This is a genomic window from Xanthomonas sp. NCPPB 901, from assembly GCF_056725085.1.
Genome location: NZ_CM161511.1, coordinates 2461855 through 2573721, shown reverse-complemented (window position 1 = coordinate 2573721; position 111867 = coordinate 2461855). Strand labels below are relative to the sequence as shown.

Annotated in this window: 106 protein-coding genes and 1 riboswitch (2 of these 107 cut by a window edge); of the genes, 48 read left to right on the top strand and 58 right to left on the bottom strand. The window is 68.8% G+C overall.

Annotation, left to right across the window (positions count from 1 at the left end; translation table 11 throughout):
* The 20 genes from rpoN to AC1PME_RS10680 form a co-directional block, all read right to left on the bottom strand.
* Positions 1 to 102, bottom strand: partial view of an RNA polymerase factor sigma-54 gene (gene rpoN, locus AC1PME_RS10775; RefSeq protein ID WP_481095878.1) — the beginning only. 1302 nt of this gene lie to the left of the window's left edge; only the first 102 of its 1404 coding nucleotides appear in the window; its start codon is at positions 100 to 102; its stop codon lies beyond the left edge, outside the window.
* Between the two features lie 268 nt (positions 103 to 370).
* A complete protein-coding gene (locus AC1PME_RS10770) occupies positions 371 to 1003 on the bottom strand; it encodes a response regulator (protein WP_017908534.1) in 633 nt (210 codons plus the stop codon).
* A 91-nt stretch (positions 1004 to 1094) separates the two neighbouring features.
* Positions 1095 to 1673, bottom strand: coding sequence for a PilZ domain-containing protein (locus AC1PME_RS10765; protein WP_254458039.1), 579 nt, complete (start codon positions 1671 to 1673; stop codon positions 1095 to 1097).
* Entirely contained in the window at positions 1670 to 1969 is a 300-nt protein-coding gene (locus AC1PME_RS10760; RefSeq protein WP_307550563.1) for a hypothetical protein, read from the bottom strand. Before AC1PME_RS10760 ends, AC1PME_RS10765 begins: the two co-directional genes overlap by 4 nt.
* A complete protein-coding gene (gene fliS, locus AC1PME_RS10755; RefSeq protein WP_254458037.1) occupies positions 1966 to 2385 on the bottom strand; it encodes a flagellar export chaperone FliS in 420 nt (139 codons plus the stop codon). The genes AC1PME_RS10760 and fliS overlap by 4 nt, the downstream gene beginning before the upstream one ends.
* 149 nt (positions 2386 to 2534) lie before the next feature.
* Positions 2535 to 3857: a flagellar filament capping protein FliD gene (gene fliD / locus AC1PME_RS10750; RefSeq protein WP_481095877.1), complete on the bottom strand. Its 1323-nt coding sequence runs from the start codon at positions 3855 to 3857 to the stop codon at positions 2535 to 2537.
* 197 nt (positions 3858 to 4054) lie between these two features.
* Positions 4055 to 5242 (bottom strand): flagellin, encoded by a 1188-nt coding sequence (locus AC1PME_RS10745; RefSeq protein ID WP_481095876.1) that lies wholly within the window; start codon positions 5240 to 5242, stop codon positions 4055 to 4057.
* 661 nt (positions 5243 to 5903) lie between these two features.
* Positions 5904 to 7091, bottom strand: a complete 1188-nt coding sequence (locus AC1PME_RS10740) for a flagellin (protein ID WP_307550558.1) — start codon at positions 7089 to 7091, stop codon at positions 5904 to 5906.
* 331 nt (positions 7092 to 7422) lie between these two features.
* The gene (gene flgL, locus AC1PME_RS10735; protein ID WP_481095875.1) at positions 7423 to 8628 is read right to left on the bottom strand and encodes a flagellar hook-associated protein FlgL; all 1206 of its coding nucleotides are present in this window, start codon (positions 8626 to 8628) and stop codon (positions 7423 to 7425) included.
* Positions 8625 to 10499 (bottom strand): flagellar hook-associated protein FlgK, encoded by a 1875-nt coding sequence (gene flgK, locus AC1PME_RS10730; RefSeq protein WP_481095874.1) that lies wholly within the window; start codon positions 10497 to 10499, stop codon positions 8625 to 8627. The genes flgL and flgK overlap by 4 nt, the downstream gene beginning before the upstream one ends.
* Positions 10500 to 10510: 11 nt before the next feature.
* Entirely contained in the window at positions 10511 to 11725 is a 1215-nt protein-coding gene (flgJ, locus tag AC1PME_RS10725) for a flagellar assembly peptidoglycan hydrolase FlgJ (protein WP_481095873.1), read from the bottom strand.
* A 1-nt stretch (position 11726) separates the two neighbouring features.
* On the bottom strand, positions 11727 to 12845 hold the full coding sequence (locus AC1PME_RS10720) for a flagellar basal body P-ring protein FlgI (protein WP_019796242.1): 1119 nt from the start codon (positions 12843 to 12845) through the stop codon (positions 11727 to 11729).
* An 8-nt stretch (positions 12846 to 12853) separates the two neighbouring features.
* Complete coding sequence (gene flgH / locus AC1PME_RS10715) at positions 12854 to 13555, bottom strand: flagellar basal body L-ring protein FlgH (protein ID WP_254458031.1); 702 nt, start codon at positions 13553 to 13555, stop codon at positions 12854 to 12856.
* A 23-nt stretch (positions 13556 to 13578) separates the two neighbouring features.
* Positions 13579 to 14364: a flagellar basal-body rod protein FlgG gene (gene flgG, locus AC1PME_RS10710; RefSeq protein WP_254458030.1), complete on the bottom strand. Its 786-nt coding sequence runs from the start codon at positions 14362 to 14364 to the stop codon at positions 13579 to 13581.
* Positions 14365 to 14467: 103 nt separating this feature from the next.
* Entirely contained in the window at positions 14468 to 15223 is a 756-nt protein-coding gene (locus tag AC1PME_RS10705) for a flagellar basal body rod protein FlgF (RefSeq protein WP_254458029.1), read from the bottom strand.
* Between the two features lie 106 nt (positions 15224 to 15329).
* Positions 15330 to 16553 carry a flagellar hook protein FlgE gene (flgE, locus tag AC1PME_RS10700; RefSeq protein ID WP_254458028.1) on the bottom strand — a complete coding sequence of 408 codons (1224 nt, stop codon included), beginning with the start codon at positions 16551 to 16553 and terminating at the stop codon, positions 15330 to 15332.
* Positions 16554 to 16584: 31 nt separating this feature from the next.
* A complete protein-coding gene (locus AC1PME_RS10695; RefSeq protein ID WP_254458027.1) occupies positions 16585 to 17259 on the bottom strand; it encodes a flagellar hook capping FlgD N-terminal domain-containing protein in 675 nt (224 codons plus the stop codon).
* Between the two features lie 41 nt (positions 17260 to 17300).
* Positions 17301 to 17708 carry a flagellar basal body rod protein FlgC gene (gene flgC / locus AC1PME_RS10690; RefSeq protein WP_254458026.1) on the bottom strand — a complete coding sequence of 136 codons (408 nt, stop codon included), beginning with the start codon at positions 17706 to 17708 and terminating at the stop codon, positions 17301 to 17303.
* A gap of 2 nt (positions 17709 to 17710) precedes the next feature.
* Entirely contained in the window at positions 17711 to 18109 is a 399-nt protein-coding gene (gene flgB / locus AC1PME_RS10685; RefSeq protein ID WP_017908569.1) for a flagellar basal body rod protein FlgB, read from the bottom strand.
* Positions 18110 to 18268: 159 nt separating this feature from the next.
* A complete protein-coding gene (locus tag AC1PME_RS10680; RefSeq protein ID WP_254458025.1) occupies positions 18269 to 19216 on the bottom strand; it encodes a chemotaxis protein in 948 nt (315 codons plus the stop codon).
* Between the two features lie 113 nt (positions 19217 to 19329).
* Between AC1PME_RS10680 and flgA the strand changes: the two genes are divergently transcribed.
* The 4 genes from flgA (at position 19330) to AC1PME_RS10660 (ending at position 21992) form a co-directional block, all read left to right on the top strand.
* Positions 19330 to 19974, top strand: coding sequence for a flagellar basal body P-ring formation chaperone FlgA (gene flgA, locus AC1PME_RS10675; RefSeq protein WP_307552959.1), 645 nt, complete (start codon positions 19330 to 19332; stop codon positions 19972 to 19974).
* Between the two features lie 66 nt (positions 19975 to 20040).
* On the top strand, positions 20041 to 20358 hold the full coding sequence (gene flgM / locus AC1PME_RS10670) for a flagellar biosynthesis anti-sigma factor FlgM (protein WP_048489805.1): 318 nt from the start codon (positions 20041 to 20043) through the stop codon (positions 20356 to 20358).
* On the top strand, positions 20355 to 20699 hold the full coding sequence (locus AC1PME_RS10665) for a flagellar protein FlgN (protein ID WP_307550543.1): 345 nt from the start codon (positions 20355 to 20357) through the stop codon (positions 20697 to 20699). Before flgM ends, AC1PME_RS10665 begins: the two co-directional genes overlap by 4 nt.
* Before the next feature lie 72 nt (positions 20700 to 20771).
* On the top strand, positions 20772 to 21992 hold the full coding sequence (locus AC1PME_RS10660; protein WP_481095872.1) for an ATP-binding protein: 1221 nt from the start codon (positions 20772 to 20774) through the stop codon (positions 21990 to 21992).
* A gap of 160 nt (positions 21993 to 22152) precedes the next feature.
* Here the strand turns inward: AC1PME_RS10660 and AC1PME_RS10655 are convergent, their stop codons facing one another.
* Both AC1PME_RS10655 and AC1PME_RS10650 read right to left on the bottom strand, forming a co-directional pair.
* Positions 22153 to 23877: an EAL domain-containing protein gene (locus tag AC1PME_RS10655; RefSeq protein ID WP_254458022.1), complete on the bottom strand. Its 1725-nt coding sequence runs from the start codon at positions 23875 to 23877 to the stop codon at positions 22153 to 22155.
* Positions 23878 to 23881: 4 nt separating this feature from the next.
* Complete coding sequence (locus AC1PME_RS10650) at positions 23882 to 25984, bottom strand: PAS domain-containing sensor histidine kinase (protein WP_481095871.1); 2103 nt, start codon at positions 25982 to 25984, stop codon at positions 23882 to 23884.
* Between the two features lie 163 nt (positions 25985 to 26147).
* Here AC1PME_RS10650 and AC1PME_RS10645 point away from each other — a divergent pair, with 163 nt between their 5' ends.
* From AC1PME_RS10645 to AC1PME_RS10635, 3 genes are all read left to right on the top strand, one after another.
* The gene (locus tag AC1PME_RS10645) at positions 26148 to 28937 is read left to right on the top strand and encodes a sensor domain-containing protein (RefSeq protein WP_481095870.1); all 2790 of its coding nucleotides are present in this window, start codon (positions 26148 to 26150) and stop codon (positions 28935 to 28937) included.
* A 519-nt stretch (positions 28938 to 29456) separates the two neighbouring features.
* Positions 29457 to 31214, top strand: coding sequence for an ABC transporter permease (locus tag AC1PME_RS10640; RefSeq protein ID WP_481095869.1), 1758 nt, complete (start codon positions 29457 to 29459; stop codon positions 31212 to 31214).
* Positions 31215 to 31230: 16 nt separating this feature from the next.
* A complete protein-coding gene (locus AC1PME_RS10635) occupies positions 31231 to 32550 on the top strand; it encodes an ABC transporter ATP-binding protein (protein WP_048489799.1) in 1320 nt (439 codons plus the stop codon).
* A 642-nt stretch (positions 32551 to 33192) separates the two neighbouring features.
* Here the strand turns inward: AC1PME_RS10635 and AC1PME_RS10630 are convergent.
* The 6 genes from AC1PME_RS10630 to AC1PME_RS10605 form a co-directional block, all read right to left on the bottom strand.
* Complete coding sequence (locus tag AC1PME_RS10630) at positions 33193 to 33492, bottom strand: hypothetical protein (RefSeq protein WP_254458018.1); 300 nt, start codon at positions 33490 to 33492, stop codon at positions 33193 to 33195.
* Between the two features lie 130 nt (positions 33493 to 33622).
* Positions 33623 to 34813: a methyl-accepting chemotaxis protein gene (locus AC1PME_RS10625; RefSeq protein WP_254458017.1), complete on the bottom strand. Its 1191-nt coding sequence runs from the start codon at positions 34811 to 34813 to the stop codon at positions 33623 to 33625.
* A 162-nt stretch (positions 34814 to 34975) separates the two neighbouring features.
* Complete coding sequence (hflD, locus tag AC1PME_RS10620; RefSeq protein WP_481095868.1) at positions 34976 to 35590, bottom strand: high frequency lysogenization protein HflD; 615 nt, start codon at positions 35588 to 35590, stop codon at positions 34976 to 34978.
* Positions 35587 to 36729: a tRNA 2-thiouridine(34) synthase MnmA gene (gene mnmA, locus AC1PME_RS10615; RefSeq protein WP_481095867.1), complete on the bottom strand. Its 1143-nt coding sequence runs from the start codon at positions 36727 to 36729 to the stop codon at positions 35587 to 35589. Before mnmA ends, hflD begins: the two co-directional genes overlap by 4 nt.
* A complete protein-coding gene (locus AC1PME_RS10610; RefSeq protein ID WP_481095866.1) occupies positions 36726 to 37184 on the bottom strand; it encodes an NUDIX hydrolase in 459 nt (152 codons plus the stop codon). Before AC1PME_RS10610 ends, mnmA begins: the two co-directional genes overlap by 4 nt.
* Complete coding sequence (locus AC1PME_RS10605; RefSeq protein WP_254458013.1) at positions 37184 to 37687, bottom strand: hypothetical protein; 504 nt, start codon at positions 37685 to 37687, stop codon at positions 37184 to 37186. The genes AC1PME_RS10610 and AC1PME_RS10605 overlap by 1 nt, the downstream gene beginning before the upstream one ends.
* A 76-nt stretch (positions 37688 to 37763) precedes the next feature.
* On the opposite strand from AC1PME_RS10605, the gene clpS reads away from it, so the two are divergent.
* Together clpS and clpA are read left to right on the top strand one after the other, a co-directional pair.
* The gene (gene clpS, locus AC1PME_RS10600) at positions 37764 to 38084 is read left to right on the top strand and encodes an ATP-dependent Clp protease adapter ClpS (protein ID WP_254458012.1); all 321 of its coding nucleotides are present in this window, start codon (positions 37764 to 37766) and stop codon (positions 38082 to 38084) included.
* Positions 38085 to 38207: 123 nt separating this feature from the next.
* A complete protein-coding gene (gene clpA, locus AC1PME_RS10595) occupies positions 38208 to 40490 on the top strand; it encodes an ATP-dependent Clp protease ATP-binding subunit ClpA (RefSeq protein ID WP_481095865.1) in 2283 nt (760 codons plus the stop codon).
* A 136-nt stretch (positions 40491 to 40626) separates the two neighbouring features.
* Here clpA and infA read toward each other — a convergent pair whose 3' ends face one another.
* The 4 genes from infA to trxB all read right to left on the bottom strand — a co-directional run bounded on the left by infA (position 40627) and on the right by trxB (position 43905).
* On the bottom strand, positions 40627 to 40845 hold the full coding sequence (gene infA, locus AC1PME_RS10590) for a translation initiation factor IF-1 (protein ID WP_004425677.1): 219 nt from the start codon (positions 40843 to 40845) through the stop codon (positions 40627 to 40629).
* 92 nt (positions 40846 to 40937) lie between these two features.
* On the bottom strand, positions 40938 to 41675 hold the full coding sequence (gene aat / locus AC1PME_RS10585) for a leucyl/phenylalanyl-tRNA--protein transferase (RefSeq protein ID WP_481095864.1): 738 nt from the start codon (positions 41673 to 41675) through the stop codon (positions 40938 to 40940).
* Positions 41676 to 41697: 22 nt separating this feature from the next.
* Positions 41698 to 42822, bottom strand: a complete 1125-nt coding sequence (locus tag AC1PME_RS10580) for a GNAT family N-acetyltransferase (protein WP_481095863.1) — start codon at positions 42820 to 42822, stop codon at positions 41698 to 41700.
* A gap of 114 nt (positions 42823 to 42936) precedes the next feature.
* Entirely contained in the window at positions 42937 to 43905 is a 969-nt protein-coding gene (gene trxB / locus AC1PME_RS10575; protein WP_010341722.1) for a thioredoxin-disulfide reductase, read from the bottom strand.
* A 288-nt stretch (positions 43906 to 44193) separates the two neighbouring features.
* Here trxB and AC1PME_RS10570 point away from each other — a divergent pair, with 288 nt between their 5' ends.
* The 4 genes from AC1PME_RS10570 (at position 44194) to AC1PME_RS10555 (ending at position 49376) form a co-directional block, all read left to right on the top strand.
* Entirely contained in the window at positions 44194 to 46551 is a 2358-nt protein-coding gene (locus tag AC1PME_RS10570) for a DNA translocase FtsK (protein ID WP_017909556.1), read from the top strand.
* 47 nt (positions 46552 to 46598) lie between these two features.
* Positions 46599 to 48545, top strand: a complete 1947-nt coding sequence (locus AC1PME_RS10565; RefSeq protein ID WP_481095862.1) for a DUF3857 domain-containing transglutaminase family protein — start codon at positions 46599 to 46601, stop codon at positions 48543 to 48545.
* Positions 48546 to 48620: 75 nt separating this feature from the next.
* Positions 48621 to 49247, top strand: a complete 627-nt coding sequence (gene lolA / locus AC1PME_RS10560) for an outer membrane lipoprotein periplasmic chaperone LolA (protein WP_481095861.1) — start codon at positions 48621 to 48623, stop codon at positions 49245 to 49247.
* A gap of 3 nt (positions 49248 to 49250) precedes the next feature.
* Entirely contained in the window at positions 49251 to 49376 is a 126-nt protein-coding gene (locus AC1PME_RS10555; RefSeq protein WP_481095860.1) for a hypothetical protein, read from the top strand.
* Between the two features lie 48 nt (positions 49377 to 49424).
* Here AC1PME_RS10555 and dmeF read toward each other — a convergent pair whose 3' ends face one another.
* Positions 49425 to 50525: a CDF family Co(II)/Ni(II) efflux transporter DmeF gene (dmeF, locus tag AC1PME_RS10550; protein ID WP_307550498.1), complete on the bottom strand. Its 1101-nt coding sequence runs from the start codon at positions 50523 to 50525 to the stop codon at positions 49425 to 49427.
* 140 nt (positions 50526 to 50665) lie between these two features.
* Here dmeF and AC1PME_RS10545 point away from each other — a divergent pair, with 140 nt between their 5' ends.
* Both AC1PME_RS10545 and crcB read left to right on the top strand, forming a co-directional pair.
* Entirely contained in the window at positions 50666 to 52039 is a 1374-nt protein-coding gene (locus tag AC1PME_RS10545) for a replication-associated recombination protein A (RefSeq protein WP_481095859.1), read from the top strand.
* Position 52040: 1 nt separating this feature from the next.
* Positions 52041 to 52110, top strand: a riboswitch (Fluoride riboswitch).
* Between the two features lie 110 nt (positions 52111 to 52220).
* The gene (gene crcB, locus AC1PME_RS10540) at positions 52221 to 52640 is read left to right on the top strand and encodes a fluoride efflux transporter CrcB (protein WP_307550495.1); all 420 of its coding nucleotides are present in this window, start codon (positions 52221 to 52223) and stop codon (positions 52638 to 52640) included.
* A gap of 16 nt (positions 52641 to 52656) precedes the next feature.
* On the opposite strand, the gene AC1PME_RS10535 is transcribed toward crcB, so the two are convergent.
* The 3 genes from AC1PME_RS10535 to AC1PME_RS10525 are packed head-to-tail and all read right to left on the bottom strand — an operon-like array spanning position 52657 to position 54937.
* A complete protein-coding gene (locus AC1PME_RS10535; protein WP_254458003.1) occupies positions 52657 to 52989 on the bottom strand; it encodes a DUF3325 domain-containing protein in 333 nt (110 codons plus the stop codon).
* Complete coding sequence (locus AC1PME_RS10530) at positions 52986 to 54602, bottom strand: PepSY-associated TM helix domain-containing protein (RefSeq protein ID WP_481095858.1); 1617 nt, start codon at positions 54600 to 54602, stop codon at positions 52986 to 52988. Before AC1PME_RS10530 ends, AC1PME_RS10535 begins: the two co-directional genes overlap by 4 nt.
* Entirely contained in the window at positions 54599 to 54937 is a 339-nt protein-coding gene (locus tag AC1PME_RS10525) for a DUF3649 domain-containing protein (protein WP_481095857.1), read from the bottom strand. Before AC1PME_RS10525 ends, AC1PME_RS10530 begins: the two co-directional genes overlap by 4 nt.
* A gap of 223 nt (positions 54938 to 55160) precedes the next feature.
* On the opposite strand from AC1PME_RS10525, the gene AC1PME_RS10520 reads away from it, so the two are divergent.
* Positions 55161 to 55520, top strand: coding sequence for a response regulator (locus AC1PME_RS10520; protein WP_254458000.1), 360 nt, complete (start codon positions 55161 to 55163; stop codon positions 55518 to 55520).
* Positions 55521 to 55558: 38 nt separating this feature from the next.
* On the opposite strand, the gene AC1PME_RS10515 is transcribed toward AC1PME_RS10520, so the two are convergent.
* The 14 genes from AC1PME_RS10515 to AC1PME_RS10450 form a co-directional block, all read right to left on the bottom strand.
* Positions 55559 to 56209 (bottom strand): tetratricopeptide repeat protein, encoded by a 651-nt coding sequence (locus AC1PME_RS10515; RefSeq protein WP_481095856.1) that lies wholly within the window; start codon positions 56207 to 56209, stop codon positions 55559 to 55561.
* On the bottom strand, positions 56206 to 56676 hold the full coding sequence (locus AC1PME_RS10510) for a cytochrome c-type biogenesis protein (protein WP_481095855.1): 471 nt from the start codon (positions 56674 to 56676) through the stop codon (positions 56206 to 56208). The genes AC1PME_RS10515 and AC1PME_RS10510 overlap by 4 nt, the downstream gene beginning before the upstream one ends.
* On the bottom strand, positions 56673 to 57215 hold the full coding sequence (locus AC1PME_RS10505; protein WP_481095854.1) for a DsbE family thiol:disulfide interchange protein: 543 nt from the start codon (positions 57213 to 57215) through the stop codon (positions 56673 to 56675). Before AC1PME_RS10505 ends, AC1PME_RS10510 begins: the two co-directional genes overlap by 4 nt.
* The gene (locus AC1PME_RS10500; protein ID WP_481095853.1) at positions 57212 to 59182 is read right to left on the bottom strand and encodes a heme lyase CcmF/NrfE family subunit; all 1971 of its coding nucleotides are present in this window, start codon (positions 59180 to 59182) and stop codon (positions 57212 to 57214) included. The genes AC1PME_RS10505 and AC1PME_RS10500 overlap by 4 nt, the downstream gene beginning before the upstream one ends.
* A 37-nt stretch (positions 59183 to 59219) precedes the next feature.
* Positions 59220 to 59684, bottom strand: a complete 465-nt coding sequence (gene ccmE / locus AC1PME_RS10495) for a cytochrome c maturation protein CcmE (RefSeq protein WP_481095852.1) — start codon at positions 59682 to 59684, stop codon at positions 59220 to 59222.
* Complete coding sequence (gene ccmD / locus AC1PME_RS10490) at positions 59668 to 59883, bottom strand: heme exporter protein CcmD (protein ID WP_481095851.1); 216 nt, start codon at positions 59881 to 59883, stop codon at positions 59668 to 59670. Before ccmD ends, ccmE begins: the two co-directional genes overlap by 17 nt.
* A complete protein-coding gene (locus tag AC1PME_RS10485; RefSeq protein ID WP_481095850.1) occupies positions 59880 to 60686 on the bottom strand; it encodes a heme ABC transporter permease in 807 nt (268 codons plus the stop codon). Before AC1PME_RS10485 ends, ccmD begins: the two co-directional genes overlap by 4 nt.
* A gap of 9 nt (positions 60687 to 60695) precedes the next feature.
* A complete protein-coding gene (locus AC1PME_RS10480) occupies positions 60696 to 62018 on the bottom strand; it encodes a S8 family serine peptidase (RefSeq protein ID WP_481095849.1) in 1323 nt (440 codons plus the stop codon).
* Positions 62015 to 62656, bottom strand: a complete 642-nt coding sequence (locus tag AC1PME_RS10475; RefSeq protein WP_254457991.1) for a zf-HC2 domain-containing protein — start codon at positions 62654 to 62656, stop codon at positions 62015 to 62017. Before AC1PME_RS10475 ends, AC1PME_RS10480 begins: the two co-directional genes overlap by 4 nt.
* The gene (locus AC1PME_RS10470) at positions 62656 to 63237 is read right to left on the bottom strand and encodes an RNA polymerase sigma factor (RefSeq protein ID WP_254457990.1); all 582 of its coding nucleotides are present in this window, start codon (positions 63235 to 63237) and stop codon (positions 62656 to 62658) included. The genes AC1PME_RS10475 and AC1PME_RS10470 overlap by 1 nt, the downstream gene beginning before the upstream one ends.
* 63 nt (positions 63238 to 63300) lie before the next feature.
* Positions 63301 to 64053, bottom strand: a complete 753-nt coding sequence (locus AC1PME_RS10465) for a hypothetical protein (protein WP_481095848.1) — start codon at positions 64051 to 64053, stop codon at positions 63301 to 63303.
* 180 nt (positions 64054 to 64233) lie between these two features.
* On the bottom strand, positions 64234 to 64629 hold the full coding sequence (locus AC1PME_RS10460; RefSeq protein ID WP_481095847.1) for a c-type cytochrome: 396 nt from the start codon (positions 64627 to 64629) through the stop codon (positions 64234 to 64236).
* A gap of 23 nt (positions 64630 to 64652) precedes the next feature.
* Positions 64653 to 66017, bottom strand: a complete 1365-nt coding sequence (locus AC1PME_RS10455; RefSeq protein WP_481095846.1) for a cytochrome C — start codon at positions 66015 to 66017, stop codon at positions 64653 to 64655.
* Between the two features lie 61 nt (positions 66018 to 66078).
* Positions 66079 to 66591, bottom strand: coding sequence for a cytochrome b (locus AC1PME_RS10450; RefSeq protein WP_481098100.1), 513 nt, complete (start codon positions 66589 to 66591; stop codon positions 66079 to 66081).
* 278 nt (positions 66592 to 66869) lie between these two features.
* On the opposite strand from AC1PME_RS10450, the gene AC1PME_RS10445 reads away from it, so the two are divergent.
* The 15 genes from AC1PME_RS10445 (at position 66870) to AC1PME_RS10375 (ending at position 81885) form a co-directional block, all read left to right on the top strand.
* Positions 66870 to 67286, top strand: a complete 417-nt coding sequence (locus AC1PME_RS10445; RefSeq protein WP_254457985.1) for a sugar 3,4-ketoisomerase — start codon at positions 66870 to 66872, stop codon at positions 67284 to 67286.
* Positions 67287 to 67288: 2 nt separating this feature from the next.
* Entirely contained in the window at positions 67289 to 67954 is a 666-nt protein-coding gene (locus tag AC1PME_RS10440; protein ID WP_481095845.1) for an acetyltransferase, read from the top strand.
* 5 nt (positions 67955 to 67959) lie between these two features.
* Entirely contained in the window at positions 67960 to 68919 is a 960-nt protein-coding gene (locus AC1PME_RS10435; protein WP_481095844.1) for a glycoside hydrolase family protein, read from the top strand.
* Positions 68906 to 69841 (top strand): GNAT family N-acetyltransferase, encoded by a 936-nt coding sequence (locus AC1PME_RS10430; RefSeq protein WP_481095843.1) that lies wholly within the window; start codon positions 68906 to 68908, stop codon positions 69839 to 69841. Before AC1PME_RS10435 ends, AC1PME_RS10430 begins: the two co-directional genes overlap by 14 nt.
* Positions 69838 to 70968 (top strand): DegT/DnrJ/EryC1/StrS family aminotransferase, encoded by a 1131-nt coding sequence (locus AC1PME_RS10425; RefSeq protein WP_481095842.1) that lies wholly within the window; start codon positions 69838 to 69840, stop codon positions 70966 to 70968. The genes AC1PME_RS10430 and AC1PME_RS10425 overlap by 4 nt, the downstream gene beginning before the upstream one ends.
* Positions 70965 to 72218 (top strand): O-antigen translocase, encoded by a 1254-nt coding sequence (locus tag AC1PME_RS10420; RefSeq protein WP_481095841.1) that lies wholly within the window; start codon positions 70965 to 70967, stop codon positions 72216 to 72218. Before AC1PME_RS10425 ends, AC1PME_RS10420 begins: the two co-directional genes overlap by 4 nt.
* On the top strand, positions 72218 to 73159 hold the full coding sequence (locus AC1PME_RS10415) for a glycosyltransferase (RefSeq protein ID WP_481095840.1): 942 nt from the start codon (positions 72218 to 72220) through the stop codon (positions 73157 to 73159). The genes AC1PME_RS10420 and AC1PME_RS10415 overlap by 1 nt, the downstream gene beginning before the upstream one ends.
* Positions 73156 to 74322 (top strand): hypothetical protein, encoded by a 1167-nt coding sequence (locus tag AC1PME_RS10410; protein WP_481095839.1) that lies wholly within the window; start codon positions 73156 to 73158, stop codon positions 74320 to 74322. Before AC1PME_RS10415 ends, AC1PME_RS10410 begins: the two co-directional genes overlap by 4 nt.
* An 11-nt stretch (positions 74323 to 74333) precedes the next feature.
* Positions 74334 to 75182, top strand: a complete 849-nt coding sequence (locus tag AC1PME_RS10405; protein WP_481095838.1) for a Wzz/FepE/Etk N-terminal domain-containing protein — start codon at positions 74334 to 74336, stop codon at positions 75180 to 75182.
* A 108-nt stretch (positions 75183 to 75290) separates the two neighbouring features.
* Complete coding sequence (locus AC1PME_RS10400) at positions 75291 to 76139, top strand: class I SAM-dependent methyltransferase (protein WP_481095837.1); 849 nt, start codon at positions 75291 to 75293, stop codon at positions 76137 to 76139.
* Between the two features lie 2 nt (positions 76140 to 76141).
* Positions 76142 to 77374 (top strand): amidohydrolase family protein, encoded by a 1233-nt coding sequence (locus tag AC1PME_RS10395; RefSeq protein ID WP_481095836.1) that lies wholly within the window; start codon positions 76142 to 76144, stop codon positions 77372 to 77374.
* A complete protein-coding gene (locus tag AC1PME_RS10390; protein WP_481095835.1) occupies positions 77371 to 78066 on the top strand; it encodes a class I SAM-dependent methyltransferase in 696 nt (231 codons plus the stop codon). Before AC1PME_RS10395 ends, AC1PME_RS10390 begins: the two co-directional genes overlap by 4 nt.
* Positions 78067 to 78089: 23 nt before the next feature.
* Positions 78090 to 79601, top strand: a complete 1512-nt coding sequence (locus AC1PME_RS10385) for a B12-binding domain-containing radical SAM protein (protein ID WP_481095834.1) — start codon at positions 78090 to 78092, stop codon at positions 79599 to 79601.
* 2 nt (positions 79602 to 79603) lie between these two features.
* Positions 79604 to 80752, top strand: a complete 1149-nt coding sequence (locus AC1PME_RS10380) for a glycosyltransferase family 4 protein (RefSeq protein WP_481095833.1) — start codon at positions 79604 to 79606, stop codon at positions 80750 to 80752.
* Positions 80749 to 81885, top strand: a complete 1137-nt coding sequence (locus AC1PME_RS10375) for a glycosyltransferase family 4 protein (RefSeq protein ID WP_481095832.1) — start codon at positions 80749 to 80751, stop codon at positions 81883 to 81885. The genes AC1PME_RS10380 and AC1PME_RS10375 overlap by 4 nt, the downstream gene beginning before the upstream one ends.
* Positions 81886 to 82422: 537 nt before the next feature.
* Here AC1PME_RS10375 and AC1PME_RS10370 read toward each other — a convergent pair.
* Together AC1PME_RS10370 and AC1PME_RS10365 are read right to left on the bottom strand one after the other, a co-directional pair.
* Positions 82423 to 83694 (bottom strand): nucleotidyltransferase family protein, encoded by a 1272-nt coding sequence (locus tag AC1PME_RS10370; RefSeq protein ID WP_481095831.1) that lies wholly within the window; start codon positions 83692 to 83694, stop codon positions 82423 to 82425.
* The gene (locus tag AC1PME_RS10365) at positions 83691 to 85202 is read right to left on the bottom strand and encodes a B12-binding domain-containing radical SAM protein (protein ID WP_481095830.1); all 1512 of its coding nucleotides are present in this window, start codon (positions 85200 to 85202) and stop codon (positions 83691 to 83693) included. Before AC1PME_RS10365 ends, AC1PME_RS10370 begins: the two co-directional genes overlap by 4 nt.
* Positions 85203 to 85387: 185 nt before the next feature.
* On the opposite strand from AC1PME_RS10365, the gene AC1PME_RS10360 reads away from it, so the two are divergent.
* The 3 genes from AC1PME_RS10360 to AC1PME_RS10350 all read left to right on the top strand — a co-directional run bounded on the left by AC1PME_RS10360 (position 85388) and on the right by AC1PME_RS10350 (position 89181).
* Complete coding sequence (locus AC1PME_RS10360; RefSeq protein ID WP_481095829.1) at positions 85388 to 86449, top strand: phosphoenolpyruvate carboxykinase (ATP); 1062 nt, start codon at positions 85388 to 85390, stop codon at positions 86447 to 86449.
* A 99-nt stretch (positions 86450 to 86548) separates the two neighbouring features.
* Positions 86549 to 88276 (top strand): ATP-binding cassette domain-containing protein, encoded by a 1728-nt coding sequence (locus tag AC1PME_RS10355; protein ID WP_481095828.1) that lies wholly within the window; start codon positions 86549 to 86551, stop codon positions 88274 to 88276.
* 206 nt (positions 88277 to 88482) lie between these two features.
* Positions 88483 to 89181 carry a TraX family protein gene (locus tag AC1PME_RS10350; RefSeq protein WP_481098099.1) on the top strand — a complete coding sequence of 233 codons (699 nt, stop codon included), beginning with the start codon at positions 88483 to 88485 and terminating at the stop codon, positions 89179 to 89181.
* A 193-nt stretch (positions 89182 to 89374) separates the two neighbouring features.
* Here the strand turns inward: AC1PME_RS10350 and AC1PME_RS10345 are convergent, their stop codons facing one another.
* The 3 genes from AC1PME_RS10345 to AC1PME_RS10335 all read right to left on the bottom strand — a co-directional run bounded on the left by AC1PME_RS10345 (position 89375) and on the right by AC1PME_RS10335 (position 91831).
* Positions 89375 to 89656, bottom strand: a complete 282-nt coding sequence (locus AC1PME_RS10345; protein ID WP_481095827.1) for a hypothetical protein — start codon at positions 89654 to 89656, stop codon at positions 89375 to 89377.
* Positions 89657 to 89940: 284 nt separating this feature from the next.
* The gene (locus AC1PME_RS10340; protein ID WP_481095826.1) at positions 89941 to 91221 is read right to left on the bottom strand and encodes a phospholipase D-like domain-containing protein; all 1281 of its coding nucleotides are present in this window, start codon (positions 91219 to 91221) and stop codon (positions 89941 to 89943) included.
* 379 nt (positions 91222 to 91600) lie between these two features.
* Positions 91601 to 91831, bottom strand: coding sequence for a hypothetical protein (locus AC1PME_RS10335; RefSeq protein WP_254457963.1), 231 nt, complete (start codon positions 91829 to 91831; stop codon positions 91601 to 91603).
* A 155-nt stretch (positions 91832 to 91986) separates the two neighbouring features.
* Here AC1PME_RS10335 and AC1PME_RS10330 point away from each other — a divergent pair, with 155 nt between their 5' ends.
* The 12 genes from AC1PME_RS10330 (at position 91987) to AC1PME_RS10275 (ending at position 106913) form a co-directional block, all read left to right on the top strand.
* Positions 91987 to 92529, top strand: a complete 543-nt coding sequence (locus AC1PME_RS10330; protein WP_481095825.1) for a ZrgA family zinc uptake protein — start codon at positions 91987 to 91989, stop codon at positions 92527 to 92529.
* The gene (locus tag AC1PME_RS10325) at positions 92526 to 93239 is read left to right on the top strand and encodes an ABC transporter ATP-binding protein (protein ID WP_307550419.1); all 714 of its coding nucleotides are present in this window, start codon (positions 92526 to 92528) and stop codon (positions 93237 to 93239) included. Before AC1PME_RS10330 ends, AC1PME_RS10325 begins: the two co-directional genes overlap by 4 nt.
* 2 nt (positions 93240 to 93241) lie before the next feature.
* A complete protein-coding gene (locus AC1PME_RS10320) occupies positions 93242 to 94495 on the top strand; it encodes an ABC transporter permease (protein WP_481098098.1) in 1254 nt (417 codons plus the stop codon).
* A 2-nt stretch (positions 94496 to 94497) separates the two neighbouring features.
* Positions 94498 to 95091, top strand: coding sequence for a DUF3299 domain-containing protein (locus tag AC1PME_RS10315; protein ID WP_481095824.1), 594 nt, complete (start codon positions 94498 to 94500; stop codon positions 95089 to 95091).
* Positions 95078 to 95761, top strand: coding sequence for a DUF3299 domain-containing protein (locus AC1PME_RS10310; RefSeq protein ID WP_481095823.1), 684 nt, complete (start codon positions 95078 to 95080; stop codon positions 95759 to 95761). Before AC1PME_RS10315 ends, AC1PME_RS10310 begins: the two co-directional genes overlap by 14 nt.
* 39 nt (positions 95762 to 95800) lie before the next feature.
* Entirely contained in the window at positions 95801 to 96580 is a 780-nt protein-coding gene (locus AC1PME_RS10305; protein ID WP_481095822.1) for a hypothetical protein, read from the top strand.
* Positions 96581 to 96675: 95 nt separating this feature from the next.
* Complete coding sequence (locus AC1PME_RS10300; RefSeq protein WP_481095821.1) at positions 96676 to 97188, top strand: hypothetical protein; 513 nt, start codon at positions 96676 to 96678, stop codon at positions 97186 to 97188.
* 247 nt (positions 97189 to 97435) lie between these two features.
* Complete coding sequence (locus tag AC1PME_RS10295; RefSeq protein ID WP_481095820.1) at positions 97436 to 98416, top strand: hypothetical protein; 981 nt, start codon at positions 97436 to 97438, stop codon at positions 98414 to 98416.
* A 540-nt stretch (positions 98417 to 98956) separates the two neighbouring features.
* Positions 98957 to 100081 carry a metallophosphoesterase family protein gene (locus AC1PME_RS10290; protein WP_481095819.1) on the top strand — a complete coding sequence of 375 codons (1125 nt, stop codon included), beginning with the start codon at positions 98957 to 98959 and terminating at the stop codon, positions 100079 to 100081.
* Positions 100078 to 102708 (top strand): AAA family ATPase, encoded by a 2631-nt coding sequence (locus AC1PME_RS10285; protein ID WP_481095818.1) that lies wholly within the window; start codon positions 100078 to 100080, stop codon positions 102706 to 102708. Before AC1PME_RS10290 ends, AC1PME_RS10285 begins: the two co-directional genes overlap by 4 nt.
* A 93-nt stretch (positions 102709 to 102801) precedes the next feature.
* Positions 102802 to 105069, top strand: coding sequence for an AAA family ATPase (locus AC1PME_RS10280; protein WP_481095817.1), 2268 nt, complete (start codon positions 102802 to 102804; stop codon positions 105067 to 105069).
* Complete coding sequence (locus tag AC1PME_RS10275) at positions 105066 to 106913, top strand: UvrD-helicase domain-containing protein (protein ID WP_481098040.1); 1848 nt, start codon at positions 105066 to 105068, stop codon at positions 106911 to 106913. The genes AC1PME_RS10280 and AC1PME_RS10275 overlap by 4 nt, the downstream gene beginning before the upstream one ends.
* Positions 106914 to 106970: 57 nt before the next feature.
* Here the strand turns inward: AC1PME_RS10275 and AC1PME_RS10270 are convergent, their stop codons facing one another.
* Positions 106971 to 107957, bottom strand: coding sequence for a site-specific integrase (locus tag AC1PME_RS10270; RefSeq protein ID WP_481098097.1), 987 nt, complete (start codon positions 107955 to 107957; stop codon positions 106971 to 106973).
* A gap of 203 nt (positions 107958 to 108160) precedes the next feature.
* On the opposite strand from AC1PME_RS10270, the gene AC1PME_RS10265 reads away from it, so the two are divergent.
* Positions 108161 to 109105 (top strand): DNA-binding protein, encoded by a 945-nt coding sequence (locus AC1PME_RS10265; protein WP_481098039.1) that lies wholly within the window; start codon positions 108161 to 108163, stop codon positions 109103 to 109105.
* Between the two features lie 316 nt (positions 109106 to 109421).
* Positions 109422 to 109682: a DUF3653 domain-containing protein gene (locus AC1PME_RS10260; RefSeq protein WP_481098038.1), complete on the top strand. Its 261-nt coding sequence runs from the start codon at positions 109422 to 109424 to the stop codon at positions 109680 to 109682.
* Between the two features lie 588 nt (positions 109683 to 110270).
* Here the strand turns inward: AC1PME_RS10260 and AC1PME_RS10255 are convergent.
* Both AC1PME_RS10255 and AC1PME_RS10250 read right to left on the bottom strand, forming a co-directional pair.
* Positions 110271 to 110924, bottom strand: a complete 654-nt coding sequence (locus AC1PME_RS10255) for a TraX family protein (RefSeq protein ID WP_481098037.1) — start codon at positions 110922 to 110924, stop codon at positions 110271 to 110273.
* On the bottom strand, positions 110924 to 111867 hold the 3' portion of the coding sequence (locus tag AC1PME_RS10250; protein WP_481098036.1) for a zonular occludens toxin domain-containing protein. It continues 241 nt past the right edge of the window; the window shows 944 of its 1185 coding nt (coding positions 242-1185); its start codon lies off the right edge, out of view — the gene reads right to left on this strand; it ends in the stop codon at positions 110924 to 110926. The genes AC1PME_RS10255 and AC1PME_RS10250 overlap by 1 nt, the downstream gene beginning before the upstream one ends.

Genomic DNA, 111867 nt, shown 5'->3' with positions numbered 1-111867 from the left:
CTCCAGTTGCATGCCGTCGAGCTGCAGCAGCCGGATCGACTGCAGCAGTTGCGGGGTCAGATGCAGTTGCTGGCCCAGTTGGGCGGAAACGGTCGGCTTCATGCGGACTTCCTCGGTTCGGCGCCAACCCTCTGGCGCCCGTGGAACGCATAGTGCTTGTCGCCCGACGGTAACAGAATCGGGGGGTTCCTGAGGAGGGTAGTCAAATTCCCGACAGGGTGTCAGGAATTTCCCGACATGAAGCTCCTGGGCGACGGACAGTCGACGGCGCAACGCCTGATACGACGGGGGTTCGGCGGGGTCGACACGCCTGCTGACCGATTAAGGCAAGCGCTATGCCAATGCTAGGTGTCGGGATGCCGTCCCCAGTTCAGCTCAGCTCGCCCTGGTGGCGTGCGGCCAACAGGACCAGATCGTTGGCGCGGCGGCAGCCCAGCGATTCCATCATCCGCGCGCGGTGGGTCTCCACGGTCTTGACGCTGATGCCCAGGTCCGAGGCGATTTCCTTGTTGCTCTGGCCGCGGCCGATCTGGCGCAGGATCTCGCGCTGCCGCGGCGACAGGGCGGCGATGCCCACCGGGCGCTCGCGGCCGAGCATGGGCGCGATCATCTTGGAGGAGATCTGCGGGCTCAGGAACACCTGGTTGGCGCTGGCCGCGCGCAGCGCCAGTTCCAGCTCCAGCGGGGCGGCATCCTTGACCACGAAGCCGGTGGCGCCGCGGTCCAGCGCGTCGCGCACATGCACCGGGTCGTCGTGCATGGACATCATCACCACCCGGGTCTTGGGCGAGCTGTGCAGCACGTCGGTGAGCGCGTCCAGGCCGCTGCGCCCGGGCAGGGACAGGTCCATCAGCACCAGATCGGGGCGGTGCAGGGTGGCCAGGTCCACCGCCTGCTGCGCATTGCTGGCCTCGGCGACCACGTCGACGTCGGCAAACGTCTGCAGCAGCCGGCTCAGGCCGGCGCGTACCAGGGTGTGATCGTCGACGATGATGACTCGCACAGTGCAGGTCCTTCTATTCAGATCCGCACATTAGCCGAGCCGCCCGCCGCCGCCAACACCTTGACGCGGCGGCCGCCGCTGCCGGGCCGGTTCAGCGCGCCCGCCGGCTGTCGGCGATCTGCCGGCGGTGCAGCCGGAACAGGTGACGTTCCAGGGCCTCTTCCAGGCCCGGCGGCTGTGTCTCGAACCGTAGCCAAAGTTGCACCACGCCGGCGGTGGTGGCCTCGGCCAGCACCCGGACCGGCAGTTCCAGGTGGTCCGGCAGCCAGTCCGAGGGCTGCAGGCGCAGCAGGCCGGCCGCGCCGGGCGTGGCGCCCGAGCGGGCGCCCAGCTCCAGCCGCACGCCCCGGCGCGACCAGCGCAGCGGTCGCAACGGCAGGGCATCCTCGTGCTGGCGGGCCAGCCGGCCCAGCAGCACCAGCATCAGGTCGAGCTTGGCCTCCATCCGCTGCGTCTGCGCGGTCGCCTCGCTGCGGTCGTCGCCGCCGTCCTCGCCGCGCAGATCCTCGATCTGCGCCAGGCTGCGCAGCAGCGCCTCGCCGGCGGCGAGCCGGCCGGCGCCGTTGCCCAGGCGGAAGTCCGCCGGCAGCGCCAGCTCGCAACTGAGCGTGTCGTGGAACAGTTCGGCGTCTGCGGGATGCTGCGCGGCGCCGTCGGAGCCGGCGTTCATCCCAGCAGTCCGGCCTGCGAATAGATCCGCGCGGCGTGGCTGGACTGGCGGCTGGCGCGCAGCCAGGCCGCGGCATGATCGCGCTCCATGCGCATCTGCGCGGTCACCGCCTGCTGCAGGGCGAGCAGCGGCTTCAGCGCCTCGCGCGAACGGTCGGCGCCGTCTTGTTGCAGATACGCCTGCAGGCGCCGCGCATGGTCGGCGACCATCGCCTGGGCCAGGGCATAATCGTCGCCACGCAGAATCTCGCGCAGCTCGTGCAGGTCGTTGTGCAGGTCGGCGAGCTGGATGCTCACGATGCGCTCGCCGTGGCCAGTTCACGCTGCTGCGCGGGAATGGCGGCCCAGGCCGCGTCGATCTCGCTGAGCAGTTCCAGCGCTTCGGTCAGCGCGGCGTCGTCGTTGTGCAGGTTGGCTTCGGTCAGCCGGTGCATCACGTAGTCATAGAGCGCCGACAGGTTGCCGGCGATCTCGCCGCCGGCCTCGTGGTCGAGCGAGCCGTTGAGATGGCCGACGATGGCGCAGGCCTCGCCGATCGCCTTGCCCTTGCGCGCCTGGTCGCCCTGCGCGAGGCAGGCCTGGGCCTGGCGGATGCGCTGGCAGGCACCGGCGAACAGCATGGCGACCAGCTTGTGCGGATCGGCATCGGTAACGCTGGTGGAAATGCCCATCTTGCGATATTGCTCAGCGTACTGGCGGCTGGAACCGTACATGGAAAACTCCCTCGGGTGGACTGGCGGGGCCTGGTGCCGTGCCGGTTGGCGGCGACGCCGGGCGGTGGTTGCCGCAGATCCACAATGACTGTCGATACTCTTCATATCGGCCGCGACGCGCTTCGACTTGAGCCGCGACCAGACGCGCGTCAGCTGAATTGCTTGGTCAAGTTGTCGCTCGTGGTCTGCATCTGCGTCACCAGCGTCTCCATCGCGGTGAAGCGCGCGGTGTACTGGTCGGTCAGTGTCTGCATGCGCGCGTCCAGATCGCTGAGCTGGTCGGTCAGGTCGGAGATGTGCTTGTTGAGCGCGTCGGTCCGTTGGGTCAGCGTGCCGCTGGTGCTGTCCAGGTTGCTCTTCAGCAGCGTGCTCATCCCGGCACCGAAGCTGCCGGCGCTGCCGAGCATGGTCTTGGCCGCCGACGGATCGGTGGCCACGGCGGTGTCGAACTTGCTGCTGTCCAGGCTCATCACCCCGTCCTTGTCGATGGTCACGCCGAGCGCCATCAGGCCGCTCACGTTGTCGCTGACCAGCCGGCGCAGCGACTGCTGCAGACCGCGCACCATCGCATCACCGGTCATCGGCGAGGCCTTCTTGTTGGTGGCGTCGTAGGCACTGGACGACTTGAGCACGCTGTTGGCGGAGTTGTAGGCGCTGACCAGGGCGGTCAGATTGGCCTTCAGCGGGCTGTTGTCGGGGGTGATGTTGAGATTGAAGGTGGTACCGGAAATGGCCTTGGTGAGATTGAGCGCCACGCCGGGCACCAGGTCGGCGATGGTGTTGCTGCTGGAGGTGCGCTGGAAGCCGTCCACCTTCACCACCGCGTCGGCGGCGGCGACGGTCTGGGTCAGGCCGCCGTTGTTGCCGGGCGGGTAGGTGAGATTGGCCAGGCCGCCGTCGCCACCGGAGGTGGTGATGGTCAGGGCGCCCTTGCTGCCGGTGTCGACCGCGTTGAGCACCAGATGGTCGCCATCGTCGGCGGTGACCACGCTCGCGGTCACGCCGGCGCCGTTGGCGGCCTTGTTGATGAAGGCGGCGACGTCGCTGAGCTTGCTGCCGGCATCGACGTTGATGTTGAGCGTGGTGCTGCCGTAGGCGATGGTCAGGGTGCCGCCACCGACGACCGCGCCACTGGCATAGGCCGACGAGGTCAGCTTCTGCGCCTGCGCCAGCTTCACCACCTCGATGCCGTACTTGCCGGCATTGGCGCTGGAGGTGACCGTGGCGGTATAGCCTGCGCCGTCGTCGATGCTCGCCTTGTAGGCGCCCTTGTCGGCGCTGTCGGAGACGGTACTCATCGCCGTCTGCAGGTTGGACAGCGCGCTCTTGATCGTGCTCAAGGACGATAGCTGCGCACTGGAGGCGGTGCCATCGCGGTTGATACGGTCTTCCTGCGGCTGACGTTCCTTCGACACCAGTTTGGCGACGAAGGAGGGGATGTCCAGGCCTGAGCCGATCGACGTGGTGGACATGATCGCGTTCCTTGAAGGGGCGGGCGCGCGACGCGCCAGCGGCTGAGGGGAGTATCGGCGCGCGGGGTCGCTTCTTGAGCGCCGCCCGCGCATTGTTGCGGCCCCAAGTGCGATGCAAATCCTGTGCCGCTTCCGCGTGCGTCAAAAAAAGCCCCTCCTTGCGGAGGGGCCCGGTGGTGCGGTGCGGCGTGTCGCGCTTAGCCCTGGAGCAGGCTCAGCACGCTCTGCGGCGCCTGCTTGGCCTGGGCCAGCATCGCGGTACCGGCCTGCTGCAGGATCTGCGTGCGGGTCAGCTCAGCGGTTTCCTTGGCGTAGTCGGTGTCGCGGATGCGGCTGCGCGAGGCCGACAGGTTCTCCGAGGTGGAGCTCAGGTTGGCGATGGTGGAGGTGAAGCGGTTCTGGATCGCACCCATGTCGGCACGCGAGGAGTTCACCGCCGTCAGGGCGTTGTCGATGATGCTCAACGCCTTCTGCGCACCCTGGAAGGTGGAGATGTCCACGTCCGCCAGGTAATTGGTGGTGCCGGCGGTAGCGGCGGCGCTGCTGGCGATGCCGCTTTCGTCGACGGTGAGGCCGGTGCCGGAAGAGATGGTGGACGCAGTGAACGAGAAGTCCTGGCCGCCCTTGACCGATTCCAGCTTCAGCTTGTTGTTGCTGTCCAAGGAGGCGTACACACCGGTCTGGGCCAGCTTGTCGTTGATGGCCGAGGCGATCTTCTTGGCCACGTCGCCACCGGCGTCGCCGGCAGCGACCGAGACTGCGGCGATGGCGACGCCGTTGACGACCATGCCGGAGATGCTGCCGCTGGCGGTGGCACTGCCCGAGGAGACCACCGCGTTGGTGGTGGTCTGGGTGGCGGCGAAGCCAGCCTTGCCCAGCGAGGCCGCGCTGGCGTTGACGATGGTGTTGATGCCGATGGTCTGGCCGGCGTCGGCGCCGACCTGGAACAGCGCGCCGGAGAACGAACCGTCCAGCAGCTTGGTGCCGTTGAAGTTGGTCTGGCTGGAGACGCGGTCGATTTCCGAGGCCAGCTGCTTGACTTCCGAGTTCAGCGCGCCGCGGTCGGTGGTGGAGTTGGTGGCATTGGCCGACTGCACCGCCAGTTCGCGGATACGCTGCAGGTTGTTGCCGATTTCGACCATCGCGCCTTCGGCGGTTTGCGCCAGCGAGATGCCGTCGTTGGCGTTGCGCGAGGCCACGTCCAGACCACGGATCTGGGTGGTGAAGCGCTCGGAGATCGCCAGACCGGCGGCGTCGTCCTTGGCGCTGTTGATGCGCAGGCCCGAGGACAGACGCTGGATCGTCGTCGCCAGGCTGGCGCTGGTGGTGTTGAGGTTCCGCTGAGCGTTCAGCGACATTACGTTGGTATTGATGACCTGTGCCATTTTGATATCTCCTCTAAGCGATTTGTCCGGCAACCTGTTGCTGCCTGGAGCCTCCGCAGGGGGCCATCAATTGGCCAGTGCCGCTGCTGATACAAGTAACGGCACTCGGTGCGCAACCTTTAGCGATTCGCTGCGAAAAAAAACAGCAATTCGCTGATTTGCAACGAGTCCGGAGTGCAGCGAAAAGCTTGTTTCGGCCGAGCTTCGAGAAACTTTAGGTTGCATTGCGCATGTCCGGTACACCGGTGGCAAGACGCTGGGGATGACGTCGGTGTCACCGAGGTGGCCGCCGGCGATGTACTTGAGGAGTTGGTCGTAGCGTTGTCGCAGTCGCTGTACGAACGACTGACGTACTGGGGGGAGGTAGGCAGCGGCGCAGTCGCTTGGCCATCTGGTCGATCGTCTCCCAGTCGTCCTGGGCCACGACTGGAACAGGTCGCAGCGCATGCGTGCTTTGGCCGATCACCAAGCGACCAGAGCGGCCAGGCCGAGCCAGTCCATGCGCTGCGGCCAAGGCCGCGCGGTACGCCGGCACGTCGAACACCTGCATCTGGCGCAAACGCGGTTGCGTTCGGGAGAGGCCTGCCACGCGCTTGGATCAAGGCATAAAAAAGGCCCCTCCTTGCGGAGGGGCCCGGTGGTGCGGTGTGGCTGGCGGCGCTTAGCCCTGGAGCAGGCTCAGCACGCTCTGCGGTGCCTGCTTGGCCTGGGCCAGCATCGCGGTACCGGCCTGCTGCAGGATCTGCGTGCGGGTCAGCTCGGCGGTTTCCTTGGCGTAGTCGGTGTCGCGGATGCGGCTGCGCGAGGCCGACAGGTTCTCCGAGGTGGAGCTCAGGTTGGCGATGGTGGAAGTGAAGCGGTTCTGGATCGCACCCATGTCGGCACGCGAGGAGTTCACCGAGGTCAGCGCGTTGTCGATGATGCTCAATGCCTTCTGCGCACCCTGGAAGGTGGAGATGTCCACGTCCGCCAGGTAATTGGTGGTGCCGGCGGTAGCGGCGGCGCTGCTGGCGATGCCGCTTTCGTCGACGGTGAGGCCGGTGCCGGAAGAGATGGTAGACGCAGTGAACGAGAAGTCCTGGCCGCCCTTGACCGATTCCAGCTTCAGCTTGTTGTTGCTGTCCAAGGAGGCGTACACACCGGTCTGGGCCAGCTTGTCGTTGATGGCCGAGGCGATCTTCTTGGCCACGTCGCCACCGGCGTCGCCGGCAGCGACCGAGACTGCGGCGATGGCGACGCCGTTGACGACCATGCCGGAGATGCTGCCGCTGGCGGTGGCACTGCCCGAGGAGACCACCGCGTTGGTGGTGGTCTGGGTGGCGGCGAAGCCGGCCTTGCCCAGCGAGGCCGCGCTGGCATTGACGATGCTGTTGATGCCGATGGTCTGGCCGGCGTCGGCGCCGACCTGGAACAGCGCGCCGGAGAACGAACCGTCCAGCAGCTTGGTGCCGTTGAAGTTGGTCTGGCTGGAGACGCGGTCGATTTCCGAGGCCAACTGCTTGACTTCCGAGTTCAGCGCACCACGGTCGGTGGTGGAGTTGGTGGCGTTGGCCGACTGCACCGCCAGTTCGCGGATACGCTGCAGGTTGTTGCCGATTTCGACCATCGCGCCTTCGGCGGTCTGCGCCAGCGAGATGCCGTCGTTGGCGTTGCGCGAGGCCACGTCCAGACCACGGATCTGGGTGGTGAAGCGCTCGGAGATCGCCAGACCGGCGGCGTCGTCCTTGGCGCTGTTGATGCGCAGGCCCGAAGACAGACGCTGGATCGTCGTCGCCAGGCTGGCGCTGGTGGTGTTGAGGTTCCGCTGAGCGTTCAGCGACATTACGTTGGTATTGATGACCTGTGCCATTTTGATATCTCCTCTAAGCGATTTATCCGGCAACCCATTGGTGCCTGGAGCCTCCGCAGGGGGCCATCAATTGGCCAGTGCCGCTGCTGGTATAAGTAACGGCGGTCGGTCCGCAACCTTTAGCGATTTGCTGCGGAAAATAGGCCGATCCGGCGATTTGCAACGCGTCCGGAACACGGCGAAGAGACTGTTTCGGCCTGGCGTTGGCAAACTTTAGCGATCCGTGCGATTTGTTTACGGCGGCTTTGGCAATGACGATCTTTGTATAACGCGAAAGGCCCGGAGGCGTCGCCGCGCTCCGGGCCTTTCGGTATATCCGGGGAATCGCCGATCAGCCGAGGCGATCGAACAGGGACATCTTCTGCATCTGGGTAAAGATGGTCTGTGCCGCCTTCAACGCCGACTGTTCCAACTGGTACTGGGAAATGGCCTGGGCGTAGTCGAGGTCGCGCAGCGAGGACAGCGTGGTCTTCAGGGTCACGTCGTTGGCGGAACGCAGGTCGGTGGCACTGTCGATCGCCGCCAGCTGGGCGCCGCCGGCGGCACGCGCGTCGATCAGCTTCGACGAGGCCTGGGTGATGTCGCGCATCGACGACTGCAGGCCGTTCTGCAGGGCGGCCTTGGCCGCGGGGGTGATGGGGTCGGTATTGAGCAGGTCGACCAGGTCGCTGATGCTGGAGAACACGTCCTTGGTGGTCGACGGGCCGATCTGGAAGCTGTCGCCGGCCGCGGGCGCGCCGTCCACGCGCATCTTCAGCCCGGGCAGGCCGATGCTCTCGCCGGCGGCATAGGTGCCGGTGTTGACCACGGTGCCGCTGCTGTCGCGCACCTCGTAGGTGGTGGCGGCGGTGAACACGACGTTGTAGCTGCCGCCGTTCCAGGCGCTGCCGGAACTGTCGCGGCTGAAGTCCAGCAGCAGGCCGGTGCCGGTGTTGCCGGCGGCCGCATGCGCGTCCACGGTGCCGTCGCCGGTGGGCACGCGCATGAAGATTTCGCTGCCGGGCAGGGTGTCGGAGACCTTGGTGTCCGGCGCCACTTCCACGCTGCGCTGGGTCTGGTTGCCGCTGTAGACCACGTTGCCTGAGACCACGGCGAAGGGCGCCGCGTCGTCGGCGGTGCCGCCGAACAGGTAGCGGCCGGAGCCATCGGTGCTGTTGGACAGGCTCAGCAGGCTGTCGTGCAGGGTCTTCAGCTCGGCGGCGATGGCCTTGCGGTCGGGGGTGGTGAGCGCCGAACTATTGGCTTCCACCGCCAGATCCTTGACCCGCGCCATCAGGTCGCCGGCCTGCGACAGCGAGTTCTCCTGCAGGTTGAGCCGGTTCTGCACGTTGGTGGCGTTGTCGCCGAAGCGGGCCAGCGCGGCCACGGTGCGATCCAGGCTGACCGCGGTGCCGGCGGCGACCGGGTCGTCGGCCGCACTGACCAGGCGCTGGCCGGTGGAGAGTTGCTGCTGCAGGTGCGAGATCGTCGCCTGCTTGCCGAGCATGGTGTTGAGCGACTGATTGAAGATCATGCCGCTGGAGATGCGATTGCTCATCGGACCGCGCTCAGGATGGACTGGAACAGGGTGTCGGCGGTGGAGATCAGGCGCGAGGCCGCCTGGTAGGCCTGCTGCAGCCGCAGCATGTCCGCCGCTTCCTCGTCGAGATTGACGCCGGACAGCGAGTCGCGCGCATCCTGGGCGCTGCTCTGGATCACGTCCTGCGCGTCGGCCGCGTACTTGGCCTGGCGTGCCGACGAGCCGATCGTGGTGGTCAGGCCGGCCACCGCGCCGTTGAGGGTGATGGTGCCGCCGTTGAAGGCCTTGGCATCGTCCAGGTTGGACAGCAGCAGGGCATTGCCGTTGTTGCTCGAGCCGACCCCGGTGGGACCCACCGCGAAGCTGTCGCCGGCGGACGGCACGCCGTCCATGGTCAGGCTCCAGCCGTTGGCGCTGATGGTCTGCCCGGCGGTGTAGGTCTGCGGCGCGCCGCCGTTGATCGAGTAATGCGTGGAATCGATGAAGGCGATGTTCGCCGGCGTCAGCAGGTTGGCGTTGCTGGCGTCGGTCGCGGTGACGTTGCTGACCTTGCCGGTGCCCAGGTTGTTCAGCGTGGCGCTGGCCTGGATCGGCGTGGCCGCGGCGATGCGCGAGGGGTCGCTGATGGCGACCGACAGCTTGTTGATGGTGTTGGCGGTGGGCTGCAGCAGGAACTTGTCGCCGCTGGCGGCGGTGCCGGACACCTGCAGGGTCACGCCGTTGACCACGAACGGGTCGGTACTGGTGCCGGACCCGCTCATCGGGACGCTGGCGCCGGTGTCGGCGCGGCTGGCGTTCCAGCTCGTGCCGTTGTAGGTCAGCAGCAGGTTCTGCCCGTCGAGCTTGCTCAGGTCGCTGACGCTGGCGGTGAACGCCGCCGTGCCGGTGTTGGCGCTGTTGCCGTCCACGGTCGGCGGCGGCAGATTGAAGAAATCCCCGCCCATCTGCCCATACAGGTCCATGCCGGCGTGGTGCTGCTGGTTGTAGGTGCTCGCCAGGCCGGTGGCGATGCGACCGAGTTCGGCCTTGGTCGGATCCAGGACGGTGCTGCGGAACTCCAGGAAGCCGCCGATCTGCCCGCCCAGCGCCTTTTCGCTCAGCGGGGTCGAGCCGCCCTGGGTCTTCACCGCGATCTGCAGCCGCTCCGGCTGGTAGGGGTCGGGACTGGCGACCAGCGTCGAGGCGTTGGTGCCCACCACCATCGCCTGGCCGCCGGAGGTATAGACGTTCATCATCCCGCCGTCTTGCTGGATGACGCTGCCGCCGGTGTAGCCGATGAGCTGGCTGATCATCTGGTCGCGGCGATCGAGCAGGTCCGGCGCGGCGGCGTTGGCGTTGGAGCCGATCTGGCCATTGAGCTTGGCGATCTCGGTAGCCAGGCGGTTGGCTTCGGCGGTGCCGGCCAGCAGGCCGTTGTTGACCTCGCTGCTCAGCGAATCGAGCTGGCCGTTGAGCTGCTTGAAGCGGGTGACCAGCGAATTGCCGGCGTCCAGCAGGTTCTGCCGGTTGGCGCTGGCCGAGGCGTTGGAGGACAGGCCGGTGGTGGCGTCGAAGAAGTTCGACCACTGCCCGGCGAGGCTGGTGGCCTTGTCCGAGAACAGCCCGTCCACGCGGCTGGACAGGCTGGACAACTGCTTCAGCCGCGCGACTTCGCCGGTGCTGTCGAACAGGCGCGAGATCGCCAGTTGGTCGGCGACGCGGGAGATGTCGTTGATCTGGGTGCCGTTGCCGATGAACTGGCTGCCGTACTGGCTGGGGACCGTCGTCGCGAACGTCGTCCGCTGCCGGCTGTAGCCGTCGGTGTTGATGTTGGCGACGTTGTGGCTGACCGTGGACAGGGCCCGCTGGAAGGCGAGCAGGGCGCCGGTACCGGTGGAGAGGATGGACATGGGCGGCTACCTCAGCGGCGCACGAGGCCGGACGAATCGACGGTGCTGGCCAGCACGCGTTCGATGCCGCCGGCGGCGGCGCTGCCGATCGCGGCGACCGCGCGGCCGATGGTCGGGCCGCCGGCGATGGCGGCGATCTTGGCCGCGTAGGCCGGGTCGGTGGCGTAGCCGGCGCGCTGCAGGCCCTGGGCGAAGCCGCGGATGTCGGTGCCGGCCTTCAGCGCCTGCTGGTAGCGCGGATTGGTCTTCAGCAGGCGCACGTAGTCGGCGAAGCTCTCCGCCGGCGAGGAATAGGCGCGGAAATCGGCGGTCTGCGACTGCTTGACCCCGTCCACGTACTCGTGGGTGCCGGTGGTCACGCGCTCGCCGCTCCAGCCGGTGGCCTTGATCCCGAACAGGTTGTTGGAACTGGCACCGTCGCCGCGGGAGATGCCGCGGCGGCCCCAGCCGGTTTCCAGCGCGGCCTGCGCAACCAGGGCGCGCGCGTCCACGCCCAGTTCCTGCGCGGCCTTCTGCGCATGGTTCCAGATCTTGGCGACGAAGCCTTCCGGGGTGCGCTCGCCGAGGCTGGCCGCGGCGGCATTGGCGGCCGCCGCGGCGCTGGGATCGATGGCGCTGCCGCTGTCGGCGGCCGCCTGCAGGTTCGACCAGCGGTCGTCGGCGCCGGCCCAGGACAGGCCGGCGCTGCCGTCGGCCGGGCTGCTGCCGATGGCCTGGTGCATGGCGCTGCTCTCGCGGCCGGCGATCATGTCCAGCACCTGGTCGACCTGGTGCTGCGGGGCCGCGCCATCGGCGCTGCTCCACGGGCCGACGCCGGCGCCGGCCGCGGCACCGGCGCCGAGTGCGGCCTCGCCCTGCAGCGGCATCGGGCCGTTGCCGGACTGGCCGGACACCAGCGAGTAGGCCTTGGCCGCCTTGGCTGCGCCCAGCGCCGTGTTGGGCGTCTCGCTCGCCGCCGGCTGCCCGCCGCCGAGCTGCTTGGCGATCATTGCCGCCAGGCCCAGCCCCTTGCCGTCGGTCAGGCCCTTGGCCAGCTGCTGGTCGTACATGTCGCGGAAGGTCTGGTTCTCGCCCGGGAACAGCGAGTTGCCGAAGCTGGCCTCGCGCATGCTCTTGACCAGCATGTTGGCGAACTGCCCTTCGAGCTGGCGCGAGACCTTGTCGATCTTGGCCGGATCGTTCTGGGTAGAGGCGTGCAGGTCGAAGGGAGCGGCCGAGATACGCATGTCAGATCACCTCCAGCTCCGCGCTCAGGGCACCGGCCTGCTTGAGCGCTTCCAGAATCGCGATCAGGTCGCCAGGCGCGGCGCCGACCTCGTTGACCGCCCGCACGATCTGATCCAGCGAGGTGCCGCCCTCGAACTTGAACATGCGGCTGCCTTCGTTGGTGGCGGTGATGGTGGACTTGGGCGTAGCCACGGTCTGGCCGCCGCTCAGCGCATTGGGCTGGCTGACCTGGGTGCCTTCGCTGATGGTCACCGTCAGCGAGCCGTGCGAGATCGCCGCCGGGCTGACCCGCACCTGCGAGCCGATCACCACCGTGCCGGTGCGGGCGTTGACCACCACCTTGGCCGGCGCCGCGCCCGGCGACAGCTCGACGTTCTCGATGCGCGCCAGCAGGCCGATCCGCGCGCTCTGGTCGGTGGGCGAACGCACCGCCACGGTGGAGCCGTCCACCGCGTGCGCGCTGCCCGGGCCGAAGGTGCTTTCCAGCGCCGAGACCATGCGCGAGACGGTGGTGAAATCGGGCTGGTGCAGGTTCAGGGTGATCTCGCCGGTGTTGCCGAACACGTCCGGCAGCGCACGTTCCACCGTCGCGCCATTGGGGATCAGGCCGACGCTGGGCACGTTCACCGAGATCCGCGAACCGTCCTTGCCCTGCGCGCCGAAGCCGCCGACCACCAGGTTGCCCTGCGCGACTGCATAGACCTGACCATCGGCACCTTTCAGCGGCGCCATCAGCAGCGTGCCGCCACGCAGCGAGATCGCGTTGCCGATCGAGGAGACGGTGATGTCGATGGTCTGGCCCGGCTTGGCGAACGCCGGCAACTGCGCACTGATCGCCACCGCGGCCACGTTCTTCAGCTGCGGATTGACGTTGGCCGGCACGTTGACGCCCAGCTCGCCGAGCATGTTCTTCAGGCTCTGCACGGTGAAGGGCGCCTGGCTGGTGCGATCGCCGCTGCCGTCCAGGCCGACCACCAGGCCGTAGCCGACCAGCGCGTTGTTGCGCACGCCGCCGACCTGGGCCAGGTCCTTGATGCGTTCGGCCGCGGCCGGCGCGGCCAGGCCGGCGCACAGGGCGACGGCGGCAAGCAGGCGGCAGGGCAGGGACAGGAGATTCATGGCGGGCCTCAGTACGGCGAGATGCGCGAGTTGAAGAAGCGGCTCAGCCAGCCCATCGCGTTGGACTGCGCGACCGCGCCGCGGCCGCCGTAGGCGATCCGCGCTTCGGCCACCTTGCTGGAGGGAATGGTGTTGTCCGGGGCGATGTCGGCGGCGCGGACCACGCCCTGCACCTGCACCAGCTCGTCGCCCTGGTTCAGGCGCAGGTTCTTCTGGCCCTGGATCACCAGGTTGCCATTGGGCAGGCGCTGCATCACGGTCACGGTGATGCTGCCCTGCATGGTGTTGCTCTGCGCGGTGTTGCCCTTGCCGGCGAAGCTGCGGTCGCCGCTGGTGGCGTTGTTGAGGATGTTGGTGCCGTTGACGGTCAGCGGCGCGCCGAGCAGGGTCGGCGTGGCCATGGTCACCGCGTCCTTCTTGCTGATGCTGGTGTTGGCGGTGCTGCTGGCGGCGGTGCTTTCGACCAGGGTGATGGTCAGCAGGTCGCCGACGTCGCGGGCGCGGCGGTCCGAATACAGCTGCAGGCCGGGACCGGCGGCGTAGATCGCACCGGCGGTGGGCTGCGCCTGCGGCGCCATCACCGGCACGATCGGCGCCATCGGCGCGTACGGACGCACGTCGCCAGCGGCCACGCCCAGGCCGGCGCAACCGCCGAGCAGGACCGGCAGCAACAGCGCGGCGGAGAAGGAGAGGGAGGACAGGCGCGACATGGCGGATTCCGGAGGCGAAGGGATCAGACGTTGTTGTTCAGATAGCCGAGCATGGAGTCGGTGGTGGAGATGGCCTTGGCGTTCATCTCGTAGGCGCGCTGGGTCTCGATCATGCTCACCAGCTCTTCCACCACATTGACGTTGCTGCCTTCCAGCGCGCCCTGCGCGATCTTGCCGAGGCCGTTGAGGCCGGGCGTGCCGTTCGTCGCCGGGCCGGAGGCGGCGGTTTCCACGTACAGGTTCTGGCCCTGGGCCTGCAGGCCCGAGGGATTGATGAAGTCGGTCAGGGTCAGCGCGCCGACCTGCAGCGCCGCGGCGGTCCCGGCGATCTGCACGCTCACCGTGCCGTCGGCGCCGATGGTCACCGACTGCGCGCCTTCCGGAATCTGGATGCCCGGCTGGATCGGGTAGCCGCTGTTGGTGACCAGCTCGCCCTGCGCGTTGATCTGGAAGCTGCCGTCGCGGGTGTAGGCCGAGGTGCCGTCCGGCATCTGCACTTCGAAGAAGCCGCGGCCGTTGACCATCACGTCCAGGGCGCGGTCGGTCTGCTGCTGGCTGCCCTGCTCGAAATCCTTGGCGGTGGCGACCACGCGCACGCCGGTACCCACCTGCAAGCCGGAGGGCAACTGCGTCTGCGAGGAACTGGCACCACCGGGCTGCCGCAGCTGTTGGTACAGCAGGTCCTCGAAGTTGGCGCGGTCGCGCTTGAAGCCGGTGGTGTTGGTGTTGGCCAGGTTGTTGGAGACGACCGACATGCGCGTCTGTTGCGCATCCAGTCCGGTCTTGGCGACCCACAAAGCCTGATTCATGACCCGAATTCCTCTGATGGTGGCCCCGGCACGACGCGCCGGGGGCGCAGGGACTGATGCATGTGCCGTGCCAAACCGGCGCCTGCGGGCGCCGCGGCGCGTCTTAGCCGTTCAGGCGCAACAGCGTGTTGGCCGACTGCGCGTTCTCGTCGCCGTTCTTGATGACCTTCACCTGCATTTCGAACTGGCGCTGCAACTGGATCATCTGCACCAGCGCGCCGGCGGCATCGACATTGCTGCTCTCGAGCACGCCGGTCCGCAGCGAATTGCCGGTGGCGAGCGCGAAGGCCTTGGCCGGATCGTCGCTGACGTTGCGCATCAGGCCGTCGGGGCGGCGGGTGAGCTGGTCCGCCGGCGCCTGCACCACCTTGAGGGTGGCGATGGTGTTCATCGCGGTGGGGGCTTCGCCCAGCGGCACGATCGACACCGTGCCGTCATTGCCGATTTCCAGCGACTGGTGCGGCGGAATCGCCACCGGATTGCCCTGGTCGTCGAGCACCGCATGGCCGCTGGCGGTGACCAACTGGCCGTTCGGGGTCAGCGCCAATTCACCGCCGCGCGTGTAGGCCTCCTTGCCGTCGGCGGACTGCACCGCCAGCCAGCGATCGGCATCCAGCGACACATCCAGCGGATTGCCGGTCAGGTGCTGCGCGCCGACGTCGCGGTTGAAGCCCTGGTCGATATGCACCGCATCGATCCGCGACGGATAACCGGCGCCGGGAATCCGATAGGCCTCGGTATTGGCCAGCGCCGCCTTGAACCCGGAGGTCTCGACGTTGGCCAGGTTGTGCGACACGGTGGCCTGCGCCTGCAGCGACGCGCGGGCGCCGGTCATGGCGACGTAGAGGGCTTTGTCCATTGGAGGGAACCGGGAATGGGGAATCGGGAATGGCGGAAAGCGGGAGGTCGGTGGCGGGAACCGCGTTCACGATTCCCGTTTCCCCATTCCCGATTCCCGTGGGTCATCAACGCATGTTGATGATCGTCTGCGTGACCTGATCCTGGGTCGAGATCACCTGCGAGTTGGCCTGGAAGTTGCGCTGCGCCACGATCATGTTGACCAGTTGCTCGGTCAGGTCGACGGTGGAGGATTCCAGCGAGCCGGACTGCACGCTGCCGAAATCCGAGGTCGCCGGCGAGCCGGTGCGGGCGATGCCGGACGCCGAGCTTTCCGCCCAGGCGTTGTCGCCGAGCGAACTCAGGCCCTGCGGATTGACGAAGTTGGTCACCGCGATCTGGCCCAGCGCCTTGTCCGCGTTGTTGGAGTAGCGCGCGTAGACGATGCCTTTCTCGTCGATGCTGATCGAGTTGAGCTTGCCGCTGGCGTAGCCGTCCTGGGTCGCGCCGCGCAGCGCGAAGGCTTCGCCGTACTGGGTCGAACCGAACACGTTCAAGGTTAGCGACAGGGTGCCGGCGCCCGTGGCGGGGGTGAAGGAGCCCAGCGGGATATTGCCGTCGGCCGGGCTGACCAGCGCGCCGCTGTTGGAGAACTGCAGCGTGCTGGCGCCGCCGGCGGCCACGCCGTCCACGTAGTTGTAGACGGTCCACTGGTTGGGCGTGGAGGTCTTGACGAAGTACGAGGTCTGCACGTGCGCCACGCCCAGCGAGTCGTACACCGTGGTGCCGCCGCTGGAGTTGTTGTAGCTGTTGGCATCGTTCGGATTGAACGTGGTCACCGTCGGCGGCTGGGTGTTGCCGGGCAGGGTAAAGGTCAGGTTGACCGTGCCGGTCTGCTTGGGCGGGCTGTCGGTGGTCAGCAGCTGCAGGTCGCTCAGGGTGCCGACCGCGAAGCCGTTGCCGTTGCTCGCCGGCGGGAACACCTGCAGGCGCGCGCCCTGCGGATTGACCACATAGCCGTTGGCGTCGGTCTGGAAGTTGCCGGCGCGCGAGTACACGCGGGCGCCGTTGTTGGACAGGGTGAAGAAGCCGGAGCCGGAGATGGCCAGGTCCAGGCTGCGCCCGGTCGGATCGATGGTGCCCTGCGAGAACTGCTGGGCGACGTTGCTGACGCGTACGCCCGACCCCACCGCGTTGCGCGCCAGGCCGTAGCCGTTGAGCGTGAACTGGTCGGCGAACTCGGCGCGCGAGCCCTTGAAGCCGGTGGTGTTGGCGTTGGCGATATTGTTGGCGGTGACGTTGAGGTCGGTATTGGCCGCCCTGAGGCCGGACAGCGATGTATTGAAACCCATGGTGGACTCCTGAGGATTGTCGGGCGTGGCGTTAGCTGACGCGGAGGACGTTGGTCAGCGGCGTGGTGCCGAGCCCGGTCAGATCGAGATAGATGCCGTCCGACCCGATGATGGCGCTCTCGACCGGCGCCTGGACGTACGTGGACAGGGACAGTTGGTTGCCCTGGGCATCGGTCTGCCCAGCGGTGATGCTGTAGCTGCCGGCGGGCATGCGCTTGCCGCTGGCGTCGGTGCCATCCCAGGCGAAATCGAGCTGGCCGGCCTTGTCGGTGGTCAGGCTGATCTTCTTGATCGGTTGCCCGTTGGCATCGCTGACGGTGACGTCGACCACGCCCGCGGCCTTGGCCGCGACCAGGCCGCCGGTGCTGCCTTCGGCGGCCAGCGGCAGCGTCGCCGACGGCACCAGCACCTTGTGCCCGATCAGGTTGGCGCCGCGCAGCACCTGGTCGGTGCTCATCGACGCCGACAGCGCGGTGACGGTCTTGTTGAGGTCGCCGATGCCCTGCACGGTGGACAGCTGCGCCATCTGCGCGACCATCTGGCTGTTGTCCATCGGCTTGAGCGGGTCCTGGTGCTGCAATTGCTCGGTCATCAGCTTCAGGAAGTCGGCCTGCTGCAGCGCCTTGTTCTTGGTCGTGTTGGTGTTGCCCGAGGCGGTCAGGCCCAGGCTGGAATAGGCATCGGTGGAGGTGGTGACGCTGGTCATGGAAGCGATCCTGGGACGTGACGCGGCGGAAGGAGGGCGGCTCAGCGGCCCATGGTCAAGGTGGCCAGCGCCAGTTCCTTGGCGGTATTGAGGACCTCCACGCCGGCCTGGTAATTGCGCGAGGCGGAGATCAGGTTGACCATCTGCGAGACCGGGTCCACATCGGGCGAATAGATGTAGCCGTCGGCGTCGGCGAGCGGATGGCCGGGTTCGTAGCGCTTGATCGGCGGCGCGTTGGTCTGGGCGATTTCCTTGACGTTGACCGAGGTCAGGCTGCTGTCGTGCGGGTTGCGCACCGCCTGGAAGATCGGCTCGATCGGCTTGTAGGCCGCCTCCGCCGAACCGGCCACCGAATCGGCGTTGGACAGGTTGCTGGCGATGGTGCTCATGCGCACCGACTGCGCCTGCAGCGCGGAGCCGGCGACGTCGAAGATCGGCAGGTTGCTCATGCTTATTGGCCCGTGATCGCGGTGAGCATGCTGCGCACCTTGGATTCGAGGAAGCTCAGCGAGGCGCGGTACTCCAGCGCGGCGCGGCCGTAGGCGGCGCGTTCGGCGTCCGGATCGACGGTGTTGCCGTCCATGCTGGGCTGGCTGGCGGCACGGGTGATCTGGAACGGGTTCAGGCCATCGCCGCCGACCGCGATGTGGCGGCTGTCGTCGACCGCCAGCTGGGTGCCTTCGCGCTGTCCCTGCGCGGCACGCATGGCCGCGTCGAAATCCAGGTCCTGGGCCTTGTACCCGGGCGTGTCGACGTTGCTGAGGTTGCTGGCGATCAGTTTCATGCGCTGCTCGCGCAGCGGCAGGGCGTCGCCGTGGACGCCGAAGTAGGCTGTGATCGGATTGGACATGGCACGATCCCGCGGTTCGTTGCCGAAACCACAGGCAAGGCGCGTGCCAAAGCCCGGCGCGGGGCCCGGGAAATCAGCTGATCGGCCACCGGACGCCGGCAGCGTCCGCGGTATCCATTAGGCGCCAGGCCGACCGTGCGGCGGGCCGCGGCGCCTTGGTCAGGCCGCCTGCGCGGCCGCGGCCACGACCCGCAGCCGGGTCAGCACGTACTCGGCCAGCTCGGTGGGGCTGTACTTGGCGACGAAGGCATTGGCGCCCACGCGCTCGACCATCGCATTGTTGAACACGCCCGACAGCGAGGTATGCAACAGCACGTACAGGCCCGACAGGCCGGGGTGGCGGCGGATTTCCGTCGTCAGCGTATAGCCGTCCATCGCCGGCATCTCGATGTCCGAGATGACCATGGCGTAGCGTTCGGCCGGGTTCTCGCCGGCGGCGTGGATCTGCAAGAGATGGTCCAGGGCTTGGCGGCCGTCCGAGAGCAGGGTCGCGGCGACCCCGAGCTGGTCCAGCACGCTGCGGATCTGCTGCCGCGCCACGCGCGAGTCGTCGACCACCAGCACCTGCAACTGCGGGCCGGTGAGCGCCAGCGATGGATCCAGGTTGGCCTCGACCCGGGTCTGGGCGATGTCGGCCAGCACGCTTTCCACGTCGATCACCTGGATCAGCTCGCCCTGGAAACGGGTCACCGCGGTCAGGTAGCTGGACTCGGCGCCCAGTTCCGGCGGCGGGTGGATGTCCTCCACCGCGATATTGACGATGCGTTCCACGCCGCTGACCAGGAAGCCCTGCACCGAACGGTTGAACTCGGTCACCACCAGATAGCCTGGCGCCGTGTCGGCGTTGGGCTCGCGCTCCGGGTGGCCGATGGCCAGGCCCAGGTCGAGCACCGGCACCGAGCGCCCGCGCACGTCGGCGACGCCGGAGAATTGCAGCGGCAGCCCCGGCACCTGGAACAGCTCCGGCCGGCGCAGCACTTCCTGCACCTTGAAGACGTTCACGCCAAAAAGCTGACGACCGCCCAGCCGGAACAGCAGCAGGGCGAGCCGGTTGTGGCCCGCCAAGCGGGTGCGCTGGTCGATTCGGTTGAGAAGGTCATGACTCATGGCGTTCATATCGGCGCCGTCGCGGTGGAACTTGAGGGCGCGGTCCGGATCGGGTGTGCGGTTTGCGGCACGGCCTTTGCATGGTGCCGGCGACCTTTCCCAGAGAGACGGCGATGCGCCCGATCCTATTGCTGGTCCTGCTGGCGGCGACGCCGGCCTGGGCCGCGGACTTCCAGCCGGTGGACTCGATCCGGGCCGCGGCGCTGTCGCTGGCCGGGGCCGACGCCGATGCCGAGGCGACCCTGGACCCCTCGGTGCGGGTGCCGCTGTGCCCGGTGCCGTTGCAGGCCCAGCCGACCGGCACCACGACCGTGGAAGTGAGCTGCCCGCGCGAGACCGGCTGGCGGCTGTTCGTGCCGGTCAAGGTGCGGCGCATGCAGCACGTCCTGGTGCTGGCGCGCGGCCTGTCCGCTGGAGAAACCATCGGCGCGGCCGATATCGTTCCCGAGAAGCGCGACGCGGCGCGCATCGTCGGCGCCGCGATGACCGAACCGGAGGCGGCGATCGGCAAGGTGGTGCGGCGGACCCTGCCGGCCGGCACCTTGTTGTCGGCCACCGATCTGGTCGCGCCGCGGCTGGTCCGGCGTGGCGACAATGTGGCGCTGGTGGCGCGCAGCGGCGGTCTGGAAGTGCGCATGTCCGGGCGCGCACTGGGCGATGCGGGCGAAAACGAGCGGGTGACCGTCGAAAACCTGTCGTCCAAGCGCATCGTTCAGGGAACTGTGTCACAAAATGGCGACGTTTTAGTGACGCGATGAGATCCCGGCTAAAGTTCTCCGACGCTGTGCCGTTACTTACCCCGAACCCGTAACAGGATGTCCGTCATGACCCAGAAAATTGAAGGGAGTTTGCCGAGCCCGGCCACCCTTCGCACGTCGTCCGTCTCGACCAAGGCCGCCTCCGGCGCGTCCGAGGAAGGCAAGGATCGTGCGGTCGGTGCGGCGGCTGCTACCGACAGCCTGCGCCTGACCGGCGAGGCGTCCGGCCTGCAGACCCTGCAACGCCAGCTCTCGGCCGCTCCGGCGGTGGACAGCAGCCGCGTCGATGCGGTGCGCTCGGCACTGCAGAACGGCAGCTACAAGATCAACCCCGACGCGATCGCCAGCCGCATGATCGACATGGATCGGCAACTCGGCGCATGAACACGCCCGTGACCAACCCCCTGCAGCAGCTCAGCGACGCGCTCGCCGGCGAGCGCCAGGCGTTGTTGGATCACAACGTGGAAGGCCTCATGCAGGCGACCAGCGCCAAGCTGGCGGCATTGCGCGCACTGGAGGCCGACGTGCCCGCCGGCGCCGAAGCCGAACTGCGCCTGCGCGAGCTGGCCGACGCCAACCGCGCCAACGGCGCGCTGCTGTCGCGGCGCCGGCGCGAGGTCAATTGGGCGCTGCGCCACCTCGGCCGCAGCGAGAGCGCGTCGTCCTACGACGCCAACGGCGAATCCAGCACGCCGCTCGCTCAGCGTCCCCTGGCGATCGCGTAAGCCGCAGCACGGCGCGCATCCGCCGGCGGCAACGGCGTATATTGGGCGTCCATCGATCGCCCGTCGCCTGTCGTGAATTTCGCCGAAATCAATCCCAACGCACCGCTTGCCCTGCCTCCACGCGAGAGCCTGCTCGCCCTGAGCGAACTGTTGTACGAAGGCGTGGTGCTGTTCCGCGCCGATGGCCAGTTGCTGTTGGCCAACCGCGCCGCGCGCCGCCATCTCTCCAGTGCCGATGCCGGCGCGTTGGGTTCGCATCTGGCGCAGTGGCTGCCGGGCGATGCGCTGTCGCAGGCGCGCGGCAGCGGCCGCTGGAGCGGCAGCCTGCCGACCGAGCAGCACGTGGTGCTGGCCCATCTGTACTTCCATGCCGACGCGGCCGGCGGCCATTACCTGATGCTGATCCAGGGCATCGAAGGCCAGCAGGACTACGAACAGGAGCTGCAGCAGCGCCACGCCGAACTGCGCCAGGCCTACCTGCGCCTCAACGGCGCCCAGGAAAAACTGCTGCAGTCGGAGAAGATGGCCTCCATCGGCCAACTCGCCGCCGGCGTCGCCCACGAGATCAACAACCCCATCGGCTACGTCCATTCCAACCTGGGCAGCCTGCAGGAATACCTGCGCAGCCTGTTCACCCTGATCGAGGCCTATGAGCGCGCCCTGCGCGCGCCGGATCCGAAGGCGCTGATCCCGGAGATCGACGACATCCGCAACCGCTTCGACATCGACTTCATCAGCCGCGACCTGCCGCAGTTGATGGCCGAGTCGCGCGAAGGCATCGAACGGGTCACCCGCATCGTCCGCGACCTCAAGGATTTCTCCTATTCCGGCCGCGAGGAGTCGTGGAAGCTGGTGGACCTGCACTCGGGCCTGGAATCCACGATCAACATCATCTGGAACGAGCTCAAGTACAAGGTCACCCTGGAGCGCCACTACGGCAACCTGCCGCTGGTGGAGTGCCTGCCGTCCGAGCTCAACCAGGTGTACATGAACCTGCTGCTCAACGCCGGCCAGGCGATCGGCGAGCGCGGCACCATCGTGGTCAGCACCGGCCAGGACGGCGAAGAGGTGTGGATCGAGTTCAAGGACTCCGGCGCCGGCATTCCGGCGGACCTGCTGCAGCGCATCTTCGACCCGTTCTTCACCACCAAGCCGGTCGGCAGCGGCACCGGCCTGGGCCTGTCGATCTCCTACGGCATCATCAACAAGCACCACGGCCGCATCGACGTGAGCAGCGCCGTCGGCGACGGCTCCACGTTCCGGATCGTGATTCCGGTGAGGCAGCCGAAGTAGCTGGGAATGGGGAATCGGGAATGGGGAATCGGAAAAGCGGGAGCGCTGCCGCTATTGGCTTCGGTGCCGCCGATGTCGCCACATTGACCTGACCTGAAAAAAGAAGAGCCGCGATGCGGCTTCTCCCATTCCCGATTCCCCATTCCCCAATCCCGGCTTTTCAGGGCCCCGCATCCCGCCGCTGTTCGTCGTGGGTGCGGAAGGCCTGGCGGATGTGTTCGCGGAGTTCGTCGTCGTTCCAGGGCTTGGTCAGGAAGCGGTAGATCGCGCCGCGGTTGATCGCGTCGGTGACGGTGGCCAGGTCGGTGTAGCCGGACAGGACCAGGCGGATGGTGTCGGGGTAGAGCATCTTCACCCGGCCCAGGAACTCGGTGCCGCTCATGTCGGACATGCGCTGGTCGGACAGGATCACCTGCACGTCGTTGGTGGCGAGCAGGTCGAAGGCGTCGCGGACGTTGCCGGCGGCGAGGATGCGGTAGCCGTCGCGGCGGAACAGGCGCACCAGCGAGCGCAGCACGTTCTCTTCGTCGTCGAGCAGCAGCAGGGTGCGGTCCGGGCGGGTCTCGGTGAACGATTCCGGGCGCAGGTAGCGCCGCCGCAGGGCCATGCCCGCCGCTTCGGCGGACATCGGTTCGCCGAACAGGTAGCCCTGGAAGATGTCGCAGTCGTTGCGGCGCAGGAAGCCCAGCTGCGCCTGCGATTCGACGCCGTTGGCGATGACCACCATGCCCAGTTGGTGACCCATGGCGATGATCGCGCGGGCGATTGCCGCCTCGCGGTTGCCGGCCGGCGCGCTCTTGATGAAGCTGCGGTCGATCTTCAGCTTGTCCACCGGGTAGCGCACCAGCGCGCTGAGGCTGGAATCGCCGGTGCCGAAATTGTCCAGGCTCAGGCTGATGCCTTCGCGGCACAGGTTGGCCAGGGTTTCGTGGACGAAGTTGACGTTGTTGGTCAGCGCGCTCTCGTTGATCTCCAGCACCATCATCTGCGGCGGCACCCCGGCCGCCTGCAGCGCCGACATCACCTCGTTGAAGAAGGTCGGGCGCAGCAGTTGCAGGGTGGACACGTTGACCGCGATGGTGAAGTCGTCGAAGCCCTGGTCGCGCCACAGCCGCGCCTGGCGCAGCGCGCCTTCCATCACCCAGGTGCCGATCTGCACGATCACGCCCAGGCGCTCGGCGGTGCGCATGAAGCGCTCCGGCACCAGGATGCCCAGGGTCGGCGACTGCCAGCGCAGCAGCGATTCCATGCCGACCACGCGGCCATCGCGGGCGCTGACCATCGGCTGGTAGCGCAGGCGCAGTTCGCCGTTGGGAATGGCGTCGACGATCTGCCGCGAGATGATGCTTTCGCTGTGCGCGCTGGGCGGACCGTCGGCGGCGTACAGGCGCACCAGGTTGCCGCCTTCGCGCGCGGCCTGGTAGACCGCGTCCTCGGCGAAGTCGAGCAGGGTCGACAGGCGCGTGGAATGCTCGGGGCACAGACTCACGCCGATCTTGCCGGTCATGAACAGCGTGTACGGCAGCACCGACAGCGGCAGCTCGATCTGCTGCCGGATCTCCTCGGCGAAGGCCTCCGGCGGCGGCACGTCGGCGGTGCGCGGCACCGCCATCACCAGTTCGTCGCTGCCATGGCGCCACAGCAGGCCGCGGCCGCGCAGGTGCGCCTGCAGCCGGTGCGCGAGCAGCGCCAGCGCCTGGTCGCCGACCTCCGGGCTCATGTTCTCGTTGATCGAGGCGAAGTGGTCGATGTCGATGTGCAGCAACATCACGCCCGGCCCGCCGGCCAGCGCCTCGGCGACCATGCCGGACAGGGCGGGGTGGCCCGCACCCAGGCGCGACGGCAGTTCGTCGTCCATGGGCAAGGCGCTGGCGGGATTCCACATCGGCTCAGGTTCCAGGAGAGGGCGACGGCGATGCCGCGGTGGCGTAGGGCAGGCACAGCGTCACCCGGGTGCCGGCGCCCGGCGCGGTGTCGATCTGCAGGGTACCGCCGGCGCTCTGCGCGCGCTCGCGCATCACGATCAGGCCCAGGCCGCGCGGTCCGGCCGGGTCGAAGCCGTCGCCATCGTCGACCACTTCCAGGCGCAGGCGACGGCGTTCCTCGTCGCCGAGGGTCATCCGCACCTCGCCGGCGCTGGCATGGCGCAGCACGTTGGTCAGGCTCTCCTGGGCGATGCGGAAACAGGCCTGCTCGACCTCGCCGCTGGGGCGCTCGGGCAGGGCGGCGATGTCCAGGTGCAGGCGCACCGGCGAGGCGCGGAACAGCATGCCGGCCTGCCAGCGCAGCGCCGCCTCCAGGCCCAGCGCGTCCAACTGCGGCGGCCGCAGCAGCGTGGACAGGTTGCGCAGCTTGGTGATGCTGCTGTCGGCCAGGCTCACGATCTCGTCCAGGTCCTCGCGGCGGCGCGCGGCGTCGGTTTCGTCCAGCGCCGCGTGCGCGGACAGCTTCATCGCGGTGATCGCCTGGCCGATGTCGTCGTGCAGGTCGCGCGAGATCGCGCGGCGTTCGTCCTCCTGCAGCGAGAACAGGCGCCGCGCCATCGCCTGCAGCTCGCGGTTGCTCTGCGCCAGTGCGTCGCGCATGCGCTCCGGTTCGCTGAGGTCGCGCACGATCAACAGCTTGCAGTCGCGGCCGCTGTAGCGGACGTTGCCGAACGACAGCCCGGCGTGGAACAGCGAGCCGTCGCGGCGGCGCATGCGCGCGGTGGCGCCGCGTTCGCCCTTGGCACCGGCCGCGCCCATCCGCTGCCGCACCTGCGCCAGGTCGGCGCTGTCGACCAGGCCTTGCAGGGGCTCGCCGAGCAGGTTCTCGCCCTCGAAGCCGAATTGCCCGGCGCAGGCGGCATTGGCGTACAGCACGTGTTCCTGGTGCAGGATCGCCACGCCGTCCGGCAGCACCCGCACCAGTTCGCGGAACTGTTCCTCGCGCTCGTGCAGCAGGCGCCGCGAGCGCTCGTGCTCGGTCACGTCCTGCAGGGTGCCGTGCACGCAGGCGCCGCCGTCGTCGTCGCTGGCCGACTCGGCGCGCAGGTGCAGCATGCGCGCCTGGCCGTCGGCGGCCAGTACCGGCAGCAGCATGTCCAGTTGCAGCGGCGCGCTGCCGCACAGGTCCTCGATCACCCGCTGGATGCGCGCCTGCGACGCCACGTCCGGCGGCACCAGCAGTTCCTCCAGGCGGTGCTGGCGCGGTTGGTCCGGCACGCGCCGGCCAAGCATCCGGTAGACCTGCTCAGAATAGCGGCCCAGGCCGCTGGCCCGGTCGAGTTGCCAGGAGCCCAGCCGCGCGATCGCCTGCGCTTCCTGCAGATGCTGCAGGGCCTGGTCGCGGCGGCGCTGCGCGTCGTATTCGGCGCTGCGGTCGCTGACCACCACCAGTCGCGCCTGCCGGCCGTGGTAGTCCAGGCTGGTGCTGCGCGCCTCGGCCATGCACTGGCTGCCGTCGCGCAGGCGCAGCGGCTCGGCCACCACGCAGGTCTTGGACGGGGTCTGCCGGATGGTCTCGATCACTTCGGCCAGGCGGGCGCTGGCGCTGGGCGGCCACAGCCGGGCCAGCTCCAGGCCCACGAATTCGTCGTGCGACCAGCCGAAGAAGGCGACCGCGGCGGGGTTGACGTCGAGGATGCGCAGGCTTTCCAGGTCGTAGACCAGCATTGGGCTGGGATTGGCGTGGAACATCTGCCGGTAGCCGGCTTCCGACAGCGCCAGCCGGGTGTGCGCCTGCACCGCGGCGCGCACCAGCGGGCGCAGCAGGTAATACAGGGCGACCGCGGTCAGGGCCAGGAACAGGGCGTCGTTGACCAACTGCAGGACGATCAATGTGTCGGGATCGTCTACGAAATGCACCAAAATCAGGTCGCTGCCAATCGACAGCGCCAGTCCCAGCAGCACGTACAGCAGCACCACCCGCCAGATGCCGTGGTCCAGGCGTTGCGCCAGGCGCATGCCGGAGGTCGCCTGGATCGGCGGGGCGCTGTCGCGTTGTGGTTGCATGCCCCGGCAGCCTGCTGCGGTGGTCCGTGTCCGGCGGACATCTTAGCCGCTGACGGCCGCCGCGGCCCATCGCCGGGCGGTGCCGGCGCTCAATTAATGCCGCCGGGTGCCGTTATCACCTTCGACCGCTGGCCTTCAGGGCGGCGAAACGGAGCATCTCGGCGTGGATCAAGGCGTCATCGCAAGCTTGCTGCAGCACCCGCTCACCTCGGCGCTCGTCCTGTTGGACGCCGACGGCAGGCCGCTGGCGGCGAACCGGGCAGCGCAGGCACTGGAGCTGCCGCGCACGGTGGAGGCGTACGCCGAGCTGTTGCGTGCGGTCCGCGAGCGCCTGCTCGGCGGCGAGACGATGCTGGCCTGCGCCTTGCCCGGTACCGCCGGGCGGCGCCTGGACGGCTGGTTGCGCGCGGTCCGCGACGACAGCGGCGGCCTGCTGGCCTATACCCTCAGCGTGCCCGAACCGGTCGGCAGCGACGGTGCCACCCGCTGGGAGATCGCCCTGGACAGCGCCGAGCACGGCCTGTGGGACTGGGACATCCCCAGCGACACGATCTTCCGCTCCGAACGCTGGAAGCGGATGCTCGGCTACGCCGGCGATGCCCCGGCCGATGGCCTGAACGCGCTGCTGCCGCTGGTCCACGGCGACGACCAGGAGCGCCTGCGCCAGGCGATCCGCGCGCACTTCGAGGGCCGCACCGAAACCTACATGTGCGAGTTCCGCCTGCGCCGGCAGGACGGGCAGTGGCACTGGATCCTGGACCGCGGCCGCATCGTGGCGCGCACCGCCGACGGCAGCCCGCTGCGCATGATCGGCACGCACACCGACATCCACGAGCAGAAGCTGCTCGAGCAGCGCCTGCGCGACCAGCAGACCCTGCTGCGCGAGGCGCAGCGCATGACCCGCATGGGCAGCTGGTCCTGGGATCCGCTGCGCGACCGGGTGTGGTGCTCGCGCGAGTTCCTGCGCGTCACCGGCCTGGACGACCAGCAGGCGCCCAACAGCCGCGGCTGGCTGCGCCTGCTCAGCCGCGATTCGATGGCGCAGGTGGTCTCGATCTGGCGGCGCATGGTGCGCGAGGCCAAGCCGGCCAATTTCGAGGTCGAGCTGGTGTGCGGCAGCGAGGCGCCGCTGCACCTGCGGGTATGGGCGCAGCCGCAGCTGGAGGCCGACGGCCGTATCCAGCGGGTGCTCGGCCAGGTGCAGAACATCACCGAGCAGCGCCAGACCGACGCGCTGATCCGCTGGCGCACCGAACTGCTCAACCGGGTCTCGGCGCTGGGCAAGATCGGCGGCTGCGAGATCGAGGTCGGCACCCGGCGCATGCAATGGACCGAGGAGTGCTACCGCATCCATGGCCTGCGCAAGGAGGTCATCGACCTGGACCACGCCCTGGCGCTGTACACCCAGGACTCGCGCGACGCGTTCGAGTCGGCGCTGGTGCGCATCGCCCAGGGCGGCCTGCCTGAGCAACTGGACCTGTGCTTCCATCGCCCATCCGGGCAGCGCATCTGGGTGCAGGTGCTGATCGAGCTGGACGAACGCGACGGCCTGCCGCAGCGCTTCGTGGTGCTGTTCCGCGACATCACCCGCGAGCGCGAGGCCAGCGAGCGCATCGAATTGCTGGCCCACTACGATTTGCTGACCGGCCTGCCGAACCGCCAGCTGCTGCGCGAGCAGGCCGAGAAGGCGATGCACGATGCGGTGGGGCGCGGCACCACGCTGGCGATGCTGTTCGTCGACCTGGACGGCTTCAAGAGCATCAACGACTCCTTCGGCCACGCCACCGGCGACGCCTTGCTGAAGCTGGCGGCCACCCGCATGCACCAGCAACTGCGCACCAGCGACCTGTTCGGCCGCTTCAGCGGCGACGAGTTCGTGGTGGTGCTGCGCGACCTGGCCGAGCCCGGCGACGCCGGGCACGTGGCGCGCAAGCTGATCGCGGCGCTGGCCGAGCCGCTGCATAGCGGCGAGAACGTGATCAAGATCGGCGCCAGCATCGGCATCGCGCTGATGGAGGAGGGACGCCAGGACTTCGATGGCCTGCTGCGTGCGGCCGATGCGGCGATGTACGCGGCCAAGGAATCCGGGCGCAACACCTGCCACTACTACAGCCAGGACGTGCTGCTGCGCGCGCAGCGGCGCCTGGAGATCGAACATGCCCTGCACGGCGCACTGGACCGCGAGGAGTTCGCGCTGGTGTACCAGCCGCTGGTGCACGCGGCGGGCGAGCGGGCGCCGGCGGTGGAAGCGCTGCTGCGCTGGCACCGTCCCGGCCACGGCCACTGCAATCCGGCCGAATTCATTCCCATCGCCGAGGAATGCGGCGAGATCGTGCGCCTGGGCGATTGGGTGATCGGCGAGGCCTGCCGCCAGGCCGCGGCCTGGGATGCGGCCGGGCTGAGTTTCGACCGGGTCTCGGTGAACGTGTCGGCGATGCAGTTGCGCGACCGCGGCTTCGCCGAGCGGGTGATCGAGCTGTGCCAGCGCAATGGCTGGTCGCCGAAACGGTTGGAATTGGAGCTGACCGAGTCGGCGCTGATCCGCGACAGCGAGTCGCTGCGCCGCTGCTTCGAACTGTTCGAGCAGGAAGGCGTGCTGCTGGCGGTCGACGATTTCGGCACCGGCTTCTCCAACCTGCATTACCTCAACCGCTTCCCCGTGCAGCGGCTGAAGATCGACCGCAGCTTCGTGCAGGACATGCTGCACGACAGCGGCACCGCCAAGGTCACCCAGGCGATCGTGCAGCTCGGCCACGCGCTGGGCATGCAGGTGGTGGCCGAGGGCGTGGAGACGGCGCAGGAAGAGGCGCTACTGCGCGAGCAGGGCTGCGACGAGATCCAAGGCTATCTGCACTCGCGGCCGTTGCCGCCGCGCGAGCTGGCGGCGTGGTTGCGCGCGCGCCAGCAGGTGGCGCCGGCCACGCATCCGCGGCTGGTGCTGGCTGCGCAGTGAATGCGCCGCCGCTGCTGCGCCGCGCGCACTTGCGGCGGCGCAGCAGCTGGCTATACTGCGCGCGCCCATCGTTTCCCGGCCAGAGGCCACCTTCCTTGGACAGTCATCCTGGACCGACGCTGCAGCGACAGAGCTGACAGGACCGCCACGGTCTGGGTCGTCCCAGATGGGTCCCGTCCGCTCAGGACGGGATCGTTCGCCAGCCCCTTGCGTCGCTGGCCTTGATTCCGAAAAAGCGCAAGCCGATCCGCGAGGACTCCGAGCGTAGCCCCTGGCGTTGCCCGTCGTCGGAGCCGCCCATGCGCCTGCCATCGCCCCTGATCCATCCGCCGCCGCCGCTCGGCCGTGCGCTGCGGCGACGCCATGCCTGCACCGCCGCGCCTGCGGATGCCGGCGCGGCCGGCAGCGGCTGACGCACGGCGTACATCTTCCGCGGTCACACTGGGCGGTCCGCTTCGCGGCCTGCGCCAGCGTCCTTCTTCCCTGCGGCCCCGCCTGCCGCTCCTGCCGGATTTCCCTATGCTGCCATTCGCTCGCGACCGCTCCGCGCCCGAACAGCTCGCCGCCCGCCCCGGCGTGCTGCCCAACCTGCACGATCTGGCGGTGTTCGGGTTGCTGCTGGGGCTGGGCGCGTTGCTGCTGCACGGCGCCGCCGACATGCGCGCGCCGCTGCCGCCGGCGGGCACCGCCGCGGTGTCGCTGGATCTGTGGCAGTTGCCCGAGTACGGCCTGCGCACCACCTTGCGCATGTTCGCGGCGATGGCCGCCTCGTTGCTCTTCACCTTCGTGGTGGCGACCCTGGCCGCCAAGAGCCGGCGCGCCGAACGGGTGATCGTGCCGGCGCTGGACATCCTGCAGTCGGTGCCGGTGCTGGGCTTCCTCACCTTCACCGTGACTTTCTTCCTGGGCCTGTTCCCCGGCCGCCAGATCGGCGCGGAGCTGGCCTCGATCTTCGCCATCTTCACCAGCCAGGCCTGGAACATGGCGTTCTCGTTCTACCAGTCGCTGCGCAACGTGCCGCGCGACCTGGACGAAGTGGCGCGCGGCTTCGGGCTCAGCGCCTGGCAGCGCTTCTGGCGGCTGGAGGCGCCGTATGCCACGCCGTCGCTGATCTGGAACATGATGATGTCCATGTCCGGTGGCTGGTTCTTCGTCGTCGCCTCCGAGGCGATCAGTGTCGGCGACCACACCCTGGAATTGCCCGGCATCGGCTCGTACCTGGCGCTGGCGATCGCCCAGCGCAACTTCGCCGCGGTCGGCTGGGCGGTCGTGGCGATGGCGGTGCTGATCGCGCTGTACGACCAGTTGCTGTTCCGCCCGATCGTGGCCTGGTCGGACAAGTTCCGCGCCGAACTCACCGCCTCGCAGGACAAGCCGCAGTCGTGGCTGTACGACCTGCTGCGGCGCACGCGCCTGGCCAAGCGCCTGGTCGCGCCGCTGGCCTGGGTCTGGCAGCGTGCGATGCTGCTGCGCTGGGCACCGCGGCGCCAGCCGCAGCCTGCGGCCGCGGCGCGCCCGTCCGGCGGCAGCGGGCTGTGGGGCGACCGGCTGTGGAGCGCAGCGCTAGCCTTGGCCGGCGCGGCCGCGGCCTGGTTCGCCTACGACTACGGCCGCCGCCATCTGGGCCTGCACGACCTCGCCGAGGCCTTCGGCGGCGGCCTGGCCACACTGTTGCGGGTCGTGGTGCTGATCGCCCTGGCCAGCCTGGTGTGGGTGCCGATCGGCGTGTGGATCGGGTTGCGCCCGAAGGTGGCGCAGCGGGTGCAGCCGCTGGCGCAGTTCCTGGCCGCGTTCCCGGCCAACGTGCTGTTCCCGTTCGCGGTGCTGGCCATCGTCCGCACCGGCGCCGATCCCAACATCTGGCTGTCGCCGCTGATGATCCTCGGCACCCAGTGGTACATCCTGTTCAACGTGATCGCCGGCGCCAGCGCCTTTCCCACCGATCTGCGCGAGGCGGCGAGCATCTACCACCTGCGTTCGTGGACCTGGTGGCGGCGGGTGATCCTGCCCGGCATCTTCCCGTACTACATCACCGGCGCGCTGACCGCGTCGGGCGGTTCCTGGAACGCCAGCATCGTGGCCGAGCTGGCCAGCTGGGGCCATACCCAGGTGCAGGCCTACGGCCTGGGCGCCTACATCGCCCGCGCCACCGCCGCCGGCGATGGCGCGCGGGTGCTGCTCGGGGTGGCGGTGATGTCGCTGTTCGTGACCCTCTTCAACCGTGCGGTATGGCGACGCCTGTACGTCTTCGCCGAACGCCGCCTGCGTTTCGACTGATTCCAGGAGACCGACCATGAGCTATTCCGCAAGCGTGCCCGAGCGCGCCCCGCTGGTCCGCGTGCAGGGCGTGCGCAAGAGCTACGACAAGGGCGGGGCCACGCCGCTGGTGGTGCTGGAGGACGTCGACCTGACCCTGCACTCGGGGCAGATCGTGGGCCTGCTCGGCCGTTCCGGCTCGGGCAAGTCGACCCTGCTGCGCGCCATCGCCGGGCTGCTGCAGCCCAGCGCCGGCAGCATCGCCTTCCGCGACGCCGCGCCGGGCCAGGTGGCCGACGACATCGCCATGGTGTTCCAGAGCTTCGCCCTGTTCCCGTGGCTGACCGTGCTGCAGAACGTGGAAGTGGGCCTGGAGGCGCGCGGCGTGGCCGCCGACGAACGCCGCCGGCGCGCCCTGGCGGCGATCGACCTGATAGGCCTGGACGGCTACGAGGGCGCCTACCCGAAGGAACTGTCCGGCGGCATGCGCCAGCGCGTGGGCCTGGCGCGGGCGCTAGTGGTGCGGCCGAAGCTGCTGCTGATGGACGAGCCGTTCTCGGCGCTGGACGTGCTCACCGCCGAGACCCTGCGCACCGACCTGCTGGACCTGTGGTCGGAAGGGCGCATGCCGATCGAATCGATCCTGATGGTCACCCACAACATCGAAGAAGCGGTGCTGATGTGCGACCGCATCGTCATCTTCGGCGCCAACCCGGGGCGAGTGATCGGCGAGATCGAGGTGACCCTGCCGCAGCCGCGCAACCGCCTGGCACCGGCGTTCCGTGCCCTGGTCGACGACATCTACGCACGCATGACCGCCAGCCCGCAGCGGCCGCAGACCCGCGAGGGCGTGTTCCCGGGCAGCGGCATCGCCATGGTCCTGCCGCGGGTGTCGAGCAACCTGCTGGCCGGCCTGATCGAGGCCGTGGCGGCCGAGCCCTACCACGGCCGCGCCGACCTGCCGCCGCTGGCGGCAGGCCTGCAGCTGGAAGTGGACGAACTGTTCCCGATCGCCGAGACCCTGCAACTGCTGCGCTTTGCCGTGTTCGAACAGGGCGACCTGCAACTGACCCCGGCCGGGCAGCGCTTCGCCGAGCTGGGCACCGATGCGCGCAAGCAACTGTTCGCCCAGCACCTGGCCACCTATGTGCCGCTGGCCGCGCACATCCGCCGCGTGCTCGACGAGCGCCCGGCGCATCACGCGCCGGCGCGCCGCTTCCGCGACGAGCTGGAAGACCACATGTCCGAGGCCTACGCGGCGGAGACGGTGCAGGCGGTCACCAGCTGGGCGCGCTATGCCGAGTACTTCGCCTACGACAAGCAGGCGGATCTGTTCTCGCTGGAGAATCCGAGCTAGCTTGAGAGACGTTGCGCGCCGAGCGTAGGAGCGCGAGAAATGTTGGGCGTCGAGCGTAGAGGCGGCTTCCGCCGCGACCCGACGCCGACGATGGCATCAGGCGATGGGATATCCCCGCAGCCTGGGCCGCGACGGATGGCACGGCCTAAGGAGCGCACTCGCCACGCGCAAGCCAGGGTGTAGGAGGGACTTCAGTCCCGACGGCAGGAGGCATCAACGCGCCGGATGGCGCCACGCGTCGCGACTGAAGTCGCTCCCACAGGAGGCCATCCCGCGATCCGGCGCTGGACAGGGTGCATGCGGCCGGCCAGGCATGTGTCGCTGGCTCGTCGCGACCGTACGCTGCTGCGCTTGGTGGCCTTTTGCCGCAGCCTGGCGAGACACGCTGTTGGCCGACGTAGGAGCGGCTTCAGCCGCGACGGAGCGTTCCCAGTAAGCCCGTCGCGGCTGAAGCCGATCCTACAGGATGCGTCCCGGAGTTATTAGAGGTGCCCTGAAGCCGCTCCTACAGCCGCGGAGCGCGTATGAGCCGCTCGGCCGCGTGCGCCCAGGCGAAATGGAGCGGGATGACGTTCTGGCGGTGCCCTGAACTCGCTCCCACAGCAAGCTCCACACGCTGCCACCACTGCAACCGCGATCGGCTCAGTCGCCGTCGTAGAGCGGGAAGTGCACCAGCGGCGCCGGCGTGCCGGCGGCGGCGACCGCGCTGCCGTTGAGGCCCATGTCCCAGGCCAGGCCGGCCCACACCGGGTCGGCGATGCGCGCGTCCTGCGGTGACGGCCCACGCGCGATCAGCAACTGCCGCAGCTCGGCCTGGGCCAGCGCCTCCAGCCGTCGCAGGGTGTGGCCAGGCTGTCGCGGCGCGCTCACCGGCCGGACCACGGGGTCCGCCACCGGCTCGGACGAGGGCGCGTGTGCGCTGCTGCGTTCATCGCAGGACATGGCCGCAACTCGGGACAGGGACTGGAGATGCATCGACATCGACGGGGCCGGAGGGGAAGGGCAGAGACGACAAGCCCCGGCAGGGGCCGGGGACTCGTCGGTTCATGGCGCGGAGGACGACAAGGCGCGCTTAGAACAGCTCGACCGTACCGGCACCCATGCTCTGCTGCGCCACCGGCTTGTGCGGCGGACGCTCCCACTCGGTGCGCATGTCGCGCAGGCGGTTGCCGACCCGCTGCAGGGCGTCGATCAGTTCGTGGTCGAACACGCCGCCATTGCGGTGCAGCAGCTCCTGCAGCGCCACGGCCTCGCGGTTGATCGCGGTCAGGCGGTCCAGGTGGGTGTGCACGCCGCCCAGGGCCTGGGTGGCGATGTCCTCGAACTGCAGGGCGCGTACCGCTTCGGCGACGCTGCTGTCGATGGCGCGGCCGCATTCGGAGATCTCGCGCATGCCGTCGCCCAGCGAGTGGTTGATCGCGGCCACGTTGTCCAGCATCGCCGCGGCCTCGGCCCGCGCCTCGCGGGAGCGGTCCATGTCGCGCGAGGCCATGTGCGAGACCGTCTCGCGGACCTTGGCGATGGCGTCCTTGGAGCTGTGCGCCAGCTTGCGGATCTGCTCGTTGAAGGTGGTCGAGCGCTCGGACAGGTTGCGCACCTCGTCGGCCACCACCGCGAAGCCGCGGCCCGCCTCGCCGGCGCGCGCCGCTTCGATCGCCGCGTTCAGCGCCAGCAGGTTGGTCTGGTCGGCGATCGACTTGACGTCCTCCAGCAGGGCGAAGATGCCGTCCAGGTGCTGGGACATGTCGTCGATGTAGTGCACCGTGGTGCTGCTCTGGCCGCTGACCTGCTCCAACGCCTCCACCAACTGCTCCATGCGCTGGCTGGCATGCTGGGCGAAGCGGGCCACGTCCACTCCGGCGCCGCCGTCTTCGCCGGCGCGGTCGACGATGCGGGCCAGGGCCACGCTCTGCTGCCGCGATTTGCGGTTCATCGCCTCGAAGCTGCCGCCCAGGCCGCTGACCGCCTGGCGGATCAGTTCGCGGGCACGTTCGATCTCGGAGCGGGAGCCCTCGATCTCGTTGCCGACGAAGCTGCGCAGTTCGGTCAGCAGATGGTCCTGTTCGCGCATGACCTTGGCCTGCTCCGGCGAGCGCCGGCTCTGGCTGTACGCGGTCCAGCCGGCGAAGCCGAGCCAGCTCAGCGTCATCGTGGTGAGGATGGCCCAACGGACCGGGGCCGGCCAGTCGAAACCGGCGGCGATGGGGAATAGCAACGTCAGGGCGAGCGGGGCGGCCAGACGGATCAGGAGGCGTGAGTACATAGACGTTCTCGGCAGAGTCACGGTTGCTGTATCGGCCGTCCCCCCGGTGTCTTTAGCAGCGCCGTTGCCGGATCGTCGAAACCTACCGGCTTTCGCACGATCGGCGTCGCAAAACGCGCCGCGGACCGCACGCAGCGGGCCCGCTGTGCTGCCGCGGCAGGCTCAGCGCAGCGCCCGGTCCACGGTCTCGCGCATGCGCCGCTTGGCCAGCAGGAAATCCCACAGGCTGCCGCCCATCTGCCGCCACAGCACCGCCGCGCGCACCGCCGCCAGCAGCAGCGCGCGGATCTCGGCCACCACCCCGGCCTGGCCCAGGTAGTGCGGATTGCCTTGCACCATCACCCGCGGGCGCAGGTGGCTGATGGTGTCGGCATAGAGCTGGCCCAGCGCCGCGATCACCTCGGGGTGGGTGCTGTCGCCATGGCGCTCCAGCAGCGGCCCGATCCGGGCGAGGCCGGCGTCGACCTTGGCGTCGGTCGCGGCATCGCCGGCGAAGCGCCGTTCCAGCTGGATCACCGCCAGCGCCAGCCGCGGCAGCACCTCGTCCTGGCCCTGGTTGCGGAAGTAGTTGTGCAACAGGCGCAGGCCCGGCGCCAGGTCGGCGCGGCGGCCGTAGACCGCCTCGGGGCTGGGCGCGTCGAGGCGGAACACGCTGTCGAGCAGGGTGCGCACCAGCGACGCCTCCGACTGGCCGGTCTCGGCGATGCGCCGCACCTGCTGCAGGGCCTGGGCCATGCCCGCCAGCGCCAGCATGCGCGCGTCCATGGAATCGGTCATCGAATGGTGTCCTCGTGTACGGCAGGGGCCTGCTGCGCCAGGCGGCGCTCCAGCGGGGCATCGGTGGTGGCGATCACGGCGCCGCCCAGGCATTCCTCGCCCTGGTACAGCACCAGCGACTGCCCGGGGGTGACGGCGCGCTGCGGGCGCGCGAAGCGTACAGACAGGCGACCGTCGTCGCCGACCTCGACCGTGCACGGCTCGTCGGCCTGACGATAGCGGGTCTGCGCGGTGCAGTCGAAGCGCCGCGCCGGCGGCGCCCCGGCGATCCAGTGCGCGGTCTCGGACTGCAGCCGGCCGGCCATCAGGTAGGGGCTGTCGCGGTCCTGGTCGACGTACAGCACGTTGCGGGCGACGTCCTTGCCGACCACGTACCACGGCGCCGCGGCGCGGCCGCGCACGCCGCCGATGTTCAGGCCCTCGCGCTGGCCCAGGGTGAAGTAGAACACCCCCGGATGCTCGGCCACGACCTGCTCGTGCGGGTCGCGGATCTCGCCGCGCCGCGCCGGCAGGTAACGGCCCAGAAACTCGCGGAAATCGCGTTCGCCGATGAAGCAGATGCCGGTGGAATCCTTCTTGGCGTGGGTCGGCAGGCCGGCCTCGCGGGCGATGCGGCGCACCTGTTCCTTGGGCAGCTCGCCGACCGGGAACAGGGTCGCGGCCAGTTGCGCCTGGCCCAACTGATGCAGGAAGTAGCTCTGGTCCTTGTTGCGGTCCAGCCCGCGCAGCAGCCGCCAGCGGCCGCCGACGCAATCCACCCGCGCGTAGTGGCCGGTGGCGATGCGCTCGGCGCCGAGGTCGCGCGCCGCATCCAGGAAATGCTTGAACTTGACCTCGCGGTTGCACAGCACGTCCGGGTTCGGCGTGCGCCCGGCCGCGTACTCGGCCAGAAAGTGCGCGAACACGCCTTGCCAGTACTCCTGCGAGAAGTCGCGGAAATGGAACGGGATGCCCAGCCGCCCGCACACCGCCACCGCATCGCGGCGGTCTTCGTCGGCACGGCAGTCGCCGCTGCCGTCGTCGGCCCAGTTCTGCATGAACAGCCCGGACACCGCTGCGCCCTGCTGGGCCAGCTGCCAGGCCGCCACCGACGAATCCACGCCGCCGGAGACGCCGACCATGACCGCTGCGCCGTTCATGCCACCTGCCGCAGCAGATCCAGCGGGTAACGGCGCCCGGCCAGGAAATCGGCCACCACCTGCCACACCAGGGGGCTGCGCCAGCGCGGCGCGGCGGCTTCCAGCTCGGCCGGGGTCATCCACAGCGCACGCACGATGCCGGTGTCCAGCGGCCGCTGCGCATCGTGCGCGACCGCATCGGCGGCGAAGGCGAAGCGCAGGTAGTGGCGGCCGTTGTCGGCCTTCCACTGGTAGGCGCCGATGAACGCGGTCGGCCGCACGTGCCAGCCGGTTTCCTCCAGCGTCTCGCGCACCGCGGCCTGGACCAGGCTCTCGTCCGGCTCCAGATGGCCCGCCGGCTGGTTCAGCACCAGCGCTCCGGCGATCGCTTCCTCGACCTGCAGCAGGCGCCCGTCGCGCACCACCACCGTGGCCACGGTCACGTCGGGCTGCCAGGGGGCCGCGGCCGCCGTCATCAGAACAGGTCCTTGCCGCCGTTGAGCTCGGCGTCCATCGCGTCGGCGCCGCGCGCGGCCGCCTCCAGCGCCTCGCGCAGCGCCGTATCGTCGGCATCGGCGGGGAGCTTGACCACGAACACCGCGGTGCCGCCCTGGCGCACCCAGCCGCCGAGGATGTCCGACTGCGCGTCCTCCAGCAGCCGGTTGGCGACGCTGGCGGGCAGGCTGTCGCCCTGCGCCTGGTAGGCCGGCGACCACACCTCGCGGATGCGGTAGCTGCCGAAGGTCTCCACCGGCGAGCGCACGTAGGCGAGCTGCTTGCGCTCGCGGCCGTGGTCGCGCAGGCCGAACAGCACCTGGTAGTCGCCGTCCTCGTCGGCCTGCACGTCGTAGCCCAGCGCCTGCAGGCGCTTGCCCAACGCCGCATCCGGCGGCGCGGCGGCCGCCGGCAGGGCGGCGGCGAGCAGCGCGGCGAGCAGCGGAAGCTTGGGGAACATCGTCGAATGCATGCGGAGCGCCATCGAAAGGAGGGGAATTGTGCGGGCAGGGCCGGCGATCGTCCAATCCGGGCCGGCAGCCCCCGTATATAATGGGCGGATGCCCCGCAAGAATTCCCCCGAACACGACCATGGCGTCGTGGTGGAGACCGGCAAGCCGGAGATCGCCCGCCCGCCCATGTATCAGGTGCTGCTGCTGAACGACGACTACACCCCGATGGACTTCGTGGTGACCGTGCTGCAGCAGTTCTTCGCACTGGACCTGGAGCGCGCCACCCAGGTGATGCTGCACGTGCATACCCGCGGCCGCGGGGTGTGCGGGGTGTATACCCGCGAGGTGGCTGAATCCAAGGTGGCTCAGGTGAACGAATTCTCGCGGATGAACCAGCATCCCCTGTTGTGCACGATGGAAAAAGCCTGATAGTGGGAGGCGTCGGTCACCGGTTTGCCCGGACTAACGCGGTGTGAACACACTGATCCGATAGGGTTGTGGAAATTCGCAACTCAAGCCACATATTGTTGGCAACAGACGTCGGAGTACACCATGTTCAGCAAAGATCTCGAGCAGACCATCGGCCAGTGCTACAAGCGCGCCCGGGAAGCCCGTCATGAGTTCATGACGGTGGAGCACCTGCTGTTGGCACTGCTCGACAATCCCTCCGCCCAGGCCGTGCTCAAGGCCTGCGGCGCCGACGTCGACCGCCTGCGCAGCGACCTGGAACAGGCCATCGACGCCTCGGTCGCACGCCTGGCCGACGATGACGGCCGCGACACCCAGCCGACCCTGGGCTTCCAGCGCGTGCTGCAGCGGGCGGTCTACCACGTTCAGTCCTCGGGCAAGAAGGAGGTCAGCGGCGCCAACGTGCTGGTGGCGATCTTCGGCGAGAAGGACTCGCATGCGGTGTACTTCCTGAACCAGCAGGACATCACCCGCCTGGACATCGTCAACTACCTGTCCCACGGCATCGCCAAGATGGGCGAGGACGGCGAGCACCCCGCGCCGGCCGATGGCGAGCCCAAGGGCGAGGCGGGCGAGGGCGAGGCCAAGGGCGACGCCCTGGCCGAGTACGCCACCAACCTGAACGAGCAGGCCCGCAACGGCCGTATCGACCCGCTGGTGGGCCGCGGCGACGAGATCGAGCGCACCATCCAGGTGCTGTGCCGCCGGCGCAAGAACAACCCGCTGTACGTGGGCGAGGCCGGCGTCGGCAAGACCGCCATCGCCGAGGGCCTGGCCAAGCGCATCGTCGAGGGCAGCGTCCCCGAGGTGCTGGCCGACGCGGTGATCTTCTCGCTCGACCTGGGCGCGCTGGTCGCCGGCACCAAGTACCGCGGCGACTTCGAGAAGCGCCTGAAGGGCGTGCTGACCTCGCTGAAGAAGGTGCCCAACGCGGTGCTGTTCATCGACGAGATCCACACCATCATCGGCGCCGGTTCCGCCTCCGGCGGCACCATGGACGCGTCCAACCTGATCAAGCCGGCGCTGTCCTCGGGCGAGCTGCGCTGCATCGGCTCGACCACGTTCCAGGAATACCGCGGCATCTTCGAGAAGGACCGTGCGCTGGCGCGGCGCTTCCAGAAGATCGACATCGTCGAGCCGACCGTGGGCGAAACCTTCGAGATCCTGCAGGGCCTCAAGCCCAAGTACGAGGCGCACCACGGCGTGACCTACGCCGACGACGCGCTGCAGGCGGCGGTGGACCTGTCGGTCAAGCACATCGGCGACCGGCTGCTGCCGGACAAGGCGATCGACGTGATCGACGAGGCCGGCGCGCGCCAGCGGCTGCTGCCGGAAGGCCAGCGCAAGGAACTGATCGACATCGAGGAGATCGAGACCATCGTCGCCAAGATGGCGCGGATCCCGGCCAAGCAGGTCAGCGCCACCGACAAGGACGTGCTGCAGCACCTGGAGCGCAACCTGAAGATGGTGATCTTCGGCCAGGATCCGGCGATCGAGACGCTGTCCTCGTCGATCAAGCTGGCGCGCTCGGGCCTGGGCAATCCGGAGAAGCCGATCGGCAACTTCCTGTTCGCCGGCCCCACCGGCGTGGGCAAGACCGAGGTCACCAAGCAGTTGGCGCTGCAGTTGGGCATCGAGCTGGTGCGCTTCGACATGTCCGAGTACATGGAGCCGCATTCGATCAGCCGCCTGATCGGTGCGCCCCCGGGCTACGTCGGCTTCGACCAGGGCGGCCTGCTGACCGAGAAGATCGTCAAGACCCCGCACTGCGTGCTGCTGCTGGACGAGGTGGAGAAGGCGCATCCGGACATCTTCAACATCCTGTTGCAGGTCATGGACCGCGGCGTGCTCACCGACACCAACGGGCGCGAGGCCAACTTCAAGAACGTGATCCTGGTGATGACCACCAACGCCGGCGCCACCCAGGCCTCGCGGCGCTCGATCGGCTTCACCCAGCAGGACCATTCCACCGATGCGATGGAGATCATCCGCCGCAGCTTCACCCCGGAGTTCCGCAACCGCCTGGACGCGGTGGTGCAGTTCCAGCCGCTGGCCTTCAGCCACATCCTGCGCGTGGTCGACAAGTTCGTGATCGAGCTGGAGATGTTGCTGCAGGAGAAGCACGTGTCGCTGTCGGCGACCCCGACCGCGCGCGACTGGCTGGCCCAGCACGGCTTCGACCCGCTGATGGGCGCGCGGCCGATGGCGCGGGTGATCCAGGACAAGGTCAAGCGCCCGCTGGCCGACGAGCTGCTGTTCGGCAAGCTGGTCAACGGCGGCCGCGTCACCATCGACGTGCGCGACGGCGAGCTGGTGGTCGACACCCAGGCCGAGCCCGAGCGCCTGCTGCCGGCGACGGTGGACTGAGGCCGGGCTAGGGCGACAGGCACGCCGAAAGGCGGCTGCAGAGGCTGCAGCCGCCTGGCGAGGTCACCGTGGTTCCACCGATGCAGACGCGAAAAGGCGGCCATTGGCCGCCTTCTTCATGTCCGCCCGTGGCGGATTACTTCATGCGGTAGGTGATGCGACCCTTGGTCAGGTCGTACGGGGTCATTTCGACCTTCACCCGGTCGCCGGTCAGGATGCGGATGTAGTTCTTGCGCATGCGGCCGGAGATGTGAGCGATGATTTCGTGCCCGTTTTCGAGCTTGACCCGGAACGTGGTATTGGGCAACGTCTCGCTGACGGTGCCTTCGAATTCGATGGAGTCGTCTTTCGACATGTAATCCTGTGCGATTCGGAACGGCCAAAGGCCTGAAGAGCGAGGATTTTACTCGCCTGGGCCGCGCCATGCAAAGTTTGCGTTAATCCCGCTCAGCCCTGGGCCAGTTCCAGGGCCGCCAGCGTCCCGAATCGCGACGTCCACGGCCCGGTCTCGGCCGGAGCCGCCACCAACGGGGCGATGGCGCCCAGGAACCGCGCGCGCGGCCAGCGTTCGGCGCCCAGGCTGAGCAGGTGGTCGTTCTCCACCTGCGCGTCGATCAACGGCCAGCCCCAGCCATGCAGGCGCCGCGCCAGCGCTGCCAGCGCCACCTTGGAGCCGCCGCTGCGGGCGCTGAACATGCTCTCGCCGAAGAACATGCGCCCGCGCGCCACGCCATAGATGCCGCCGACCAGGTCGCTGCCGTCGAAGACCTCCACCGAATGCGCGTGGCCGGCCTGGTGCAGGGCCAGGTAGGCGTCGCGCATCGGCGCGGTGATCCAGGTGCCGTCCTGGCCGCGGCGTGGGAGTTGCGCGCAGGCATCGATGACCTGCGCAAAGGCGGTGTCGGCGCGTACCGTCCATGGCGAGCGCCGCAGGCTGCGGCGGAAGCGCGAGGACAGGCGCACGCCGTCGCTGCGGAACACGGTGCGCGGGTCCGGGCTCCACCACAGGATCGGCTCGCCGTCGGAGTACCAGGGGAAGATGCCCTGCGCATAGGCCGCGAGCAGGCGGGTCGGCGTCAGGTCGCCGCCGACCGCGAGCAGGCCGTCCGGCTCGCGCAGGGCGCTGGACGGCGGCGGGAACGGGGCGGCGGGATCGGCCGCGAGCAGGACAGGGAGACGACGCATCGCCGCAAGCCTAGCCGATGCCTCAGGCGTCGTGGCGGAACGGCGAGTGGCGCTGCAGCGCCGCCGCATGCTGGCGGACCTCGGCGCGCTCCTGCGCGCACCACTCGGCCAGCGGCACGCGGAAGCCGGGGTCGGCGATCCAATGGCGGCTGCGCACCAGCCGCGGCAGGAAGCCGCGGGCGATCTTGTGCTGGCCCTGCGCGCCCGGCTCGAAGCGGGTCAGGCCCTCGCGCAGGCAGTACTCGATGCCCTGGTAGTAGCAGGTCTCGAAGTGCAGGCCGGGCAGGGGCTCGCCGCCCCAGTAGCGGCCGTACAGGGTGTCGCCACCGCGCAGGCAGAACGCACCGGCTACCGGGGTGTCTTCGTGCATCGCCAGGAAGATCAGCAGGTTGCACGGCATCGTTCGCGCAAGATGCGAGAAGAAGTCCAGGGTCAGCGCCGGCGAATTGCCGTAGTCGTCGAAGGTGCGCAGATAGAACCCGTACATCGCCTGCAGGTCGGCGGCGCTGGCCTCGTCGCCGTGCAGCACGCGGAAGCCGATGCCGGCGCGCTGCACCTTGGCGCGTTCCTGGCGGATGTTCTTGCGGTGCTTGTGGTCCATCGCGCCCAGGTAGTCGTCGAACCCGCTCCAGCCGGCGGCGTTGTGCCACTGGTACTGCACGTCGTTGCGCTCCAGCCAGTCGGCGCCGAAGGCGGCGTCCTCCTCGGCACGATGGAAATTGACGTGGGCCGAGGACAGGCCGCTGCTCTGGGTCAGCGCCTGCATCGCCGCCAGCAGCTCCTGCCGCGCCGCCGGGTCGCGCGCCAGCAGCCGCGGCCCGGTCACCGGCGAGTAGGGCACCGCGCACAGCCACTTGGGAAAGTAGTCCTGGCCGTAGCGCGCGTAGGCATGCGCCCAGGCATGGTCGAACACGAATTCGCCGTGCGAGTTGCTTTTCAGGTACCCGGGCGCGGCCGCGACCAGGGTCTCGCCGTCCCAGACGGTGAGATGCAAGGGACTCCAGCCCCAGTCCGGGCGCAGGCAGCCGTGCTGCTCGAGGCCGGCCAGGAAGGCGTGGGCGACGAAAGGGTTGCGGCCGTCGTGCAGGGCGTCCCAGTCGCCCGCGGCGACCGCGTCGAGCCGGCGCAGCCAGCGGATCCGGCTCATCGCCGGGACGGCGCGCCGCCGCGGCTGGCGTAGCGGTCGGCCATGCCGCCCACCACCCGTGCAGACGCGCGATCGCGGCCGGCCAGACGCCGGCAGCTCAGCGGAGGCGCGAACTCAGGCACCCTTGTCCAGATAGCGCTCGGCGTCCAGCGCGGCCATGCAGCCGAAGCCGGCCGAGGTGATCGCCTGGCGGTAATGCTGGTCGGCGACGTCGCCGGCGGCGAACACGCCCGGCACCGAGGTCTCGGTGGCGGCGCCGCCCAGGCCGGAGCGGATCTCCAGGTAGCCGTTGTGCATCGCCAGTTGGCCATCGAACAGCTGGGTGTTGGGGTGATGGCCGATGGCGACGAAGAAGCCGTGCGCTTCCAGGTCGCGGGTGCTGCCGTCCTGCACCGACTTGACCCGCACGCCGGTGACGCCGGCCTCGTTGCCCAGCACCTCGTCCACCTGGTGGTGCCAGACGGTCTCGATCTTGCCGGCGGCGACCTTGGCGAACAGCTTGTCCTGCATGATCTTTTCCGCGCGCAGGGTGTCGCGGCGGTGCACCAGGTAGACCTTGCGGGCGATGTTGGACAGGTACAGCGCCTCTTCCACGGCGGTGTTGCCGCCGCCGACCACGACCACGTCCTGGTCCTTGTAGAAGAAGCCGTCGCAGGTGGCGCAGGCGGACACGCCACGGCCCTTGAACGCCTCTTCCGAGGGGATGCCCAGGTACTTGGCGGTGGCGCCGGTGGCGATGATCAACGCATCGCAGGTGTAGTCGCCGCTGTCGCCGCTGAGCCGGAACGGGCGCTGCGACAGGTCGGCGGTGTGGATGTGGTCGAAGATCACCTCGGTCTCGAAGCGCTCGGCATGCGCCTGCATGCGCGCCATCAGGTCCGGGCCCATCAGGCCGTGGGGGTCGCCCGGCCAGTTGTCGACCTCGGTGGTGGTCATCAGCTGGCCGCCCTGCTGCAGGCCGGTGATCACCACGGGCTTGAGGTTGGCGCGCGCGGCGTAGACCGCGGCGGTCCAGCCGGCCGGGCCGGAACCCAGGATCAGCAGGCGGGAATGCTTGGCGGAATTGGCGGCAGAGGGGCTCATGTATACTCGCGAACAGGGTGAAATGGCGGCCGAAGCGCGGCATTGCGCGAGTTCCGGACGAAGGCGCATAGAGTGGCGGCCGGCCTGGAACGAATCAAGCCGCGTGGCGGAAACGCTGCGGCCCGTCGCCACCGCCGCCGCCCTCACGCGCCATTGCGTGTCTGCACCGGGCGCCGCCGGACGGCCGCTCGGGCGTGACCGGACGATTCAGCTACCGACTGCTGAAATGCAAGGGCGAGTCGTTTATTATCAATCACTAACGATGCATTTCTAAGGTCTGGTCATAGCGTGGCGAAGCAGGTTCCGGAACGCGGCAAATCCCAGGGCGCCAACGCGGCGGCACGCAAGCAGGGCGCCGCGCCCAACCCGCGCCGGCAGAAGCTGTGGCGCGACCTGGCGCTGATCGCGATCGCGCCGCTGCTGCTGTACCTGCTGGCCAGCCTGGCCACGTACTCGGCGACCGATCCGGGCTGGTCGCATACCGGCAGCGTGGTCGCGCCGGTGCACAACATGGGCGGCAAGTTCGGCGCCTGGATCGCCGACGTGCTGCTGCAACTGTTCGGCTACGTGGCCTTCCTGCTGCCGGTGGTGATCGGCGCGATCTCCTGGATCGCGCTGTTCGGCATGGACCAGGACGGCGATGGCGAGGCCGACCTCGGCCCGGCGCTGCGCCTGGTCGGCATCGTCGGTTTCCTGATCGCCGCCACCGGGCTGTTGCACCTGCGCCTGTTCGCCGGCGACGTGGCCGGGGCCGGCGGCATCCTCGGCAAGCTGGTCGGCAACTCGCTCGGCGCCGGGTTCGGCGCGCTCGGCGCCAACCTGTTCGTGCTGGTGCTGCTGCTGGTGTCGGTGACCCTGGCCACCGGGCTGTCCTGGTTCGCGGTGATGGAGCGCATCGGCAAGGCGGTGATGACCCTGCCGGCGCTGGCCCGGCGCGGCACCCAGCAGGCCAACGAATGGCAGCAGACCCGCGCCATGCGCGAGGAACGCGAGGAAGTGCGCAAGGTCGACGCGGTGCAGCGCGCCAAGCGCGAGCCGGTCAAGATCGAGCCACCGCCGGCGCCGGTGGTGGAGAAGAGCGAGCGCGCCAAGCGCGAGCAGCAGATCCCGCTGTTCCACGGCACCGGCAGCGACCCGTCCGGGGTGCCGCCGCTGGCCCTGCTGGACGACCCCAAGCCGCAGGCCAAGGGCTATTCCGAGGAGACCCTGGAAACCCTGTCGCGGCAGATCGAGTTCAAGCTCAAGGACTTCCGCATCGAGGCGCAGGTGGTCGGGGCCTATCCGGGCCCGGTCATCACCCGCTTCGAGATCGAGCCGGCGCCGGGCATCAAGGTCAGCCAGATCAGCTCGCTGGACAAGGACATCGCCCGCGGCCTGTCGGTGAAGTCGGTGCGCGTGGTCGACGTGATCCCGGGCAAGTCGGTGATCGGCCTGGAGATCCCCAACGTCAGCCGCGAGATGATCTATCTCAGCGAGCTGCTGCGCTCCAAGGAATACGACAAGTCGGCCAGCCCGCTGACCCTGGCCCTGGGCAAGGACATCGCCGGGCGCCCGACCGTGGCCGACCTGGCGCGCATGCCGCACCTGCTGGTCGCCGGCACCACCGGCTCGGGCAAGTCGGTGGCGGTCAACGCGATGGTGCTGAGCCTGCTGTACAAGGCCTCGGCCAAGGACCTGCGGATGCTGATGATCGACCCGAAGATGCTCGAACTGAGCGTCTACCAGGGCATCCCGCACCTGCTGGCGCCGGTGGTCACCGACATGAAGGAGGCCGCCAACGGCCTGCGCTGGTGCGTGGCGGAGATGGAGCGCCGCTACAAGCTGATGAGCGCGGTGGGCGTGCGCAACCTGGCCGGCTTCAACAAGAAGGTCAAGGACGCGCAGGACGCCGGGCAGCCGCTGATGGACCCGCTGTTCAAGCCCAACCCGGACCTGGCCGAGGCGCCGCGGCCGCTGGACACGCTGCCGTTCATCGTCATCTTCATCGACGAATTCGCCGACATGATGATGATCGTCGGCAAGAAGGTCGAGGAACTGATCGCGCGGCTGGCGCAGAAGGCCCGTGCCGCCGGCATCCACCTGATCCTGGCCACCCAGCGGCCCTCGGTGGACGTGATCACCGGCCTGATCAAGGCCAACATCCCGACCCGCATCGCCTTCCAGGTCAGCTCCAAGATCGACTCGCGCACCATCCTCGACCAGTCCGGCGCCGAGACCCTGCTGGGCCATGGCGACATGCTGTACCTGCCGCCGGGCACGGCGATGCCGGACCGCGTGCACGGCGCCTTCGTCAGCGACGAGGAAGTGCACCGGGTGGTCGAGCACCTCAAGGCCAGCGGCCCGGCCGACTACATCGAGGGCGTGCTCGACGAGGTGCAGACCATGGGCGACGGCACCGTGATCGGCGCCACCGGCCTGCCCGAAGCCGGCGGCGGGGGCGGCGACGAATCCGACCCGCTGTACGACGAGGCCCTGCGCATCGTCACCGAGACCCGCCGCGCCTCGATCTCCGGCGTGCAGCGGCGGCTGAAGATCGGCTACAACCGCGCCGCGCGGCTGATCGAGGCGATGGAAGCCGCCGGTGTGGTCAGCCCGCCCGAACACAACGGCGACCGCAGCGTGCTGGCGCCGCCGCCGCCGAAGTGAGGCGCACCGCGCCGTCCGCCGGCGGTGGCCGGCGCCAGCCTGGACCGATGCCGCCGCGCCCCGCACGCTGGCTGCTGGGATCGGCGCTGCTGGCACTGGCCAGCCTCGCCACGGCGCCACCGGCGCCGGCCGCAGGCCATGACGCCGCGCCACCGGCCACCGCCGCCCCGGTGGTCAGCAACAACTACAGCTACGTGCGCTACCGCGCCGACTACGAGGTGCGCGAGGACGCCACCAGCGTGGAGACCGACGAATACGAGCTGCTGCTCAAGACCAAGGCCGGCGTCGACCAGTTCAGCCAGGTGCGGCTGGGCTACAGCGAGAAGCTGGAGACGCTGGAGGTGCTGGCCGCCTACACGCTGACCCCGGACGGCCTGCGCCACGACGTGCCGGCCGACAAGATCTACACCCAGGAAAGCTACTCCAGCGCCGCGGCGGCGATGTACGCCGACCGCAAGGTCAAGGTGGTGGTGTTTCCCAACCTGATGCCTGGCGCGCGCCTGGTGTACCGGGTGCGCCGCACCCAGAACGTGCCGTACTTCCCGGGCTACTTCAGCCTGTGGGAGACCTTCAGCGTGTTCTCCCAGTACGACGACGCCACGGTGACGCTGCTGGCGCCGCGACGCCTGCAGATGCATCTGTACACGCGCGGCGTGCAGGGCAGCGACACGCCGACGTTCGACGGCGACCGGGCGCGCTGGGAATGGCGCTACAGCCGCCGCGAGCCGATGAAGAGCCAGAACTGGTCGGCGGCCACCTGGGAGTTCAGCCCGACCATCATGGCCAGCAGCTTCCGCCGCTGGGCGCAGATGGCCCAGGCCTACCAGCGCAGCAGCGCCGCCGCCGCGCAGGTCACGCCCAAGGTGCGCGCCCGCGCCGAGCAGATCACCGCCGGCATCAGCGACCGCCGCGCGCAGGCCGCGGCGCTGTACGCATGGGTGGCGCGCAACATCCGCTACGTGGCGGTGTACCTGGGCAACGGCGGGCTGCAGCCGAACAGCGCCGACAGCATCCTCGATACCCACTACGGCGACTGCAAGGACCACACGGTGGTGCTGGAAGCGCTGCTGGCGGCCAAGGGCATCGCCAGCACGCCGGTGCTGATCGGCGCGCAGGGCGGGCCGACCCTGCCCGAGGTGCCGGTGCTGGGGCGCTTCAACCATGCCATCACCTATCTGCCCGAGTTCAAGCTGTACGTGGACTCGACCAGCCCGTACGCGCGCTTCGGCCAGTTGCCGGCCGGCGACCTGGGCGCGCCGGTGCTGCACACCGCCGACGGCACCCTGGCGCGCACGCCGCCGGACGACGCCAAGCGCAACCGCTATCTGGCCGAGACCGACTACCGCTTCGCCGCCGACGGCAGCCTGAGCGGCATCACCCGCCTGGACAGCGGCGACGTCGGCGAAGTCGGCCTGCGCACCATGTTCGTGCAGCTCAACGCGCAGAACCGCACCCGCATCGAGGAATCGATCCTCGCCGCCTCCGGCTTCGACGGAAGTGGCGAGCTGCTGCTGCAGGGCGCGCCGCAGGACCTGAGCCGGCCGTTCGGCTACGCCTACCGCTTCCGCGCCCACGACTACGTGGACTTCGGCGTGGTCGGCGGCATGAGCCTGCCGCTGATGCCCGGCGCCGACTCGGTGCGCGGGGTCTACAGCACCGCCTCGGCCGAGCGCAACCTGACCCCGTTCTACTGCAACGACAACGCGCGCCGCGAGACCTACCGGCTGACCTTCCCGGACAGCGTGCCGATCATCGCGATCCCGGCCGACACCCATTTCCGCAACGCCGCCGGCGAGTACGCCGCCACCTGGGTGCGCGACGGACAGACCGTGACCGCCACGCACACGCTGCACCGGCGCGCCATCCACGGCCCGGCGGCGCTGTGCCAGCCGCAGGACTACGCCGCCTTCCGCGAGCTGTACCAGCAGGTGCGGCGCGGCTTCCGCGGGCAGATCCTGTACGGCGACCTGACCCGGATGCAGACCGGACCATGAGCCGCCACGCCCTCTGATCGCCTATTCAGGCGCGCCGCGGCACACTGCCCACACTCCATCCGGAAATCCATCCGCATGCTTCGCACACTCCGCTACACCGTCCTCGCCACCGCGCTGCTGGCCGGCTCCGCCTTCGCCGGCGCCCGCGAGGACCTCACCGCCTTCACCCGCGGGCTGAAGGGCCTGGACGGCCAGTTCGCGCAGAAGGTCTACGACGGCAAGGGCACGCTGAAGGAAAGCTCCAGCGGCCGCGTCGCGCTGTCGGCGCCGCGCCTGTTCCGCTGGGAGTACCGCAAGCCCTACACGCAACTGATCGTCGCCGACGGCAGCAAGGTCTGGGTGTACGACCCGGACCTGAAGCAGGCCACGGTGCGCACGCAGGGCAGCGAGGAACAGAACAGCCCGCTGACCGCGCTGATCGACCCGGGCAAGCTCGACCGCCAGTACGATGTCAGCGAGGAGGCGGTGGCCCGCGACGGGCTGCAGTGGCTGACCATGACCCCGAAGGTGGACACCGAGGCCAGCTTCCAGATGGCCAAGCTCGGCTTCGACCGCAATGGCCTGGCGCGCATGGAAGTGGTCGACCCGGTCGGCCAGCGCACCGAGATCAGCTTCAGCGACTGGAAGCGCAATCCGGCCTTCGCCGCCGGCACCTTCCGCTACGTCCCGGACAAGGACGTGGACGTGGTCGGCGACCGCTGAGAAGTGGTCGACCCGGTCGGTCAGCGCACCGAGATCAGCTTCAGCGACTGGAAGCGCAATCCGGCCTTCGCCGCCGGCACCTTCCGCTACGTCCCGGACAAGGACGTGGACGTGGTCGGCGACCGCTGAGCCGGCGCCACCGCGCGCCGTCGCCAGGTGGCGGCGGCGCGTTGCGCTTCAGTCGGGACAGCTCTGCACTTCGATGCTGACGTGGCCCAGCGTGGCCACGCCCTGCAGGCGCGCGTGGTAGAACGCCGCCGGCCGCGGTTTGTGCGTCACCAGCGACACGATCGCCGCGTGCTGGCCGGGGCCGATCCGCCACACGTGCAGGTCGGCGATGCGCTCGTCGTCCTGCTGCAGGCGTTCGCGGATCTGCGCCTGCAGCGCCGCCGGCGCCGAGGCGTCCAGCAGCACCGCGCCGGTGTCGCGCAGCAGCGCCAGCGACCAGCGCGCGATGACGATGGCGCCGACGATGCCCATCAGCGCATCGGTCCAGGTCCAGCCCAGGGACTTGGCCAGCAACAGGGCGACGATCGCCATCACCGAGGTCAGCGCGTCGGCCAGCACGTGCAGGTAGGCCGAGCGCAGGTTGTGGTCGGCATGCGCATGCCGGTCGTGGACTGCCGCCTGTGCCGGCGCGGCATGGGCACGCCCGTGGTGATCGTGGTGATCGTGGGGATGGGGATGGTCGTGCGCGTGATCGTGGCCGTGCCCGTGGTGGCGCTCGTGCGCGTGGTCGCCGTGCCGATGCGCGGCTCGGGCGTGTGCAGGGGCGTGGTCGTGATGATGGCCGTGACCATGCCCGTGATCGTGGTGGTGGTCGGCCCCCAGCATCCAGGCGCTGAGCAGGTTCACCAGCAGGCCCAGGGTCGCGATCCACAGGGCCTCGTCGTAGGCGATGTGCACCGGCTGCGCCAGGCGCAGCGCCGACTCCACGCCGATGCCGAGCGCGATCAGCGCCAGGATCAGCGCGCTGGAGAAGCCGGCCAGATCGCCGACCTTGCCGGTGCCGAAGGTGAAGCGGGGATTGTGCCGGTGCCGCCGCGCGAACCAGTAGGCGAAGCCGGCCAGCGACAGCGCACCGGCATGGGTGGCCATGTGCAGGCCGTCGGCCAGCAGCGCCATCGAGCCGGTCCACCAGCCGGCGACGATCTCCACGAGCATCATCACCGTGGTCAGTGCGACCACCGACCAGGTGCGGCGCGCATTGCGCTCGTGGCGCGTGCCGAGGAAGTCGTGCTGATGGGTGAACGCATCCAGGGTGTCGTGGTGGCTCATGGCGGACTCGGCCGGGCAGGGAGGCGTCGCGATTCTAGCGCTGGTGTCGGTTCCGCGCAGGCTGGCCACGCCCGTCCGCCTGCACCCAGAACACGTACGGCAGGCAGAGCGTGCACGGGCCGCGGCGATAGAATGGGCGCATGGCCAAACGCAGACCCTTCGCTTCCGACACCCCCGATCTGCTGAGCGTCGACCGCGAGGCCATGCGTCCGCTGGCCGAACGCATGCGCCCGCGCACGCTGGACGAGATGGTCGGGCAGAAGCGCCTGCTGGCGCCGTCCAGCGCGCTGCGCCGCGCGGTCGCCGCCGGCCGCGTGCATTCGATGATCCTGTGGGGGCCGCCCGGCTGCGGCAAGACCACCCTGGCGCTGCTGCTGGCGCAGTACGCCGAGGCCGAGTTCAAGGCGATCTCGGCGGTGCTGTCCGGGCTGCCGGAGGTGCGGCTGGTACTGGCCGAGGCCGCGCAGCGCTTCGCCGACGGGCGCCGCACGGTGCTGTTCGTCGACGAGGTGCACCGCTTCAACAAGGCGCAGCAGGACGCGTTCCTGCCGCACATCGAACGCGGCACCATCCTGTTCGTCGGCGCCACCACCGAGAATCCCTCGTTCGAACTGAATTCGGCGCTGCTGTCGCGCTGCCGCGTGCACGTGCTGGAGGCGGTGTCGCCGCAGGACATCGCCGAGGCGCTGCAGCGGGCGCTGCACGATTCCGAACGCGGGCTCGGCGCCGAGCAGCTGCGGGTCTCCGACGCGGCGCTGCTGGAGATCGCCGGCGCCGCCGATGGCGACGTGCGGCGTGCGCTGACCTTGCTGGAGATCGCCGCCGAACTGGCCCAGGACGAGGGCGGCGAGATCACCGCGCAGACCCTGCAGCAGGTGCTGGCCGACCGCATCCGCCGCTTCGACAAGGGCGGCGAGCAGTTCTACGACCAGATCTCGGCGCTGCACAAGTCGGTGCGCAGTTCCAACCCGGACGCGGCGCTGTACTGGCTCACGCGCATGCTCGACGGCGGCTGCGACCCGGCCTACCTGGCGCGGCGGCTGACCCGCATGGCGATCGAGGACATCGGCCTGGCCGATCCGCGCGCGCAGTCGATGGCGCTGGAAGCCTGGGACATCTACGAGCGCCTGGGCAGCCCGGAAGGCGAACTGGCGTTCGCGCAACTGGTGCTGTACCTGGCCAGCACCGCCAAGTCCAACGCCGGCTACGCCGCCTTCAACCAGGCCAAGGCCGAGGTGCGCGAGACCGGCACCCAGGAGGTGCCGCTGCACCTGCGCAACGCGCCGACCAAGCTGATGAAGACCCTGGGCTACGGCGCCGACTATCAGTACGACCACGACGCCGAGGGCGGTATCGCCCTGGACCAGACCGGCTTCCCCGATGCGATGGGTGAGCGGGTCTACTACCGGCCGGTGGAGCGCGGGCTGGAGATCAAGCTCAAGGACAAGCTCGACCGCCTGCGCGCGGCGCGCGAACGGGCGCGGGCTGACAAGGCCGGGCGCTCGCCTTCATAATCGGGGCACAGGAGATGGCATTCCTCCTCGAACCGCCCGCAGCACTGCGCGCTGATGATGCCTGCCCAACCCCCGCCGGGGTGGCAGGTCCGTGCCCCGGCATCGTCCTTGTGGAGAATCCGATGCCCGTTCCTTCTCGTCTTCCTGCTGCCGCTCCGGCTTCCGTCTCGCGGAGGCGCGCATGAACCTGTCCCTGTGGTGGCAGCAACTGCTGCTGGCGATGGCCGGCGGCGCGGTCGGCTCCGGTATGCGTTTCGCGGTCGGCAGCGCGCTGCTGCAGCGCTACGGCGCCGGCTTCCCGTGGGGCACGCTGGCGGTGAACCTGGCCGGCGCCTTCGTCGGCGGTTTCCTGCTGGTGTGGATCGAAGGCCGCGGCGCCAGCGCGCCGTACTGGCGGGCGCTGCTGATCGTCGGCCTGATCGGCGGGCTGACCACATTCTCCTCGCTGATGATGGAAAGCATGGTGTTCGTGCGCAACGGCCGCCTCGGCATGGTCCCGCTGTACCTGGCGATCACCCTCGCGGCGGGACTGGTGCTGGTGTTCGCCGGCGCACGCACGGCGGCCGAGCTGCGCGCGCCGACGGTGACCGCCGAGCGCTGAGCGGCCGGGCGCGCGCCTATCCCAGCAACGCGGCGCCCACGCCCAGCGGTGGCGCCAGCAGCGCCAGCGGCACGATCAGCCGCGGCCGGTACGGCAGCAGGCCCAGGGTCAGCAGCGCCGCGCTGGCGCTGAGCGAGCCCACCCACAGCACCGGGCCGATGCCCCAGCCGTGCGCGGCGACGCAACAGGCGAGCGCCGCGCCCAGCAGCAGCCAACCGGCGACCTGCAGTTGTCGCAGGCGCGGCGCGGCGGCGCGGCGCGCGCCGTACAGGTCGAGCTGGTGCTTTTCCATGCCCAGGCACAGCGCGACGAAGCCGGAGAACGCCAAGCACAGGCCGAGCACGGTCATGCGCCCTCCGTGGCCAGGACCGGCTTGCCCGAGCCGCCGCGCTCGCGGGCGCGGCGTTCGGCCGCCGACAGCGGCGGTTGCCAACGCTGCATGCGCCGCGCGGCCAGGGCCAGGGCCAGGCCGAGGAACAGGCAGACCAGGTCGAACCCGGCCAGCGCCCAGTCGCCGGCCAGCAGGCTCACGCCCAGGTGCGCATCGGTGGTGATGGCGTTGAGCAGCGGCAGCCCGCCGAACAGCGCCGCCCCCGCATACAGTTGCCAGGCCCACATCGCGCGCTTCGGCCACACCTGCGCGGCGAGCAGGGCCGCCGCCCAGGCCAGGAAGAACACCGCCGCTTCGCGCTCCGGGCGCGCCTCCAGGTGCAGCGGCAGCAGCCGGTTGCCCCAGAAGTACGCGGCGAAGGCGATCGGCAGGCCGGCGACGGTGCCGATGTTGAGCGCGTCGACCAGGCGCAGGCCCAGGCCGATGCGCCCGGCCTTGGCATGCTTGGGCCGCTCCTTGACCGCCCACAGGATCGCGCCGCTGGCCACCATCAGGCAGCCGAGCAGGCCGCAGCCGAAGAACAGCCAGCGCAGCCAGGGGCCGGCGAAGTGCGCCAGGTGCAGGCCATACAGGGTGCTGCGGGTTTGCGCGGCGGCACCGAGCGTGCCGCTGCGGCCGAGGATCTGGCCGCTGCCGGCGTCCAGCAGCAGCGACGGTGCGTCGTAGCCCAGCCGCTGGCCGTCGCCCTGGCGGATCTGGATGGCCGCGGCGGCATCGCCGGCGTTGTACACGGTGAAGCCGGCGATCGGCGCCTGCGCGCCCCATTCGTGGCGCGCCACGTCCAGCAACTGCGCGATCGGCAGCATGCGTCCGGGCGTGCCGCTGGCCTCGCGCAGGTTTTCCGGTTCCTGGAAGGCCTCTGCGTAGAACGCCTGCTCGGCATCGGGATAGGCGCTCTTGATGCCCCAGGGCAGGTACATCAGCATCAGCGTGACCAGCCCGGTGTAGGTGATCATCGCGTGGTAGGGCAGGGCGAGCACCGCGCTGGCGTTGTGGAAGTCCAGCCACGAGCGCTGGCCCTTGGCCGGGCGGAAGGTGAAGAAGTCCTTGAAGATCTTCTTGTGGGTGATGACGCCGCTGATGATCGCCACCAGCATGAACATCGCGCAGAAGCCGACGATGTAGCGCGCCCACAGCGCCGGGATGTAGTGCAGGTCGAAGTGCAGGCGGTAGAAGAAGTCGCCGCCACGGGTGTCGCGGGTCCGGCTGGCCGCACCGCTGACCGGGTCGAGCAGGGCGCTGCCGAACATCTCCTTGCGGCTCTGGCGGGCGCCGTCGGCCGGCGGCGGATTGCGCCAGAACAGGTCGGTGAACGGTGCGCGCGGGCTGGCCAGCGACACGAACCACTGCGGCGACTGCGGCGCCTCGCGCTGCAGCAGCGCCACCGCACGCGCGGCCACCACGTCGGTGCCCGGTTGCGCGCGCGGCAGTTCCGGACGCATCCAGCGGCTGATTTCGTTGCGGAAATAGCTGGTGGTGCCGGCCATGAAGATCAGCAGCAGCACCCACGACACCAGCAGGCCGCTCCAGGTGTGCAGCCAGGCCATCGATTGGCGGAATCCCTGCTTCATGGCGCGTGCTGCTGCAGCCAGGCGATGGCCAGCGCCATCGGTGCCAGCAATGCCGCGATGCCCAGCCAGGCGCGCCCGGCGCTGCGCGCGGCGAACGCCCACAGCGCGGTGCAGGCACAGACCAGGATGCCCAGCATCATCCCGCTCAACACCGCCTGCGCGCGCACCGATGGCCACAGCAGCGGCAACAAGACCGAGGTGGCCGCGGCCAGCGTGTAGCCGCCGACGATGGCGGCGAGGGTGCGGGCGAGCACGCCCAGCCAGGGCGGCAGCACACGCGCGGCCGCGGTGGGCGGGGTGGGAAGGTGTGGCGGCGCTGGCGGAACTGGGTGCATGGGAGCCCGTCGAGAGAGGCACCGGCTTGGCGACAGGGCTAGGCGGAGCGGGATGGCGGCAAAGGCGCGTGCTTAGTTAATGATACTCATTCCTATTTTCGACGCAAATCCGTAACTTGGCTGGCGTCGTGTGGCCGGCAGTGGCTGGGGACGGCGGCGTCGATGGCTTCGGCGGCCGAACTCCTGCACCATCGGTCCGGCCATCGGACTGCCTGGGGATGCCATGAAGATTCTGGTCGTCGACGACTACCGCACGATGCGGCGTCTCATCCGCATGCTGTTGGGCCAGCTCGGCTACGACGACGTGGTCGAAGCGGCCGACGGCGAGGCGGCACTGGCCGCGATGCGGGCGGAGAAGATCGGCCTGGTCATTTCTGATTTGAACCTGCAGCCGATGACCGGTCTGGCGTTGCTGCAGGTGGTTCGCAGCGACGCCGTGCTGTCCTGCACGCCGTTCCTGATGGTGGTCGCGGAGGCGCGCAGCGACAAGGTGATCGCGATCCGCGAAGCGGGCGTCAGCGGCTATATTGTCAAGCCGTTCAATGCGGACATGCTGAAGGAGAAGCTCGCACGTGTGCTCTGAGTGGATTGCGGAGCGCTGGTGCGGTCGGGAGGGTGGCGTCAGCGTAGTGTAGCGGTCGCTGTGCTTGGTGCGGCGGTCATTGCATCAGCGGCGGCAATCTTCTGCGTTACCGCGTCCCGCAGCGGCGACGCGGCGGGCAGCAGGGTCAGCAGGTGGCGCCAGTCGCTGGCTGCGTCGGCATAGCGCTGTTGCTGGAAGGCGGCGATGCCGCGCATCCAGAGCGCCCGCTGGTTGTCCGGTTCTTGCGCCAGCACCCGGTCGAGCATGGCGCGTGCGGCGCGGCCGACGGCCAAGTCCGTGCGTTGCGCCATGTCGGTCTCGGCCCAGCCGAGCAGGGCCTCGACATTGTCCGGGGCGATCCGCAGGGCCTGCGCATAGGCCTGCTGCGCATCGTGGGGGCGCCGCGCCTGTTGCGCCTCCCAGGCCTGCCGCAGCCAGCCTTGCAGCCGCTGCGCGGTCTGCTCCGGTGCGGCCGGCGGCAACGGCTGCAGTGGGACGCCGGCCAGGGCCGCCGGCGTGCCGATGTGCCAGTACAGGCCGGCACCGAGCAGCGGCAGGCCCAACGCCAGCAGCACGGCGATGCCGCGTTGCGGATGTGCGCCGGCGTGCGCTGCCAGCAACGGGCGCAGCACCGCGAACAGGGCGATGCCGAGCATCGCCGTGGCGGCGAGGGCGAAACCGAGCGTCACCAGGCGTCCTCCGCGTCCGCCGTCGCGGCGCCGATCGCGCGGCGGCGTTGCCGCAGCATCGCCAACACCATCGCGGCACCGCCCAGCAGCAACAGCGCCGGCCCGAACCACAGCAGCCAGGTGGCCGGCGCCAGCGGCGGGTCGTACAGGACGAAGGCCGAGTAGCGATCGACCATGTACTGCTTGATCTGCGCGTCGCTGCGTCCGGCCTGCAGTTGCGCGAACACCTGGTGGCGCAGGTCGCGCGCCAGGGTCGCGTCGGAATCGGCCAGGTTCTCGTTCTGGCAGACCAGGCAGCGCAGTTGCGCGGTCAGCTGCTGGAAGCGCTGTTCCTGCGCATGGTTCTTGAAGGGCAACGGGTCGACCGCTTGGGCGAACGCCGGCAATGCACCGCCCAGCAGCCACAGCAGCACCAGCAACCGCCGCCACGGCGTGCGTCGGCGCGTTGGGGCGGCGATCGCGCTCATCGCCGTGCCCCATCGAGCGCCGCGATCGCCGGACGCAACTCGTCGGCCAGCACCTGCGGCGTCAGCACGCCGACATGCTTGTAGCGGACCACGCCGTCGGCATCGATCAGGAAGGTTTCCGGCGCGCCGTACACGCCCAGGTCGATCGCGCGCTGGCCATCGCTGTCCACCAGCACCAGCGCATACGGATTGCCGCGCTGCGCCAGCCAGGCGGCGGTGTCGTGCGGATCGTCGCGGTAGGCGTAGCCGACCAGCGCCACGCCCAGCTGCCGGGCCTGCGCCATCAGCAGCGGATGCTCCTCGCTGCAGGCCATGCACCAACTGCCGAACACGTTGAGCAGATACGGGCGGCCACGCAGCTGCTGGCTGCCGCTGCGCAGGTCCGGGCGGTCCAGGCGCGGCAGCGCGAACGCCGGCACCGGCTTGCCCAGCAGCGGCGAGGGCACGGCACGCGGATCGTGGCTGCGGCTCCACCACAGGCCGAACCCGAACAGCGCGGCCAGCAGCAGGAAGCCGGCTAGCGGCAGCAGCCGGCTCATGGTGCGGCGCCGGCGAGCGCGGCCGGCGTAGCGGCGCTGTCCACGATCGGCTGCGCGCGCAAGCGGCGCGCGCCGGCGCTGACGAAGCCGCCGAGCATCATCAGCAGGCCGCCGGCCCAGATCCAGCGGATGCAGGGCTTGTCGTACAGGCGCAGGGTCCAGCCGTATTCGATGTGCTGGTCGTCGACCGGTTCGCCTAGCGCGACATACAGGTCGCGCAGCACGCCGGCGTCGATCGCCGCCTCGGTCTGGATGCGCTCGCTGCTGTACAGGCGCTTCTGCGGATGCAGCACCGCCACGACCGCGCCGTCGCGCAGCACGGTCACGGTGCCTTGCTCGGCCTTCCAGTTGGGGCCGTCGACCAGGCGCACGCCGTCGAAGCGGAACGCATGCGCGCCGATCTGCGCGCTTTCGCCGGGGGCCAGGCGCACGTCGCGTTCCACCGACAGGCTCTCCGACAGCAGCACGCCGGCCACGAACACCGCGACCCCGGCATGCGCCAGCAGCATGCCGGCCAGTTCGGCCGGAAAGCGGCGGCCGCGCGGGGCGCTGCGCCAGCGGGTGAGCGCATACAGCGCGGTGCCGACGCCGACCCAGGCCGCGGCGGCGACCCCGGCCACCGCGCGCAGCGTGCCGGCGCTGAGCAGCCACGCCAGCAGTGCGCAGGCCAGGGCCGCCAACCCGGCGCGCGCGGCCACCGCCCGCAGCGCGCCCGGCTCGGTGCGACCCCAGCGCAGGTAGGGACCGAACGGCAACAGCAGCACCATCGGCAGCATCAGCAGCGGGAACAGCAGGCCGAAGTAGGGTGGCCCGACCGAGAGCTTGCCCAGCTGCAGCGCATCGCCGAGCAGCGGGAACAGCGTGCCCAGCAGCACCATCGCCGCGGCCACGCTCAGCATCAGGTTGCCGACCAGGATCGCGGTCTCCCGCGACAGCGCGGCGAACGGCTTGCCCGCGGGCAGGCGTGGCGCGCGCAGCGCGTACAGCAGCAGCGAGCCGCCGACCACCAGCACCAGGAAGCCGAGGATGTACAGGCCGCGGCGCGGGTCGGCGGCGAAGGCGTGCACCGAGGTCAGCACGCCGGAGCGGACCAGGAAGGTGCCCAGCAACGCCAGCGAGAACGCCAGGATCGACAGCAGCAGGGTCCAGGCGCCGAGCGCGCCGCGCTTCTCAGTGACCGCCTGGGTGTGGATCAGCGCCGCGCCGACCAGCCACGGCATGAAGCTGGCGTTCTCCACCGGATCCCAGAACCACCAGCCGCCCCAGCCCAGCTCGGCGTAGGCCCACCAGCTGCCGGCGACGATACCGGCGCTGAGGAAGCCCCAGGCGACGTTGGTCCACGGCCGTGCCCAGCGTACCCAGGCCTGGTGTTGCTCGCCGCCGAGCAGCGCGGCGATGGCGAAGGCGAAGGCCACCGAGAAGCCGACGTAGCCGGTGTACAGCACCGGCGGATGCAGCACCATGCCCGGGTCCTGCAGCACCGGATTGAGCTCGCTGCCATCGCGCGGCATCGGCGACAGCCGCGCGAACGGATTGGAGGTGAACAGGACGAAGGCCAGGAACCCGCTGGCGATCAGCCCGAGCACGCCGAGCACGCGCGCGGCGAAGGCCTCGGGCAGATGCCGGCCGCTGCGCGCCAGCGCCACCGTCCACAGGTTGAGGATGGCGATCCACAGCAGCAAAGAGCCCTCGTGCGCGCCCCACACTGCGGCCAGCCGGTAGTACCAGGGCTGCGCCAGGTTGGCGTTGGCGGCGACGTAGCGCACCGAGAAATCCAGTTGCAGCAGCGCGTAGCCGAGCAGGGCGAAGGCCAGCCAGGCGAAGCCGGCCTGGGCGTAGGCCGCCGGCCGCGCCACCGCCATCCAGGCGCGCTGGCCGCGCCAGGCACCGAGCAGCGGCAGCACGCCCTGCACCAGCGCCAGCAGCAAGGCCAGGATCAGTGCGCACTGGCCGAGTTCGGCGCTCATCGCGCCGCGCTCCCGGCGCCGAGCGGCGCAGTCGGACTCATGGCCGCGCCGTCGCCGCAGTGGCCGCCGCAGTGCGATTGGCATGGGCCTGCGCCATCGCGTTCTTCAATTCCTGCGGCATGTAGGTCTCGTCGTGCTTGGCCAGCACTTCGGTGGCGACGAAGCGCGCGCCCTGCATCGAGCCGGTGGCGATCACCGCCTGGTTGTCGCGGAACAGGTCGGGCAGGATGCCGGTGTAGGCGACCGCCGTGGCGCCGGCCTTGTCGATCACGGTGAACCGCACCTGCAGCGCATCGGCGCTGCGCGTGATCGAGCCGGCCTTGACCATGCCGCCGAGCCGGAATACCCGGTAGTCCTTGGCCGCGCCGGCCTGCACCTGGCTGGGGGTGAACAGGTAGCTGATGTTGTGCTGCAGGGCCAGCACGAACAGGCCGGTGGCCAGCGCCGCGGCGCCGAGCAACAACAGCACCAGCAGCAGGCGGCGCTTACGGGTGGGATGCATCGCGCGCTCCGGTGCTGGCGGTTGCGTTGCCGCGGGCGCGGCGGGCCTGTTCGCGGGCCACTTGCGCGCGGATCCCGGCGAGCAGGCGGCGCTGGCGGCGGCGCGGCAGCAGGCTGTCCAGGAGCAGCACGACCAAGGCCAGCGCGTACGCGCTCCACACGTAGACGGCGTAGCCGCCCATCGCCCAGAAGCCGCTCATGCCGCGTGCTCCGCGGGCAGCGGTGCGGTGTTTGCCGGCGACGCCGGCACCGGCGCTGCCTGCAGTGCGATCGCCCGCACCCAGGCCTTGCCGCGCTCCAGCGCCAGCAGGTCGGTGCGCATGCGTCCGCACAGGCTCGCGACGTAGTAGCACTTGCTGGCGGCCACGCCGAACAGCAGCGGCCACAGCATCGACAGCGGCATCTTCGACGGACCCAGCACGCGCACGGTGGACCCCTGGTGCAGGGTGTTCCACCAGACCACCGAGTAATGCACGATCGGCAGGTTGATCAGCCCGACCAACGCCAGCAGCGCGGCGGCGCGCGCGCCCTGGCGCGGATCGTCGATGGCGCGGTGCAGGCCGATCACGCCCAGGTACAGGAACAGCAGCACCAGTTCCGAGGTCAGCCGCGCATCCCAGGTCCACCAGGTGCCCCACATCGGCCGGCCCCACAGCGAACCGGTGCACAGGGTGACGAAGGTGAAGGCGGCGCCGATCGGCGCCGAGGCCATGCAGGCGATTTCCGCCAGTTTCACCCGCCACACCAGCGCGACCAGGCCGGCGATGCCCATCGCCGCGTAGACGAACAGGCTCATCCACGCGCACGGCACATGCACGAAGAGGATGCGGTAGGCGTCGTGCTGCTGGTAATCCGGCGGCGCCAGCACCAGCCCGCCGTAGCCGGCCGCGGCGCCGAGCAGCACCGCCGCGGCCAGGCTCCACGGGCGCACCGCGCCGGCCAGGCGGTAGAAGGTCGGCGGCGCGCCGAGCCGGTGCAACCAGAGCGGGATCCAGGAACGCATGGCGGGCCTTCAGCGGGCGAGGGGGGCGCTGCGCGGCAGTGCCTGCACCGCGGCGGCGGCGTCCACCTGCAGCAGGCCGTCGCGGGTGCGGCTGGTGCGCAGCAGCAGGTCGTGCACGCTGCGCGCGTCCAGGTGCGGCGCCAGCGCCAGCAGCAGCGCGACCACGCCGCTGACGTGGGCAGTGGCCATCGACGAGCCGGAGGTGAAGTCGTAGCCGCCATTGGGCTGGGTGGTGAGGATGTCCTCGCCCGGCGCGCTGAGCACGCCCGCCGGCGCTGGCGTGGCGGCGCTGCTGCGCACCACGATCACCCCGGGAATGCCGTCGGGAAAGCCGTCCAGGCGGCCGTTGGGCGGCATTGCCGCGACCACGATGCGGCCGTCGCGCAGCAACTGCTCCAGCAGCTTGCGCAGCAGCGGGTCGGCCGGGCCGCCCAGGCTGAGATTGACGATGCGGGCACGGGTATCGCCGATCGCCGCCAGCGCCTTGGCCAGGGTGAAGGAGTTGCAGCCGGCGCCGGCGCCGGGGCGCTGCGGATACCAGCAGGCCTTGTACACGTCGAGCATCGCCTTCGGCGCGATGCCGACGATGCCCAGGTGGTTGTTGCTGCCGGCGGCGATGATGCCGGCGACCTCGGTGCCGTGGTGGTCGCGGTTGAACGCGCCCGGATCGGCGGCGACCAGGTCGCGGGTGCTGCGCAGGCGCCCGCGCAGGTCCGGATGGGCGGTGTCCACGCCGGTGTCGACGATCGCCACGTCCACGCCCTGGCCCTGGCTCAGCGCCTGCGCGGTGGCCGCGTTGGTGGCGGCGAAGCCGCGCTGCATGTCCACGTAGGGGTCGTTGTAGCGCAGCGGCTGCGTCGGCGCGGCCGCGGCCTGGCCGTCGGCCGAATAGGTGCCGAAGTCCTGCAGCGGCTGCGACAGCGCCACCCGGTCGTCCTTGGCCAGTTGCGCCAGCAGCGCCGCGCGGTCGCTGCCCGGCGCCGGCTCCAGCACCACGCAGTACAGCCCCAGCGCCTTGATCGGCCAGCCGGCGACCTGGCGCAGGCCGTAGCGCGTGTTCAGCGCCTCCAGGGTGGCCACCGCCTGGGTGCCGGCGCCGTAGTAGCGTGCGGCGGCGTAGCCGAGCAGGTTGGAGCCGGCGTGGCGGCTCGGCGCGGCCATCGGGTTGGCCACGGCGAGGACGATCTGGCGCTGGCTGTCCAGCGCCGGCGACGGATCCAGGCTGGGCGCCTTGGCCGCGGCCGCGGGATCGGTGACTGCCGCCGGCGCGGCATGGGCGCAGGCGCCCAGCCCCAGGCAGGCGGCGAGCAGGATGGCCAGACGCAGCGTCATGGTGCGGCGATCGGCTCGGCCAGGCGGATGCCGGCGGTGGCGCGCAACTGCTGCACGCTGCGCTGTGGCTGCGCCGGTGCACCGGCCTGGATCGGCACCACGGTGTAGGCGCCGGCGGCGTTGGGGCCGCCGATCACCCGCAGCTGCAGCTTGCGCAGCAGCGCGTCCCAGTCGGCCAGGGTCATGCGCGCATCCGGCACCACCCGGATCGCGTTGGCCGCCAGCGGCTGCGCGGCGTCGCTGAGGGTGCGGTAGGCGGCGCTGCGCTCGTGCTCGGCGGACAGGCGCATGCCCAGCACGCCCAGGCCCACCGCCTGCAGCAGGGCGGCGGCGACCAGCGCCCGCGTGGTCCAACTGGCGCGGCGGCGCGGCGGCTGCGCCTGCGGCAGCGGCGCGTCCAGGCGCTGCAACAGGCGCTGCAGCCCGGCCTCGGCGTCCACCGGCACGTCGCTGGGCAGGGTCATGGCCATGCGCAGGCGGTTCTGCTGGGCGAACTCGGCGCTGCAGTGCCGGCACTTGGCCAGGTGCGCGACCAGCCACTCGTTTTCTTGTTCCGTGGCGCTGTCCTGCAGCACCCACGGCATCAGTTCCCAGGCATGCGCGCACTCGTTGCCCGGCTCGTTGAAGCCCGTTTTCATCACGCGCTCTCCGTCAGCGTGGACGCGCCGCCGGCCAATCCCGGCAGCACGTTGCGAAGCTTGACCCGGGCATGGAACAGCCGGGCCTTGATGGTGCCCACCGGGCACTGCATGATCGCGGCGACCTCTTCCAGCTTGTGGCCGAGGCCGTAGACCAGTTCCACCACCAGGCGCTGGTCGGGCGACAAACGTTCCAGGCCCTTGCCGAGCCAGTCGCGCAGCTCGCGGTCCTCGTCCGGGTCGGCCGCCGCGGCGTGGTCCTCGGCCAGCGCGCCGTCGTCGATCGCCTCGTCGCTGTGGTGGCGGATCGCCTTGAGCCCGCAGCGGTAGGCGATGCCCATGATCCAGGTCGAGACCTGCGAATCCCCGCGGAAGTCGCCGGCCTTCTGCCAGACGATCCAGAAGCAGTCGTTGATCGCTTCCTCGATGATGTCCGGGCGCCGGGTCAGCCGCGACAGGAACCGGCACAGGCGGCCGTGGTAGGCGCGGTACAGGCGGGCCAGCGCCTCGCGGTCGCTGGCCGCCATGCGCCGGAGCAGCATGCGGTCGGTGGCATCGCCGAGCAGGTCGGTGTCGTTCATGGGGGCAGGGGTGGCAACGGGCACCGGTATGTGCCGGGGCGGCACGGAAAGGTTGCGCTCGAATCAGAAGCTGCGCGAGACGCTGGCCACCCACGGCCACAGGCCGCGGTCGGTATAGCCGGTGTGGGCGTTGCCGAACACGCGGTCCATCTCCACGCTCCAGCGCCCGGCGTTCCAGATCAGCCCGGCGTGGCCGTAGCGGTAGTGCGCGGTGGACACCAGCCCGTACAGGGCCGGCGGCGCCTGGCTGATCCCGACACCCGCCGCCAGCGACAGCGGGCCGGCCAGCGGCTGGTGCGCGGTCAGGTCGAGCGCCCCGTACCAGCGCTGGTGCAGGCCGCTGTCGGGCATGCGGAAGGCGGCCAGCGACAGGCTCAGGCGGTCGCGGTAGCTCCAGCCCAGGCTGAGCTCGTCGCGGTTGAACAGGCGGTCGGTGCGCGTGCCGGGGTAGCGGTACAGCAGCGCCTCGGCCTGTAGCTGCCAGCTGTCGGACAGGGTCCAGCTGCGCGACAAGCCGACGCTGCCCATCAGCACCTTGCCCGGCGCATCCAGCGCCACGCTGGCCGAGCCGCTCAGCGACCAGCCCGGCGCCGGCAGCCAGAACAGCGCGCCCTGCAGGGTCGGGGTATTGCGGGTCACGGCGATGCCGCGGTCGACCAGTTGCGAGCTGATCCCGGCCGCGCCGCCGACGTCGCCGGCCAGCGCGACCGGGGCGTGCAGCGCTGCGAGCGCCAGGCCCAGGCCCAGGGCCAGGGCCGGGCCGGCGCCTGGACGCGCCGATGGCCGGAGCGCGCTCCCGCGACGGCCCGCGTGCATGTTCAGCATGCGCGGCCCGCACTGCGGCGCCGCGTTGCGGCGCGGGGCAGGGACGGGGCACCAATGACGGCTGGGGGCACACGCACGGCGGTTCGATGCTCGCAGGTCAGGGGAACGGCACGGGCGCGGCGCGATGGCCGGCCCGTCGGGCGCCGAATATGACCGGATCGGGCAGTCAGTTCAATGCAGGCTGTGCAGATAGGCGATCAGGTCCTGCAACTGCTTGGTGTCGTCGAGCCCGTCGTACTTCATCTTGCTGCCGGGCAGCGCCTTGGACGCCGGCTGCGACAGGTAGCTGCGCAGCTTGTCGTCGCTCCAGGTCCACTGGCTCTGCTTCATCGCGTCGGAGTAGTTGTAATCGGACACGCTGCCGGCGCGGCGCCCGACCACGCCGAACAGGGTCGGGCCCTTCTTGTTCTTGGCCGGGGCGGCGCTGTGGCACTCGGCGCATTCGCTGGCGAACACGCTGGCACCGGGCGTGCCGCCGGCGGCGTGCGCGCTCGACGCCAGCGCGGCGGCCAGCGGCAGCAGGCCGGCCAACAGGCGGCGCAGGGGGAGGGCAGTGGCGGGTTTCATGCGGGAAGCTCCGTGCGGGGGAATCAGAAGGCGAGACTCAGGCTCAGCGCGAACTGGTTGAGGTCGCGCGGGCGGGTGACCGGGATGGCCCCGAACACGTTGCCGGTGCTGCCGTTGAACTTGCTGAAACGGAACCAGGTCGCGGACAGGCGCAGGTTGGAGATCGACGAGTAGCTGTCGTCCTTGCCGAATGGCGCCCACGAGGCGCTGATCAGGTTGCTGGTGGTGTCCGGTGCGCCGTACGGGCGGTAGCGGAACGGATCGTCCGAGCCGCTGTTGATGAAGTGCGCCAGCAGCAGGCTGTAGCTCTGCCTATACGTGTAGTTGAGGCTGATCGACTGGTCGCGCACGCTGGCCCGGCGCGGGCCGGCCAGGGCCGGATTGGTCGGGTCGATCAGCGCGCTGCCGTAGCGGCGGCGTTCGTAGATGTTGAGGTAGCCGAGCTTGAGGATGTGCTCGCGGGTGCCCAGGAACTGGTAGTTGAGGTCGTAGCCGAGATCGGTGAAGTCGTCGCGCGGACCGGTGCTGCGCGGCAGCTGCCGGCGCGTGGTCAGCGCGACCACGCCGGCGGAGAAGAACTGCCGCTTGAGGTCCTTCATGTAGCTCAGGCGCAGGTAGCCGGTGTCGCTGAGCGTGCCCGGATCGCCGCCGACGGCGTAGCCCAGGTCGTCCTGGGTCGACACCGGCAGGGCGGTATAGGTGCCCAGTTCGCCGTACCAGTTGCGGTCGTACAGGCCGTAGACGCTGCTGCCGATCACCCGGTTGGACAGCGACGACTGGTTGAGCAGGGTGGTCGAGCTGGCGTAGGCCGAGGCCGGGCCCAGGCCGGAGGCATTGGGCAGCATGCCGATCGGATCCTGGCTGCCGGGGTTGTTGTTGACGCTGACGCCGAGCAGCGCGTCCTTGCCGCCGACCTGGAAGCGCTTGAGCACCGCGCGCAGGTCCACGTTGTCCAGGCGCGTGCTGTAGTCGTTCCTGCCGTTGTTGCTGGTGGCGACCTTGACGTAACCGCCGACGTTGTCGGTGATGCGCCCGGCCAGGTACAGGTCGGCCTCGCTGAAGCGGGTGCGGCTCTCGCCGCGCGCCGGCACGCTGCGGTTGGCGGTGAGCTGCGCCGAGACCGGGATCTTGGTGCCGTTGCCGTCGCTGTCGGTATAGCCGCCGAGCTTGAAGCGCATGCCGTACGGGGTCAGCGCCGGGCCGTAGGCGCCGATGTGGCAGTCGGCGCAGGAGGAGCCGGTCTGCCGCGCGAACGCCGGCACCGCCGCCGCGCGCGGGCTCAGCACCAGCAGCAGCGAGCCCAGCGCCGACCACAGCAGCGCCTGCTCGGCGCCGCGCGTCCTGTCGCTGCGGGAGGAGGTGGAGAGGGACGACGGGGCCTGGTGCATGCGGGGAGTCCTTTGGCGGGTGGGTGCGGCGACGGACGCGAACGAGAGAGGGAAGGGCGGCTCAGTGGCGGCGCAGGAACGGCAGCATCCGTTGCAGCACGGCATCGCGGCGCACGAGGTGGTGCCACAGTGCCGCGCCGATGTGCAGCAGGATCAGCGCCAGCAGCAGCCAGGCCGCATCCACGTGCCAGGCGCCGAGGCGGTCGGCCAGATCGGGATCGGGCGCGACCAGCGCCGGCAGGGTGGCGCCGAACAGATGCACCGGCTTGCCCATCGACTGGCTCAGCGCCCAGCCCAGCAGCGGCAGGGTCAGCAGCAGCGCGTACATCACCACGTGGGTGGCGCCGGCCAGGATGCGCATCAGCGCCGAACCGGCCTCCGGATCGTGGCGCTTGCCCAGGCGCATCCGCAGCGCCACGCGCAGGCAGAACAGGCCGAGCACGAACAGGCCGAAGTGGCGGTGGCCTTCCAGCAGCCATTGCCGCCACATGCGGCCTTCGACCTCTTCGCGCAGCAGGATCAACCCCGCCGCCAGCACCAGGCACAGCACGGTGAGCCAGTGCAGCCACACCATCGGCCGCGGCAATGCCGCCGGCGCGGCAACGGAGGGAACAGGCGGTGGCGGCGCGGCCGGCGTGGGGACGGTCATGGCGGTAGGCGGTGTCCTTGGGCGAGACGAGGCGGAACTGCGGCGCGATGCCGTTGGGCTTCGCTGCAGCGGTGGTCGTCGATGGGTGCCGGCGTTGCGGCGAAAGGTTGCGTCGCGACGCGCGCCGGCCTCGCGCAACCTTTCCGCGGACGCGCGGCACTCAGCCTGGACACTCCGATGCGGAGCCCGGCTCGGGCACTCTGATGGCAATCGAACGAATCCAGTTGCGGACGCACGGCGACGCGCGCGGACAGCTCGTGGCGCTGGAGCCACAGCGCGACCTGCCGTTCGACATCCGCCGCGTGTACTACCTGTTCGCCACCCGCAACGGCGTGCACCGCGGCCAGCACGCGCACCGCCATCTCAACCAGTTGGCGGTGGCGCTGCACGGCTCGGTGTCGTTCCTGCTCGACGACGGCAGCGGCCCGGTGCAGGTGGTGCTGGACGATCCGTGCCAGGGCCTGCTGCTCGGCAGCATGGTCTGGCGCGATCTCTACGACTTCAGCGAGGACTGCGTGCTGATGGTGCTCGCCGACCAGGCCTATGACCCGACCGACTACATCCTCGACTACGACGAGTTCCTGCGCGAAGCCGCGGGCATGCGCCGGCAGGAGGCCTAGCGATGGCGCGCCCCCTGGTCATCGTCGGCGCCGGCGAACTGGCGCAGATCGCCTGCGAATACTTCACCCACGACAGCGACTACGAGGTGCTGGGCTTCAGCGTGGAGCGCGACTACCTGTCCACGCCGACCCTGGCCGGCTTGCCGGTGGTGGCCTATGAAGAACTCGAGCGGCTGTATCCGCCGTCGCAGGTGGAGGTGTTCGTGGCGATCCCGGCCAGCGGCCTCAACCGGCTGCGCACGCGCTTCTACCTGGACGCCAAGCGCCGCGGCTATCGCATGGCCAGCTACGTCAGCTCCCGCGCCTTCGTCTGGCGCAACGTGGAACTGGGCGAACACTGTTTCGTGTTCGAGCACAACGTGCTGCAGCCGTTCACCCGCATCGGTGCCAATTGCATCCTGTGGAGCGGCAACCACATCGGCCATCGCACGGTCCTCCACGACCACGTGTTCGTGGCCTCGCACGCGGTGATTTCCGGCTATTGCGAGATCGGCGCCAGCAGCTTCGTCGGGGTCAACGCCACGCTCAGCGACCGGGTCAAGGTCGCCGCCGACAACGTGATCGGCGCCGGCGCGCTGCTGACCCGCGACACCGAGCCCGGACGCCTCTACGTCGGTGCGCCGGCGCGGGCGGTGGCCGGCAAGTCCAGCTTCGACGTGACGCTGTGAGGCGCATGTTCGGATGGCACAAACGCGGCCTGGTGTTCGCCACCGCGCACGACGGCGTCGGCGGCTGGATGCGGCACTCGGCGCTGACGCCGACGCCGCTGCGGCTGGATGCCGAGCGCCTGCGCATCTACGCCGGCTTCCGCGACGATGCCGGGGTCAGCCGCATCGGCTACGTCGACGTGCGTGCCGACGATCCGACCCGGGTGCTGGGCGTGAGCGCCGAGCCGGTGCTGGACATCGGCCGCGCCGGCTGCTTCGACGACAACGGCATGATCCTCGGCGACGTGGTGCACGGGCCGGACGGCCTGTACCTGTTCTATGTCGGCTTCCAGCAGGTGGCCCGTGCCAAGTTCCTGGCCTTCACCGGCCTGGCGGTGTCCACCGATGGCGGCGACTCGTTCCGGCGCCGCCAGGACACGCCGCTGCTGGATCGCGCGCCGGGCCGCAGCATGATCGCCGCGGTGCATTCGGCGCGCTACGAAGATGGCCGCTGGCGACTGTGGTACGCGGTGGGCGACGACTGGGAATGGATCGGCGGCACGCCGTATCCGCGCTACCACATCCGTTGCGTGGAGACCGACGACCTGCAGGCGATCCCGCGCCAGGACACGGTATGCCTGCAGCCGCAGGGCGAGGAATACCGCATCGGCCGCCCGCGGGTGTACCGGCAAGATGACCGCTACCTGATGCTCTTCACCCACGGCAGCCGCGACGGCGCCTACCTGCCGGGCATGGCGGTCAGCGACGACGTCCGCCGCTGGCAGCGCTGCGACGCCGCGCTGGGATTGCCGCTGTCGGCCGAAGGCTGGGACGCGCGCACGCTGTGCTATCCGGCGCTGATCCGCCACGGCCAGCGGCTGCTGCTGTTCTACAACGGCAACGCCATGGGCCGCGACGGCTTCGGCGTGGCCGAGGCGACGCTGCCGGCCGGCATGCGCTGGGAGGACGCCGATGCTGTCGGTTAGGGCCTACACCGCGGCCGATGCGCCGGCATGGGACGCCTTGGTGGACGCCTCGCGCAACGGCAATCTACTGCACCGGCGCGGCTACATGGACTACCACGCGGCGCGCTTCGCCGACGTCTCGTTGCTGGTCGAGGACGCCGGCACGCCGGTGGCGGTGTTTCCGGCCAACCGCGAGGGCGATGCGGTCAGCAGCCACGCCGGCCTGAGCTATGCCGGCCTGCTGTCGACCCACGCATTGCGCGCGACAGCGACGCTGGAGGCATTCGAGCGGATCGCCGCGCACTACCGCGGCATCGGCGTGCGCACGCTGCTGTACAAGGCGGTGCCGCATCTGTTCCACCGCAGCCCGGCGGAAGAGGATCTGTACGCGCTGCACCGGCTCGGCGCGCAGTTGCAGCGCCGCGACTTGTCCTCGGCCGTCGCCCTGCGCGAGCCGCCACGCTTCGCCGTCGCGCGCAAGCGCTCGGTCGCCAAGGCGCGCCGCGCCGGGCTGCGCGTGCAGCGCGTGGAAGACCCGGCGCCGCTGCATGCGCTGCTGGACGAGGTGCTGCAGCGCCACGACGCGCGTCCGACCCACAGCCTGGAGGAATTGCGCCTGCTGTGCGCGCGCTTCCCGGCGCAGATCGTGCCTTACGAAGTGCGCGACGGCGCCGAGCTGCTGGCCGCCACGTTGGTGTACGACTTCGGCCATGTCGTCCACACCCAGTACCTGGCCTGCTCGGAGCAGGGCCGCCGCGCCGATGCGCTGAGCCTGCTGCTGGCCGAGCTGATCGAGCAGGTCTACGCGCAACGCCAGTTCCTCAGCCTGGGCATTTCCACCGAGCAGCAGGGCCAGGTGCTCAATGCCGGCCTGGTCGAGCAGAAGGAGCGCTTCGGCGCGCGCGCGGTGGTCCACGATTTCTACCGTTGGGAGTTGCAATGAGCCTGCCGCCGGCCAGCGTGCCGTTCCTCGACCTGCGCGCCGGCAACGCACGCCATGCCGACGCGCTGAAAGCCGCGGCGGCGCGCGTGATCGATTCCGGCTGGTATGTGCTCGGCGAGGAACTGGACGCGTTCGAGCGCGAGTTCGCCGCCTACTGCGGCAGCGCCCACGCCATCGGCGTCGGCAACGGCATGGACGCGTTGACCCTGATCCTGCGCGGCTACCGGGCGCTGGGCCGGCTGCACGACGGCGACGAAGTGCTGGTGCCGGGCAATACCTTCATCGCCAGCTTCCTGGCGATCAGCGAGAACCGGCTGCGGCCGGTGCCGCTGGAGCCGGAGGCGGCCAGCTTCAACCTGGATCCGGCGCAGGTGCAACGGGCGATCGGCCCGCGCACGAAGGCGATTCTGGCGGTGCACCTGTACGGGCAACTGGCGGACATGGCCGCCTTGCGCGGCCTCGCCGAGCAGCACGGCCTGCTACTGATCGAGGACGCGGCGCAGGCACATGGCGCGCGCCGCGACGGACGCCATGCCGGCAGCTTCGGCGACGCTGCCGGCTTCAGCTTCTTCCCCGGCAAGAACCTGGGCGCGCTCGGCGACGGTGGCGCGGTGACCACCGACGACGACGCGCTGGCGGCGCAGATCCGGGTGCTGCGCAACTACGGCTCGGACATCAAGTACCGGCATCTCGTGCAGGGCGTGAACTCGCGCCTGGACGAACTGCAGGCGGCGCTGTTGCGGGTCAAGCTGCGCCATCTGGATGCGGACATCGCCGCGCGCCGCGCGATCGCCCAGCGCTACCTGGACGGCATCGCGCATCCGCAGATCGCCTTGCCGCAGGTGGCCGACCCGGCCGCGCATGCCTGGCATCTGTTCGTGGTGCGCAGCGCGCAGCGCGATGCGCTGCAACGGCACCTGCAGTCCCAGGGCGTGCAGTGCCTGGTGCATTACCCGACGCCGCCGCACCGGCAGCCGGCCTATCCGGAACTGGCGACGCTGCAGCTGCCGCTGTGCGAGCGGCTTGCCGCCGAAGTACTGAGCCTGCCGATCGGCCCGACCCTGGACGAGGCGGCGGTGGCGCAGGTGATCGACGCCTGCCGGCGTTTTGGCGGCGTGGCGGCATGAACGTGCTGCGCAGCGGCGTGTACAGCGGCGTGGCCACCGCGGCCAAGCTGCTGGCTGCGTTGCTGGTGCTCAAGCTGGTGGCGGTGTACGCCGGTCCGGCCGGGGTCGCCCGGCTCGGCCAGTTCACCAGCCTGATGTCGCTGCTGGCGGTGCTGGCCGGCGGCGGCATCGGTGCCGGCGTGGTCAAGTACGTGGCCGAGTACCGCGACGATGCGCCGGCGCTGACCCGGCTGCTCGGCAGCGCGCTGGGCTATGCCTTTGTGGCCGCCTGCGCGATGGGCGTGGCCGCGCTGCTGTGCAGCCGCCCGATCGCCGAGCGCCTGCTCGACGATGCGCAGTATCAGCCGCTGATCTGCGTGCTGGCGGTGGCGCAGCTCGGCATCGCCCTGGCCAACTACATCCTGGCGGTGGTCAACGGCTTCATGGACGTGCGCCGGCTGGCCTTCATCCAGGTCGCCGGCGCGGTGCTGAGCGTGCTGCTGGTGGCCGCGCTGGCGCGTGGGCTGGGGTTGTACGGGGCGTTGCTGGGCCTGGTGCTGGGGCAGGTGGCCTGGCTCTGCGCCGGGGTGCCGGCGCTGCGGCGCAGCCCGTACTTCCGCCGCGAGATGCTGCGCATCCGCTTCGACCCGGCGATGCTGCGGCGGCTGGCCGCGTTCTCGACCATGACCCTGGCCTCGGCGCTGCTGCCGTTGCTGGTCAACATCGGCGTGCGCGATCACCTGGCCGGCCAGTTCGGCTGGCGGCAGGTCGGCGACTGGCAGGCGGTCAGCCGCGTCTCCGACGCCTACCTGCTGTTCTTCACCACCGCCATCAACGTCTACTACCTGCCCAAGCTGGCGGCGCTGCACACGCGCGAGGCGCTGCTGCAGGAACTGCGCGGCGCCTACCGCTACGTGCTGCCGGCGGTGGTGCTGGCCGCGGCGGCGGTGTACCTGTGCCGCGACGGCATCACCCGCCTGCTGTTCTCCGAGGATTTCGCCGCCGCACTGCCGCTGTACGCGCCGCAGTTGCTCGGCGACGTGCTCAAGATCGCCTCCTTCGCGCTGTCCTACCTGATGCTGGCCAAGGCGATGACGCGGCTGTTCGTGCTGTCCGAATGCCTGTTCGCGGCCAGCTACCTGGGCCTGGTGGTCCTGTTCACCGCACGCATGGGCCTGATCGGCGCGGCCTACGCGTTCGCCTGCAACTACGCGCTGTACCTGCTGTTCAACGTGCTGGTGGTGCGCCGCTACCTGCGAGGACTGCGCTGATGGACGCACCGCAACCGCCGCCGCCACTGCCGCTGGTGTCGGTGCTGATCCCGGCCTACAACCACGCGCGCTTCGTGCAGCGCTGCCTGGACAGCGTGCTGGAGGATCCGTACCCGCACAAGGAACTGGTGATCGTCGACGACGGCTCCAGCGACGGCACCGCCGAGCGCATCGCCGAGTGGATCGCGCGCCATGGCGACAAGCTGCACGTGCGCTTCTGGCCGCGCGAGAACCTCGGTATCGCCGCCACCCTCAACCACCTGGTGGCGATGGCCCGCGGCGAGTTCCTGCGCCTGGGGGCCAGCGACGATTACCTGTTGCCCGGCGGGCTGGGCGTGCAGGTGGCCTACCTGGGCGCGCATCCGCACAAGGCCGCGGTGATCGGCGACGCCATCGTGGTCGACGCGCAGGACCGCACCGTGCACCAGAGCAGCATGCGCGACCTGCACCGCGTGGACAAACGCCTGTACCTGAGCGAGGCCGGCATCCGCCGCGCGGTGATCCGCCACTGGGCGGTGAGTGGGGCGGTGGCGCTGGTCCGGCGCAGCGCGCTGCAGCCGGGCGCGGCATGGGACGAGGGCCTGCGCATCGAGGACTGGGATTTCTTCCTGCGCCTGGTGGCGCGCGACGCCCTGGGCTTCCTGGACGTGGCGGTCTGCGCCTACCGCGTGCACGCGCGCAACGCCAGCCGCACCCGGCACCTGCCCAGCCGCCTGGCCAACCTGGCCGAGTCGCGGCAGGTGGCGCTGCGCCGCGCGCGGCTGTTCGATCCGGCCTGCCGCACCTTGCTGCAGGCGCAGGCGCACTACATCGCCGCCAAGATCGCGTTCCTGCGGCGCAGTCCGCTGGCGCTGGGCGGCCACCTGCTGGCGCATGCGTGGCTGTCGTTGTTGGCCCGGCTGCGTCAGCGCGGCCAGCCGGCACTGGCGCAGCGCACATGAGCCGGTTGTTGCGCCTGCCGTCGGCCTATTTCGGCCTGCCGCTGCTGCTGAGCTGCGCGCTGACCCTGCTGACGTTCGACCTGCCGCCCAGCTATTTCGCCGGTATCGCGCTGCTGGCCGCGGTGGCGCTGGCGACGCTGGGGCTGGACGCGCTGCTCGGCATCCGCCTGCCGCCGCTGGCGGCGTTCCGGGCGCGCGAGTACGCCGGCACCCGCGAGGCCTTCGTCGCGCTCGGCCTGGCTGCCGCGGTGGGGCTGTTCTGCCTGCTGGACCTGCTGCTGTTTCCGATTCCGTTGCTGCACAACCCTTCCGCCTACGCCGACCTGAGCCCGCTGCAGGCGCACGTGCGGCATGTATCGAACATGTGCTGGATCCTGCCGCCGATCGGCCTGCTGTGCGTGCGCGCGCGCGGCGTGCGCAACGCACTGCTGCTGGCCGGCTTCGCCTTCCCGGTGCTGGTGATCGACCGCAACCGGCTGTTCGCGGCGGTGTTCAGCGTCGGCCTGCTGCTGTTGCTGCGCCGCGACCCGGCGCGGCCGCTGCCGTGGAAACGGGTGCTGGCGCTGCTGTGCGCCGGCGCCGCCGCGTTCTCGTTACTCGGCACGCTGCGCTCCGGCTCGCTGGATTCGGTGGCGTTGCCGTTCGGCGCGCTGTACCGGGCCGCGCCGCAGGGCATCAAGTGGCTGCTGCTGTACATCGGTGCCGGCCCGTACAACTTCGGCGCGCTGCTCAGCAAGGGCTACGCGAACACCAGTTTCCTGGTGAACCAACTGGTGCCGCTGAGCGGTTCCATTGCCACCGCCGGCACCGGCATCCCGCTGGATGCGCCGAACATCAATGTCGGCACCGAGTTCCTGCCGTTCCTGCTGGCCGGCGGCCCCGGTGCCGCGCTGGCGGCGATGCTGGCGCTGTACGCGGCGCTGCTGTGGAGCGTGCGCCTGCTCGGCCGCGGCGTGGCGCTGTTCAACCTGCTGGTGTTCCTGCGCATCGCCTACGCCTGCGTGATGTCGCCGTTCGCGCCACAGGCCTTCACCTGGACCAATGCCGGCTTCGTCGCGCTGTGCCTGCTGCTGCACGCCTGCAGCGCCTTGCTGCCGAACCGCCGCGATGCCGCAGCGGCCACGGCGTTGCCTTCCCTTTCCTCGAGCTGCCCGCTGCCATGACCGACACCGCCATGCACCAAGACGAAATCTACCTGATCGACCTGTGGCGGATCCTGCGGCGGGAATGGCGCTGGTGCCTGCTGCCGCTGCTGCTGGCGTTGGCGCTGGCGGCGCTGTTCCTGCACGGCGCGACCCGGCAGTGGCAGGCCACCGCCTGGGTGCAGGTGGGCGAGTTCGGCCCGACCCCGGCCGGGCGCGACCCCAAGCTGGAGCCGTTCCAGCGGGTGATCGACCGGATCAAGACTCGGCAGTTCCAGGACCAGGTGCTGCGCAGCGCCGACGTGGCGCCGGACAGCCGCCAGGCCGCGCTGTACCGCGACAGCCTGAAGCTCGACCCGGACCCGTACGCCAACCTGATCCAGCTGAGCGTGCGCGCCGAGTCGCCGCGGCAGGCACGGCAACTGGCCACGGCCACCATCGCACGGCTGCAGGCGCTGCACCGGCACATCCAGGCCGGCCCGCTGCAGCAGGCCACTGCGCGACTGCAGGAACTGGCCGCGGACATCGCCGCGACCCAGGCCGAGCGCGAGCGCCTGCTGCAGCAGCAGCGCGACGGCCGCGGCAGCGTCGAGCAGCAATTGCTCGGCAACATGTTGCTGTCGGAGAAAACCACCACGCTGCGCGGTCTCAAGGCCGAGCGCGAGGATCTGCTCGGCCGGCTCGGCGCCCGCTACACCTACGACACCTCGGCACCCTGGGAGACCTATGTGCCGCCGCGTGCCGCGTTCCCCAACCCGGTGCTGGTGCTGGCCGCGGCGCTGCTGGCCGGGCTCGGTGGCGGCGTACTGGCCGCGGTGGCGCGCGATGCGCTGCGCCGGCGCCATACGCGGCCAGCCAGGGCGACCACCGCCATCGCGTAAAGGCAGCGCGCCGATTCAACCAAACGCCGCTGCCGCCGCACCTACCTGCAAGACCGCGCGATCGGTTCATGTGGATTCCGACAAGGGCAGGGCAGTGGAGAGGGGCAGGTGACAGCGAATGGCAAGGCCGGCGCCGCGGCGCGCGCGGCGACTCTGGACCCGGTGCGGCTGCTGGACACGCAGCGCGCCTTCGACAGCGTGGCCGCCGACTACGACGGCCCGCGCGGCAACAACGCGCTGATCCAGCGCATGCGCAAGACCTTGTGGGACACGGTGGGCACGCAGGTGCCGGTCGGCTCGCGGCTGGTCGACCTGGGTTGCGGTACCGGCCTGGATGCGCACGCCTTCGCCCAACGCGGCTACCGCGTGCTGGCCACCGACTGGTCGCCGCAGATGGTCGAGCGCACCCGTGCCCGCACGCAGGATCCGACCCTGCACGGGCGGCTCAGCGTAGCGCATGTCGGCATCCAGCAGCTGGATCTGCTCGACGGCGAGTTCGACGGCATGTACTCCAACTTCGGCCCGCTCAATTGCGCGCCGGATCTGCCGCAGGTCGCCGGCCAGTGCGCGCGGCTGCTGCGCCGCGACGGCCGCCTGGTGTTCTCGGTGATCGGCCGCCTGTGTCCGTGGGAGCTGGGCCATTACCTGCTGCGCGGGCGGCTGCGCCGTGCCGGCGTGCGTGCCGCGCGCGGCGCTACCGCGGTGGGCATGAACGGGCACACGATCTGGACCTGGTACTACCTGCCGCGCGAGTTCTATCGCGCGTTCGCGCCGCATTTCGCGCTGGAGTCCTACCGCGCGCTCAGCCTGTGCCTGCCGCCGCCATACCTGGTCGACCACTACCAGCGCCACCCGCGCCTGGGCGAGGCGCTGGGCCGCCTCGACGACCGTATCGGCGGCTGGCCGCTGCTGCGCGACATGGGCGACCACTTCCTGATCGTGATGCGCAAGCGCTGAGCATGGCCGTGTCTGCCGCCGCCGTCGAAATCTGCCTGGAGGGTGCGCGCATCGCGCAGGCCGCCGGCGCGGTGCGCGCGCCGCTGGCGTTGCATGCCAGCCGTATCGCCGCGGCGGCCACGCCGGCGGCGCTGCGCATCGCCTTGCCCGGACATGTAGTGCTGCCGGGCCTGATCAACGCCCACGAACATCTGCACGTCAACGCGGTGCCGCCGCTGCCGCAGGCCGCACCGTTCGCCAACAGCTATGACTGGATCGCGGCCTTCGCTGCGCATTTCCGTATCCCGGCGGTGGCCGCCGCGCTGGCCCTGCCCAAGCCGCTGCGGCTGCGCCACGGCGGGCTGAAGAACCTGCTGGCCGGGGTGACCTGCGTGGCCCACCACGATCCCTGGCATGCGGCGCTGGATGCGGCCGACTTTCCGGTGGCGCTGTTGCGCGACTTCGGCTGGAGCTACACCTTGCACGGCCCCGACTACGGGCCGCCGCTGGCGCACAGCTTCGCCGCGGCCACCGCCGCCGGCTGGCCATGGATGATCCACCTGGCCGAAGGCACCGACGCGGTGGCCGCCGGCGAACTCGCCGAACTGGAGCGGCGCGGTTATCTGAGCGGCAACACGGTGCTGATCCACGGCGTCGGCCTGCGTGCGGACGACGTCGCGCGCGTGCTTGCCTGCAACGCGGCGGTGGTGTGGTGCCCGAGCAGCAACCTGACCCTGCTCGGACGCACCCTGGACCCGCAGCGCCTGAGCGCCGCCGGGCGCCTGGCGCTGGGCAGCGATGCGCGGGTCAGCGGCGGCCGCGACCTGCTCGACGACCTGCGCCTGGCCGCGGCCCATGGCCTGGACGCCACTCAGGCGCTGCGCCTGGCCACGACCGCCGCGGCCGGCATCCTGTGCTTGCCCGATCGCGGGCACCTGGCGCCGGGCGCGCACGCCGATCTGGTGATCGTCGCCGACCGTGGCGGCGCGCCGGCACAGAGCCTGGTCGGGCGGCCGCGCAGCGCCCTGCGTGCGGTGGTGCGCGCAGGGCGGCCGCGAATTGCCGATCCCGACTTCGCCGCATGGTTCGCCGCCGCCGGTGTGGACACGGTGCCGGTGACGCTGGACGGGGTACCGAAACTGCTGGCGGCGGAGCTGGCCGACCCCGCGCTGCTGGCGCTGGAGCCGGGCCTGGGACTGCGAGCAGCGCCGCCGCGCGCAGGCGCGGAACAACGTCTGCAGAGCTGCCAGGCATGAACGCCGTCCCGACCCTCGATCCGCTCGCCGCCTACGCCCTGTGGGCGGACAGCTACCCGGCGCAGGCGCACAACCCGGTGATGCAGGCCGAGCAGCGCGCCATGCTGGCGCTGCTGCCGGCCACGCTGCATGGGCACTGCGTGCTCGACGCCGGCTGCGGCAGCGGCCGCTACCTGCGGCATGCGCTGCAGCGCGGCGCCGACCACGTCACCGGCGTGGACCTGTCGCCGCCGATGCTGGCGCGCGCCGTGCAGGAATTGGCCGACGTCGATGCCGGCCGCTGCACCTTGCGCGAAGGCAGCCTGGAGTCCTTGCCGGTCGCCGACGCCAGCGTGGACCTGAGTCTCTGCGCGCTGGCGCTGGGGCACCTGCCGCAGTTGCCGCCGGCCCTGGCGGAACTGCGCCGCGTCACCCGGCCCGGCGGCTGGGTGCTGTGCAGCGACGTGCACCCGATTGGCCCGGCGCTGGGCTGGCGCCGCGACTTCAAGGCCGGGGGCCAGCGCTATGCGGTGCGCCACACCCAGCACCTGTACAGCCACTGGCACGCCGCCTGCGCCGCGCTGGGGCTGGCCATCGATGCGGTCAGCGAACCGATGCTCGACCCGGCGGACATTCCCGCCGGTGCCCATTTCGATCCCGCTGCATTGCAGGTGCCGGTGGCCCTGGTGCTGCGCCTGCGGCGCCTGCCGTGACTCCCGTCCTGCGTTCGCCCGCCATGCCCTCCACACCCAACACGCTGCTGGTCAATCCGCCCATTACCAAGCCGGCCAGCGCCCGCTTTCCGCTGTCGCTGCTGCATCTGGCGGCGGCGTTGGACCGCCACGGCGACAGCCGCATCATCGACGGCAACGTCGACCGCGACTTCATCGAGCGCAGCCTGCAGGCGCTGCAGGCGCAGCGCTACGACGCGGTCGGCATCAGTGTGATGGGCGGGCCGCAGCTGGCGCCGTCGATCGCGCTGTCGCAGGCCATCCGTGCGCGCTTCCCGGCGCTGCCGATCGTCTGGGGCGGCTATTTCCCCACGCTGTACCCGGACACCGCGCTGGCCGCGCCGTACGTGGACTACGCGATCCGCGCGCAGGGCGAGGACACCTTGCCGGAATTGCTGGCTTCCCTGCGCGGCGAGGGGCCGGTGCTGGCGCAGATCGACGGGCTGTCCTGGAAGCAGGACGGTGTCGTGGTGCACAACCGCAACCGCGCCTTCCAGCGCGGCGACAAGCTGCCGTCGCTACCGTACGAAAAACTCGGCGAGCCGCGCCGCTATCTCGGCCGCACCTTCCTTGGCCGCCGCACCGCCGCGCACCAGGCCGCGCTGGGCTGCCGTTTCCGCTGCACCTTCTGCGGGGTGGCGGCGATGTTCGGCGGCGCCACCGCCTTGCCGACCGCGGCACGCCTGGAACGCGAGCTGGGCTATCTGAAGTACGGCCTGGGCGCCGACGCGATCCAGTTCTTCGACCACAACTTCTTCGACCGCGAAGCCGACATGATCCCGCTGCTGGAGGTGATGGCGAAGCTGGAACTGCCGTGGTGGTGCTACGCGCGCGCCGACGCGCTGCTCAACCTGTCCGAAAGCACCTGGACGCTGGTGCGCAAGAGCCGCCTGCGCATGGCCTACATCGGCGCCGAGTCGCCCAGCGGGGCGATGCTCAAGGAGATCCGCAAGGGCACGCGTCCCGACCAGACGCTGGAAGTGGCCGAACTGTGCCGGCGCAACGGGGTGATCCCGGAGCTGTCGTTCATGGTCGCGCCGCCGCAGGACAGCGAACGCGAGACCGAACAGACCTTCGAGTTCATCCGCGAATTGAAGCGGATCAACCCGCAGTCGGAAATCATCGTCTACGTGTACACCCCGTTGCCGGACAGCAGCCGCCACGCCAAGGACCGCGGCCGCCGCGCCGGCATGCCCTTGCTCGACCGCGACGGCGTGCCGGTGCAGTTCCCGCGCACGCCGGAGGAGTGGGCGCAGCCGCAGTGGGTGGACTATGCCTGCCACGCCGATGCGCCCTGGCTCACCGAGGCGCTGCGCCAGCGCATCCGCGATTTCGTCACCGTGCTCGGCTGCCGCTATCCCACCGCGCAGGACCCGCGCTCGCCGGGCTGGGCCAAGCGCGGCCTCAGCGCGCTGGCGGCGTGGCGCTACCGCTACCGGCGCTACGACCGGCCGTGGGAACTGAACCTGGCCAACCGGCTGGTGCGCCTGCACCGGCCGCAGGTGTCCGGGATCTGAGCATGGTCGGGAACGCCGCCCGCGCCGTGCACGCCGTGCAGCTCAACTTCGTGCCGCTGCCGGACGGGGTGACGCCGGACCAGGCCTTCGCGCTGTGGCCGTCGCTGGCCGACATCGCCGACGCGGTGGCCAGCGCCGGCACCCGCGTCTCGGTGATCCAGGCCGCCGCGGTCGATGCGCAGCTGCGGCGCGGCGGCGTCGACTACCACTTCGTGCGCCGCGCCGATGCCGGGCGCCGGCGCCACCTGCGGCGCATCGCCGCGTTGCTGGCCGCGCTCGACGCCGACGTGGTGCACGTGCACGGCCTGCAGTTCGCGCGCGAGGCGGCGATGCTGGCGCGCTGGCGGCCGTCGCGGCCGATCCTGCTGCAGGACCACGCCAACCGCCCGCCACGCTGGTGGCGGCGGCCGCAGTGGCGGCGCTGGTACGCCGCCGCGGCCGGCATCGCCTTCACCTCGCTGGAACTGGCACGCGGCTTCGTCGGTGCCGGCCTGTTCGCCGGGTCCACCCGCCTGTTCGCCATTCCCGAATCCAGTTGCCGCTTCACTCCCGGCGAGCGCGACCAGGCGCGCCGCGACAGCGGACTGGACGGCGCGCCCTGCGTGCTGTGGGTCGGCCATCTGAGCGAAGGCAAGGATCCGCTCACCGTACTCGACGGCGTGGCCCGCGCCAGCGCGCACTTGCCCGGGCTGCAACTGTTCTGCGCGTACGGCGAAGCGCCGCTGCTGCCGGTGGTGCAGCAGCGCATCCAGGCCGATCCGCGCCTGGCCGGCCGCGTGCACCTGCTGGGCAGGGTGGAACATGCGCAGATCCAGACCCTGATGCGCGCGGCCGACCTGTTCGTGTCCGCCAGCCTGGTCGAGAGTTGCGGTTACGCCGCGCTGGAGGCCTATGCCTGCGGCGCGGTGCCGGTGCTGACCGATATCCCGGCGTTCCGCGCGCTCAGCGATGGCGGCCGGGTCGGCGCACTGTGGCCCTGCGGGGATGCCGACCGCCTGGCGGCCGCGCTGTTGCAGGCATCGCGCGAAGGACCGTCGCCGGCGCTGGTGCGCGCGCACTTCGATGCGCAGCTGTCGTTCGCCGCGGTCGGGCGGCGCTGGGCGCGCGCCTATGCGCAGTTGCTCGGCGCCACGCCGCGGAGCGCGGCATGAAGCTGGCGCTGGTGGTGCCGGGCGGGGTCGACCGCAGCGGCGCGTACCGGGTGATCCCGGCCTTCCTGAGCCTGATCGAACGCCTGGCGCGCGTGCACGAGCTGCATGTGTTCGTGCTGCACCAGGAGCCGCTGCCGGCACAGTGGAATCTGCTGGGCGCGCGCATCCACAACATCGGCGCGGTACGCACGCGCTGGCGCGCGATCGCGGCGATCCGCGCCGAACATCGCCGCGCGCCGTTCGACCTGGTGCAGTCGCTGTTCTCCGGCCACTGCAGCCTGATCGCAGTGGCGGCGGCGCGCTGGCTGCGGCGGCCGAGCCTGGTGCACATCGCCGGCGGCGAACTGGTCGCGCTGCCTGCGATCGGCTACGGCGGCCGGCGCAAATGGCAGGGCCAGCTGCGCGAGGCATTGGTGTTGCGGCTGGCGAGCGCGGTGACCGCGGCCAGCGCGCCCATCCTCGACAGCCTGCGGGCGCTGGGCATCGCCGCCGAACGCGTGCCGTTGGGCGTGGACCTGCGCGCCTGGCCGCCGCGCCCGCCGCGTGCGCGCGGGGACGGGCCGGCGCGGCTGCTGCACGTGGCCAGCCTCAATCCGGTCAAGGACCAGACCACCCTGCTGCGCGCTCTCGCCGCGCTGGCCCGCGCCGGGGTCGACTTCCGCATCGACCTGGTCGGCGTGGACACCCTGGATGGTGCAATGCAGCGCCTGGCTGCCGCGCTGGGCCTGGGCGAACGCGTGCGCTTCCTCGGCTTCAAGACCCAGCGCGAACTACGCCCGCTGGTGGAGGCCGCCGATCTGCTGGTGCTGTCGTCGCTGCACGAAGCCGGGCCGCTGGTGCTGCTGGAAGCCGCGGTGGCCGGGGTGCCGACCGTGGGCACGGCGGTCGGGCATCTGCTGGAATGGGCGCCGTCGGCGGCGCTGGCGGTGCCGGTAGGCGACTGGGCCGGGCTGGCCGATGCGCTGCGCCAGGTGCTCAGCGACGACGAACTGCGCCTGCGCCTGGCCTGGGCGGCGCAATGCCGCGCCGTGCGCGAGGACGCCGACGGCAGCATGCGTGGCTTCAGCGCGCTGTACCAGCGCCTGTGCGCATCGCGCAACGCCGATGGGCGGCGCGCGGCGCAGAATGGCTGACCTGGCACACGCCGTCGCCAAACAGCGGCAGCGTCGCGTTTGTCTGCCGCTGTCAGCGGTTCTCCAAGCGCTCGCTCTGGTCGCGGCAAGGCCAGAGGCGTCGATCGGTGTTCGCATACCTGCGCATTCGCCACGCACAACGTCGTCCCGTCGTTCCGCAGGAGCGGCTTCAGCCGCGACGAGGCGTTCCTGGTGAAGCCAGTCGCGGCTGAAGCCGCTCCTACGGTTGCTGCCGCGCACATCGACGGCTGCCAGTGGCTTGACTGGCCGCGGTGCAGCGTTTCCGACCGCAAGCGGCAGTTTCGGAAATGGCGTGTCGCGGTTGAAAGGGACCTCGAATCACCTGCGTTCGCCACGCATGACACTGTCCCGTAGGAGTGGCTTCAGCCGCGACAGCCTTGCCGGGAAAGCCTGCTCGCTGCTGATCCCACATCGGGACAAGAACCTGCTCCGCGTGTGCCTCTTGTCGTTTTTGAAACTCCCCGAAGCCGCTCCTGCAACCAGGCCGATCACCACCGCTGTGCCGAAAGGCGCACGTCAGTCCGACGGCGGCGCATAGCCCTGCAGCGCGGTGCGCACCGCATACAGCGTGTCCATTCTTGGCACCGGGTGCAGCAGCCGTTGCAGCACGCGACGGTGCTGCGGCAGGCGCACCCAGTCCTGGCCCTGCAGCCACAGTTGCGTGCGGATCATCTCGGCCCGTTCCTGCCGGCTTTCCGCCGACGGATGCAGGCGCTGGCGCAGAGCATCCAGCACCTCGCGGCCCGAACGCGCCCATTCGATGCCCGGCAATGCCGGCAGCCACAGCTGCGAGCACGACGCCGCGGTCAGGTCCAGCCCGCGCGCGCGCAGCCGCAGCAGCGGCGGGCACTGCGCACGCAATTGCGCGAGTACCGCCGGCGGAATCGCCGCGCGGTAGTAGCGCAGCATCAGCCGCAGCGGCGGCCACGCCCACCAAGCATCGGCGCCGGTCACGACCTGCCAGTCGCTGGCGCGCATGCGCAGGGCGAGCAGGGCCAGGTCGTGCAGGTGCATCAGCCGCAGGCTGCGGCTGCATAGCCCGCCGGCCGCGTGCAACAGCAGGTGGCGCATCAGCGCACCGTTGCTCGGGTAGGGATTCAGGCCGGGCATGCTGTCGTGCGTCAAGATCCGCTCACCGAGATCGACCGTGCGCAGCGGCAGGCGCTCCTGGAGGCGCACGTGCAGTTCGATGTTGATCGGCGTGTCGCGGTGCTCGCCCAGCGCCGGCACGGCCTGCGCCTGCGCCGGGCGGAAGGTCTGGTGCTTCCACTGCGCGAACTCGGCCACGTAGCCCAGCGCGCCGAGCAGCGTCGCGGCGCGCTCGGCCTCCTCCGGGCGCACCAGCAGGTCGATGTCGGCCATCGGTCGGTCGCCCGGCCGATACAGGCCTTGCGCATGCAGCGCCGCGCCTTTCAGCGGCACGATCGCCAGGCCGGCGGTCCGCGCCAGGGCGTCGATCCGCTGCAGCAACGCGGCGATGCGCTGATAGCGATGCGCCACATGTTCGCGCTGTGCGTCCAGGAACGCGCGCCAGCAGGGGTCCGGCCACTGCGAGCGCTGGCTCAACAGCGGCGCCACACCGTGCGCGACCGCCACCGCCGCGGCCAACTGCCAGTGCAGGGCGCTCCAGTCCGGCATCGGCGCACCGGGGCGCGCCAGTTCGTGCGCCAGGGTTTCGGTGGTCAGGCGCAGGCCGCGGCCGATGCGCCGCAGCGGTAGCTGCGCAGGCGCCTGTGCCGATGCCGGCAGATCGACCGTGGCGGCTGGAGACGATGGCGTCGCGTTCATGAGCGCTGCACCAGGAGTGGGATGCGGCGGCTGCCGCCAGCGGCGACCGCCTTGGCTGCCGGCGCTGGCGGCGCGTCGGTCCGATGCTGCGCCTCGCGCGCGATCAGCGCCGCCCAGTCGGCTTCCAGTACCGCCCAGTCCCGCGCATGCGCCTCGGCAGAGCGCGCAGCCTCGCGGCATTGCAGCTCCACCTGCCGGTGCAGCAGGTCGCGCACCTGGCGGTAGAACGCCGAGTCGTAGGCGCCGCGGAACATCATCGCCAGGTCGTCGCTGTCCTGCCAATGCGTCTTGCGCCCGAGCTGGTCCTTGACCTGCTGGTAGAACACGGTGCCGGGCAGGGGATAGGACACGCTGACGCCGATGTCGTCCGGCCGCGCCTGCGCCAGCAGCCGGCGCGTGGCGAGGATGTCGTCCAGCTGTTCGTCCAGGTAGCCCAACTGCAGGAAGAAGCCGACGCGGATGCCCTGCGCGCCCAGGCGCCGGCGCGCGGCGATCACGTCGTCCACGTCGGTGCCCTTGGTCATCTTGTCGAGGATGCGCTGGCTGCCGCTCTCCGCGCCGATCCAGGCCTCGCGGCACCCGGCCCGCGCCAGGGCCATGGCCATGCGTTCGCTGCACAGGTCGGCGCGGGTCTGGATGGTGAAGGGCACCGAGCCGTCGGCGGCGGCCAGCGCGTCGGCGAAGTCCTCCACCCAGTCGACGTGGAAGCCGAAGATGTCGTCGGCCATCCACACATGGTCGGGCGCGACGCCACGCTTGAGTTGGGTCATTTCCGCGGCCACGTCCTGTGCCTCGCGGCGTTTGTAGTGATTGCCCCAGATCGGCTTGGCGCACCAGTTGCAGCGGAACGGGCAGCCGCGCGAGGCGGCCATGTTCAGGCTGAAATGGCCGTGCCGCTGCTGCCAGAACGCACGGTAACGCGCGATGTCCAGCAAGTCCCAGGCCGCCGTCAGCGACAGCCGCGGATCCGGCGGCCGCGCGCCGATCTGCGCGCGTTTGAGTTGCGGCAGCACCGCGCTGGCGACCTCGGTCAGGCCGGCTACCCAGCGCGCCGGGGCGATGTCCGGTTGCGCCTGCAGGCGCACCACCAGCTCCAGCAAGGCCGCGATGCCTTCGCCGATCAGCACCGCGTCGGCACCGGCGGCGAGGAACGCCTCCGGATGGTCCGACGCGTCGGAGCCGGCGACGATCACCCGGCTGCCGCCGGCGCGCGCCTCGGCGATCATCCGGCACGCGGCATCGCGCATCCGGCTCAGGCACATCTTGGTGAGGAAGTTGAAGTTGTCCTCGTAGAACACCACCAGGTCCGGCCGCTGCGCGTGGACCGCACTGCCATAGTCCTCCACGCCCTCGGCCAGCATCGCGTCGAACAGCGTCACCATGTGCCCGTGCTGGCGCAGCAGCGCCGCCACCTGCAGCGTGGCCAGCGGCGGATACGGCTTGCCGCGTTCCCACTGCTTCGGGTCGTAGCGCAGGAAGTAGGAATGGCTGACCTGGATCTTGAGCATCGGCGGAAGGTCTCGTTCGGCGCCGCGGGGGAGGGGGCGCATGCAGCGGTGGCCGCGCGCAGGTGGCCGTGGCGGTAGGTGCCGGGGCTGCGCCGTTTGGTTGCGCGCCGCGCCGGCGCCGCCGGCGCAACCTTTGGCCGCGGCAGGCGCACCCACGCTGCATTCCCTCAAGCGACTGTTCTCCAATGCAGCGATCGACTTTGCGGGCCCTGGACGTGGAGGCGAGCGACCACGCCGCGCCTGCCGTCGCCGTCGGCGGCGCCTGCGATCCGTTCCATACCCGGCTGCGGCGCCCGCACACGCTCAGCAAGCAACTGCTCGGTGGCCGTTTCCACTTCGAGAGCAACAGTCCGGCGCTGCTGGCGTTGGTGGAAGCGGCATTCGGCGCGGTGCCAGCGCATCGCCTGCCGGAAAGCGCCGCGTTCCGCATCGAACTGACCCTGGTGGACCGCGCCGATGCGCCGTACGCACTGGCGCTGGAGCCGCCCCCGGTGCAGACCCATTCCGGCGCCGGCGTGCTGAGCGGGGTGATCGACGCGCACAACTACGTGGTGCTGGTGCCCGAACAGGGCAGGGCGCTGGTGATGGTGTCCGAAGACATGCTCGCCCACGCCTATCACGTGCGTTACGAACTGATCGAGTTCGCGGTGTTCGTGCTCGCCGCGCGGCGCATGGGCCTGGTGCCGCTGCACGGCGCCTGCGTCGGCCGCGACGGCCGCGGCGTGCTGCTGCTCGGCGGCAGCGGCGCCGGCAAGTCCACCCTGGCCCTGCACAGCCTGCTGCGCGAGCTGGAGTTCCTCGCCGAGGACGCGCTGTTCGTCGCGCCGCAGTCCCTGCTCGCCACCGGCATCGGCAACTTTCTGCACCTGCGGCCGGAATTGTTGCGATGGCTCGACCCGCAGACCCGCGGCTGGATCGCTGCGGCGCCGATCATTCGCCGCCGTAGCGGCGTGCGCAAGCACGAAGTGGACATCCGCCAGGGCGATGGCCGCCTGGCGCAGGCGCCGTTGCAGCTGGTCGCGGCGGTATTCGTCTCGGCCACGGTGGCGGCCGATCCGCAGCGGCTGCTGCGGCCGGTCGCCAATGCGGAGGTGGCGGCGCGCCTGGCCGCGGACCAGCCTTACGCCGCGGGCCAGCCGCAGTGGCCGCTGTTCGTACGCCAGTTGCAGCGGCTGGGCGTGTACGAACTACAGCGCGGCACACATCCGGAGGCCTCGGTCGATGCGCTGCAGACGCTGCTGGCCTGAGTCGCCGCGTCGCGCGACGATGCCGGCAATGAGGGGCGCTGGCGCGCGTGCGCATTGGTTGCGCACGGCATCGATGGTCCGCCGCGCGGACGCTCGCCGATGAGTGCGCGTCCGGATCCGGCCTCGCACTTGCTGCGCGCCTTCATTGCCGTGCTCGGCCGCGGCGAGCGCCTGCGCATCGCCTGCTATGTGCTGCTGTCGCTGCTCGGCGCGGTGGCCGGTGCCGTCGCCGCGGTCGCGCTGGTGCCGCTGGTGCAACCCGGCCATGTGCTGACCCTGGCCGGTCACGCCTTGCCGTTGCCGCATGGTTTCTTCGCGCAGACCCTGCTGTTCGTCGCCGCCAGCGGCGGCTTCGCCCTGCTGCGCTGGTGGGGCACGCGACTGGCCGCGGACCTGGCCAGCCGCCATGCGCTGGACCTGCGCCGGCAGGTGCATGCGCGGCTGCTGCAGGCGCCGCTGCCGGCCCTGGCCGATGCCAGTTCGGCGGAGATCGCCAACCTGCTCACCTACAACGTCGAGATCGCGGTGCAGGGCTTCAGCGCGCTGCTGCAGCTGCTGGTGGCGGCGATCACCGCGGCGGTGAGCCTGGCCGCGGCGTTCCTGGTCTCGCCGATGCTGGTGCTGGCGCTGCCGCCGCTACTGGCGCTGGGCCTGCTGGCCTTCCGCATCGCCGGCCACGAACAGGCCCGGGTCAGCCGCCAGTACGTCGCCGACATGACCCGGCTGTTCTGGCTCAGCGAGGACTTTCCGCGGCGCCTGCGCCACGTGCGTTCGTTCGCGCGCGAGGCACGCGAGCAGGAGGCCTACGAGGCGATCGCCGGCCGGCTCGCCTACGGCTACGCGCGGCAGCAGGCGCTGGTCGCCTCCGGCCGCCTGCTGCTGGAACTGGCGGCCGTGGCCGCCATCGCCGCGATCATGCTGCTGGCCGGGGTGTGGCATGGCATCGACCGCGGCGCACTCATCACCGTCGGCCTGCTGCTCGGGCGACTGCTGCCGTACCTGGTCTCGACCCGGCAGAGCGTGCAGCAGCTGCGCTCGGCCGCGCCGGCACTGGCGCTGTGGCAACGCTATGTCGCGCTGGGCACGGCATCGCCTGACGCGCCGACCACGGTGGCGGCGCCGGCGGCTGCAGAAACAGACACAAGGTTGCCGTCGGCGGCGCCGATCGAAATCGAACGCATCGGCCTGGCGCCGCCGCTGGCTGCAGTCGCCTTGCGCGACCTGGTCCTGGCGCCGGGCACCCTGACCCTGATCAGCGGCCCGTCCGGGGTCGGCAAGAGCAGCCTGATGGATGCCCTGGCCGGCATGGTCGCGCCACCGCAGTTCGCCGCCCACTGCGACGGTCGCGCGCTCGACTTCGCCGGCTATCGCGCCGCACTGCAGCCCTTGGCCTATGTCGCCCAGGGCGTGCGGCCCTGGCACCACAGCGTGCGGCAGTGCCTGGCCTGGGCGGCGCCGGCCGCGAGCGAGGCGGCGATGTGGGAGGCCTTGCGCGACGTCGGCCTGGCGGCGCGTCTGCACGGCGACACCGGCCTGGACACCGCCGCGCACGGCGCCGGCGCGCGCCTGTCCGGCGGCGAACTGCAGCGGCTGCTGCTGGCCCAGGTGCTGCTGCGGCAACCGCGCGTGGCGCTGCTGGATGAAGCCACCAGCGCGCTCGACGCCAGCGCCGAGCAGCAGGTCTTGGGCACGCTGCGGCGCCGGCTGCCGCATACCGCCCTGGTGGCGGTCTCGCATCGTCTCGGCCTGTCCGCCATCGCCGACCAGTGCGTGATGGTGCAGCGGGCAACCGTGGCGCCGTTGCTGCTGGCGGACCGCGCGTCCTGAGCGCGTCGGCAACGGCCCGCGCGGCCCGTGCCGGCGCGGATGGCCACGCTCCTTTCGCCATGTGCACGTCCGATTCGCTAAAGTGCGCCGCTTGGTTCGCAGCGCATCGACGCCCTGCGCCCGATCCGGCGCGGGGCAGGGCGCCAGTCGCGGGCGATGGCAGCAGGCGCAGCGCGATCGCCAGGAGCCAGCCTCGGATCGACATGATGACCAGCGGTGCCCGTGAACTGTTGAAGTGGATCGCCCTGGTCCTGATGACCGGCGACCATGTCGCCAAGGTGTTCTTCGGCGGTTATGTGCCGGTCGTGTCCGAACTCGGCCGCATCGCCTTTCCCGTGTTCGCCATCGTCCTGGCCTACAACCTCGCGCAGCCCGGCGTGGACGCACTCAAATCGTTCCGCCGGCTGCTGCTGTGGGGCATCCTGGCGCAACCCGCGTATGGCCTGGCCTTCGGCTTCTGGTTTCCGTTCAACATCCTGCTGAGCTTCGCCCTGGCCAGCGTTGCCATCTGGAGCATCCAGCATCGGCAGTGGGTGCTGCTGGGCATGTGCAGCGTCGTCGCGCCGCTGCTGGTGGATTACCAATGGTCCGGCCTGGCGCTGGTGCTGTCGGCCTGGTGGCTGTTTCGCGCAGCGGTCGAAGCGCGGGGCGGCGCATCCGCGGCGATCGTGCCCGGCGCAGTGGGGGCGTGGCACGGACGCGGCCTGCGACTGATCCTGGTCGCGGCCGGCTTCGGCCTGTTGTGCTGGTACAACCGCAACGGCTGGGCGCTGCTGGCGATTCCGCTGCTGGCAGTGCTGGCGCCGCGCAACGTCCAGGTCCCGCGGATGCGTTGGGTGTTCTACGGGTATTACCTCGGACATCTGACGCTAATCGCAGTCCTGGTGAGAGTATTGGCGGCGTAGTGCATGCGGAGGCGGCGAGGCCTCCCAGGCTTTCTCGATTGACGCAGGCCACGCCGCCAAGACCGTCGCTCTACCCGGGCCCGGCCGCCCCACCCAGACGCACGGGCGTTCGCTAACCGCATGAAGCAAAGCCCCGCAAGCGGGGCCTTGTCCGGATGGACGCGATGTCACGCGTAAGCCACGCCGGTCGCACTCACCCCTTCGGGAGATCGCACTTCATCTTTCCATCCACGTAATAGGGCTTGGGAACGTCCGGATTCTGGCTGGTCTTCTCGAACACCACCTCGAACGAGTTGGAATCCGGCGTGCCCTTGCGCGACGTGCAGGCGTCCTGCAACTTCTTCTTGACCGCCGCGATACCCGCTTCGCGGTTGGCGCCATCGGCGCTGTTGGTCAGATTGGCGACCTCGGCGAAGGCCGGCGAGGCGAGGCCCAGCAGGCTTCCAGCGAGCAAGAATGCGTGCAGCGTCTTCATGGCGTCTCCTTGTTTTTGATGTCCGTACGCAGTTGGAGGAGCACTTCTCCGCACCGATGGCATCGCCTGGCGCAGCGGGCGCCTTCCAGCGCGAGGCCAGGATAGGGAGCAGCGGTTAAGGCTTCGTCGGGATGGCCGCGGCACCAGAGGGCAACACCGTCCGACAGAGCACCGAAGCGCTTCGGTGCGCAGCTTCACACGCCGGCCGATGACGTGATGAAACACGCACCGGCCCGCCATCTGCTCGACCCTGAAGACGCAAGCCTCCAGCGCGACAGCACACGCTATTCGGTCCGCGGCGCCTCGTAGTTCTGGCCAGGCTGCAGCGTCGTCACGTAGGGGCCGTTCCAGTCGCGGTCGAAGATGCGCGTCAGCGTGTCGGCCGGGCCCTTGCCCTTGACGAACACCGAGGCGTCCACCGCGGTGTTGAAGTAGCTCCATTCCCAGTTGCCGGTGCCGATGACGCTGCTGCGGTCGTCGGCCACCGCATACTTGGCATGCTCGACCCGCGCATACGGGATGAAACCCTGCGGCGCCGGCGGCAGGCGGCTGAACTTCACCGTGATGTTGGGCAGCGCGGCCAGGCTCTTCAGATACGCCTGCATCGGTTCGCGCAGCGCCCAGTCGGCGACAATGATGTGCACCTGCACGCCGCGTGCGGCGGCATCGCGGATGGCGCTGTCGACCGGCGTCCACCAGCCCTTGGGCCCGAAGCTGCGGATCGCCGAGAGCGTCATCACCTGGATGCGCAGCGCCTGCTGGCTGGAGCGGATCATGTCGACCAGCGCAGGCTCCTCGGCAGTCACCCAGGCCGGCTGCAGCGCCGGCGGGCTGAAGGCGGGGAAGGCGATCAGCGGCGCGGCGCTGCCGGCATCCAGCAGCACCGGATCGGTGGCGGTGGCCGGGGCGAAGTCCGGCGGCTGCACGCCGCGTGCCTGCGCCTTGGCCAGATTGCCTTCGTCGGCCAGGCGCCAGCTGTAGTCGAAACTGGCGGCGAAGGTCTTGGCGAACCGTGCGTCGTCGATGCGCGCGCCGATCTCGTGGATCTGCTCCAGCGCCCGCCAGTCCCAGTTCTGGCTGCCGACGAACACGCTGGCGTCGTCGACGATCATGTACTTGGCGTGCAGCACGCCGCCGGTCAGCGTATCGACCGGCAGCACCCGCACGGTGATGCCGGGCACCTTGCCCAGCCAGGCGACGCTGTCCGGGTTTTTCGCGAGGAACGTATGGTCGACCAGCAGGTGCACCGCCACGCCGGCGCGGGCGCGTGCGGCCAGCGCGTCGAGGACCGGAGTCAGGCCGGTGCCGGGCTTCTCGGAGATGTAGAACGCGGCGATGTCGATGCGCTGCCTGGCGCCATTGATCATGGCCAGCCAGGTCGGCTGGGTGCGCGGCACCCCGGGCTCTCCATAGACGCTGGCCTCGGGCACGCTCTCGACGATCTGGAACTGCGAGGGCTGTGGCCGGGCCTCAAGCCCGGTCGCTGCCGAGAGCAGCAGGCAAGCCAGCGTGGCGGACAAGACGCGACGCGCGCGATGCGCACTGGCGAGGGAAGAAAGACGCACGTTGAGGGTCCTTGCGGAAGCTGGGAAGTGGATGCCGGACGGCTGTGCGCGTGCATGCTACCGGCAGCAGCCGTGGCTGGGCAGCCCGCGGCTGTCGCGTACCTGTCATAGAGAGGCGCGTGCAGCGAACGTGATCCGGACGGGAAGGCCAGGGCCGTGCGCGCCGACAGCGCGCCAGGGTTCGGGATGCCGCCGGTGCGCGTCAGTCGCAGCGGCCGCCACTGGCCTGATGACCTTGGGCGAGCAGGGGATCAGGACATCGCCTCCCATCCGTACGAGCACGCCGCGGCCAGCGCCACTTGCGGTGCGGCCTTCGGCAGCAGACAGCCGCCGACGTTGCACCCCACACCCAACCACCGCGGCAGCCGAGGATGACGGCTCAGCCGCGACCGTCGGCGAATGCCGCCTGCGCCTGCGCGAACCACAGCAGCACCTGCTGGCGATGCGGCTCGCCCCAGCAGCGGACGAACTGCTGGGTGTGATGGTCGGTGGGGTCGTTCAGCGCGGCGATGCGCTGCGCGATATAGGCCGGGTCGAGGCGCAAGCCGCAGTCGACCTCGATGCAGTGGCGCCAGGCGGTGTAGCTGTCGGGAATGATGGAAGACACCATGGAAGTCCTTGAAGTTCGGCGCCCATCGCGGCGCCTGCCCGCCGTGCGACGGACTTCTGTCGTGGTCGCAGGCGAACCGCGGCTGACTGACGGCAGCGGCCGGCTTGCATCCATGCGATTATTCACTAATGTTATAGTGTAACTCAACCGATGCAATGCATATGCGACCTGGCATTTCCCTGATCCTGTTGCTTCTTTTCGCCAGCTCGCCCGCCACCGCCGCGGTCCGCCACCACGGCCCGCACGTGCACGGCCAGGCCAACCTGGAGGTCGCCGTGGATGGCCCGGCGGTGGAGGTTCAACTCAGCGCGCCGGGCATCGGCATCCTCGATTTCGAACATCCCGTGCGCGACGCCGGCGAGCGCCGGCGCCTGGACGCCGCGGTCGCCACCCTGCGCGGTGCCGGCTGGTTGCAGTTCCCGGTCGCTGCGGCCTGTTCGCTGCGCAGCGCGCAGGTCACCACCGAGGGCTACGCCGTGGCGATGGCCGATCCGGACGAACCCGGCCACAGCCATGCCGAGTTCCACGCCCGATACGCGTTCCACTGCGCGCAGCCGGCACGGCTCGACCACCTGCAGGTGCTGCTGCCGCAGCGTTTCCCCGGGCTGCACACGGTGCTGGTGGACGTCGCCACCGCGGCCGGCCAGGGCCGCACCGAGGTGGTGCCCGGGCAGACCCGGGTGAAGCTGCCGGAATGAGCCAGCAGCACGTCGTCGAACTGACCGAGGTGCGCTTCGGCTACGCCGGTGCCGCCGCGCCGGTGCTGGACATCGCCGCGTTCGCGCTGCCGCGTGGGCAGCAGGTGCTGCTGCGTGGCGCCAGCGGATCGGGCAAGAGCACCTTGCTGGCGCTGATCGCCGGCGTGCTGCAACCCACTGCCGGTTGCGTGCGCGTGGCCGGGCAGGACCTGGCGGCCTTGCGCAAGGCCGCGCGCGACCGTTTCCGCGCCGACCACTGCGGCGTGGTCTTCCAGCAGTTCAACCTGCTGCCGTTCCTCAGCACCCGCGACAACATCGCACTGGGCCTGCAGTTCTCCGCGCGCCGCGGCCGGCTGGGGCCGGGCACGCGGGCGCTGGACGCGGAGATCGAGCGGCTGATGGTCGCACTGGGCCTGGACGTGGCGGCGCTGTGGTCGCGACCGGCCGCACGCCTGAGCGTCGGCCAGCAACAGCGCGTGGCCGCCGCACGCGCATTGATCGCGCGCCCGCCGCTGCTGCTGGCCGACGAGCCCACCTCCGCCCTCGACCCGGTCGCGGCGCAGGCGTTCCTGCAATTGTTGTTCGCCGAGTGCCGGCAGGGCGGCACCAGTTCGATCGTGGTCAGCCACGATCCGTCGATCGCACCGCTGTTCGACGCCCAGGTCGACCTGACCACGCTCAACCGGGCCAGCGCCGGAGGCGTGCGATGACCCTGTTGAAGCTGGCCCTGGCCAGCCTGCGCAGCCGGCGCCTGGGGGTGGCCTTGACCGTGCTGGTGATCACCCTGAGCGTGACCCTGCTGTTGGGCGTGGAGCGGATCCGCACGCAGGCGCACGAGGGTTTCGCCAGCACCGTGTCGGGCACCGACCTGATCGTCGGCGCGCGCTCGGGCCCGGTGAACCTGTTGCTGTATTCGGTGTTCCACATCGGCGACGCCACCAACAACGTGTCGTGGAAGAGCTACCAGGACCTGAGCACGATGCCTGACGTGAAGTGGGCGGTGCCGCTGTCGCTGGGAGATTCCTATCGTGGCTATCGGGTGGTCGGCACCAGCACCGGATTCTTCGAGCACTATCACTACGGCGCAAAGCATCCCCTGGCATTCGCGCAGGGCAGGGCGTTCGACGACCTCTACGATGCGGTGATCGGCGCCGACGTCGCCGCCGCGCTCGGCCGCCACCTCGGCGACGAGATCGTGCTGACCCATGGCACCGGACGGATCAGCCTGGCCACCCATGCCGACAAGCCGTTCCGGATCGTCGGCATCCTGCGCCGCACCGGCACGCCGGTGGATTCCAGCGTGCTGGTGTCGCTGCAGGCGATCGAGGCGATCCATGTCGACTGGCGTTCCGGCGTGCGCCTGCCGGGCCACCACGTCAGCGCCGCGCAGGCGCGGGCGATGGACCTGACCCCGGACACCATCACCGCCTTCATGCTCGGCCTGAAGACCCGCATCGCCACCTTCTCGGTACAGCGGCGCATCAACGAGTATCCGGAGGAAGCGATGCTGGCGATCATGCCGGGCGTCACCCTGCAACAGCTGTGGGGCACGCTGGGCACCGCCGAAGGCGCCCTGCGCATGATCGCCTCGCTGGTGGTGCTGCTCGGCCTGGTGTCGATGGTCGCGCTGCTGGTGGCCACGCTGCAGGAGCGCCGGCGCGAGATGGCGATCCTGCGTGCGGTCGGCGCGCGGCCACGCGACATCGCCTGGCTGCTGCTGTTCGAGGCTGGCCTGGTCACCGTGGTGTCGTGCGCGCTGGCGCTGCTGGTGGTGACCGCGGCCAGCTGGCTGGCGCGCGGCTGGGTGCTCGATCATTTCGGCCTGGCGATCAACCGCATCGCGCCCAGCGCGACCGAGTGGGGCTGGCTCGGCTGCGTGCTGCTGGCCGGCGTGCTCGCCGGCATCGTGCCGGCCTTGCTGGCCTATCGCCGCACCTTGGCCGATGGCCTGTCGCCGGAGCTGTGAGCATGGGCCGCTGGATACTTCCCTTGCTGGCGCTCACCGTGGTGTGCGGCTGCGGCCGGCAACAATCCGTGGCCCCGAAACAGCCGCAGCAGACCGCGGCGGCGCAGCCGGCACCGATCGCCGAGGCGGCGATCTACCCGCCGCTGGGCGAGCCCGATGCAGACGGCTATCGCGAACTGGACTGGAGCGCGATGCTGCCGCCGGCCGAACTGAAGGCGCTGGAAAACAATGAGGAACCGCCGGTCGACCACACGGGCAAGCGTGCGATGCCGCAGACCGGCACCTACAACACCGTGGCCGCCGTGCTGGCGCGCAAGGTGCGCCTGCCGGGCTACGTGGTGCCGCTGGACAGCGACGACGCCGGCCGCGTGCGCGAGTTCCTGTTCGTGCCGTACTACGGCGCCTGCATCCACGTGCCGCCACCGCCGCCGAACCAGATCGTGCATGTGCGCCTGGACAGCCCGATCGACCCGCCCGACATGTACAGCCCGTTCTATCTGACCGGCCAACTGCGCGCCGAGACCCTGCACGGCGAACTCGCGGGCACCGCTTACACGATGGAGCAGGCCCGCCTGCATCCCTATGAAAAAGGCTGACCGCCATCTCCCGCTGGCCGCGGTGCTTTGCCTGCTCGTGGCCTGCCACGGCGACGGCGACGGCGACGGCGGGCAGCACGGCACCACGTCGGCACCAGCGCCGGCGGCCACGCAGGCGACCACGCAGGCGACCACACGCGCGACCACAGCAGCCGACGGTGTCCCGGACATCGTCGAACGCTGGGAACAACTGGCACCGGCCAACGACATCTACCAACGCCCGCCGCCGCGGATCAGTGCGGCGTGGCGCGGTGACGCCGCGGTGATGGATCAGGCGGCGCCCGTCGACGATGGCCCCTCGGTGGTCAACGGCATGCCGATCGACCATTCCGGCACCCGGCGCGCCGCGCAGTTCGGCTCGTCGCAAGTGGTGAAAGGGCTGGAAGGCAAGCGCTTCGCCCTGGACGGCTACGTGGTGCCGCTGGAAAGCGACGACCAGGGCAAGGTCAGCGAACTGCTGTTCGTGCCGTTCTATGGCGCCTGCATCCACGTGCCGCCGCCGCCACCGAACCAGATCCTGCACGTGGTGCTGCGCACGCCGATCGACGTGCCGGAGCTATGGGATCCGTTCCACCTGCAGGGGCGGCTGCATCTGGCTACCTTCAAGGGCGACATCGCCAATGCCACCTATGAGGCAGAGGACGCGTCGATCACCCCGGTGCAGGGCTGAGTGCGCAACTCCCTACGCTTGAAGCCGCCTAGCTTGCGGGTGACCGTGCTCGCCGTATGCGCGATCGTCCTCGGCGGAGGCGGCATCCTGCTGATGGTGCATGCGCACCGGCAGGCGGCCCCCACGCAGCGCACTGCGACCACCGCGGCCCGGCCCGCGATGGCTCCCGCGTTCCATGTCACATCGCTGCCCGACGATGCGGCCGGCAAGCGCATCACTGCGCTGCTGCACAGCGACCCCGCATTCGCGCGCGATGCCGCGTTCCTGATCGCGGCCAGCGTGCGCGAACGCTGCGCACCAGCGCATGCCGGCGAGCTGGCGAAGATGGCCAACCGCGCGCGCCTGCCGGTGCTTGCCGCGACATCCGACGTGACGACACGCGAACCCGACCTGGACCAGCCGATCTACCAGGCGATCCAGCGCATCGCCGCCGCCGCGCCATGCGGCCGCGCGCTCGACCTGACAGCGACCGGCCTGCCGTTGCAACTGGACCCGGAACGCTACGCAGCAGCGTTCCCCGACAGCTACTACCAGCCGACGCTGGACAGCGTGCCGCACGAATACGCCGGCCAGCCGCTGGGTACCCGTGCCGCGCAGGAATGCCAGTCGATCGCCTACGCCGTGCTGCCGCTGGGCCGGGACGGCTGGCAGTGCAGGGCGCTGTGGTCCGGCATGCGCCCGCGGATCGTCAGGGCCTGCGAGCAGGCCCGCAGCGAAGGCGGGCAGGGGGCGGGTGAAGCGATTCCGCCGGAGGTTGCGAATCGGCTGACGCCGGTGGTGGCTGGCATGTTGGAGAAATTGCCTCAATACTGCCGGTAAGGATACTGCCCTTTGTGGCTTTGCTTCAGTTGCGGGATGAGTGAGCAATGATGAGAAACGCGCAGCTAAACCGGATCCCTAGCATTGAGCTGCAGTTGCTCAAGTGGATTGAACTGGTTGATGAGGGGAGTATTCCGGATTGTGTGAATCTACAGCGCGCTGGCACCCGACTCTGGATCAAGCGCGCCCGCCACCGCTTGCCCGGCTTTGGCGATGATGTGAGGGTGCTCACCTTGAGCAACGTCCAAGTCAATCGCCGATCAAAAGGAAAGGGCTGGTTTACCGGTTTTTTAGACTTGTGCGACACCTTGATGCCCTGGCCTGCTCTCTATGTGGAGTGCGTGCAGAATGAGCGCCTGGCCGACTTCCTAAGTCGACAAGGATTCATTGCACTGCAGTACGATAACTTCTATCGCGCATCCAAACGCTGGCGCGCAATCAATAGCTGGACTTCCGAAGATATCAGCGACGCGCAGCGCGCGGCCAATAGTGCTCATGTGCGTCCGCTTTTTGATGAACCTGCAGCGATCGCTGAGCTTGCTGGAATGCTCAACCTGCCTTTGGCCTCCAAGCGACTCCTAGGAAACTTGGATCAAGCGGCGGATTAGATCGATTTATCGGGGGTAGGGCAGGTCTGCTATCAGCCCAGCGCTGACAGGTCCGGTCGAGACCACGCTTCACTGAGGATCGGCTTTTCGGCTATTCCTACCCCACCGACACGTTTGTACGAGGTTGCTTGCTTTGATGCGGCCAAATACCGCCCCCCTTACGGCAACACACTGAGTAGCAGTTCAACAGATCAGCGGCTGAGCTAAGAATGTAGTTAAAATGGTAGCTGCACTCGGAGTAGGAACTATGGGATACGACCCTTTTGAAGACAGTGAGCTTGCGAATCTTCCGCCGGAGGCCTATGGCAATGTCTTCGATACAGACGGCCCATTTGATCCTGACAATAACTGGCTCAGAACCGCGGAGCGCGACGACCAGCTCACTGCGATGCGGGAGTGGTTTCTGGCTCGCTATTGCGACCCTACTCATGAGACACCCTACAATGGCCGGGAAGGGGGCTACTTGTTCATCAATGGCGGCCCCTATGACCCAGGGGATGAGATACCTGACCGTTTCTCCGGAATCGTGGATGAAGACCTGATTCAAGAGGTAGTTGATGAGTTGGTGGGCGAGCACGGTGACGCCTGGGCCCCCGTTAATCACGCTCCAGATGATGAATGGGATGAGCGTTTCGATTTCGATGTAAGTGCCCGTTCCGCACCGCTTGCTAGGCTCAGAGAGCGGCTCGCACAAGCTAAGAAGATACTTGGCTTGCAGGGCGATGCGGAAACCAAAGACCTGGCTATGAAGCTGGTCTTCAGTAATTCTATCGGTGTTTTGGAAGCGTTTCTTTACGAGACGGTCTACTACTGGGTCGACAACGATAAAGCGGTTCTGGAGAGCATAGTCAGGAAGCTGCCGGTCTTTCGAGACGAAAAAATCGCTTTGGGCGAGATGTTCGAGCGCCAAGAAGGGTTGGTGACCCATGTCAAAGGCCACCTGCAAAACATGGTCTGGCATCGCTGGGACAAAGTGGTGCCGTTCTTTAAGCTTGGACTGGAGATCAAGCTACCAAGTCTGAAGGCATTCGATGCACCACTTCAAAAGCGCCACGACATCGTTCACCGGGGCGGATACGACAAGGTAGGCGATTCCGTGCAGATTTTGCGTGAGGAGCTTGATGCGCTATTCGTAGCTATCGAAACGTTCGCTTTCGAGGTGGACAAGCTACTCATTGAGCGCGCTGAAAAAGTGGCTGTCGTAGATGGAGAGCTTCCCGACTTCTAGAAGCAGGCATCCTGATTCCTCGCGTCCGATTGATCAGCAGAACTAGGTTGATTGGCGGTGCTGGACCGATCTAAGATCAACCGCCACAGAGCTCATAAGGCAATACGCTAGCCGGTGAGGGTAGGAAACAGCACCCGCATGAGTAATCTGCATCCATCCAGACCTTGGCCTGTCGTAATGAGCGCGTAGTGGGGCTGGGCGATATCGGCCATTAACGATAGCCCGATGACACATGGAAGCGCTCGAAAGTAGCTTCGTATCTGTTCTGTGGCGTCCTGCAGTGCGCTGAGCTACGCTACGGCAAGCCTGACCCGGGCACAACAGGGCAGGGTGCAAGCGGGTCTATTGTTGCTGCCGCCTGTCGGCGGCGCGAACCTGGGCGGACAGAGGCCTACAGAACTCCCTTGCTGAGCAGCAGCAGGCCGACATGGTGTTTGCTGCACTGTGTGCCCGGTTGGCTACACTAGGGAGGAGAGCGGCGCGTGATCGGGGTAGCGCCGGCCAGTTTCCTGACGAACGGAACATCGAAGGGGAGGCACCATGATTTCTATCCTCCACACGGCCGACTGGCAGATCGGACGGGTGTTTTCGCAGTTTGAGCCCGATGATGCGGCCGCCTTGTTCGAGGCGCGCTTCCTGGCGGTGGAACGACTGGCGAGCATGGCGACCCAATATCATGTCGATGCCATCCTCGTCGCTGGTGACGTATTCGAAGCGCAGACGGTTACGGAGAAGACAATCCGTCGCCTGTTCAATGCGATGGCGGGCTTTATTGGACCTTGGGTACTGATCCCGGGCAACCACGATGCGGCGCTGACAGAATCGGTATGGACCCAGGCCCAGCGCCTACACGCGGTGCCCTCCAATGTCCTGCTATGCCTGGAACCCAAGCCGGTGGTGGTGGCGGAGAAATTCACCGTTTTGCCTGCGCCATTGACACAACGCAATACCTACAATGATCTGACCGACTGGTTTAGCACCGCCCCGAGGCAGGACGACTTACCGCGGATCGGCCTCGCGCACGGCTCCGTGCAGGGCATCCTCTCTGAGGACATCGACTCGGCGAATCCGATCGCCGCTGGCAGAGCCGAGGAGGCCGACTTGGCTTACCTGGCACTAGGCGATTGGCATGGGGCCAAGCGTATTGATGACAGGACCTGGTACGCCGGCACGCCGGAAGCCGATCGCTTCAAAGACAACGACTCAGGTCAGGTGTTGCTGGTGTCCCTTGCAGGCCAAGGGGCCCCTGCCACGGTCACACCGGTGCCGATCGGTAGGTATACCTGGCGCCAGATAGACTGGCACGCGGCGGTAGACGCGGAAATCGATGTACTGGTCGAAAAGCTTGAACGGATCGCAAGCGAAGACGTCCTCCAGGTCCGTGTCGCTGGCACCTGCAGCTTGACGGGGCATCGCAGGCTGGCCGATGCACTCGCTGCCGCGAGCGCAAGGGCCCGTGCAGTTGTCTGGGACACCTCAGGATTGCGGCTCGAACCGACTGAGGAAGACATGCAGGCGCTTCACGCCGATGGTTTCGTGGGTGAGGTGCTGCAAGAACTTCGCGCAGAGCAGACTGGTCAGGCCAGCGAACTAGCACGTGATGCCATCCTCGCCCTGGCCAGGATCCTGGACGGCCGCCGCCCTCGCGCAGGAGCCGGCGCATGAAACTCCATCGTCTTCGCATCGACGGCTTCAAGCGCTTCCGTGATCCCCTGGAGTTGGGCGATCTTGTAGAGGGCCTCAACTTATTCATTGCGCCTAATGAATCCGGAAAATCCACCGTTGCTGAAGCAATCCGCGCGGCTTTCTTCGAGCGACACAAGTCCAGTTCGGTCGTCGGACTGCGACCTTGGAATGACCCCTCGGCAACGCCCACGGTGGAGATTGACTTTGATATTGCCGGCAAGCCTGCCCGCCTGACCAAAGCATTTCTTGGCAAGAAGCGCTGCAACCTGGTCATCGACGGTCGGCAGCTCGACGGACTTGCGGCAGAAGACCATCTGGGCGGCCTGCTCGGCTTCAGCTTTGCCGGCAAAGGGGCCAGCACGCCCGAGCACATGGGCATTCCGGGCCTGCTTTGGATCAAGCAGGGTTCCTCGCATGACATTGCCAAACCGGTGGGATTTGCCAGCGATTACCTTCGCAATGCGTTAGGCGATGCGCTGGGAGAACTGGCCGCCAGCCAGGGCGACGAGATCATTCGCATTGTCGAGGAGGAACGCAACGAGCTGTTGACGCCGTCGACAGGTACCCCACGCGGAACGTACCAGGAAGCGCTCAAGCGCTCGTCGGCAATCGAGGGGGAACTGGCCATCTTGCAAGCGGACATCCAAGCCTATCGGGGCGGGGTTGATCGACTGGCAAGCCTTCGGCTCGCGCATGACCGAGAAGCGGCTGAGCGCCCTTGGCTTGTCCTGCAAACCCAACTTGCCCAAGCCCAGGCGCAGCTGGCCGATGCCCAAGGTCTAGCCCAACGAAAAGCAGCACAGGACCTCGTCCTCACCCAGGCGACAGCGCACGTCACCGCCCTGCGTGACCAGCTTCAGGCGATGGAGCGCGAACAGGACGCCCTCAGCGTACGCCAAGCGAACCTGAAGGCTACCGAAGACTTGCTGCAGCAAGCCCGAGGTCACCTACACGCCTGGGAGCCACGTCACGCTGCGGCCGTGGGAACCAGCCAACGGGCACGCGAACACCTGCGGCTGGCCCGCTTGGCCGCCGAGCGCCAGGGGCAGCAAAGAACTGTCACGGACCTGACCGCGCTTGTCGCCACCCTGCAACACAATCACCACGAAGCACAGATCCAGCAGAACAAACTGACCAACCTGCAGGCCGATGCGCTCGCGGTAGCCGTGCCGTCGGATCAGCTCGATCGACTGAGAGCGTGCTCGGAAGACCTTCGTACCGCGCAGGCCAGGCTGGACGCGATCTCGACCACCCTTGAGTTCGAGCTGGACGCCACCGCGAAGGTACAGGTTGGACAGGCGCCACTAAGCGATACCAAGCGCCTGGCCATCGAGACCCGCACCGATATAGACATCGACGGTGTCGGCCGGATCACGGTCGTGCCGGGCGGTGAAGACCTGGAGGTTCTCATTGCAGCACGTAATCGCCAACAGGATGAGCTGACCACGCTGCTCCAATCGATCGGGGTTGGCAGCCTGGCGGCGGCTGAAGAGCGTGCGCGACGCCATGTCCAGCGTGTGGCCGAGGCGGAAGCCTCCGCGGCGGTGCTGGCGGCCCATGCGCCCGAGGGACTCGCTGCATTGGCTGCGGAGTTGGCGGCGCAAACCGCCAAACTCGCCGATGCCCGGTCCGCCCTGGATACGTTGGCCGAAGACACTACCTCGTCGGCGCTCACGGTATCCCAAGCCGAGTCCGAAGACCTCGCCGCCCGCGACGCCTTGGAGGATGCTTCAACGGAGCTCAACGAGGCCAAGTTCGCCGTCGGCGAGGCAAGTGCGCAGGCTAAGGCAGCGGCAGAGGAACTCGCCGCTCTACAAACAACATTGGATGATCCCCTCAGGACTGCCAAGAAGACCGAAGTCAGTCAAGCGCTGACCGATGCGCGGGCACAACAGAGCACCGCCCAGAGCCAGGCTAGCGAGCTGGCCCAGCAACTGCAGACGATCAACCTACTAGTGCTGCAGCAGGATGTCGAGCGCCTGGATCGTAGCGCCAAGCAAACAGTGGCTGCGCACACTCAACGCAATACGGATATCACCCGCCTCGAAGCTGAGTTGGAAGCAAAGGGTGCGTTAGGCCAAGAGGAAGCCGCTGCAGAGAAGATGCGCGAGCTTGAACAGCTACGCCGGCGGTGTGAGGAGCTCGGGCGCCGCGCAAAGGCGCTCGATCACCTGCTCAAACTGCTCAGTGAGAAGCGATCTGCACTGGCGCGACGACTGCGTGCTCCGTTGCAGAAGCATCTCAATCACTATCTCCAGATACTATTTCCTGGCGCTCACGTCGAGGTCGGCGAAGACTTGTCTCCAGGGGCCGTCACCCGCATGGGCGCAAATGGTGCCGAAACTGGCAAATTCCTGGAGCTAAGTTTCGGGGCACGGGAACAACTGGGCGTGGTGGCCCGACTGGCCTATGCCGACTTGCTCAAGGAGGCGGGCAAACCCACGCTCATCATCCTTGACGATGCCCTGGTACACACCGACCAGGAGCGCCTCGGGCATATGAAGCGGGTTCTCTATGATGCGGCGAACCGTCATCAGATCCTGATCTTCAGCTGCCACGCCGAGGCCTGGCGAGACTTGGGCGTAGCCGCACGAAGCCTAGCTTAGCTGGACATCCAAACCCGGCCGCTGCCGCCACCTGCGTTGCACGTCAAGTGGCGGGGGCGCTGAGACAAGTGAGAATCCTGAAGGAGTAGGGACGTGCTGATAACGATGGTCGAGATTGGGGACTACCGGAAGCTGTTGGCCGCGCGCATTGCGTTCGCCCCCGATAAGACGGTGCTGGTGGGCGCCAACAATAGTGGCAAGACCTCCGCCATGACCGCGTTGCGTCGTTTCCTTGTCGATACGCGTGGGTTTTCCATCAACGATCTGTCGCTTGCGCATTGGCAGGCCCTGAATGCGCAAGGGGAGACTTGGGAGGCGGCGATAGCCGCGGACACAGAGTTGCCTGCGCCCGGCATTCTGGAGTTCCTGCCGCAGCTGGATGTGTGGCTCCAAGTCAAGAAGGGCGAGATGCATTATGTGCAGAAGCTGCTTCCTACGCTGGATTGGAAGACCGCCCCTCTTGGCGTTCGGTTTCGCTTTGAGCCCGAAGACGCCGTCAAGTTCCAGCAGGAGTACATCGCGGCGAGAAGGAAGGCGGCTGACATCACGGTCGCTGCAGCCCAAGCTGTCGAAGGGAAGGAAGATCCGCCCCAATTGGAGCTCTGGCCGCTCAATCTGATCGACTTTCTGGAGCGTCGCCTGCGGACCTTCTTTAAAGTGAAGGCATATTTGTTGGACCCGGCGAAAGTCGAGGAACCCACTGATGGCGTTGCCCGCATGCAGGCCCTGTCCGATGACGCCGAGCCCATTGAGGGCAATCCACTTGACGGCCTCATCCAGATCGATGAAATCAGCGCGCAGCGAGGTTTCGGGGCCACCAGTAACCGTACGCAGCGCGACGATGCAGGCGCAGATGCACGCAGTGCAGGTCGGCTCTCCACCCAGCTTCGCTCTTACTATGACAGGCACCTGGACTGGCGTGACACCCCGGAACTGACCGATATCAAGGCCATGGAGGCACTGGAGAAGGCGCGCAAGGCCTTCGATGACAGGCTATCGGAAGCTTTCGACAAAGCGCTGATCGAACTGCAGAAGCTTGGCTATCCGGGCATATCCGACCCGAAGCTGAAGATTGCTACCAAGCTCAAGCTGCAGGACGGCTTGAGCCATGAGTCCGCCATTCAGTACGAAATCCCCGCGGCGGCGGGTGAGCATATGCACCGCTTGCCGGAAGACTCCAACGGACTGGGTTACCAGAACTTGGTCTCAATGGTCTTCAACCTGATGAGCTATCGCGATGCATGGATGCGGGTGGGCAAAGCCGGAACAGGACACGATGTAAAGCCTACGCCGCCGCTGCACCTGATGTTGGTCGAAGAGCCCGAGGCGTATCTCCATGCCCAGGTACAACAGGTGTTCATCAGGCACGCCTATGACGTGCTACGCAATGATCCTGCCCTTGGAAAGTCGCTTGATTTCAGCACGCAACTTGTCGTGAGCACCCATTCCAGCCACATCGCCCATGCCTGCGATTTTGCGGCGCTTCGCTACTTCCGGCGGCTTCCCCCTTCCGAGGGGCGCAAGACCCCCACCGCCTGCGTGGTCAATCTCTCATCAGTCTTCGGCAAACCGGACCAGACGGAAAAGTTTGTGGCGCGCTACCTCAAGGCGACGCATTGCGACCTGTTCTTCGCCGACGCCGCTATTTTCATCGAAGGCAGCGCCGAGCGCATCCTTGTTCCCCATTTCGTCGAACAGGCCGATGTATTCGAGTATCTGCGGACCCGCTATATCACCTGGTTGGAGGTGGGCGGCAGCCATGCGCACCGGTTCAAGGGTCTGGTGGACACCCTGGGCCTGACGACATTGATCATCACCGACCTCGACGCGAAGGATCCGGCTTCCAACGAAGCCAAGACTCCGGCGCTAGGCAAGGGACTTGAAGCGCGCAATGAAACGCTGCGCTCTTGGGCACCCAAGCAGACCGATGTCGATGTCCTCATGAAGCTGGAGGAAAAGGAGAAAGCCATCGTTCATCCCAATGGCTATGCAGTGCGCTCCGCATATCAGACGGGAGAGAAACTGAAGCTCGGGGCAGTCGCTGTGGAGATCCACGCCAACACGTTCGAAGACGCCTTGCTCTACAGGAATTTTGATTTTTTCAAGACCCGCAAAGCCACTGGCCTGGCGGGCAAGTTCCGGGCCATCGCCGATGCCGCCCAAGACGGCAATCAGCTGACAGCCGATGTCGCCAAGGCGATCAAGGAAGGTGATAAGGCTGAGTTCGCCCTCGAGCTCTTGTTCAGCGACGACATTGAGCAACTCCAGGTGCCGGCCTATATCGAGCATGGATTGCTGTGGCTGGCCGAGCAGCTGAAGCGCAAGGAGGCCGATCTTGCTCCCAAGGCCGGTGCAGCATGACCAGTGAGGCCGCCGCAGTCCCCAACGATGAACTCGATCGTCATGTGGACGAGGAGATCAAACACTGCCTCGATCCCCAGGCTCCCAGAAGCTTCTTCCTGTTCGCCGGAGCTGGCTCGGGTAAGACTCGCTCGCTGGTGGGGGCCCTGGACTACCTCCGCGACACGGCCGGCGCACGCCTGAGAGTCCGTGGGCAGAAGGTCGCGGTCGTCACCTACACCAAGGCAGCGCGTGATGAAATTATCCGGCGCACGCAGTTTGATCCCATCATCGCCGTGTCCACGATCCACAGTTTTGCCTGGACCTTGATTGAAGGATTCAACCACGACATCCGGGAGTGGCTCCGGGTTTCACTCAAGGCCGACATTGAGGACCTGCAAGCCAAGGAAGCCAAGGGGCGCGCAGGCACGAAAGCTTCCGCGGAGCGGATCGCCGACATCGCGTCCAAGACACGACGACTAGCTCGACTCGACACGACCAAGACCTTCGTCTACAGCCCTGACGGTGACAACCGGGGCAGGGACTCGCTCAATCACGCCGAAGTGCTACATCTGGCGGGAGATTTCTTGAAGTCCAAGCCCGTGCTCCGGCACATCCTGCGCGATGGCTATCCCTACATACTGGTTGACGAAAGCCAAGATACAAACCGTCATATCGTGGAAGCCTTGTTCACCTTCCAGGCCGCGCACAAGGACGAAGTTGTGGTCGGCCTCTTCGGCGACATGATGCAGCGCATCTACGGCGATGGTCAGCCGGGCTTGGGCGAGAACCTGCCCGATGACTGGGCCACACCAACCAAGCGGCTGAACTTCCGGTGCCCGCGGCGAGTGATCGAGCTCATTAACAAGATCCGTGAGTCCACTGATCAGCAGACACAGATCCCCAGTAGCACCGCGATCGAAGGGCATGTACGGATGTATGTGCTTCCCTCCGAAGGGATCGATAAGATTGTCGCAGAGAAAGCCATCTGTGCTCACATGGCCGGTCTTACTGCCGATCGGGAGTGGCTGGATGAGGATGCGGTCAAAGTGCTCATCCTAGAGCATCGCATGGCGGCCCTTCGGATGGGGTTTGATGATTTGCTCGCAGCGCTCTATCCAGTAACACAGTTTCGGACGTCGTTGCTGGATGGCTCACTGCTTGCAGTCAACTTCTTCTCGAACCTGATCTTGCCGCTATGGGACGCCAAGGACGACAAGTTTGGCACCGCACGGATCATGCGGGCAGCTTCACCCTTGCTGAGCCCATCTGCGCTGAAGCAAGCTTCGGATCAGTTTGAGCAGTTGGGCAGGGCGCAGGCGGCCGTGGATGCGCTGGTTACACTACTCGATGGTAATCCGTCCGTGACGTTTGGTGAGGTCCTACATAACGTGGCCGAGACTGGCCTTTTCGCAATCCCCGACACGCTCAATGTTGCCTTGGCTGCCACTGCTGCTGAAGCGAGCGACGCTGAGGACGAGCAGGAGCGCAGCGATCGAGACAAGGCCATCGCCCAGTTTTTGGCGACCCCCTTTCTGCAGGTACGGGCCTACGCCAAGTACGTCAGCGGCAAGGCTCGTTTTGATACGCATCAGGGCGTGAAAGGACTCGAGTTCCCCCGCGTCATGGTCGTCATGGACGATCACGAGGCACGCGGCTTTCTATTCAAGTACGAGAAGCTTTTCGGGGGCGGCGCTGACGACGGTCAAACCGGGTCGACCCGTAGGTTGTTCTATGTTACCTGCAGCCGCGCGGAACGCTCACTTGCATTGGTCGCTTACGCCGCTAATCCGGCACGGATTGCGGATCAGCTCCTGGCCACGGGCTGGTTCAAGCCTGAAGAGGTTTTGATCGGCCCGTCATGAACCTTCTCGGCCGCAGTCAGGAACCGGGGCCGCTCAGCATCAAAATTCCTTTTGTTTCTAGTCCTCCAGCAGTCGAGCAGCTGGATTCGCAGAAGCTCCACCGGTCTGGAAATACCCCATGACACTCGACACCGACCGGTGTTCGGTCAGTTGCATGATCGCCGGCAGCGTCACACCTTGGCGGCTGGCCTCGGTCACGAACCCTGACCTTAGACTGTGCCCGCCAAAATCCCCCTCCAGTCCAGCCAGTCGCGCCCGCCGCTGTACGATCTCGCCTACCGCGGCCGGAGACAGGGCAGGGCCGACGCGCTGCTTCCAAAGCCGTCGGAAGATCGCCCCTTCGGTGATCCCGGCTGCGTCCAGCCAGGCCTGCAGCGCGAGGGCGGCCCGATCGAGCACCGGCTTGTCCGGGGTCGAACTCGCGGTGACACCGGCCTGCTGGGTCTTGCTGTGCTCCAGGCGGTAGATGTAGCCCGCCTCGCCGATCCGGCGCAGGTCGCGTAGGTCGGCGGCGGCGATCTCACTGCGCCGGCGCCCGCCGCTGGCAAACCCGAAGCAAAGTAGGGCGCGATCCCGTATTCCTTCCAGGCTGTCGTCGCAGGTGGCCAGCAGGGCTTCCAGCTCGGGCAGGGTGATCGCGGTCTTCTTGCGCGGCCGCTCGCCGCGTTTGACGGCGGCTCGGGCGGCGCGGCTGAGCACGGTGCGGATCGCTGGCTGTTCGCAGGGATTGGTCGCCTGTTTGAGCCTGTGCGCGGTGGACAGCACGGCAACCCGATGACGCACGGTGGCCAAGGTCCATGGCCCAAGCTTGGCCTTCAGGCCGGCCGCCACCAAGGCCTGGTCCACGATCGGCGGCAACTCCCACGCCAGCTCACCGTCAGTCGAGCGGCGCTGCACGTGATCGACCACAAACTGCAGCACAGTGGCTTCGGGCACCGGCAATGCGAGCTCGATGCCGTAGCGCGCCGCATGCCAGCCGGCCCAGTAGCGCAGGGCACTGGTGTAGCTGCGGGTGGTGTTCTCGGCCGCTGCTTCGGCCAGCAGCTCGCGCGCCGCGTCCGCCGCCTATTGCGCCAGCTGTTCGGGCAGTACTAGCTGGTGGACGGTCTGGGCGAGGGCGGCACTAGTGGAATTAGCATCCATAGTATGTAATTTACGCTACGAATAAGCAGGCGTAGCCACGATAATCATCACTTATCGCGAGTACGCCAACTGCGGGGCAGGGCGCTAATCCGGGAGGCACTTCAATGGCCAGAGGCATCACAGAATCAGACGTCCACGCCGCCGCCGACGCGCTTGTCGCGCTTGGCGAACGTCCGACCGTCGAACGCATCCGTGCTCATCTTGGTACAGGCTCCCCGAATACCGTCGTTCGGTGGCTGGAGACATGGTGGCGCGAATTGGGGACGCGCCTGGCGCAAAACGACCAGATCCGCGTAGTCACAGCCAATGTGCCCGAGGCAGTGGCAGCCCTGGCAGGGCAGTGGTGGGCGTTAGCTCTTGACCATGCGCGGAACCATGCCGATGAAGCCATCGCCAGTGAGCGTGCCACCCTACTGAGCGCCCGAGATGAATTAGAACGCGATCGCCACAGCATCCAGGCCGAACTCGGCCGGCTTAGGGGCGAGGCAGAGGTGGCTCATCACGCCGAACAGCTCGCGACAGCCCGCGCCGGCGAACTCGAGCGTCTCGTTGCGCAACTCCAGCAGCAGCTAGATGAGTTCTGCCAGCAGCGCGACGCGGCAACACTGCGTGTATCAGAAGTAGAAAGAGCCTGCGAAGCACTGCAGATTCAGCTTCAGCATGTGCAGGAAGCGGCGCGTGCTGAGCGCGACACTTTGACCCAGCATGTGCGTGCTACGGAAGACCGTGCACATGCGGAAGTGGATCGGGCGCGCCAGGAGACCAAGGAGGCTCAACAGCAACTGATGAGCCTCCGAAAAGAAGTTGCAATGACCGAACGGCTGCATGGCGAGGAGCTTGAGCGCGCGAAGGCCACGGTCTCTCAGACTCGCCAGGAACTTACCGTCCAGCAAGCGCGTGCCGACGCGTTGGAGGCACAGCTGGCCAAATTGAACGATCTCCCTGCGGCACTCGAAGCGGCTTGGTACCAACGTGTTGGACACGGTCAGCCCAAGCCTCCTAAACCAGCACGCTCTAGGCGTAGTCGCGGCAAAGTGGCTGCAACCTGACACCGATCGAGCTGCTGTGCATAGCGACACTGGCACGAAGAGCGTCCACGCGTTACTTTGGATCGTGTCCTTGGAGAGGGAAAAAAGCCTTTGAAATCAAGCAGGGGCACGATCCAAGCGAAAAGGACACGAACTAAAGAAACTGACAAAGCCACAGCCAGGCCCAGCGTAAGCGCGCCCGCACCGTGCACAGCCAATTTCGCATAATGTATCTTATGTTAAATGCAGTTCGCTACTACTGGGGACTCCTTCGGCTGCTACTGGCATCACTCTTGCGTCCCGGCAAGCCTCCCCGAGGTCAAGGAAGGATTGACGCATGTGTGAGTATCTGAGCGGTCGCTTCGCGGGCTGGCGTGTGGCCGGCAACTACCTAGTCAGTCCAGACGGCGACAGGATGACGCCCGAACGGCTGAAAGGTCTAGCGTGGCGCGATCACATGGAACTGCTGCGGGCTGGCTACGCATCACGGCGCAAGGCGGAAGCTGGCCGCAAAAGAGCCGGTCAGCAGATAGTGAAAGTCGTCGTCGTTGACCTTGCAGCCTGGCGGGATCGACACTTCGGACAGATGGCTGGATAAGGCGTCTACGCAGGGGCAAGCCCCTGCACCCCAAAATGACACTCAAGCAGCCAGGGGAACGCATGGAAAGCACACAGGAAGAACAGCAGCCACAAGACGCCCGGGAACGACCGGAATACCTGCCTCAAACGAAACGCGACGGATCTGGCCTGGGATGGACGCTGGCAGTAGGCCTCTGCATGGCAGCGGCTATCGCTGGAGGTGCTGCAATCTACGTCCGAACGGTAGCGGACTGGCATAGGGCCAAAGAGGAAAAAGCCTCCCGCATCGAGACGGAGCGAGAGACAGGAAATACGGCACCGGCAATCCAGCAGGAAAAATACAGACAACTTCGGATTTCTGAAATACGCGCTCAAAGAGAGCAGCAAGAACGTGACCGACAAGCGTTACAGCGCGGGGAAACACGTTGCATCAACGGCACGCTATTCAGACGGATACCAGGGGGATGGGAGAACGTGCCTGGCCGCCCCTGCCCTTAAAGCCCCTATTCCCTGTTCTTGGCACGGGCGAACAGAAACAGGTAGATCCGAAACACCCCATACGCGAGAAGAACAAAGCCCTGAATCCCGGCAACCGTTTGCGCAATGTTCATGATGGCGTTAGACCCTCAAGAAGAGTTAGCACAACAACGAGAAGACCAAGATGAGCAACATAGTAACCATAGAATGCCCAACGGGTACGCGGAAACGAAATCGGCACATAGGCAACAAGTAGCATAGGCATGGCAAGGAGCGACCAAACACTACCGTTGTAGGCGCAAAGCGCAACAGCGGGAACGACGATGCCGCAAAGTGTGACCACAATGCGGCGTGCCGGCGCGCTGAAGTACCACCAGGCACCGACGACCACGGCAAGGCCGGCCCATTGGTAATCAACGAACAGCGGCCCAGGAAGTGCGCAAACGGCAAACAACGCCCATCGCCTGCCCTGCACCGCCCAAATCGCGCCCGCGGCGAGTGCAAACGCACACAGTACGTTGAACGGTAACAACTGGCCGAAGGCGAGCCAGTAGACAGGCGTCGCAACGACACCCCAAGCAAGCAGGCGACGCACCGATTTGAGTACGTCCGCGCCAGGCTGGGCCAGGTTATAGGCCAGGATCATGGCGAACAGCGGAAACGCAACACGGCCAGCCTGCGAAAGAACCGGCACGTAAACGAGCCCGAAGACCTTAAGCACATGGTCGCCCGTCATGGCCAGTACGGCGATCCACTTAAGCAACTCGCGGCCGCCGCTAGTCATCACATGTCCAACGTCGTCGGAGGCGTGTAGGTGTCACCGACCTTGGACGGCGACTCAGGGAACGTCCCCTGCGCCCTAGCGCGCCGCTCGATAACCCCACCAGGCGAACTCACAGCGGCGTGCGCCTGCTGCTGCGGTTGCTGCTGCACCTGCTGTTGCTCGCGCTGCTGGCGATACGGGTTGTAGACCGCCCCCATACGCGCAATGCGCCTGCACTCGCCCTGTGAGATCTCATAGATCGTAGATTGCTCAGTAAGGCACGTGCACGAAAAATCACTATGCTGCCCCTCCGCATCAAGCCCAGGGCGGCTAGACATGCAATACAGCGCGGGGTCAGCGGTCACCTGACGCTGATCAAACACCGGCGCCGTCCACGGCATCGTTGCAAACCTTGGTAGATGCTGCTTGGCGTAGTCGGCGGCATCGATAAAGTGCCGTTCGGTCGATCCGCCAGCGACAAACGCGCCGGCTTGGCCTGGGGCGGCTGACGCCGCTCCCTGGCCGGCGCCGGCGACCCTGGCCGTCATGGCCTCCGGCCGGACAGCACGATAGCCGAGGAACGCGAACACGATTGCAGCAACTACCATGGCAGGCAACAAGATCACGCGCAGCGGAATTTTGCGCTTGATCGTGTGCATGGTGGCCGACGTGTAGTCAGCGTAATGCTGGCTAGGCAGCATGCGCGTTTTACGCAATGCAGCATCTCGGCGCGGAACGCTCTTAACGTCCTCCTGTAACTCCTGCCAGCTAAAAACATCAATAAGCGACGTGCCGAAGCGGCGCACAACATGGTGATGGTTCTGAATCAGCGACCGCGCGAACGGGTACAACTGCACAGGCATCTGCGTCGTCCAAACGAAGTCGATGCCGCGATGACGATGCTCAGCAAGACCAAGCACATGCGGCGGCGTAGACTGCCGAGTGGCATCGTGCAAGTGACCGA

What these genes read in the sequence shown, in the direction of transcription:
- AC1PME_RS10765 (WP_254458039.1), bottom strand. Translation starts at nt 1,673, where the DNA reads ATGAACGCCGGCTCCGACGGCGCCGCGCAGCATCCCGCAGACGCCGAA.
- fliS (WP_254458037.1), bottom strand. Translation starts at nt 2,385, where the DNA reads ATGTACGGTTCCAGCCGCCAGTACGCTGAGCAATATCGCAAGATGGGC.
- fliD (WP_481095877.1), bottom strand. Translation starts at nt 3,857, where the DNA reads ATGTCCACCACGTCGATCGGCTCAGGCCTGGACATCCCCTCCTTCGTC.
- AC1PME_RS10745 (WP_481095876.1), bottom strand. Translation starts at nt 5,242, where the DNA reads ATGGCACAGGTCATCAATACCAACGTAATGTCGCTGAACGCTCAGCGG.
- AC1PME_RS10740 (WP_307550558.1), bottom strand. Translation starts at nt 7,091, where the DNA reads ATGGCACAGGTCATCAATACCAACGTAATGTCGCTGAACGCTCAGCGG.
- flgL (WP_481095875.1), bottom strand. Translation starts at nt 8,628, where the DNA reads ATGAGCAATCGCATCTCCAGCGGCATGATCTTCAATCAGTCGCTCAAC.
- flgK (WP_481095874.1), bottom strand. Translation starts at nt 10,499, where the DNA reads ATGTCCATCCTCTCCACCGGTACCGGCGCCCTGCTCGCCTTCCAGCGG.
- flgJ (WP_481095873.1), bottom strand. Translation starts at nt 11,725, where the DNA reads ATGCGTATCTCGGCCGCTCCCTTCGACCTGCACGCCTCTACCCAGAAC.
- AC1PME_RS10720 (WP_019796242.1), bottom strand. Translation starts at nt 12,845, where the DNA reads ATGAATCTCCTGTCCCTGCCCTGCCGCCTGCTTGCCGCCGTCGCCCTG.
- flgH (WP_254458031.1), bottom strand. Translation starts at nt 13,555, where the DNA reads ATGTCGCGCCTGTCCTCCCTCTCCTTCTCCGCCGCGCTGTTGCTGCCG.
- flgG (WP_254458030.1), bottom strand. Translation starts at nt 14,364, where the DNA reads ATGAATCAGGCTTTGTGGGTCGCCAAGACCGGACTGGATGCGCAACAG.
- AC1PME_RS10705 (WP_254458029.1), bottom strand. Translation starts at nt 15,223, where the DNA reads ATGGACAAAGCCCTCTACGTCGCCATGACCGGCGCCCGCGCGTCGCTG.
- flgE (WP_254458028.1), bottom strand. Translation starts at nt 16,553, where the DNA reads ATGGGTTTCAATACATCGCTGTCCGGCCTCAGGGCGGCCAATACCGAC.
- AC1PME_RS10695 (WP_254458027.1), bottom strand. Translation starts at nt 17,259, where the DNA reads ATGACCAGCGTCACCACCTCCACCGATGCCTATTCCAGCCTGGGCCTG.
- flgC (WP_254458026.1), bottom strand. Translation starts at nt 17,708, where the DNA reads ATGAGCAACCTGCCGATCTTCGACGTCGCCGGCTCCGCGCTGCAGGCG.
- flgB (WP_017908569.1), bottom strand. Translation starts at nt 18,109, where the DNA reads ATGTCCAATCCGATCACAGCCTACTTCGGCGTCCACGGCGACGCCCTG.
- AC1PME_RS10680 (WP_254458025.1), bottom strand. Translation starts at nt 19,216, where the DNA reads ATGAGTCATGACCTTCTCAACCGAATCGACCAGCGCACCCGCTTGGCG.
- flgA (WP_307552959.1), top strand. Translation starts at nt 19,330, where the DNA reads ATGCGCCCGATCCTATTGCTGGTCCTGCTGGCGGCGACGCCGGCCTGG.
- flgM (WP_048489805.1), top strand. Translation starts at nt 20,041, where the DNA reads ATGACCCAGAAAATTGAAGGGAGTTTGCCGAGCCCGGCCACCCTTCGC.
- AC1PME_RS10665 (WP_307550543.1), top strand. Translation starts at nt 20,355, where the DNA reads ATGAACACGCCCGTGACCAACCCCCTGCAGCAGCTCAGCGACGCGCTC.
- AC1PME_RS10655 (WP_254458022.1), bottom strand. Translation starts at nt 23,877, where the DNA reads ATGTGGAATCCCGCCAGCGCCTTGCCCATGGACGACGAACTGCCGTCG.
- AC1PME_RS10650 (WP_481095871.1), bottom strand. Translation starts at nt 25,984, where the DNA reads ATGCAACCACAACGCGACAGCGCCCCGCCGATCCAGGCGACCTCCGGC.
- AC1PME_RS10640 (WP_481095869.1), top strand. Translation starts at nt 29,457, where the DNA reads ATGCTGCCATTCGCTCGCGACCGCTCCGCGCCCGAACAGCTCGCCGCC.
- AC1PME_RS10635 (WP_048489799.1), top strand. Translation starts at nt 31,231, where the DNA reads ATGAGCTATTCCGCAAGCGTGCCCGAGCGCGCCCCGCTGGTCCGCGTG.
- AC1PME_RS10630 (WP_254458018.1), bottom strand. Translation starts at nt 33,492, where the DNA reads ATGTCCTGCGATGAACGCAGCAGCGCACACGCGCCCTCGTCCGAGCCG.
- AC1PME_RS10625 (WP_254458017.1), bottom strand. Translation starts at nt 34,813, where the DNA reads ATGTACTCACGCCTCCTGATCCGTCTGGCCGCCCCGCTCGCCCTGACG.
- hflD (WP_481095868.1), bottom strand. Translation starts at nt 35,590, where the DNA reads ATGACCGATTCCATGGACGCGCGCATGCTGGCGCTGGCGGGCATGGCC.
- mnmA (WP_481095867.1), bottom strand. Translation starts at nt 36,729, where the DNA reads ATGAACGGCGCAGCGGTCATGGTCGGCGTCTCCGGCGGCGTGGATTCG.
- AC1PME_RS10610 (WP_481095866.1), bottom strand. Translation starts at nt 37,184, where the DNA reads ATGACGGCGGCCGCGGCCCCCTGGCAGCCCGACGTGACCGTGGCCACG.
- AC1PME_RS10605 (WP_254458013.1), bottom strand. Translation starts at nt 37,687, where the DNA reads ATGGCGCTCCGCATGCATTCGACGATGTTCCCCAAGCTTCCGCTGCTC.
- clpS (WP_254458012.1), top strand. Translation starts at nt 37,764, where the DNA reads ATGCCCCGCAAGAATTCCCCCGAACACGACCATGGCGTCGTGGTGGAG.
- clpA (WP_481095865.1), top strand. Translation starts at nt 38,208, where the DNA reads ATGTTCAGCAAAGATCTCGAGCAGACCATCGGCCAGTGCTACAAGCGC.
- infA (WP_004425677.1), bottom strand. Translation starts at nt 40,845, where the DNA reads ATGTCGAAAGACGACTCCATCGAATTCGAAGGCACCGTCAGCGAGACG.
- aat (WP_481095864.1), bottom strand. Translation starts at nt 41,675, where the DNA reads ATGCGTCGTCTCCCTGTCCTGCTCGCGGCCGATCCCGCCGCCCCGTTC.
- AC1PME_RS10580 (WP_481095863.1), bottom strand. Translation starts at nt 42,822, where the DNA reads ATGAGCCGGATCCGCTGGCTGCGCCGGCTCGACGCGGTCGCCGCGGGC.
- trxB (WP_010341722.1), bottom strand. Translation starts at nt 43,905, where the DNA reads ATGAGCCCCTCTGCCGCCAATTCCGCCAAGCATTCCCGCCTGCTGATC.
- AC1PME_RS10565 (WP_481095862.1), top strand. Translation starts at nt 46,599, where the DNA reads ATGCCGCCGCGCCCCGCACGCTGGCTGCTGGGATCGGCGCTGCTGGCA.
- lolA (WP_481095861.1), top strand. Translation starts at nt 48,621, where the DNA reads ATGCTTCGCACACTCCGCTACACCGTCCTCGCCACCGCGCTGCTGGCC.
- dmeF (WP_307550498.1), bottom strand. Translation starts at nt 50,525, where the DNA reads ATGAGCCACCACGACACCCTGGATGCGTTCACCCATCAGCACGACTTC.
- AC1PME_RS10545 (WP_481095859.1), top strand. Translation starts at nt 50,666, where the DNA reads ATGGCCAAACGCAGACCCTTCGCTTCCGACACCCCCGATCTGCTGAGC.
- crcB (WP_307550495.1), top strand. Translation starts at nt 52,221, where the DNA reads ATGAACCTGTCCCTGTGGTGGCAGCAACTGCTGCTGGCGATGGCCGGC.
- AC1PME_RS10535 (WP_254458003.1), bottom strand. Translation starts at nt 52,989, where the DNA reads ATGACCGTGCTCGGCCTGTGCTTGGCGTTCTCCGGCTTCGTCGCGCTG.
- AC1PME_RS10530 (WP_481095858.1), bottom strand. Translation starts at nt 54,602, where the DNA reads ATGAAGCAGGGATTCCGCCAATCGATGGCCTGGCTGCACACCTGGAGC.
- AC1PME_RS10525 (WP_481095857.1), bottom strand. Translation starts at nt 54,937, where the DNA reads ATGCACCCAGTTCCGCCAGCGCCGCCACACCTTCCCACCCCGCCCACC.
- AC1PME_RS10520 (WP_254458000.1), top strand. Translation starts at nt 55,161, where the DNA reads ATGAAGATTCTGGTCGTCGACGACTACCGCACGATGCGGCGTCTCATC.
- AC1PME_RS10510 (WP_481095855.1), bottom strand. Translation starts at nt 56,676, where the DNA reads ATGAGCGCGATCGCCGCCCCAACGCGCCGACGCACGCCGTGGCGGCGG.
- AC1PME_RS10505 (WP_481095854.1), bottom strand. Translation starts at nt 57,215, where the DNA reads ATGAGCCGGCTGCTGCCGCTAGCCGGCTTCCTGCTGCTGGCCGCGCTG.
- AC1PME_RS10500 (WP_481095853.1), bottom strand. Translation starts at nt 59,182, where the DNA reads ATGAGCGCCGAACTCGGCCAGTGCGCACTGATCCTGGCCTTGCTGCTG.
- ccmE (WP_481095852.1), bottom strand. Translation starts at nt 59,684, where the DNA reads ATGCATCCCACCCGTAAGCGCCGCCTGCTGCTGGTGCTGTTGTTGCTC.
- ccmD (WP_481095851.1), bottom strand. Translation starts at nt 59,883, where the DNA reads ATGAGCGGCTTCTGGGCGATGGGCGGCTACGCCGTCTACGTGTGGAGC.
- AC1PME_RS10485 (WP_481095850.1), bottom strand. Translation starts at nt 60,686, where the DNA reads ATGCGTTCCTGGATCCCGCTCTGGTTGCACCGGCTCGGCGCGCCGCCG.
- AC1PME_RS10480 (WP_481095849.1), bottom strand. Translation starts at nt 62,018, where the DNA reads ATGACGCTGCGTCTGGCCATCCTGCTCGCCGCCTGCCTGGGGCTGGGC.
- AC1PME_RS10475 (WP_254457991.1), bottom strand. Translation starts at nt 62,656, where the DNA reads ATGAAAACGGGCTTCAACGAGCCGGGCAACGAGTGCGCGCATGCCTGG.
- AC1PME_RS10470 (WP_254457990.1), bottom strand. Translation starts at nt 63,237, where the DNA reads ATGAACGACACCGACCTGCTCGGCGATGCCACCGACCGCATGCTGCTC.
- AC1PME_RS10465 (WP_481095848.1), bottom strand. Translation starts at nt 64,053, where the DNA reads ATGCACGCGGGCCGTCGCGGGAGCGCGCTCCGGCCATCGGCGCGTCCA.
- AC1PME_RS10460 (WP_481095847.1), bottom strand. Translation starts at nt 64,629, where the DNA reads ATGAAACCCGCCACTGCCCTCCCCCTGCGCCGCCTGTTGGCCGGCCTG.
- AC1PME_RS10455 (WP_481095846.1), bottom strand. Translation starts at nt 66,017, where the DNA reads ATGCACCAGGCCCCGTCGTCCCTCTCCACCTCCTCCCGCAGCGACAGG.
- AC1PME_RS10450 (WP_481098100.1), bottom strand. Translation starts at nt 66,591, where the DNA reads ATGGTGTGGCTGCACTGGCTCACCGTGCTGTGCCTGGTGCTGGCGGCG.
- AC1PME_RS10445 (WP_254457985.1), top strand. Translation starts at nt 66,870, where the DNA reads ATGGCAATCGAACGAATCCAGTTGCGGACGCACGGCGACGCGCGCGGA.
- AC1PME_RS10440 (WP_481095845.1), top strand. Translation starts at nt 67,289, where the DNA reads ATGGCGCGCCCCCTGGTCATCGTCGGCGCCGGCGAACTGGCGCAGATC.
- AC1PME_RS10435 (WP_481095844.1), top strand. Translation starts at nt 67,960, where the DNA reads ATGTTCGGATGGCACAAACGCGGCCTGGTGTTCGCCACCGCGCACGAC.
- AC1PME_RS10430 (WP_481095843.1), top strand. Translation starts at nt 68,906, where the DNA reads ATGCTGTCGGTTAGGGCCTACACCGCGGCCGATGCGCCGGCATGGGAC.
- AC1PME_RS10425 (WP_481095842.1), top strand. Translation starts at nt 69,838, where the DNA reads ATGAGCCTGCCGCCGGCCAGCGTGCCGTTCCTCGACCTGCGCGCCGGC.
- AC1PME_RS10420 (WP_481095841.1), top strand. Translation starts at nt 70,965, where the DNA reads ATGAACGTGCTGCGCAGCGGCGTGTACAGCGGCGTGGCCACCGCGGCC.
- AC1PME_RS10415 (WP_481095840.1), top strand. Translation starts at nt 72,218, where the DNA reads ATGGACGCACCGCAACCGCCGCCGCCACTGCCGCTGGTGTCGGTGCTG.
- AC1PME_RS10410 (WP_481095839.1), top strand. Translation starts at nt 73,156, where the DNA reads ATGAGCCGGTTGTTGCGCCTGCCGTCGGCCTATTTCGGCCTGCCGCTG.
- AC1PME_RS10405 (WP_481095838.1), top strand. Translation starts at nt 74,334, where the DNA reads ATGCACCAAGACGAAATCTACCTGATCGACCTGTGGCGGATCCTGCGG.
- AC1PME_RS10395 (WP_481095836.1), top strand. Translation starts at nt 76,142, where the DNA reads ATGGCCGTGTCTGCCGCCGCCGTCGAAATCTGCCTGGAGGGTGCGCGC.
- AC1PME_RS10390 (WP_481095835.1), top strand. Translation starts at nt 77,371, where the DNA reads ATGAACGCCGTCCCGACCCTCGATCCGCTCGCCGCCTACGCCCTGTGG.
- AC1PME_RS10385 (WP_481095834.1), top strand. Translation starts at nt 78,090, where the DNA reads ATGCCCTCCACACCCAACACGCTGCTGGTCAATCCGCCCATTACCAAG.
- AC1PME_RS10380 (WP_481095833.1), top strand. Translation starts at nt 79,604, where the DNA reads ATGGTCGGGAACGCCGCCCGCGCCGTGCACGCCGTGCAGCTCAACTTC.
- AC1PME_RS10375 (WP_481095832.1), top strand. Translation starts at nt 80,749, where the DNA reads ATGAAGCTGGCGCTGGTGGTGCCGGGCGGGGTCGACCGCAGCGGCGCG.
- AC1PME_RS10370 (WP_481095831.1), bottom strand. Translation starts at nt 83,694, where the DNA reads ATGAACGCGACGCCATCGTCTCCAGCCGCCACGGTCGATCTGCCGGCA.
- AC1PME_RS10365 (WP_481095830.1), bottom strand. Translation starts at nt 85,202, where the DNA reads ATGCTCAAGATCCAGGTCAGCCATTCCTACTTCCTGCGCTACGACCCG.
- AC1PME_RS10360 (WP_481095829.1), top strand. Translation starts at nt 85,388, where the DNA reads ATGCAGCGATCGACTTTGCGGGCCCTGGACGTGGAGGCGAGCGACCAC.
- AC1PME_RS10355 (WP_481095828.1), top strand. Translation starts at nt 86,549, where the DNA reads ATGAGTGCGCGTCCGGATCCGGCCTCGCACTTGCTGCGCGCCTTCATT.
- AC1PME_RS10350 (WP_481098099.1), top strand. Translation starts at nt 88,483, where the DNA reads ATGACCAGCGGTGCCCGTGAACTGTTGAAGTGGATCGCCCTGGTCCTG.
- AC1PME_RS10345 (WP_481095827.1), bottom strand. Translation starts at nt 89,656, where the DNA reads ATGAAGACGCTGCACGCATTCTTGCTCGCTGGAAGCCTGCTGGGCCTC.
- AC1PME_RS10335 (WP_254457963.1), bottom strand. Translation starts at nt 91,831, where the DNA reads ATGGTGTCTTCCATCATTCCCGACAGCTACACCGCCTGGCGCCACTGC.
- AC1PME_RS10330 (WP_481095825.1), top strand. Translation starts at nt 91,987, where the DNA reads ATGCATATGCGACCTGGCATTTCCCTGATCCTGTTGCTTCTTTTCGCC.
- AC1PME_RS10325 (WP_307550419.1), top strand. Translation starts at nt 92,526, where the DNA reads ATGAGCCAGCAGCACGTCGTCGAACTGACCGAGGTGCGCTTCGGCTAC.
- AC1PME_RS10315 (WP_481095824.1), top strand. Translation starts at nt 94,498, where the DNA reads ATGGGCCGCTGGATACTTCCCTTGCTGGCGCTCACCGTGGTGTGCGGC.
- AC1PME_RS10310 (WP_481095823.1), top strand. Translation starts at nt 95,078, where the DNA reads ATGAAAAAGGCTGACCGCCATCTCCCGCTGGCCGCGGTGCTTTGCCTG.
- AC1PME_RS10295 (WP_481095820.1), top strand. Translation starts at nt 97,436, where the DNA reads ATGGGATACGACCCTTTTGAAGACAGTGAGCTTGCGAATCTTCCGCCG.
- AC1PME_RS10290 (WP_481095819.1), top strand. Translation starts at nt 98,957, where the DNA reads ATGATTTCTATCCTCCACACGGCCGACTGGCAGATCGGACGGGTGTTT.
- AC1PME_RS10285 (WP_481095818.1), top strand. Translation starts at nt 100,078, where the DNA reads ATGAAACTCCATCGTCTTCGCATCGACGGCTTCAAGCGCTTCCGTGAT.
- AC1PME_RS10275 (WP_481098040.1), top strand. Translation starts at nt 105,066, where the DNA reads ATGACCAGTGAGGCCGCCGCAGTCCCCAACGATGAACTCGATCGTCAT.
- AC1PME_RS10265 (WP_481098039.1), top strand. Translation starts at nt 108,161, where the DNA reads ATGGCCAGAGGCATCACAGAATCAGACGTCCACGCCGCCGCCGACGCG.
- AC1PME_RS10260 (WP_481098038.1), top strand. Translation starts at nt 109,422, where the DNA reads ATGTGTGAGTATCTGAGCGGTCGCTTCGCGGGCTGGCGTGTGGCCGGC.
- AC1PME_RS10255 (WP_481098037.1), bottom strand. Translation starts at nt 110,924, where the DNA reads ATGACTAGCGGCGGCCGCGAGTTGCTTAAGTGGATCGCCGTACTGGCC.